Source organism: Cyanobium sp. T1G-Tous, assembly GCF_024345455.1.
In the GTDB taxonomy this organism is placed as follows: Bacteria; Cyanobacteriota; Cyanobacteriia; order PCC-6307; family Cyanobiaceae; genus Cyanobium_A.
In genome coordinates this window covers 1-112,698 of sequence record NZ_JAGQBD010000004.1, presented here as the reverse complement: position 1 = coordinate 112,698, position 112,698 = coordinate 1, and the positions used below count along the sequence as shown (strand labels likewise).

At 60.9% G+C, this 112,698-nt stretch carries 110 protein-coding genes, 1 tRNA gene and 1 riboswitch (1 of these 112 only partly in view); of the genes, 59 read left to right on the top strand and 52 right to left on the bottom strand.

Annotated features, from left to right (window positions below):
- Positions 1-596, bottom strand: partial view of a pitrilysin family protein gene (locus tag KBY75_RS04350; RefSeq protein WP_255023087.1) — the 5' portion only. Its footprint begins 673 nt before the window's first position; the window shows 596 of its 1,269 coding nt (coding positions 1-596); it begins with the start codon at positions 594-596; the stop codon falls past the left edge of the window.
- Positions 597-645: 49 nt separating this feature from the next.
- On the opposite strand from KBY75_RS04350, the gene KBY75_RS04345 reads away from it, so the two are divergent.
- From KBY75_RS04345 to recG, 10 genes are all read left to right on the top strand, one after another.
- Positions 646-1,425, top strand: a complete 780-nt coding sequence (locus tag KBY75_RS04345) for a phycocyanobilin:ferredoxin oxidoreductase (RefSeq protein WP_396096898.1) — start codon at positions 646-648, stop codon at positions 1,423-1,425.
- Positions 1,422-2,357, top strand: coding sequence for an HlyD family efflux transporter periplasmic adaptor subunit (locus tag KBY75_RS04340; RefSeq protein ID WP_255023086.1), 936 nt, complete (start codon positions 1,422-1,424; stop codon positions 2,355-2,357). Before KBY75_RS04345 ends, KBY75_RS04340 begins: the two co-directional genes overlap by 4 nt.
- Positions 2,357-3,529, top strand: a complete 1,173-nt coding sequence (gene devC / locus KBY75_RS04335; protein ID WP_254936816.1) for an ABC transporter permease DevC — start codon at positions 2,357-2,359, stop codon at positions 3,527-3,529. Before KBY75_RS04340 ends, devC begins: the two co-directional genes overlap by 1 nt.
- Positions 3,529-4,221, top strand: a complete 693-nt coding sequence (locus tag KBY75_RS04330) for a DevA family ABC transporter ATP-binding protein (RefSeq protein ID WP_254936815.1) — start codon at positions 3,529-3,531, stop codon at positions 4,219-4,221. Before devC ends, KBY75_RS04330 begins: the two co-directional genes overlap by 1 nt.
- A gap of 35 nt (positions 4,222-4,256) precedes the next feature.
- Positions 4,257-4,412 (top strand): hypothetical protein, encoded by a 156-nt coding sequence (locus KBY75_RS04325; protein ID WP_011129965.1) that lies wholly within the window; start codon positions 4,257-4,259, stop codon positions 4,410-4,412.
- Positions 4,413-4,488: 76 nt separating this feature from the next.
- A complete protein-coding gene (locus KBY75_RS04320) occupies positions 4,489-5,442 on the top strand; it encodes a glycosyltransferase family 2 protein (protein WP_255023085.1) in 954 nt (317 codons plus the stop codon).
- A 142-nt stretch (positions 5,443-5,584) separates the two neighbouring features.
- Positions 5,585-6,298, top strand: coding sequence for a 30S ribosomal protein S2 (gene rpsB / locus KBY75_RS04315; protein WP_254936813.1), 714 nt, complete (start codon positions 5,585-5,587; stop codon positions 6,296-6,298).
- Between the two features lie 53 nt (positions 6,299-6,351).
- Positions 6,352-7,011: a translation elongation factor Ts gene (gene tsf / locus KBY75_RS04310; RefSeq protein ID WP_255023084.1), complete on the top strand. Its 660-nt coding sequence runs from the start codon at positions 6,352-6,354 to the stop codon at positions 7,009-7,011.
- 11 nt (positions 7,012-7,022) lie between these two features.
- Positions 7,023-8,162, top strand: coding sequence for a hypothetical protein (locus KBY75_RS04305; protein ID WP_255023083.1), 1,140 nt, complete (start codon positions 7,023-7,025; stop codon positions 8,160-8,162).
- Positions 8,111-10,621 carry an ATP-dependent DNA helicase RecG gene (gene recG / locus KBY75_RS04300; RefSeq protein WP_255023082.1) on the top strand — a complete coding sequence of 837 codons (2,511 nt, stop codon included), beginning with the start codon at positions 8,111-8,113 and terminating at the stop codon, positions 10,619-10,621. Before KBY75_RS04305 ends, recG begins: the two co-directional genes overlap by 52 nt.
- 53 nt (positions 10,622-10,674) lie before the next feature.
- Here the strand turns inward: recG and KBY75_RS04295 are convergent, their stop codons facing one another.
- Positions 10,675-11,667, bottom strand: coding sequence for a sigma-70 family RNA polymerase sigma factor (locus tag KBY75_RS04295; protein WP_255023081.1), 993 nt, complete (start codon positions 11,665-11,667; stop codon positions 10,675-10,677).
- A gap of 92 nt (positions 11,668-11,759) precedes the next feature.
- On the opposite strand from KBY75_RS04295, the gene KBY75_RS04290 reads away from it, so the two are divergent.
- Positions 11,760-12,506, top strand: a complete 747-nt coding sequence (locus tag KBY75_RS04290) for a M15 family metallopeptidase (RefSeq protein ID WP_255023080.1) — start codon at positions 11,760-11,762, stop codon at positions 12,504-12,506.
- Between the two features lie 38 nt (positions 12,507-12,544).
- On the opposite strand, the gene sir is transcribed toward KBY75_RS04290, so the two are convergent.
- Positions 12,545-14,281, bottom strand: coding sequence for a sulfite reductase, ferredoxin dependent (sir, locus tag KBY75_RS04285; protein WP_255023079.1), 1,737 nt, complete (start codon positions 14,279-14,281; stop codon positions 12,545-12,547).
- Between the two features lie 82 nt (positions 14,282-14,363).
- Here sir and glyS point away from each other — a divergent pair, with 82 nt between their 5' ends.
- Together glyS and KBY75_RS04275 are read left to right on the top strand one after the other, a co-directional pair.
- A complete protein-coding gene (gene glyS, locus KBY75_RS04280) occupies positions 14,364-16,529 on the top strand; it encodes a glycine--tRNA ligase subunit beta (protein ID WP_255023078.1) in 2,166 nt (721 codons plus the stop codon).
- A 265-nt stretch (positions 16,530-16,794) separates the two neighbouring features.
- Positions 16,795-17,751 (top strand): fatty acid desaturase, encoded by a 957-nt coding sequence (locus KBY75_RS04275; RefSeq protein WP_255023077.1) that lies wholly within the window; start codon positions 16,795-16,797, stop codon positions 17,749-17,751.
- Between the two features lie 20 nt (positions 17,752-17,771).
- On the opposite strand, the gene chlP is transcribed toward KBY75_RS04275, so the two are convergent.
- Positions 17,772-19,169, bottom strand: coding sequence for a geranylgeranyl reductase (chlP, locus tag KBY75_RS04270; protein ID WP_255023133.1), 1,398 nt, complete (start codon positions 19,167-19,169; stop codon positions 17,772-17,774).
- A 183-nt stretch (positions 19,170-19,352) separates the two neighbouring features.
- On the opposite strand from chlP, the gene KBY75_RS04265 reads away from it, so the two are divergent.
- From KBY75_RS04265 to ccsB, 8 genes are all read left to right on the top strand, one after another.
- Complete coding sequence (locus KBY75_RS04265) at positions 19,353-20,057, top strand: D-alanyl-D-alanine carboxypeptidase family protein (protein WP_255023076.1); 705 nt, start codon at positions 19,353-19,355, stop codon at positions 20,055-20,057.
- Complete coding sequence (locus KBY75_RS04260) at positions 20,057-22,615, top strand: U32 family peptidase (RefSeq protein WP_255023075.1); 2,559 nt, start codon at positions 20,057-20,059, stop codon at positions 22,613-22,615. The genes KBY75_RS04265 and KBY75_RS04260 overlap by 1 nt, the downstream gene beginning before the upstream one ends.
- Positions 22,616-22,710: 95 nt before the next feature.
- Positions 22,711-24,519, top strand: coding sequence for a translational GTPase TypA (gene typA / locus KBY75_RS04255; RefSeq protein ID WP_254936802.1), 1,809 nt, complete (start codon positions 22,711-22,713; stop codon positions 24,517-24,519).
- 3 nt (positions 24,520-24,522) lie between these two features.
- A complete protein-coding gene (locus KBY75_RS04250) occupies positions 24,523-24,942 on the top strand; it encodes a DUF309 domain-containing protein (RefSeq protein WP_396097937.1) in 420 nt (139 codons plus the stop codon).
- Between the two features lie 67 nt (positions 24,943-25,009).
- The gene (locus tag KBY75_RS04245; protein ID WP_396097935.1) at positions 25,010-25,408 is read left to right on the top strand and encodes an LptA/OstA family protein; all 399 of its coding nucleotides are present in this window, start codon (positions 25,010-25,012) and stop codon (positions 25,406-25,408) included.
- Positions 25,405-26,133 (top strand): LPS export ABC transporter ATP-binding protein, encoded by a 729-nt coding sequence (gene lptB, locus KBY75_RS04240; protein ID WP_255023074.1) that lies wholly within the window; start codon positions 25,405-25,407, stop codon positions 26,131-26,133. The genes KBY75_RS04245 and lptB overlap by 4 nt, the downstream gene beginning before the upstream one ends.
- Positions 26,130-27,308: an LptF/LptG family permease gene (locus tag KBY75_RS04235; RefSeq protein WP_255023073.1), complete on the top strand. Its 1,179-nt coding sequence runs from the start codon at positions 26,130-26,132 to the stop codon at positions 27,306-27,308. The genes lptB and KBY75_RS04235 overlap by 4 nt, the downstream gene beginning before the upstream one ends.
- Positions 27,309-27,354: 46 nt before the next feature.
- Entirely contained in the window at positions 27,355-28,269 is a 915-nt protein-coding gene (gene ccsB, locus KBY75_RS04230) for a c-type cytochrome biogenesis protein CcsB (protein ID WP_255023072.1), read from the top strand.
- Positions 28,270-28,390: 121 nt separating this feature from the next.
- Here the strand turns inward: ccsB and rpe are convergent, their stop codons facing one another.
- Positions 28,391-29,065 carry a ribulose-phosphate 3-epimerase gene (gene rpe / locus KBY75_RS04225; protein WP_254936797.1) on the bottom strand — a complete coding sequence of 225 codons (675 nt, stop codon included), beginning with the start codon at positions 29,063-29,065 and terminating at the stop codon, positions 28,391-28,393.
- 201 nt (positions 29,066-29,266) lie between these two features.
- Here rpe and glpX point away from each other — a divergent pair, with 201 nt between their 5' ends.
- From glpX to KBY75_RS04190, 7 genes are all read left to right on the top strand, one after another.
- Entirely contained in the window at positions 29,267-30,271 is a 1,005-nt protein-coding gene (glpX, locus tag KBY75_RS04220; RefSeq protein WP_106501811.1) for a class II fructose-bisphosphatase, read from the top strand.
- Positions 30,272-30,306: 35 nt separating this feature from the next.
- The gene (locus tag KBY75_RS04215; RefSeq protein ID WP_254936796.1) at positions 30,307-31,617 is read left to right on the top strand and encodes a glutamyl-tRNA reductase; all 1,311 of its coding nucleotides are present in this window, start codon (positions 30,307-30,309) and stop codon (positions 31,615-31,617) included.
- Positions 31,618-31,731: 114 nt separating this feature from the next.
- Positions 31,732-33,027, top strand: coding sequence for a glucose-1-phosphate adenylyltransferase (locus tag KBY75_RS04210; protein ID WP_254936795.1), 1,296 nt, complete (start codon positions 31,732-31,734; stop codon positions 33,025-33,027).
- A gap of 130 nt (positions 33,028-33,157) precedes the next feature.
- Positions 33,158-34,576: an NADP-dependent phosphogluconate dehydrogenase gene (gndA, locus tag KBY75_RS04205; protein WP_254936794.1), complete on the top strand. Its 1,419-nt coding sequence runs from the start codon at positions 33,158-33,160 to the stop codon at positions 34,574-34,576.
- Positions 34,577-34,580: 4 nt separating this feature from the next.
- Positions 34,581-35,321 (top strand): 6-phosphogluconolactonase, encoded by a 741-nt coding sequence (gene pgl / locus KBY75_RS04200; RefSeq protein WP_255023071.1) that lies wholly within the window; start codon positions 34,581-34,583, stop codon positions 35,319-35,321.
- Positions 35,318-35,860 (top strand): CIA30 family protein, encoded by a 543-nt coding sequence (locus KBY75_RS04195; RefSeq protein ID WP_255023070.1) that lies wholly within the window; start codon positions 35,318-35,320, stop codon positions 35,858-35,860. The genes pgl and KBY75_RS04195 overlap by 4 nt, the downstream gene beginning before the upstream one ends.
- Positions 35,847-36,233, top strand: coding sequence for a hypothetical protein (locus KBY75_RS04190; RefSeq protein WP_255023069.1), 387 nt, complete (start codon positions 35,847-35,849; stop codon positions 36,231-36,233). The genes KBY75_RS04195 and KBY75_RS04190 overlap by 14 nt, the downstream gene beginning before the upstream one ends.
- A gap of 16 nt (positions 36,234-36,249) precedes the next feature.
- Here the strand turns inward: KBY75_RS04190 and ilvD are convergent, their stop codons facing one another.
- The 3 genes from ilvD to KBY75_RS04175 are packed head-to-tail and all read right to left on the bottom strand — an operon-like array spanning position 36,250 to position 38,939.
- Positions 36,250-37,920, bottom strand: a complete 1,671-nt coding sequence (gene ilvD / locus KBY75_RS04185; protein ID WP_255023068.1) for a dihydroxy-acid dehydratase — start codon at positions 37,918-37,920, stop codon at positions 36,250-36,252.
- Between the two features lie 55 nt (positions 37,921-37,975).
- A complete protein-coding gene (locus tag KBY75_RS04180; protein WP_254936789.1) occupies positions 37,976-38,248 on the bottom strand; it encodes a hypothetical protein in 273 nt (90 codons plus the stop codon).
- Between the two features lie 25 nt (positions 38,249-38,273).
- Complete coding sequence (locus tag KBY75_RS04175) at positions 38,274-38,939, bottom strand: uracil phosphoribosyltransferase (protein ID WP_315858418.1); 666 nt, start codon at positions 38,937-38,939, stop codon at positions 38,274-38,276.
- 30 nt (positions 38,940-38,969) lie between these two features.
- On the opposite strand from KBY75_RS04175, the gene KBY75_RS04170 reads away from it, so the two are divergent.
- The 3 genes from KBY75_RS04170 (at position 38,970) to cobW (ending at position 41,451) form a co-directional block, all read left to right on the top strand.
- Positions 38,970-39,494: a pentapeptide repeat-containing protein gene (locus tag KBY75_RS04170; protein WP_254936788.1), complete on the top strand. Its 525-nt coding sequence runs from the start codon at positions 38,970-38,972 to the stop codon at positions 39,492-39,494.
- Between the two features lie 10 nt (positions 39,495-39,504).
- Positions 39,505-39,687, top strand: a riboswitch (cobalamin riboswitch).
- A 101-nt stretch (positions 39,688-39,788) separates the two neighbouring features.
- Positions 39,789-40,331 carry a HupE/UreJ family protein gene (locus tag KBY75_RS04165; protein WP_254936787.1) on the top strand — a complete coding sequence of 181 codons (543 nt, stop codon included), beginning with the start codon at positions 39,789-39,791 and terminating at the stop codon, positions 40,329-40,331.
- Between the two features lies 1 nt (position 40,332).
- Positions 40,333-41,451, top strand: a complete 1,119-nt coding sequence (cobW, locus tag KBY75_RS04160; protein WP_255023067.1) for a cobalamin biosynthesis protein CobW — start codon at positions 40,333-40,335, stop codon at positions 41,449-41,451.
- On the opposite strand, the gene KBY75_RS04155 is transcribed toward cobW, so the two are convergent.
- Positions 41,452-41,658, bottom strand: coding sequence for a hypothetical protein (locus KBY75_RS04155; RefSeq protein WP_254936785.1), 207 nt, complete (start codon positions 41,656-41,658; stop codon positions 41,452-41,454).
- 241 nt (positions 41,659-41,899) lie between these two features.
- On the opposite strand from KBY75_RS04155, the gene purS reads away from it, so the two are divergent.
- Both purS and purQ read left to right on the top strand, forming a co-directional pair.
- Positions 41,900-42,172, top strand: a complete 273-nt coding sequence (purS, locus tag KBY75_RS04150) for a phosphoribosylformylglycinamidine synthase subunit PurS (RefSeq protein WP_255023066.1) — start codon at positions 41,900-41,902, stop codon at positions 42,170-42,172.
- Positions 42,169-42,822 carry a phosphoribosylformylglycinamidine synthase subunit PurQ gene (gene purQ / locus KBY75_RS04145; RefSeq protein WP_254936783.1) on the top strand — a complete coding sequence of 218 codons (654 nt, stop codon included), beginning with the start codon at positions 42,169-42,171 and terminating at the stop codon, positions 42,820-42,822. The genes purS and purQ overlap by 4 nt, the downstream gene beginning before the upstream one ends.
- A 100-nt stretch (positions 42,823-42,922) precedes the next feature.
- Here the strand turns inward: purQ and KBY75_RS04140 are convergent, their stop codons facing one another.
- Positions 42,923-43,513 carry a peroxiredoxin gene (locus KBY75_RS04140; protein ID WP_106501797.1) on the bottom strand — a complete coding sequence of 197 codons (591 nt, stop codon included), beginning with the start codon at positions 43,511-43,513 and terminating at the stop codon, positions 42,923-42,925.
- Between the two features lie 139 nt (positions 43,514-43,652).
- On the opposite strand from KBY75_RS04140, the gene KBY75_RS04135 reads away from it, so the two are divergent.
- Positions 43,653-44,015, top strand: a complete 363-nt coding sequence (locus KBY75_RS04135) for a hypothetical protein (protein ID WP_255023065.1) — start codon at positions 43,653-43,655, stop codon at positions 44,013-44,015.
- 55 nt (positions 44,016-44,070) lie between these two features.
- On the opposite strand, the gene KBY75_RS04130 is transcribed toward KBY75_RS04135, so the two are convergent.
- The 6 genes from KBY75_RS04130 to psb32 all read right to left on the bottom strand — a co-directional run bounded on the left by KBY75_RS04130 (position 44,071) and on the right by psb32 (position 48,209).
- Positions 44,071-44,144: transfer RNA gene (locus tag KBY75_RS04130), tRNA-Met, on the bottom strand.
- A gap of 14 nt (positions 44,145-44,158) precedes the next feature.
- Complete coding sequence (locus KBY75_RS04125; protein WP_254936780.1) at positions 44,159-45,181, bottom strand: peptidoglycan DD-metalloendopeptidase family protein; 1,023 nt, start codon at positions 45,179-45,181, stop codon at positions 44,159-44,161.
- A gap of 144 nt (positions 45,182-45,325) precedes the next feature.
- Positions 45,326-45,811 carry a tRNA (cytidine(34)-2'-O)-methyltransferase gene (locus KBY75_RS04120; RefSeq protein ID WP_254936779.1) on the bottom strand — a complete coding sequence of 162 codons (486 nt, stop codon included), beginning with the start codon at positions 45,809-45,811 and terminating at the stop codon, positions 45,326-45,328.
- Positions 45,812-45,813: 2 nt separating this feature from the next.
- Positions 45,814-46,341 (bottom strand): bifunctional adenosylcobinamide kinase/adenosylcobinamide-phosphate guanylyltransferase, encoded by a 528-nt coding sequence (gene cobU, locus KBY75_RS04115; protein ID WP_255023064.1) that lies wholly within the window; start codon positions 46,339-46,341, stop codon positions 45,814-45,816.
- 22 nt (positions 46,342-46,363) lie between these two features.
- The gene (gene pxcA / locus KBY75_RS04110; RefSeq protein WP_254936777.1) at positions 46,364-47,509 is read right to left on the bottom strand and encodes a proton extrusion protein PcxA; all 1,146 of its coding nucleotides are present in this window, start codon (positions 47,507-47,509) and stop codon (positions 46,364-46,366) included.
- Between the two features lie 4 nt (positions 47,510-47,513).
- Positions 47,514-48,209, bottom strand: coding sequence for a photosystem II repair protein Psb32 (gene psb32, locus KBY75_RS04105; RefSeq protein ID WP_255023063.1), 696 nt, complete (start codon positions 48,207-48,209; stop codon positions 47,514-47,516).
- A 68-nt stretch (positions 48,210-48,277) separates the two neighbouring features.
- Between psb32 and KBY75_RS04100 the strand changes: the two genes are divergently transcribed.
- Positions 48,278-48,976: a cofactor assembly of complex C subunit B gene (locus KBY75_RS04100; protein ID WP_255023062.1), complete on the top strand. Its 699-nt coding sequence runs from the start codon at positions 48,278-48,280 to the stop codon at positions 48,974-48,976.
- Here the strand turns inward: KBY75_RS04100 and lptC are convergent.
- The gene (gene lptC / locus KBY75_RS04095) at positions 48,879-50,069 is read right to left on the bottom strand and encodes an LPS export ABC transporter periplasmic protein LptC (RefSeq protein ID WP_255023061.1); all 1,191 of its coding nucleotides are present in this window, start codon (positions 50,067-50,069) and stop codon (positions 48,879-48,881) included. The two genes, KBY75_RS04100 and lptC, sit on opposite strands and share 98 nt — an antisense overlap.
- Positions 50,066-51,652 (bottom strand): methionine--tRNA ligase, encoded by a 1,587-nt coding sequence (locus tag KBY75_RS04090; RefSeq protein WP_396097928.1) that lies wholly within the window; start codon positions 51,650-51,652, stop codon positions 50,066-50,068. The genes lptC and KBY75_RS04090 overlap by 4 nt, the downstream gene beginning before the upstream one ends.
- 101 nt (positions 51,653-51,753) lie before the next feature.
- On the opposite strand from KBY75_RS04090, the gene KBY75_RS04085 reads away from it, so the two are divergent.
- A complete protein-coding gene (locus KBY75_RS04085) occupies positions 51,754-53,574 on the top strand; it encodes an FAD-dependent oxidoreductase (RefSeq protein WP_255023060.1) in 1,821 nt (606 codons plus the stop codon).
- On the opposite strand, the gene KBY75_RS04080 is transcribed toward KBY75_RS04085, so the two are convergent.
- The 3 genes from KBY75_RS04080 to rpmG form a co-directional block, all read right to left on the bottom strand.
- The gene (locus KBY75_RS04080) at positions 53,571-55,319 is read right to left on the bottom strand and encodes a ribonuclease catalytic domain-containing protein (protein WP_255023059.1); all 1,749 of its coding nucleotides are present in this window, start codon (positions 55,317-55,319) and stop codon (positions 53,571-53,573) included. The genes KBY75_RS04085 and KBY75_RS04080 overlap by 4 nt on opposite strands.
- A 295-nt stretch (positions 55,320-55,614) precedes the next feature.
- On the bottom strand, positions 55,615-55,836 hold the full coding sequence (gene rpsR, locus KBY75_RS04075) for a 30S ribosomal protein S18 (RefSeq protein WP_006041316.1): 222 nt from the start codon (positions 55,834-55,836) through the stop codon (positions 55,615-55,617).
- A 112-nt stretch (positions 55,837-55,948) separates the two neighbouring features.
- A complete protein-coding gene (rpmG, locus tag KBY75_RS04070) occupies positions 55,949-56,143 on the bottom strand; it encodes a 50S ribosomal protein L33 (protein ID WP_106501787.1) in 195 nt (64 codons plus the stop codon).
- Between the two features lie 111 nt (positions 56,144-56,254).
- On the opposite strand from rpmG, the gene pheT reads away from it, so the two are divergent.
- Entirely contained in the window at positions 56,255-58,705 is a 2,451-nt protein-coding gene (gene pheT / locus KBY75_RS04065) for a phenylalanine--tRNA ligase subunit beta (RefSeq protein ID WP_255023058.1), read from the top strand.
- A gap of 25 nt (positions 58,706-58,730) precedes the next feature.
- On the opposite strand, the gene rlmD is transcribed toward pheT, so the two are convergent.
- The gene (gene rlmD, locus KBY75_RS04060) at positions 58,731-60,182 is read right to left on the bottom strand and encodes a 23S rRNA (uracil(1939)-C(5))-methyltransferase RlmD (protein WP_315859049.1); all 1,452 of its coding nucleotides are present in this window, start codon (positions 60,180-60,182) and stop codon (positions 58,731-58,733) included.
- Positions 60,183-60,296: 114 nt separating this feature from the next.
- On the opposite strand from rlmD, the gene KBY75_RS04055 reads away from it, so the two are divergent.
- On the top strand, positions 60,297-60,791 hold the full coding sequence (locus KBY75_RS04055) for an allophycocyanin subunit alpha-B (RefSeq protein ID WP_254936769.1): 495 nt from the start codon (positions 60,297-60,299) through the stop codon (positions 60,789-60,791).
- 870 nt (positions 60,792-61,661) lie between these two features.
- Here the strand turns inward: KBY75_RS04055 and KBY75_RS04050 are convergent.
- Together KBY75_RS04050 and KBY75_RS04045 are read right to left on the bottom strand one after the other, a co-directional pair.
- Complete coding sequence (locus tag KBY75_RS04050) at positions 61,662-62,720, bottom strand: J domain-containing protein (RefSeq protein ID WP_255023057.1); 1,059 nt, start codon at positions 62,718-62,720, stop codon at positions 61,662-61,664.
- 2 nt (positions 62,721-62,722) lie between these two features.
- Complete coding sequence (locus tag KBY75_RS04045; RefSeq protein WP_255023129.1) at positions 62,723-64,243, bottom strand: DUF3370 family protein; 1,521 nt, start codon at positions 64,241-64,243, stop codon at positions 62,723-62,725.
- Positions 64,244-64,551: 308 nt separating this feature from the next.
- On the opposite strand from KBY75_RS04045, the gene KBY75_RS04040 reads away from it, so the two are divergent.
- Positions 64,552-64,746 carry a sigma factor SigF gene (locus KBY75_RS04040; RefSeq protein WP_255023055.1) on the top strand — a complete coding sequence of 65 codons (195 nt, stop codon included), beginning with the start codon at positions 64,552-64,554 and terminating at the stop codon, positions 64,744-64,746.
- Here the strand turns inward: KBY75_RS04040 and KBY75_RS04035 are convergent.
- From KBY75_RS04035 to KBY75_RS04015, 5 genes are all read right to left on the bottom strand, one after another.
- Positions 64,694-65,494 carry a sigma-70 family RNA polymerase sigma factor gene (locus KBY75_RS04035; protein ID WP_254936766.1) on the bottom strand — a complete coding sequence of 267 codons (801 nt, stop codon included), beginning with the start codon at positions 65,492-65,494 and terminating at the stop codon, positions 64,694-64,696. The two genes, KBY75_RS04040 and KBY75_RS04035, sit on opposite strands and share 53 nt — an antisense overlap.
- A gap of 95 nt (positions 65,495-65,589) precedes the next feature.
- Positions 65,590-66,474 (bottom strand): ATP adenylyltransferase, encoded by an 885-nt coding sequence (locus KBY75_RS04030; protein WP_254936765.1) that lies wholly within the window; start codon positions 66,472-66,474, stop codon positions 65,590-65,592.
- Positions 66,419-67,372, bottom strand: a complete 954-nt coding sequence (locus KBY75_RS04025; protein ID WP_255023054.1) for a SpoIID/LytB domain-containing protein — start codon at positions 67,370-67,372, stop codon at positions 66,419-66,421. Before KBY75_RS04025 ends, KBY75_RS04030 begins: the two co-directional genes overlap by 56 nt.
- A 77-nt stretch (positions 67,373-67,449) precedes the next feature.
- Positions 67,450-68,382, bottom strand: a complete 933-nt coding sequence (locus tag KBY75_RS04020) for a PhzF family phenazine biosynthesis protein (protein ID WP_255023053.1) — start codon at positions 68,380-68,382, stop codon at positions 67,450-67,452.
- Entirely contained in the window at positions 68,379-69,353 is a 975-nt protein-coding gene (locus tag KBY75_RS04015) for an NAD(P)H-dependent glycerol-3-phosphate dehydrogenase (RefSeq protein ID WP_254936762.1), read from the bottom strand. The genes KBY75_RS04020 and KBY75_RS04015 overlap by 4 nt, the downstream gene beginning before the upstream one ends.
- A gap of 33 nt (positions 69,354-69,386) precedes the next feature.
- On the opposite strand from KBY75_RS04015, the gene KBY75_RS04010 reads away from it, so the two are divergent.
- A complete protein-coding gene (locus KBY75_RS04010) occupies positions 69,387-70,142 on the top strand; it encodes an SDR family NAD(P)-dependent oxidoreductase (protein WP_255023052.1) in 756 nt (251 codons plus the stop codon).
- A gap of 8 nt (positions 70,143-70,150) precedes the next feature.
- Here KBY75_RS04010 and KBY75_RS04005 read toward each other — a convergent pair whose 3' ends face one another.
- Positions 70,151-70,534 carry a DUF2237 family protein gene (locus KBY75_RS04005; RefSeq protein WP_254936760.1) on the bottom strand — a complete coding sequence of 128 codons (384 nt, stop codon included), beginning with the start codon at positions 70,532-70,534 and terminating at the stop codon, positions 70,151-70,153.
- Between the two features lie 198 nt (positions 70,535-70,732).
- On the opposite strand from KBY75_RS04005, the gene KBY75_RS04000 reads away from it, so the two are divergent.
- Positions 70,733-70,960, top strand: coding sequence for a hypothetical protein (locus KBY75_RS04000; protein WP_254936759.1), 228 nt, complete (start codon positions 70,733-70,735; stop codon positions 70,958-70,960).
- Positions 70,961-70,963: 3 nt separating this feature from the next.
- Here KBY75_RS04000 and KBY75_RS03995 read toward each other — a convergent pair whose 3' ends face one another.
- From KBY75_RS03995 to KBY75_RS03985, 3 genes are read right to left on the bottom strand one after another with little or no spacing between them, the layout of a single operon-like run.
- A complete protein-coding gene (locus KBY75_RS03995; protein ID WP_254931395.1) occupies positions 70,964-71,236 on the bottom strand; it encodes a DUF4090 family protein in 273 nt (90 codons plus the stop codon).
- Positions 71,237-71,285: 49 nt separating this feature from the next.
- Complete coding sequence (metH, locus tag KBY75_RS03990; protein ID WP_255023051.1) at positions 71,286-74,972, bottom strand: methionine synthase; 3,687 nt, start codon at positions 74,970-74,972, stop codon at positions 71,286-71,288.
- Between the two features lie 5 nt (positions 74,973-74,977).
- Positions 74,978-75,895 carry a branched-chain amino acid transaminase gene (locus tag KBY75_RS03985; protein ID WP_254936757.1) on the bottom strand — a complete coding sequence of 306 codons (918 nt, stop codon included), beginning with the start codon at positions 75,893-75,895 and terminating at the stop codon, positions 74,978-74,980.
- Between the two features lie 85 nt (positions 75,896-75,980).
- Between KBY75_RS03985 and cobN the strand changes: the two genes are divergently transcribed.
- Positions 75,981-79,709: a cobaltochelatase subunit CobN gene (gene cobN / locus KBY75_RS03980; protein WP_255023128.1), complete on the top strand. Its 3,729-nt coding sequence runs from the start codon at positions 75,981-75,983 to the stop codon at positions 79,707-79,709.
- A gap of 19 nt (positions 79,710-79,728) precedes the next feature.
- On the opposite strand, the gene KBY75_RS03975 is transcribed toward cobN, so the two are convergent.
- Genes KBY75_RS03975 through KBY75_RS03945 form a run of 7 tightly spaced genes read right to left on the bottom strand, consistent with a single transcriptional unit; the run spans position 79,729 to position 85,867 of the window.
- A complete protein-coding gene (locus KBY75_RS03975) occupies positions 79,729-80,271 on the bottom strand; it encodes a hypothetical protein (protein ID WP_255023050.1) in 543 nt (180 codons plus the stop codon).
- 29 nt (positions 80,272-80,300) lie between these two features.
- Complete coding sequence (locus KBY75_RS03970) at positions 80,301-80,951, bottom strand: PHP domain-containing protein (RefSeq protein ID WP_255023049.1); 651 nt, start codon at positions 80,949-80,951, stop codon at positions 80,301-80,303.
- Positions 80,952-80,958: 7 nt separating this feature from the next.
- Complete coding sequence (gene hemJ / locus KBY75_RS03965; protein WP_255023048.1) at positions 80,959-81,549, bottom strand: protoporphyrinogen oxidase HemJ; 591 nt, start codon at positions 81,547-81,549, stop codon at positions 80,959-80,961.
- Between the two features lie 43 nt (positions 81,550-81,592).
- Positions 81,593-83,104 carry a cryptochrome/photolyase family protein gene (locus tag KBY75_RS03960; protein WP_255023047.1) on the bottom strand — a complete coding sequence of 504 codons (1,512 nt, stop codon included), beginning with the start codon at positions 83,102-83,104 and terminating at the stop codon, positions 81,593-81,595.
- A gap of 2 nt (positions 83,105-83,106) precedes the next feature.
- Positions 83,107-83,370, bottom strand: coding sequence for a hypothetical protein (locus tag KBY75_RS03955; RefSeq protein ID WP_254936960.1), 264 nt, complete (start codon positions 83,368-83,370; stop codon positions 83,107-83,109).
- Between the two features lie 44 nt (positions 83,371-83,414).
- On the bottom strand, positions 83,415-85,376 hold the full coding sequence (gene uvrC, locus KBY75_RS03950; protein ID WP_315859048.1) for an excinuclease ABC subunit UvrC: 1,962 nt from the start codon (positions 85,374-85,376) through the stop codon (positions 83,415-83,417).
- Positions 85,373-85,867, bottom strand: a complete 495-nt coding sequence (locus KBY75_RS03945) for a flavin reductase family protein (RefSeq protein WP_255023046.1) — start codon at positions 85,865-85,867, stop codon at positions 85,373-85,375. Before KBY75_RS03945 ends, uvrC begins: the two co-directional genes overlap by 4 nt.
- A gap of 65 nt (positions 85,868-85,932) precedes the next feature.
- On the opposite strand from KBY75_RS03945, the gene coaD reads away from it, so the two are divergent.
- Both coaD and KBY75_RS03935 read left to right on the top strand, forming a co-directional pair.
- Positions 85,933-86,418, top strand: a complete 486-nt coding sequence (gene coaD / locus KBY75_RS03940) for a pantetheine-phosphate adenylyltransferase (protein ID WP_255023045.1) — start codon at positions 85,933-85,935, stop codon at positions 86,416-86,418.
- Positions 86,419-86,426: 8 nt separating this feature from the next.
- Positions 86,427-87,299, top strand: coding sequence for a hypothetical protein (locus KBY75_RS03935; protein WP_254936750.1), 873 nt, complete (start codon positions 86,427-86,429; stop codon positions 87,297-87,299).
- Here KBY75_RS03935 and dacB read toward each other — a convergent pair.
- The 5 genes from dacB to dapF form a co-directional block, all read right to left on the bottom strand.
- On the bottom strand, positions 87,296-88,606 hold the full coding sequence (dacB, locus tag KBY75_RS03930) for a D-alanyl-D-alanine carboxypeptidase/D-alanyl-D-alanine-endopeptidase (RefSeq protein ID WP_255023044.1): 1,311 nt from the start codon (positions 88,604-88,606) through the stop codon (positions 87,296-87,298). The two genes, KBY75_RS03935 and dacB, sit on opposite strands and share 4 nt — an antisense overlap.
- A gap of 1 nt (position 88,607) precedes the next feature.
- A complete protein-coding gene (locus KBY75_RS03925; RefSeq protein ID WP_254936749.1) occupies positions 88,608-89,147 on the bottom strand; it encodes a DUF4330 domain-containing protein in 540 nt (179 codons plus the stop codon).
- Positions 89,148-89,220: 73 nt separating this feature from the next.
- Positions 89,221-89,913 carry a DUF1995 family protein gene (locus tag KBY75_RS03920; protein WP_254936748.1) on the bottom strand — a complete coding sequence of 231 codons (693 nt, stop codon included), beginning with the start codon at positions 89,911-89,913 and terminating at the stop codon, positions 89,221-89,223.
- Complete coding sequence (locus KBY75_RS03915) at positions 89,913-91,097, bottom strand: aminotransferase class V-fold PLP-dependent enzyme (protein WP_255023043.1); 1,185 nt, start codon at positions 91,095-91,097, stop codon at positions 89,913-89,915. The genes KBY75_RS03920 and KBY75_RS03915 overlap by 1 nt, the downstream gene beginning before the upstream one ends.
- On the bottom strand, positions 91,098-92,210 hold the full coding sequence (gene dapF, locus KBY75_RS03910) for a diaminopimelate epimerase (protein WP_255023126.1): 1,113 nt from the start codon (positions 92,208-92,210) through the stop codon (positions 91,098-91,100).
- Positions 92,211-92,242: 32 nt separating this feature from the next.
- On the opposite strand from dapF, the gene KBY75_RS03905 reads away from it, so the two are divergent.
- Both KBY75_RS03905 and leuS read left to right on the top strand, forming a co-directional pair.
- Entirely contained in the window at positions 92,243-92,482 is a 240-nt protein-coding gene (locus KBY75_RS03905) for an Hfq-related RNA-binding protein (protein ID WP_254936745.1), read from the top strand.
- A 58-nt stretch (positions 92,483-92,540) separates the two neighbouring features.
- Positions 92,541-95,180 (top strand): leucine--tRNA ligase, encoded by a 2,640-nt coding sequence (gene leuS, locus KBY75_RS03900; protein WP_396097920.1) that lies wholly within the window; start codon positions 92,541-92,543, stop codon positions 95,178-95,180.
- Here leuS and KBY75_RS03895 read toward each other — a convergent pair.
- Entirely contained in the window at positions 95,177-96,283 is a 1,107-nt protein-coding gene (locus tag KBY75_RS03895; protein WP_255023042.1) for a DUF4912 domain-containing protein, read from the bottom strand. The genes leuS and KBY75_RS03895 overlap by 4 nt on opposite strands.
- 333 nt (positions 96,284-96,616) lie before the next feature.
- On the opposite strand from KBY75_RS03895, the gene KBY75_RS03890 reads away from it, so the two are divergent.
- Positions 96,617-96,772 carry a hypothetical protein gene (locus KBY75_RS03890; RefSeq protein ID WP_255023041.1) on the top strand — a complete coding sequence of 52 codons (156 nt, stop codon included), beginning with the start codon at positions 96,617-96,619 and terminating at the stop codon, positions 96,770-96,772.
- Positions 96,773-96,775: 3 nt separating this feature from the next.
- On the opposite strand, the gene KBY75_RS03885 is transcribed toward KBY75_RS03890, so the two are convergent.
- A complete protein-coding gene (locus KBY75_RS03885) occupies positions 96,776-96,979 on the bottom strand; it encodes a hypothetical protein (RefSeq protein WP_254941626.1) in 204 nt (67 codons plus the stop codon).
- 77 nt (positions 96,980-97,056) lie between these two features.
- Positions 97,057-97,179, bottom strand: a complete 123-nt coding sequence (locus KBY75_RS03880; RefSeq protein WP_255023040.1) for a hypothetical protein — start codon at positions 97,177-97,179, stop codon at positions 97,057-97,059.
- A 200-nt stretch (positions 97,180-97,379) separates the two neighbouring features.
- Between KBY75_RS03880 and KBY75_RS03875 the strand changes: the two genes are divergently transcribed.
- Positions 97,380-98,231, top strand: coding sequence for a galactose mutarotase (locus KBY75_RS03875; RefSeq protein WP_255023039.1), 852 nt, complete (start codon positions 97,380-97,382; stop codon positions 98,229-98,231).
- Here KBY75_RS03875 and KBY75_RS03870 read toward each other — a convergent pair.
- The gene (locus KBY75_RS03870; RefSeq protein WP_254929196.1) at positions 98,228-98,548 is read right to left on the bottom strand and encodes a 4a-hydroxytetrahydrobiopterin dehydratase; all 321 of its coding nucleotides are present in this window, start codon (positions 98,546-98,548) and stop codon (positions 98,228-98,230) included. The genes KBY75_RS03875 and KBY75_RS03870 overlap by 4 nt on opposite strands.
- A 94-nt stretch (positions 98,549-98,642) precedes the next feature.
- Between KBY75_RS03870 and KBY75_RS03865 the strand changes: the two genes are divergently transcribed.
- From KBY75_RS03865 to KBY75_RS03845, 5 genes are all read left to right on the top strand, one after another.
- On the top strand, positions 98,643-99,662 hold the full coding sequence (locus tag KBY75_RS03865) for a GGDEF domain-containing protein (protein ID WP_255023038.1): 1,020 nt from the start codon (positions 98,643-98,645) through the stop codon (positions 99,660-99,662).
- Between the two features lie 153 nt (positions 99,663-99,815).
- Complete coding sequence (locus KBY75_RS03860) at positions 99,816-100,898, top strand: DUF1611 domain-containing protein (RefSeq protein WP_255023037.1); 1,083 nt, start codon at positions 99,816-99,818, stop codon at positions 100,896-100,898.
- Complete coding sequence (locus KBY75_RS03855; protein ID WP_255023036.1) at positions 100,895-101,974, top strand: alanine/ornithine racemase family PLP-dependent enzyme; 1,080 nt, start codon at positions 100,895-100,897, stop codon at positions 101,972-101,974. Before KBY75_RS03860 ends, KBY75_RS03855 begins: the two co-directional genes overlap by 4 nt.
- 26 nt (positions 101,975-102,000) lie before the next feature.
- Entirely contained in the window at positions 102,001-102,810 is an 810-nt protein-coding gene (locus KBY75_RS03850) for a prohibitin family protein (RefSeq protein ID WP_255023035.1), read from the top strand.
- A 45-nt stretch (positions 102,811-102,855) separates the two neighbouring features.
- Entirely contained in the window at positions 102,856-103,521 is a 666-nt protein-coding gene (locus tag KBY75_RS03845; protein WP_254936736.1) for an SDR family oxidoreductase, read from the top strand.
- 6 nt (positions 103,522-103,527) lie between these two features.
- Here the strand turns inward: KBY75_RS03845 and KBY75_RS03840 are convergent, their stop codons facing one another.
- Positions 103,528-104,982 (bottom strand): glycosyl hydrolase family 57, encoded by a 1,455-nt coding sequence (locus KBY75_RS03840; protein ID WP_255023034.1) that lies wholly within the window; start codon positions 104,980-104,982, stop codon positions 103,528-103,530.
- A 13-nt stretch (positions 104,983-104,995) separates the two neighbouring features.
- Complete coding sequence (locus KBY75_RS03835) at positions 104,996-105,697, bottom strand: glycosyltransferase (RefSeq protein WP_255023033.1); 702 nt, start codon at positions 105,695-105,697, stop codon at positions 104,996-104,998.
- A gap of 279 nt (positions 105,698-105,976) precedes the next feature.
- Between KBY75_RS03835 and KBY75_RS03830 the strand changes: the two genes are divergently transcribed.
- Together KBY75_RS03830 and KBY75_RS03825 are read left to right on the top strand one after the other, a co-directional pair.
- Positions 105,977-106,396 carry a nuclear transport factor 2 family protein gene (locus KBY75_RS03830; RefSeq protein WP_255023124.1) on the top strand — a complete coding sequence of 140 codons (420 nt, stop codon included), beginning with the start codon at positions 105,977-105,979 and terminating at the stop codon, positions 106,394-106,396.
- A 19-nt stretch (positions 106,397-106,415) separates the two neighbouring features.
- Positions 106,416-107,087: a L,D-transpeptidase gene (locus KBY75_RS03825; RefSeq protein ID WP_255023032.1), complete on the top strand. Its 672-nt coding sequence runs from the start codon at positions 106,416-106,418 to the stop codon at positions 107,085-107,087.
- On the opposite strand, the gene KBY75_RS03820 is transcribed toward KBY75_RS03825, so the two are convergent.
- A complete protein-coding gene (locus KBY75_RS03820; RefSeq protein ID WP_255023031.1) occupies positions 107,069-108,754 on the bottom strand; it encodes a protein adenylyltransferase SelO family protein in 1,686 nt (561 codons plus the stop codon). The genes KBY75_RS03825 and KBY75_RS03820 overlap by 19 nt on opposite strands.
- Before the next feature lie 118 nt (positions 108,755-108,872).
- Between KBY75_RS03820 and KBY75_RS03815 the strand changes: the two genes are divergently transcribed.
- The 4 genes from KBY75_RS03815 to KBY75_RS03800 all read left to right on the top strand — a co-directional run.
- Positions 108,873-110,408, top strand: a complete 1,536-nt coding sequence (locus KBY75_RS03815) for an NAD(P)/FAD-dependent oxidoreductase (RefSeq protein WP_255023030.1) — start codon at positions 108,873-108,875, stop codon at positions 110,406-110,408.
- Positions 110,409-110,643: 235 nt separating this feature from the next.
- Positions 110,644-111,294: an SGNH/GDSL hydrolase family protein gene (locus tag KBY75_RS03810; protein ID WP_255023029.1), complete on the top strand. Its 651-nt coding sequence runs from the start codon at positions 110,644-110,646 to the stop codon at positions 111,292-111,294.
- Positions 111,295-111,965: 671 nt separating this feature from the next.
- Positions 111,966-112,370: a transposase gene (locus KBY75_RS03805; RefSeq protein ID WP_255023028.1), complete on the top strand. Its 405-nt coding sequence runs from the start codon at positions 111,966-111,968 to the stop codon at positions 112,368-112,370.
- A gap of 97 nt (positions 112,371-112,467) precedes the next feature.
- On the top strand, positions 112,468-112,698 hold a 231-nt coding region (locus tag KBY75_RS03800; RefSeq protein ID WP_255023027.1), incomplete at its 3' end, for a helix-turn-helix domain-containing protein.

The following is a 112,698-nucleotide window of genomic DNA, read 5'->3' as shown; positions in this document are numbered from 1 at the left end:
ACGCAGCGGTTGGAACCATAAAGACGCCGATGGAAAGCGGCCATGGCATCAGGTGTCTGCTCGAGCAGCAGCTCGCGCTGGCCCAGGATCGGTTGGCCGTAGGCGTGCTTTGGGCAGCCAAGGCGAAGTAGCTGCTGCAGAGCGATTTCATCGGGCTGATCTTCGCTTTGGGCCAGCTCTTCGAGCACCACCTGCCTCTCCATGTCGAAGGCTGCGACATCGAGGCGGGGATGCAGCACCAGATCGAGCAATAGGTCGAGGGCGTCTGCAGCCGCCTCCGGTGGGATCAAAACGTGGTAATGAACGTCGTCGAAGCCGGTTGCGGCATTGCTGTTGCCACCCATCGCCTCGATGCGAAGGTCGAATTCACCAGGCCCCAGCCGCTCACTGCCCTTGAACACCATATGTTCAAGAAAATGGGCCATGCCGCTTTCCGCAGCGGATTCAAAAACGCTGCCTGCCCGGCACCAAAAATCGAGGCAGACCAGCGGCGAGTCGGGCAAGGACAGGCTGACCACGGTGGCGCCGTTGGCCAGAAGTTGATCGCTGGGATTAGCCAGGCCTGGCAGCAGGGGCTGGGAAGGGGCCAGGGGCAAGGCTCAGATGCGTGGCAGGATCTGCATTCTGCTGGCTGCACCTCCTGTCGTGAGTTCCGCCCCCGCTTCGTCTCAGAGTCGCGACGCTTCCCCCGAGGGCTCCGGCGCCGAAAGCGGTGCGATTCACCCCCTGATGGACGCCCTAGCGGCGCGGATTCGTACGTTCTGGCAAGGCCTGCCCGAATTGGAAGCGTTTGCGGTCTCTGCTGATCTCGAAGCCATCAGTGGCAGCCTCGATGGCGAATCTCTGTTCATACGCAACGAGCTGCGTCGCTGCCTAGGACTGCGCAAGCTGCACCTGGAAACCGCTCGCCTTGGCGCGGGATTGCAGATTTTGCACTGCGTACTCTTCCCAGATCCCCGCTTCGACCTGCCTGTTTTTGGGGCAGACATCGTGGCCGGCCCAGCCGGGGTCTCTGCCGCCATCGTCGACCTCTCGCCAGTTTGCGGCGAGCTACCAGCCGGCATCGCCGAGGCTCTTGCTGCCAGGCCCCGCAGCAGCTTTGAACAGGAACGGGAGCTGCCGGGGTGGGGGTCAATTTTTTCGCCCTACGTTCGTTTTGTGAGACCCACGAACGCCGCTGAGGAGGCCGCGTTTCTCGACGAGGTAAGCGGCTTTCTCGATGTGCTGGCTTCGGCCATAGCCGCCAGTGAGCCTCAGGCACCAACGCACCCAGCTACGGTTGGTAGATGGCAGGGTCAGCTCCGGTATTGCAAGCAACAGAAACAAAACGACAAGACTCGCCGGGTGCTGGAGAAGGCCTTCAACCCGGAGTGGGCAGACCGTTACATCGAGGAGTTGTTGTTCGACGATCCGCCGGCACCGTGAAGCGCGCCTTGCTCGGTGTTAACAGGCTTTGGTGGCTTGGCGGCGGGGTCCTGGTGGTGGTTTTGGCAGTCGCCCTGGTTCGCCAGCAGCGAACCCCTGCCGTCAAAGCACCCGTGGTTGCTGCAACTCCCCGTAATCAGGAAGCGGTGGCAGCGCTCGGACGGCTTGAGCCGGCTGGTGATGTGCGCTTGCTGGCGGCCCCCATCAGCGGCATCGGTGGCAGCCCCAGGATCTCAGAGCTTTTGGTGGAGGAAGGCGACCGCGTCAGCAGTGGCCAGCTGCTGGCCCGTTTTGACACAGCGCCCACCCTGGTGGCCCAACAACGGCTAATTGAGGCACGACTTCGCAACCTTGACACCAGATTGGCTGTACAAACCCGCGACGTCCGTCGCTACCGCCAACTGAGTCGTTCCGGAGCCATACCCAGCGGTGAGCTGGACAATCGCGAGACGGACCTGCTCAAGCTTCAGGGGGATCGCAACGAAGCATGGGCTGAACGCGAGAAACTCAAAGCTGAGTTGCTGCTTACCGAACTACGGGCGCCCATTGCTGGCACCGTGCTCAAACTCCACGCCCGAGTTGGCGAGCGCCCGACTGAAACAGGCGTACTTGAGCTCGGCGCCAGCAACCGCATGCAGGCCTTGGTTGAGGTTTACGAAAGTGACATCGACCGAGTGCGCCTTGGCCAGGGCGTCTCTTTGATCAGCGAAAACGGCGGTTATCAAGGCACGCTTACAGGCGAGGTGATTCGGATCAGTCCCCAGGTGCGGCAGCGTTCAGTGCTTTCAACTGACCCCACCGGAGACGCGGATGCCAGGGTTGTGGAGGTGCGGGTGGCTCTAGATCCTGCTGATAGCCAGCGAGTGCGTGATCTCACTGGCTTAAAGGTGATTGCGCGCCTCGCTGCCAACAGGGCGCCTGGGCAGCCCTGATGCTTGGCCGTATCTGGCAGGGCCGCCGCATTCCCCTTGCCTGGCTGCTGTTGACTCGCCAGCCCGTGCGCCTGGCTGTCGCCCTGGCTGGCATCGCCTTCGCCGGCATTTTGATGTTTATGCAGCTGGGCTTTAGGGACGGCCTGTTTGACGCCAGTGTCACTATCCACCGCCTCTTTGACACCGACCTGGTGTTAATCAGCCCCCGTTCCAGCAGCTCGGTGAGCATGGCCGGCTTTCCCCGCCGCCGTCTGGTGCAGGCCATGGCAGATCCAGATGTGCAGGGGATTACTCCGGTTCACTGGAATTTGCTGCTTTGGCGCAACCCGGACACCAAGGCAACCCGCTCAATCCTCACCCTGGGCTTTGAACCTGCCGATCCCCTGTTCACCGACCCCAGCCTCGCGCCTAAGGCAAAGCTTTTGCAGGATCGGGGCCGAGTGCTGTTTGATGAGCTCTCCAGGCCAGAGTTTGGGCCTGTAGCCGAATGGTTTCGCGGCGGACGCACCGTCGAAAGCGAGATCAATGGCAAAAAAGTAAGGGTGGCCGGCCTGGTGGGGCTCGGCACCTCCTTTGGCGCTGATGGCAATCTGCTCACGAGCCAGGAGACCTATCTCCAGCTACTGCCAAATACTCCTCCAGGCAGCATTGAGGTGGGTCTAATCCGCTTGCGAGCTGGGGCCGATGCCGATGCGGTGGTCGAGAGGCTGAAGCGGGATTTACCCGATGACGTCAGCGTGCTGACCAAAGCAGGCTTTATCGCTTTTGAGCAGAACTACTGGAGATCCAGCACCTCGATCGGTTTCATCTTCACCCTTGGTGCTGCCATGGGCTTTGTGGTGGGCTGCGTAATCGTCTACCAGATTTTGTATTCCGACGTCAGCGATCATCTGCCGGAATATGCCACCTTGATGGCGATGGGCTACCGGCTCCCCACCCTGCTTGGGGTGGTGGCTAGGGAGGGGATGCTGCTGGCTGTGTTCGGCTATCTGCCTGCCTACGCCGCCGGCCAGGGTCTCTATCTACTGGTGCGCAACGCCACCCAGCTACCGGTATCAATGAACCTGACCCGGGCGCTGACCGTGTTCATCATGATTTTGGTGATGTGTATGGGCTCGGCAACCTTGGCGATGCGGCGCCTTGGTGACGCCGACCCCGCGGAGATTTTCTGATGGCTGCGATGGTGCGCCTGGATGGCTTGAGGCACTCATTTGGCAGTGGCGTCAATCGCCGCCAGGTGCTCCAGGACATCAGCCTTTGCGTTGATCCCGGTGAGGTGGTGCTACTTACCGGTCCCTCCGGCTGCGGCAAAACAACCCTCTTGACACTGATTGGAGCTCTGCGCCAGGTGCAGGAGGGCTCGGTCCAGGTGTTTGGCGAAGAGCTCAGGGGAGCAAGTCGGACCGCCCGGCTCAAATTGCGCCGCAGGATCGGCATGATCATTCAGGGCCACAACCTGCTCAGGTGCCTTACGGCAGAGCAAAACGTACAGATGGGTGCAGACTTGCTGCAAGGGCTCAGTTATCGAGCCCGTAGGGATAGATCTCGGGAATGGTTGCGGGCCGTGGGGTTGAGCGACCATCTCGGCAAGCTGCCCCATGATCTCTCCGGTGGGCAGAAGCAAAGGGTTTCGATCGCTAGGGCTCTAGCCGCCAGGCCCCAGCTCCTATTGGCCGATGAGCCCACGGCATCGCTGGATTCCCGTACCGGCCGTGAGGTGGTCGAGCTGCTTAAGGGGCTAGCTAAAGACCAGGGATGCGGTGTGTTGATGGTGACCCACGACCCTCGGATTCTTGATGTGGCAGACCGACTTGTGCAGATGGAGGACGGTCAGTTGAGCAACGGCGCCTTCGCAATTGAGTAAGGTGGAACTTCGCATCTCTCCAACACGCCGCTCGCATGGCTAAGCGCAGGAATCTCAAGAAGGAAAAGCAAGAGCGCAATCGCTCCTACGCGCGCAAATTCAAGAAGCGCAAGCTGCGCAACGACGGTCGCGGTGAAGGCGCCGGCAATGGTGTGACGGGCACAGCCAACAACGGTGGCGCCGCCGACTGATCAGTGCAGCCCTTGCATCGCTGAGGGGATCCGGAGGGATCCCCTTTTTGCTGTTTAGACCCTCGCGGCGACCCCGATGTTCCTCAGCGTCGTCATCCCCACCTACAACCGCTTGCCGATCCTGCAGAAGTGCCTGCTGGCCCTAGAGGACCAGGATCCCTCAGCAGAGATCACGGGCTACGAGGTTGTGCTGGTCGACGATGGCTCAACCGATGCCACCGTTAGCTGGCTGCGGCAGCACAACGTGCAGCTGCCGCACCTGCGACTGATCGAGCAGGAGCACGGTGGTCCTGCTGAGGGCCGCAATCGGGGTGTGGAGGCAGCCCGTGGCGACGTGGTCGTTTTCATCGACAGCGACTTGGTGGTCACCCCCAGCTTTCTGCGCAGCCACGCTGCAGCCCTAGAGCGCGAGTGGCAGCGGCGCGGCAACCGCCGCTGTTTCACCTATGGGGCCGTCATAAACACGGCAAATTTCCAGGATCCCTGCAGCGAACCACACAAGCTTCAGGATTATTCCTTTGCCTATTTCGCCACCGGCAACGTGGCGATTGATCGACAGCTGCTTGAGCAGGCCGGCCTGTTTGACACGAGCTTCCGTTTGTATGGCTGGGAAGACCTGGAGCTCGGCGAACGACTGCGGCGGCTTGGAGTTGGCCTGATGCGCTGCCCGGAGGCCGTTGGCTATCACTGGCATCCGGCCCTGAATTTGGATCAGATCCCCGACTTGATTCGGGTGGAGAGGGAGCGAGCAAAAATGGGACTGGTCTTCTACCAAAAGCACCCCACCCGGCGGGTGAGGCTGATAATTCAGTTCACTTGGCTGCATCGCCTGCTCTGGGAGGCGCTCACCCTGGGCGGCCTGCTCAACGAACGCAGCCTGCGTCCCCTGCTGGCCTGGTTGATCCGCAGCGGCCATCCCGGTGTGGCCATGGAGCTGCTGCGAGTGCCTCTCAACCGCCTGGGAGTGCGGGCTCTGTTTGCAGAAGCCCAAGCACTCAAGGGCCCAGGTCCAGCCCCTAGCCCTATTTGATAAGGTGCCTAAGTACAAATCACACCGCACACCTGCGTGTTTCGGGTGATCCGAGCAGCAATGCCCGTCGGCCCTTCTGGTCGTATGGGTTGTTCTGGATCCCTGGCAGGTGGAGGCAAACCCGAAACCCCAACCCGAAATTATGGCTGTTGTAACTCTTGCCGAGATGATGGAGGCGGGTGCCCACTTTGGGCACCAAACGCGCCGTTGGAACCCCAAGATGTCGCGCTACATCTACTGCGCGCGTAACGGCGTTCACATCATTGATTTGGTGCAGACCGCCGTCTGCATGAACAACGCCTACAAGTGGACCCGCAGCGCGGCCCGCAGTGGCAAGCGCTTTCTGTTTGTTGGCACCAAGAAGCAGGCGTCTGAAGTAATTGCGATTGAGGCCACCCGTTGCGGCGCCTCCTACGTCAACCAGCGCTGGCTGGGCGGCATGCTCACCAACTGGACCACAATGCGTGCTCGCATCGATCGGCTCAAGGATCTGGAGCGCATGGAAAGTTCGGGCGCCATCGCGATGCGACCCAAAAAGGAGGCTGCTGTGCTGCGCCGTGAACTTGAGCGCCTGCAGAAGTATCTCGGTGGTTTGAAGAACATGCGCCGCCTGCCCGACGTAGTCGTGCTGGTCGATCAGCGCCGTGAAACAAACGCTGTCCTGGAAGCTCGCAAGCTTGATATTCCCTTGGTGTCCATGCTCGACACCAACTGTGATCCCGACCTCTGCGACGTGCCGATCCCCTGCAACGACGACGCCGTTCGTTCCGTGCAGCTGGTGCTTGGCCGCCTTGCCGATGCCATCAACGAAGGCCGCCACGGAGCTCAAGATCAGGGCCGCGACGACGAGGGCTGATCCCCTTCCCCCTTATCGTTTCACCATTAGTACCCCGTACCCCATACCAACCCATGGCTGAGATTTCGGCAAAGCTGGTTAAAGAACTGCGCGATAAAACCGGCGCAGGAATGATGGATTGCAAGAAGGCGCTCTCCGAATGTGGTGGCGATGCCACCAAAGCCACCGAATGGTTGCGCCAGAAGGGCATTGCGACCGCTGAGAAAAAGGCTGGACGTACCGCCGCTGAAGGTGCAGTGGGCAGCTACATCCACACCGGCGCTCGTGTGGGCGTGCTGGTTGAGGTCAACTGCGAAACCGACTTCGTAGCCCGTGGCGACGTTTTCCAGGAATTGCTGCGCAATGTGGCCATGCAGATCGCTGCCTGTCCTGGTGTGGAATACGTAAGTATCGATCAGATTCCTGCTGAGGTTTCAGAGCGCGAAAAGTCCATCGAGATGGGTCGTGATGATCTCGAGGGCAAACCCGAGCAGATGAAGGTCAAAATCGTTGAGGGTCGAATTGGCAAGCGCCTCAAGGAACTGGCCCTGCTTGATCAGCCTTTCATCAAAGACAGCGCTGTCACCGTGGCGGAGATGGTGAAGCAGGTGGCCGGCAAGGTGGGCGAAAACATCCAGGTGCGTCGCTTCACCCGCTTCACCCTTGGTGAGGGCATTGAAGTGGAGAAAGCTGATTTCGCTGCCGAAGTGGCAGCCATGAGCCAAACGGCCTGATCAGCAAGCCAGTGACCCCATTGGAGGCTGCCCATCAGCAGCTTGAGGATCTGGAATCCCAGCTGGTGGCCTCCAACCCCCAGCTTTATCGCCACCTGGCCCTATATCTCCAGGTGCTTAGAGACGGCCTGCTGAACAATGTTCAACAGGCCTGTTTTCATGTTGCGACCCAAGTGCATCCTGATCGCTACTGCGAACTTGATGTCAGCCAGCGCCTGGCGCTGCATCGGCGCATCCGCAACCTGGTGCAGCGGGCTAGCAGCTTGCTCACAGTTGAGCAGACCGCCCACCTAGCCGCTCAGATAGCAAGCGAACACAACAGACAACGCAGCCGCCAGCGCAGCAGGCTGCTGGCGGCCCTGGGAGGGGATGACTCTGAATCAGAGCAATCAGAGCAGCTCGAGCAACCTGAGGAGACTCCAGCACGGGGATCAATCAACCTTGGAATGGCCCTGCCCGTTGGAGCTGACTTCCTCAACCACTCCAGCTTCACCCTCCGGTCCGCGGTTGAGCTGGCGGAGCCCGATCGCAATAACCCAGGGGAGGAGATCGAGGCAGCCGACGAGCAGCAGGAAGAGGCAGATGGACAGCAAGACCGTGAGGTGACGATGCGGGCCATGGCTGAAGCCTTCAGCGATTGGTTGGTGGAGCCGTCCAACCGGACTCCAACACCATGGGACGGGGGGCGCTTACCTTCAGACCCTGCGATGCTGCTCGCCTGGATCGGCGGCTTTGAGCAGGCTCTCAGCCGCCGCCTACGCAATCTCTCCCATGCTCTCAACGTTGAGCTAATGCGGCTGGGGATAACGACAACCCTGTTGCCAGTCAGCCTGCTTGATGCTGCCCTTACAGCACAGTTGGAGAGCCTGGAAGCTCCAGCGAATCTGCTGCGCTTGCCCCTGCCCTTCGGCCCGGAGCCATCAGCCGGTCGCCTTGTAGCCATAGCGGTGCTGCTCCGGCCTGCTGACCTGGAGCATTCCCTGCCCAAATTGCACACCTGTCGTACTCGGATCCAGCAGCACCGCCAGGAGGTGCGCAGAATGTCTCAGCACTATCGCCGTCTCAGGCGGCGGGTTCAGGCGTTAGAGGCGGAACAGCTGTGGCTGCAGGACATCAACCCAGCCCAGAGCCTTCCGAGCTGCCCGGACTAGAAGCCTGGCTGCGGGCTCTGCAGCAGGCCCTGCAGGTGGAAGCCGACCGGGGATTTATCGACCTAAAGGGCCGTCAAACCTGCTTCAGCAGCTTTGTGGTGCAGCAATTGCAGCTGCGGCCGCCGAATCTGCCTGCCGAACCCCTGCTGCGCTTACTTGATCTTTCAGCTGGTTTTCAGGCCTATGGCGAGTTGCAGCTAGCCAGGCGCCAGAGCCTGGTGCGAACGGCTAGGGAAAGGCTGCATGCCCTGCGCCAGGCCCAGCAGCCAGTGCTGGCGGTGGCACCACCCCGGCTGCGGCTGGTATCAAACTCAACAGTCGCCGGCAAGGCGTCCAATTCCGCCAACCTCAACGCCGATACGCCCCTCGCGGAAGTTCGCGGGGTTGGCCCCAAGACCGCCAGCCGCTTAGCCCAGCTCGGTTTGCTGCTAGTGCGCGACCTAGTGCACTACTACCCGCGTGACTATCTCGACTACGCCAATCTCGTGCGGATCAACGGGCTCAACCCAGGAACCACCGCCACGATTGTGGCGACGGTGCGCCGCAGCCATGCCTTTGCTAGCCCGCGCAATCCCAACCTTTCGATTCTCGAACTTCACCTAGTCGATTGCACAGGCCGAATCAAGGTGAGTCGCTTTTATGCCGGGCAGCGCTTTTCCAGTCCCGGTTGGCTGCAATCCCAGCAACGCCTGTTTCCAGTTGGAGCCACTGTTGCGGTCAGTGGTCTGGTCAAGGAAACCCCCTATGGGCCGGCGTTTCAGGATCCGTTGATGGAGGTGTTGGAGTCGCCCCAGGCACCGGTGCGCTCCGAAACGATCGGCAGGCTCCTGCCTGTTTACGGGCTCACTGAAGGATTGGGTGCAGACCGGCTGCGCCAGGTGGTCGAAGCCGTGATTCCCTTGGTGAGTAGCTGGCCCGATCCCCTGCCTGAGGCCCTGCGTCGCAGCCAGAAGCTGATGGGCCGCTCTGAAGCGCTTACCCAGATCCATGGGCCCAGCAGCCAGGAGCAGCTGCAGGCAAGCCGCCGCCGCCTGGTGTTTGATGAGTTTTTGCTGCTGCAGTTGGGCCTTGCCCAACGGCGCCGCCAACTGAGCCAGAGACCAGCCCCACCCCTGGCCTTGCCACCGGGGGGCGAGGGCCTAGTGCAGCAATTTTTGTCCATCTTGCCCTTTGGTCTTACCGGTGCCCAGCAAAGGGTGCTGGCTGAGATCCGCGCCGATCTGGCCCGCCCCCAGCCCATGGCCCGCTTGGTGCAAGGGGATGTGGGCAGCGGCAAAACCGTGGTTGCCCTGGCGTCCCTACTCACTGCGATCGAGGCTGGCTGCCAAGGGGCCCTGATGGCACCTACCGAGGTGCTGGCCGAACAGCACTACCGCAAGCTGGCGGAGTGGCTGCCCCAGCTACACGTCACCTCAGCTCTTCTCACTGGCTCCACCCCAGCCCCGCGACGGCGGCAGCTGCTGCAGGATCTAGTCAACGGTCAGCTGCAACTGCTGGTGGGCACCCACGCTCTGCTGGAGGACCCAGTGCAGTTCGATCGGCTGGGGTTGGTTGTAGTTGATGAACAGCACCGCTTCGGGGTGCGCCAGCGCAATCGCTTACTGGCCAAAGGGCTGCAGCCCCACCTGCTGACGATGACGGCTACGCCAATTCCTCGCACTCTGGCTCTGTCTCTTCATGGCGATCTGGATGTCAGCCAGATCGACGAATTACCTCCAGGACGCCAGCCAATCCGCACCAGCATGATCAAAGGCAGTCAGCGCCAGCTGAGCTATGAGCTGATCCGCGAGCAGGTGGCCCTTGGCCAGCGGGCCTATGTGGTGCTGCCGCTGGTGGAGGAGTCGGAGAAGCTCGAGCTGCGCTCGGCTGTGGAGGTGCATCGCCAGCTAAGTGAGGAGGAGTTTCCGGATTTAGCGGTGGGGCTATTGCATGGCCGGTTAAGCAGCGCTGAAAAGCAAGCTGCCATCAGCGCCTTCGCCAGTGGGCAAACCCAGGTGCTTGTAAGCACCACCGTGGTGGAGGTGGGCGTTGATGTGCCTGAGGCCAGCGTGATGGTGATTGAGCATGCAGAACGCTTCGGCCTTGCCCAGTTGCACCAGCTGCGGGGTCGAGTGGGGCGGGGAGCTGCCGCCTCCTACTGCCTATTGATCAACGACAGCAACAACGTGCTGGCCCGCCAGCGCTTGGAGGTACTGGTGCGCACCAGCGATGGCTTTGAAATAGCCGAAATGGATCTGCGCCTGCGGGGGCCAGGCCAGGTGCTGGGTACACGTCAGAGCGGCCTGCCGGATTTGGCCTTAGCGAGTCTCACCGAGGATGGCACTGTGCTCGAAGAAGCCCGCGACGTCGCCCGCATGATCACAGCTGCTGATCCTGAATTAAAGCAGCATCAGGGCCTTGCCCATGCTTTAGACGAGCAGCGTCGCCGCCAGATGGATCAAGCGGCCCGGCTTAACTAACCCGGCTTAACTAAGCACGAAAACGCCCCAACATCAGGTGGCGTGCTGCCTACCTAGGCGGATAAGTAGTCGGAAACCTGCCCTGATAAATCCCGCATGGAAGCTACAGCCCGACGCTCTAGCCCGCGGGCAGTATCACGGGTGATGCCAAGTTCGCGGGCCACGGCTGACAAACTCAAAGCCGTCTCCTGGTCGATGCCGTAACGCATCTTTAGCAATTGGGCTTCCTGTTCAGGCAGCTGATCCAGCAGCTTTCGTATATTACTCTTAAGGCAATTCTCAAGTGCTAGCTGATCTGGTTGCACACCATCGCAGGCTACTTTGTCAAGCAGATTGATGGCTTCACCTTCAGGAGTGGTGTAGTCGAAGCTGAGCGGCTGCACAGCTCGAAACATCAGCTCTTCTACGTCCAATTCAGACATACCTGCGGCTGAAGCCAGCTCATGCAGCCTGGGCGGACGGCCTAATAGCTGGGTCAACTCCCGCTGGCAGCGTTTGAGTTTGCTGAGGGCAGCTGTGATTGGTGCTGGTAGGCGAATCGTGCGGCTCTTGTTTTTGATTGCTTGGGTGATGCCCTCCCGAATCCACCAGTAGGCGTAGGTGGAAAACTTATATCCACGACTGGGATCGAATTTTTCCACGCCTCGCACCAGCCCAATCGTGCCCTCCTGGATCAGATCTGCCAGCTCAAAGCTGCTGTTGGTGTAGTTCTTGGCGATTGACACCACCAAGCGCAGATTCGCCGACACCATTCTTTCCTTGGCCTGCCTGCCATCGCGGATCCGGGCTTGAAGCTCATCTATTGCTAGAGCGGCAGCAACAGCCAGCTGCTGGTCATTAGGGGCAATCCCGCCAGCCCTCAAGGTGAGCTCTTCGCGAACATCCTCTAGGGCGACAAGTTGTTGAACCTGGCGCCCAAGGGTGATCTCCTGCTCAGCGCTCAACAGCGGCACCCTGCTGATGTCGCGCATATAGGAGCGCAACAAATCCCGGCCATGGCTGCCATCTAGGGGGTGATCGCCGCTCAAAACGAAGCGAGTGGGCATGGGCGAGGTCTGGGTGGTCGTCAGAGTTTCGAAACCTTAAGGGCTTGATGCGGTGATCTGCCGGCCACCTCTGGCCTTGCTGCCCAGGTTGAATGGCAAAACTTGACCTCAGCCCCTTGCGCCCCTGGAACTCCATTCCGATTGCTGAGGTTGATGAGCCGCTGCAGGAAATTCCAACGGCCTTGCTGCGGCTCGAACCCCATCCCTACGCGACCCTGGGAGCGCCCTATGGGCCTGCTGCATCGCCATTTCGTTTGCGGCAGGGGGTGGTCTCCCGCCTGCTGCAAGCCCAGCAAGCGCTGCAGAAGCAGCAGCCTGGCTGGAGCTTGGCGATTTTTGATGCCTGGAGGCCTGTTGCCGTGCAGCGCTTCATGGTGCGCCACGCCCTAGTAACTGAGTGTGGTCGAATCGGCATCAACCCCGACCATCCCTCCCCCGAGCGAGATCGGGCAGAGGTCGCCGTGGGCCGTTTCTGGGCCCCTCCCAGCGATGATCCGGCCACCCCACCACCCCACAGCACCGGAGCTGCCGTGGATCTCACCCTGGCCGATGCTGGCGGCCAGGCCCTGGCGATGGGGGGAGAGATCGATGCAATTGGCAGGATTTCCGAACCCTTATTTCATCAAGCCGCCGCCTTGGCTGATTCCTGCAGCCCGGCCGCTACCTGGCACCAGCGCCGCCAGTTGCTGGCCAGGGTGATGGCTGGGGCCGGATTTGAGCAGCACCCCAACGAGTGGTGGCACTTCAGCTGGGGAGATCAGCTATGGGCCTGGCGTAGCGGCGCCAGGGAGGCCTGTTATGGACGGGTTGGGGATTCGGCCAGTTCCAGGCTTAGTTGAATCTGACGCTGAATCTGGCTGAGGCGTGCCAGCACGGCTCAGCCAGCCCCTGCTTCCAGTAATTTCTGCACGGTGTCACGGCCACTCTTGACCACAAAATCGCCAAAGCTGCGGCGGCCGCCGGCGCTCTGCCAGGCCTTCAGCAGCGGTTCAAGGGTGGTTTCAAGATCCTCCAGCGGCATCTTCTCGAGGTAGGGCTCCGCTATTCGGCTGAGGTTGGGGGTGCCCCCCAGCCACAGCTGATATTGGTCAACACCACTGCCAACCAGGCCGATCTCGGCCATGTAGGGGCGGGCGCAGCCATTGGGGCAGCCGGTGATGCGCACTAGCACCGATCGGGAAATCTCCAGGCGCTGCAGTTGGGCTTCCAGCCGCTCCAGCACGCTTGGCAGGATGCGCTCAGCTTCCGTAACAGCGAGACCACATAGGGGCAGGGCCGGACAGGCCAGAGCGTGCCGCTGCAGTGGGGCAGGTGCTTCCGGTGCATTAATACCAAGCCCAGCCAGGGCAGCGCGGATGGTGGAGCGCTGGGCGGTGCCGATGTTGCAGAGCAGCAGATCCTGGTTGGGGGTGAGTCGCACCTCGAGCTTGTAGGTATCGACCAGTTGACGTAAACCACTCTTGAGCTCACCGGAAAGGCGTCCGCACAGCACCGGCAGGCCCACAAACCAGAGGCCACGGCTCTGGCGATGCCAGCCGAGGTAATCCTCGAGTTTGGTTTTTGGCTCTAGCCGCATCGCCTTGATCGGGTGGGCGAAGTAGCGCTCCTGGAGCTCCTGACGAAACCAATTGACACCCCGGTCATGGATCAGATACTTCATTCGGGCATGACGCCGTTGCTCCCTGTCGCCATGGTCCCGCTGTAGGGCCACGATCGCCTGAAGTAGTTCCAGCACGTGCCCATAGGCCACATAGCCGAGGCGGTCTGCTGTACGAGCGAAGGTCTCCTCCTTGTTGTGGGTGCGGCCCATGCCACCACCTACGTAAACGTTGCAGCCGATGGGGCTGCCTTGGGGGTCACAGAACAGCACCAAGCCGATGTCCTGGGTCAGAAGGTCCACCGAGTTGTCGCCGGGAACGGTGACGGCAACCTTGAATTTTCGGGGTAGGTAGGTGCTGCCATAGAGCGGTTCGGCCTCATCACCGCTGAAGACAGCACCCTCCTGTTGCAGCGCCTTAATTTTGGCAACCGCCGGGCTGGGCTTGATCCTGTAGCTGAGTTCACCGTCAACCCAGAGGTCGAGGTAGGAACCCTCAGCCGCCTGGGGGGCGAGCAAATCAGCGATGTCATCGGCAAGCTTGCGGGCTGCCGGGTAAGCCCCCTTTTCAAAGGGGGCTGCCGGGGCCATCACATTGCGGTTGATATCGCCACAGGCCGAAAGGGTCGAGCCCAGCTCGCGCACGATCGTGCCAATCACCTCTTTGAGGTTCTCCTTTCTGACGCCATGCATTTGAAATGCTTGGCGAGTAGTAACCCGCAGGCTGCCGTTACCTAGCCGGTCGGCAAGCTCGTCTATGGCCAGATAGAGGGAGCCAGGGACCCGGCCACCGGGATTGCGCAACCGCAGCATCATCTGCCAGTCCTTTTCAGCGCCCTTGCGCCGGTTTTCGCGGTTGTCCTGCTGGTAGCTGCCGTGAAACTTCAGGATCTGGACAGCAGCTTCGGTGAAATTGAGGGAGTCGTTGCCGAGCTCCGTCAGCAAGGGCTCTTTCAGGTGGCCACTACTGGCCTTGAGCTGCTCAAATTTGGAGGCGGCCGGCTTGACTTCGGGCATCAGGTCCTTGGCACAACGCTCGGCACGCCACTGAAGTTAGCGAACAGCGTTCAATACAGTCGTCTTGTGTTGCCCTGCCGCCGTGTCGACTTTTTTGCTCGAAATCGGCACTGAGGAACTTCCGGCCGATTTTGCGCGGCTAGCCCTGCCCCAGCTGGAGCAGCTGGTGCGCCGCGATCTGGCCACCTTGAGGCTCAGTCACGAGCGCATTGACTGCACAAGTACGCCCCGTCGGTTGGTGGTCAGGGTGACAGGGATGCCGCATCGTCAGCCAGATCTGGAGGAGGAGCGCAAGGGTCCTCCCCAGGCCCAGGCACTCAAGGACGGCCAACCGACGGCTGCAGCCCTTGGCTTTGCGAAACGATGTGGCGTTGCTCCCGAGGCCCTGGAAATTCGTGACACGCCTAAGGGCCCATTTTTATTTGCCAGCTGCCTCGAACCAGGGCAGCCCACCACCGATGTGCTGGCAAGCCAGGTTCCCCTTTGGATTGAGGCCCTGCAGGGACGCCGCTTCATGCGCTGGGGGGAGGGGGAGAGTCGCTTCTCCAGGCCAGTGCGATGGCTTGTGGCCCTGCTGGATAGCGAGCTGGTGCCCGTAAGCCTCGCGGGCAGTGATCCGGTAGTGACAGCGGGTAGGGAGAGCCGGGGCCATCGCCTGCATCGGGCCAGTGTGACCATCCCTAGCGCCGAGGCCCATACCGATCTGCTGGCCGCAGCCGGGGTGGAGGTTGATCGCGATCGCCGTGGAGCCCTGATCCGCAGCGCTGTTGAAGCTGCAGCCTCAACCCACAACGCCGATGCCGATCTGCCAGAGACGCTCTTCCAGGAACTGATTGACCTGGTCGAGTCACCCAACTTGTTGGAGGGTCAATTCGACGAGCACTACTTAGGCCTGCCAGCCGAGGTGCTCAGCACCGTTATGCGCTCACACCAACGCTATGTGCCTTTATTTGCAAAGGGCCACAACCTTGACCCCCTGGCTCTTGATGCCCGAGGCAGCTTGCTGCCACGCTTCTTGTGCGTCAGCAACGCCCTGCCCGCAGCCGCTGCCAGCGTGGCGCGTGGCAACGAGCGGGTGCTGAAGGCTCGACTTGCCGACGCTGAATTTTTTGTAAGGGCTGACCGCAATGTGGCCAGTATTGATCGCAGGTCTCAGCTAGAGCGTGTCACCTTCGCTGAGGGCTTGGGTTCCCTGCTCGATCGCACTGAGCGGCTCGAATGGTGCACAGACGTCCTACTTGAGCAGCTTTCGCTCTCGTCCAGCTGTGGCAGCCATGCCCGTCGGGCGGCCCATCTCTGCAAACACGACCTTGTTAGCCAGATGGTGGGTGAATTCCCAGAGCTGCAGGGGGCAATGGGGGGCAAGTACCTGGTGGCAGAGGGAGAGCCCTATCAGGTAGGCCTAGCAGTGCTGGAGCACTACTTACCCCGTGGTTCGGGCGACGCCCCGCCCAGCTCCGATGCAGGAGCTGTTGTCGCTTTAGCTGAGCGCCTGGAGTTGCTCTTAAGCATCTACGCCAAGGGTGAACGTCCTACCGGCTCCTCTGATCCCTACGCCCTGCGACGCGCGGGCCAAGGCCTACTGCAGATTTTGTGGGAGAAGGGCTGGCGCCTGGATCTGCTCGCCCTGTTGCAGCGCTCATGTCAGCACTGGGCTGAACTGCTGCCCCACTTCGCCGTTGATGCGGAAAGATTAAATATCGAGCTAGCCGACTTCCTGCGCCAGCGACTGGTGAGCCTGCTTGAGGAAGGTGGGATGGATGTCGACCTAGTGCAAGCGGTGGCTGGCCAAACGGGTGATCAAGGGCGGGTACTGTCCGATCCAGAGGATGCACGACAACGAGTTGCCCTGCTTATGGAGTTGCGCAGCTCGGGTCAGTTGGCAGCGGTGCAGGCTGTGGTTACCCGCGCGGCGCGACTTGCAAACCAGGGCGATCTACCAAGCGGCGTGCTCAGTGCCGAGGTAGTAGTCGATCCTGATCTGTTTGAAAAAAGCAGTGAGGCAGCCATGTTGGCGGTGCTTAACAAGCTAGGTCCCATCGCCACCAGCAACGCCAACGATCGCTACCGCAACTTGGCTAGCGGACTTTCGGCTGGCGCCCCAGCCTTGGCAGCCTTCTTTGATGGCGAGCAGAGCGTGATGGTGATGGCTGAAGATGGAGCGGTACGCAGAAACCGTCTCAATTTGCTGGGGGTGCTGCGCAATCAAGCTTCCGTATTGGCGGACTTCAGTCGCATCATGGGATGAAATTCCCATAGAGTGTTGTCCTGTTATTGAAAAAAATGCCTGTTCACATTGAGGGTAGTTATTGAGTTTACTTCCATCGCCACAGGTCCCGTCGCCAAAGGCTCCCTCGCAGCCGATATCCCCTCGCCGCCGGGATTTTCAGCTCGAAGCCTTCCGCCAAGGCGATGACCGCATCGCCAGCTGGCAGCTAATAAATACCCTCATTCCGACAGCCCTGCTTTGGGCATCCATACCAACGCTGGCTGCCGCCGGGCCGAGCCGGCTAATGCTGCTGCCAGTGCTGCTGCTACTAGTCCTGTTTTCGGCACGCTCATTCGCCCTAATGCACGATTGCGGCCACGAATCGCTCTTCAAAACTCGCTGGTTAAACAGGCCCGTTGGTTTTCTTCTGGGTTGCTTAAATGCAATCCCCCAGCATCCCTGGTCCCGCGGCCACGCTTTTCACCACAAACACAACGGCAACTGGGATCGCTACCGGGGCCCCTCTGCGCTGCTGACCCTGAGCGACTACTTAGCCCTATCACCACGCCAACGCTGGTTTTATGGACTTAGTCGCCACCCTCTGATGCTGTTTCCAGGTGGTTGCTACTACCTACTGATTCGGCCAAGACTTGAGCTTGTGCTCGGTGTAGCTGAATGGCTGGCAGCTATGGCGTCCCACTTAGGCCAAAAGGGACTAGCTGGCCTTGCCGAGCTGCCAGAGCTGAGCAGTAATTTTCGCTCCAGCCATTGGTATACATCGGCTGAGTGCATAGATCTGTTTGCCAATAATCTGGTTGTACTCACTAGTTGGTGGCTAATGGGATCGTGGCTTGGCCACGGCCTGTTTTGGAGCTGCTATCTATTTGTGATGACTTTATCGGCAGCATTGTTTCTCTGCATCTTTTTCGTTCAACACAATTTTGCAGATTCCTATGCCAGTGGCAGCGAAGGGTGGGACTATCAGCGTGGCGCCCTAAAGGGTAGTAGTAATTTGGAAATGCCAGCAATTCTAAATTGGTTTTGGGCAGACATTTCTTTCCACAGTATTCATCACCTCTGCGAAAGAATTCCTAATTACCGCCTGCAGGCATGCCACGAAGCAAATTCAGCGCTACTGGCGGAATGTCCACGATTAAGCCTTAAAGATTTTCCCAGCAGCTTTAGGTATGTACTGTGGAACTCAGACGCAAAAAAATTGCTCACACTGGCAGAAGCTAATGTGAGCGCCATAAATTCCTAGGCCAACTAGCCCCCCGAGGATCAATCCTTTCCGGCTAGAGCCGGTTCGCGATCCTGTTCAGGCTCTGCATTCTTTGCAGATGTAGCTTCATTTTTGCGGGATTTAACGCCCACTTTAATACCACCTTTGATTGTACTAACCGCCAGCATGGCATTAACTTCGGCCTCGCCCCGCACTGCGCTATCCACCGGCTTGTAGCCCTGAGGAGCCAGGGCATTGCCCCTAAGCACCGAACCTAGGGTAAGCAGCGTGAGTTTCAACTGCTGCCATGGATTCATCATTACCACCCGCTTGTATAGGTAACTGTCGAAGGTGAGGCGTTGTACGTCCTTGTCGCCGCACATCTCGACAAATGCTTCACGAGCAGCATCGTTTCGGTAGAAAATATTTTGGAGTATCTCAAGCACCTTGTAGGTAGCGCCGTATTGGCGATCCCATTTCTTAAGATATTTTTTCAGATCTGCCTCAGTAGGAACCTTGCTACCACCGGCACTGGATTCCACAATTTGCTCGGCACACATGCGGCCGCTTTTGGCTGCAAAATAAATGCCCTCGCCAGAGCTCTTGGTGACATAGCCAGCAGCATCACCTACTAGGGCCATACGGCCAACCACCCGACGGGGACGGGGATGTTCCGGAATCGGATGGGCTTCGACCTTGATTACTTCGCCGTTGACTAGCCGTTTTTTGGCTCGTTCGCGGATGCCCTCCTGGAGTCCCTTGATCAGCCCTTGGTTTTGTTGCATGGTTCCAGTACCAACCGCCACGTGGTCGTACTTGGGGAACACCCACGCATAAAAATCTGGAGATACATCAGTACCCACATACATCTCAGCCAAGTTTTCGTAGTACTTCATCTCCTCGGCAGGCAGTCTGATGCGCTCCTGGAAGGCAATGGCTACGTTGTAGTCGCCAGCATCCATAGCCTTGGCAACTCGACTATTGGCTCCGTCAGCCCCCACAATCAAATCAACTTCAAGAGTCTTGGTTTCTCCTGTTGCTTCTCCAGCGCCATAATCGGAATAGGTAAGGGTGTAGGGGCCTTGTCGGTTGGCACCAGTATCGATTTTGGTAACCAATCCGTTCACGAGCTGGGCACCTAGTTCGGCAGCTCTGTTGCGGAGAAAGGCGTCCATAACCTCTCTGCGGCACATGCCAATATATTCATTTTCATTTTCTAAATTGATATCTACTTCCCTGTTTGAAGGGGAGATCATCTTCATGTTGCGCACCTTGCGGTCGATGATCGACTCTGGCAAGTCAAATTCCTCAACCATGCAAAGCGGAATGGCACCGCCGCATGGTTTGGCGTTGTCGAGCTTGCGCTCAAAAATCCAGGTTTTAATGCCAGCTTTGGCAAGCACCTCAGCCGCACAGGCTCCACTGGGGCCGCCACCCACAACCGCGACTCGCAACATCAAAAAACGCTCCGCCAAGATGGATGCTGCTGGGAAGCTAACACCGATAACCGGTCGGGTGGTGGGCAATCCGACCTCCCCGCCTAGGATCTTCATTGCTTGTGTTTAGGAAGATTGATCGGTGCCAGGCAGGGAACCCGCGTGACGCATCGCAATTCCCGCAGGCCAGGCCAACCCGTAGCCATGGGGGACATTCCTGTCGCCCGCCGCACGAGCCCGCCTTCAGCCAAGGCCAACCGCTGGCTACTGGGAGTCAGCGTGGGTACAGGGTCACTTTTGATCGCCCTTACCCTAGTAGTGGTTTGGCGCCCGGGGCCTCTGCAGCGCCTATTGGCCCCACCGCCAGTAAAGGGACTAAACGCCCGCACGGGCCTTGATGGGCGCCTGCTGGGCCATTTCCCCTACGGAGAGCTGGCCGCCTCGGAACGGGTGGCGATTGCCCCTGGGCTAAGCCTGCATCGCGACGCAGCAGCAGCTCTTCTGGCCATGCAGCGAGATGCAGCCGTTAGCGGGGTAGAGCTAGTGGTGCTGAGCGCCTTCCGATCCCATGCGCTGCAAAAAGAACTCTTTTTTGATGTGAAATCGGATCGCAACCAGAGCGCTCGAGAAAGGGCCATGGTTAGCGCCCCGCCAGGGTTTTCTGAGCACAGCACCGGCTTCGCCATAGATCTCGGCGATGGCCTGGCACCTGCCACGAATCTCTCACCAAGCTTCGATCAAACTCCAGCCTATGCGTGGCTACTGGCCAATGCTGCTCGCTATCACTTCATCCTCTCCTTCCCCCGAGGCAATACCCAGGGGGTGAGTTACGAACCTTGGCATTGGCGATTTGAGGGCAGCGCCGAAGCCCTGCAGTTGTTTGAGCCCGCCCAGCGGTTGGCGCGCTGATGACTATTCCGGAATTGCTGGCCCCAGCGGGAAATTGGCAGGCCCTGCGCGCCGCGGTAGCAAATGGCGCCGACGCCGTTTATTTCGGTGTGGAGGTATTCAACGCCCGCATGCGGGCCGCCAATTTTCAGCAGGAGGAGTTGCCGGAACTGATGCACTGGCTGCATCGGCGTGGGGTGAAGGGATTTCTCACCGTCAACGTGCTCGTTTTCAGCGATGAGCTGGTTGAGGCGGCAAGTTTGATCAGGGCTGCAGCTGCGGCCCACGTCGATGCCCTGATTGTTCAGGACGTTGGCCTGGCCCGGCTGGCGCGCAAGTTGGCGCCCGAACTGGCTGTGCACGGATCCACTCAGATGTCGATCACCAGCGCCGCAGGGGTAGCCATGGCCGCAGAGCTTGGTTGTGCCCGGGTCGTGCTTGCCCGGGAGCTGACTCTCACCGACCTGGGCCGTTTGCAAAGCCAGTTGCAACATCGCCAGTTGGCCATGCCCCTGGAGGTTTTTGTGCATGGCGCCCTGTGCGTTGCCTATTCGGGCCAGTGCCTCACCAGCGAAGCCCTGGGCCAGCGCAGTGCCAACCGGGGCGAGTGTGCCCAGGCTTGCCGCTTGCCCTACCAGCTGATTGTTGACGGCGAAGAGCGCGATCTTCAAGACCAGCGCTACCTGCTCTCACCCCAGGACCTATCCGCCTGGGAGCTTTTACCCCAGCTCAAGCAGATCGGCATCACAAGCCTCAAGATCGAGGGGCGTCTTAAGGACGCCACCTACGTGGCCGCTGTTACCGATGCCTACCGGCAAGGACTCGATCGTCTAGCCGAGGGACTACCAAGTGCGCCCCAGCCAGCTGAGCAGAGGCGCTCCCTGGAGTTGAGCTTCTCGCGGGGGCTTTCCACAGGCTGGTTGGGGGGCCTCGACCACCAGGCTCTCGTGCACGGCCGCTGGAGCAAGAAGCGTGGCCCTCAGATTGGTGTATTTGAGCGCTTCAGTGCCGACGGTTGGTGGATCATCCAGACCCAGGCCCTTCTGAAGCCTGGCGATGGTCTGGTGTTTGAGGCCCCTGGATCTGCTCCCCTGGAGCCACCTGCGGAGGTTGGCGGCCGGCTGATGGCTGTGCAGCAGAGCCCCATGGGCCGTCTGGCCGTACGGCTTGGCCCTGGCCGGATCGAAACCCGCGGACTTTCAGCGGGTAGCCCCTGCTGGCTCACCAGCGATCCCGCACTTGAAAGTCAATGGCAGCGCATGGCTGGCCAGGCAACACCGGAGTGCAGCCGAGGCTTGCGGCTTCACCTGCAAGGACGGCTTGGCGAGCCCTTGGAGCTGCGGGTTGAGTGGGCAGAGGGACTAGATCCAGCAGCATCTGTGCAGATAAAGCTGCGCTCCGCCTCTGCCCTGCAAGCAGCCTGCGTTCAAGCCCTAGACAACCCCCGACTTCAAGCCCAGCTTGGGCGCCTTGGCGGCACCTGCTGGAGGTTGGAGCAGCTAGAGCTTGCTCTCGAGGGAGAGCTTTTTCTGCCAGTAGCCCAGCTCAACAAGTTGCGCCGCGAGCTTGTTGAGGCACTGGCCGCAATTGAGCCTGACCTCAGCTGCTCGCAGGAGCCTTTGGCAGGGGATAAATCTGATATCAACGATCTACTGGAGAGTCTTTCCAGCCCAGCCTTTACTTCGGCAATATCTAGGCCCGGTTTGGGCAGGGCTGAGGATTCGGCGCCGCAGTTGGTTGTGCTGGTGCGCAGCCTTGAGCAACTGAGAGCCCTGCGCGATCAACCAGTGGCGTCAGTGATTGCTGACCTTGAACAGCCGGCCGAGCTGCGCGAGGCCGTGGCAATCGGCCGTGGCTGCTGGCCTGGAGGGATCTGGCTGGCTGGGGCTCGCATCACACGGCCTGATGAGCGCTGGACCCTGGAGCCCCTAGTGCGGGCGGCCCCCGATGGCTACCTGGTGCGCAATGCCGACCAGCTCGAGGCGCTAACCCCCCTTGCTCCCTGCTATGGCGATTTTTCCTTGAATGTCGCAAATCCAATTTCCGCCGCGTGGTTCCTAGATCATTGGAAGCTGCAGCGAATCACCGCCAGCTACGACCTTGACCTCAAGCAGATGTTGTCCCTGGTGCGGGGCTGCCCCCCCGGCCAGGTGGAGGTAACCGCCCACCAGCACATGCCCCTGTTCCACATGGAGCACTGCCTCTTTTGCGCCTTCTTATCTGACGGACACGACCACACCGACTGCGGCCGCCCTTGCGAAAAGCACACGGTGCTTCTGCGTGATCGCAGCGGCAGTGAGCACCCGCTGAGGGCGGATCTTGGCTGCCGTAACACCTTGTTTAATGGACGAGCTCAGACAGCTGCTGAGGCCCTGCCCCATTTGATGCGAGCTGGGGTGCGTCAGTTCCGAATTGAGTTGTTGCAGGAAACAGGGGCCGAAAGCCAGCGTCGGGTACAGCAATATTCAGCGACCCTGCGGGGTGAGATCAGCGGACGCAGCCTCTGGCAGCAGGAACAGCTGGACAGCCGTCTTGGCGTGACCCGCGGCAGCCTCAAAAGCGGCAGGGGTGTGGGATAGAGTTGGTGGATGGCTTCAAGTCTGCGTAAACGTTCCGTCTACATAAACTTCAAGTCAACAGATTCCATTCAACGTAAAAGTAGGGTTTTATTTGTATGAGCGGTGCACACCCAGGTACGCCGATTCGCAACATTGCGATCATCGCCCACGTTGACCATGGCAAAACCACATTGGTGGATGCCATGCTCACCCAATCGGGCATCTTCCGCGAGGGAGAGGCGGTTCCGACCTGTGTGATGGACTCGAACGATCTTGAGCGTGAGCGCGGGATCACAATTCTTTCCAAAAACACCGCCGTCGATTACGAAGGAATTCGTATCAACATCGTTGACACCCCTGGACACGCTGATTTCGGCGGTGAGGTGGAGCGAGTTCTCGGCATGGTTGACGGCTGCCTCCTGATTGTTGATGCCAACGAGGGGCCCATGCCCCAAACCCGATTTGTGCTTAAAAAAGCCCTCGAGAAAGGGTTACGTCCAATCGTTTTCGTAAACAAGATTGATCGGGCCCGGGTAGACCCCGAGGTTGCTGTCGACAAGGTTCTCGACTTGTTCCTCGAGCTGGGTGCCGACGACGACCAGTGCGATTTCCCCTATTTGTTTGGGAGTGGCATGGGCGGCTACGCCAAGCCAGACATGAAAACCGAGAGCGACAATATGAAGCCGCTCTTCGATGCGATCCTGCGGCACGTTCCGCCTCCGGTGGGCGATCCCGAGAAGCCGCTGCAGCTTCAAGTCACCACCTTGGACTACTCCGACTTTTTGGGTCGGATCATGATTGGACGCATCCACAACGGCACAATTAGGGCTGGCCAACCTGCTGCGCTTATCCGTGACGACGGCAGCATCAAGCGCAGCCGCATCAGCAAGTTGCTTGGCTTCCAGGGCCTGCAGCGCGTTGAAATTGAGGAGGCCCGCGCTGGCGATCTCGTGGCCGTGGCCGGCTTTGACGAGGTAAATATTGGTGAGACGATTGCCTGCCCCGATCACCCTGAGGCCCTGCCCCTGATTCGGGTTGACGAACCCACCCTTCAGATGACTTTCGTCATCAATGACTCTCCCTTCGCTGGCAAGGAGGGCAAATTTGTGACCAGCCGTCAGGTGCGAGATCGCCTGCAGAAAGAACTGCTCACCAACGTCGCCCTACGGGTAGAGGACACCGACTCACCCGATCGCTGGGCCGTCAGCGGCCGTGGTGAATTACACCTTGGCATCCTGATCGAAACAATGCGCCGTGAAGGCTATGAGTTCCAGGTATCCCAACCCCAGGTGATTTTCCGCACCATTGATGGCACCCCATCGGAGCCCTACGAAACCTTAGTTTTGGATGTGCCTGAGGAGTCAGTGGGCGCCTGCATCGAGAAGCTAGGCATTCGCAAAGCCGAGATGCAGAACATGGAAAATACGAATGATGGTCGCACCCAGCTTGAGTTTGTGGTGCCAGCTCGGGGCCTGATTGGCTTCCGAGGCGAATTCATTCGCGCCACAAGGGGCGAGGGCATCATGAGCCACTCCTTCCTCGACTACCGGCCGATGCAGGGAGACATGGACAACCGCCGCAATGGCGTGTTGATTGCCTTTGAGGAAGGCACAGCCACCTTCTATGCACTCAAGGGTGCGGAAGATCGCGGCCAGTTCTTCATTACGCCTGGTACCAAGGTCTACAAGGGAATGATTGTTGGCGAACACAACCGACCACCCGACCTAGAACTCAACGTTTGCAAGGCAAAGCAGGTTACCAATATTCGCTCGGCTGGCGCAGAGGTGCTTGACACCTTGCAGGCACCTATCCAGATGACCCTAGAGCGGGCTCTTGAGTACATCGGACCCGATGAAATGCTTGAGGTCACACCCCAATCGATCAGATTGCGCAAACTGCCTTCCAAAAAGGCCGCTAAGCGCTGATCAGTGCGCTCGAACCCTGAGCAGCAGGTTTTAACCGAAGAGCAGGAATTATTGGCCGACACCCGTCTGGGCGAGGCCATGTTCTTGTTTAACAGCGGTGATTGGTATGCCTGCCACGACGGCTTTGAATCCCTCTGGCATGAAACAGCTGGCCCTATGCGGCCAGTTTTGCAGGGAATTCTGCAAATCGCCGTGGCGGAACTTCACCTTGAACGGGGAAACTGCCGCGGCGCCACAATCCTGATGGGTGAGGGTCTAGGCCGCCTTAAGGCTTGTTCGCCTACCGCCCTAGGCATAGATTTAGTCGCATTGATCAACACATCCATGCAGCGGCTGCTGGCATTGCAGCAGCAGACTCCAATTGAGGGCTTGGAATTGCCCAGATTGGTTAAGACGCCGCCCCATAACCGTTCTATAGATTAAAAATTACTCAATGGCTCATACCCAACTGTTGCTATTTACCCCTAGGCGCTCCGTGCTCTTGCGGCTGATGGCCATGCCCCTTTTCCTCTCGGCAATGTTGGCCCCTGCGCTTGCAGCTCCCGCCTTGGTGACTCCCACCAGTGGGCTGGTAACGATTGAATCCGACTTGCAAAAGGCCGATAACAGCACCGGGGTTGTGACAGCAACCGGCAATGTGCGCATCGTTTACCCAGACCAACGGGTAGTGGCCACGGCCCGTCAGGCCCAATACTTCAGTCGTGAGGGCAGGGTGGTGCTCAGCGGTGATGTGGATGTAATTCAAGATTCGGGTCATAGCATTCGGGCTGAACGGTTGGTGTACCTGGTGGAGCGGGAGCGAATCGTGGCTGAGCCCGCCCCTGGACAACAAGTGATCACCCACTACCGAATAAATGCGCCAACACCAAAAGAAGGCATGTCGCCATGAGCCTGGAGCTCGTCAATGTGGCCCTGGCCATCGGCGGCCGAATGCTGGTCAACCACGTGTCGCTGCAGCTGGAGCCTGGTGAAGTAGTGGGCTTGCTTGGTCCAAACGGGGCGGGCAAAACCACCACTTTTGGTTTGGTGACTGGCTTATTGCGCCCCGACTCCGGCCAGGTGTTGATGGATGGCATGGCAATCGAACAGCTGCCCATGCCCCAACGTGCCCGCCTAGGCATCGGCTACTTGCCCCAGGAGCCCAGCGTGTTTCGGCAGCTAAGTGTGCGTGACAACCTGAGCCTTGCCCTGCAAGAAAGTGCCACGCCGATGGAGCTGAGGCGCCAGCGCCTCAATGGCTTAATCGACGATTTTCACCTCAGCGAATTTCAAAACCGCAAGGGCTACCAGTTGTCCGGAGGTGAGCGGCGGCGCTGTGAGGTTGCCCGGGCATTGGCTGTGGGTGCGGAAGGTCCCAGCTACCTGCTGCTGGATGAGCCTTTTGCGGGAGTAGACCCAATCGCGGTGTCAGATCTGCAGCAGTTGATCCACCAGCTCAAGGGGCGGGGCATGGGTCTGCTGATCACAGACCACAACGTGCGCGAAACCCTGGCGATCACAGATCGGGCCTACATCCTTTCTGAAGGATCGATTTTGGCTTCCGGCAGCTCTCAGCAGGTGGGTTCCGATCCCCTGGTTCGCCGCCACTACCTCGGAGAATCCTTCCGGCTATGAGTTGGTCACATCGCGCACGCCAGCAGCTGCTGACCCCTTGGCGCCACCTACCCCTGCTTGATCGCTGGCTACTGGCGGAACTGATCGGCCCCCTGATTTTCGGTGTAGCCGCATTCACCGCCGTTTCCCTCTCAGTAGGTGCCGTATTTGAGCTTGTCCGCCGGGTTGCGGAATCGGGGTTGCCCCTAGATGTGGCCGTGCGGGTACTGGTACTGGAGGTGCCCTCCTTTCTTGTGCTCTCTTTCCCCATGGCCACGCTGATGGCCACGTTGCTCACCTATTCAAAGCTTTCAGGCAACAGTGAGCTCACCGCCCTGCGCAGCGTGGGCGTTGCCACCTGGCGAATGGTGGTGCCCGCCGTTGCTATCGCGCTGGTGATGACCATGCTCACCTTCACCTTCAACGAGGCCATCGTGCCGCGCACCTTGCTCGAGGCCAAAAACACCCTCAACCGTGCGATTGGACGTGCCGTATCTGGCGAGCAGAAAGACAACGTCATGTTCTCTAAATACGGTGAGATACAGGCAGAAGACGGCAGCACGGAGCGGGGCCTTACCCACTTTTTCTACGCCCAACGCTTCAATAAAGGAGTGATGGAGCGGGTCACCCTGCTAGACCTTTCACGCCGAGATCAACGGGTGCTGCTCAGTGCCGATCGAGCCCGCTGGAGCGAGGCCGATGCCCAGTGGGAATTCCTTGATGGCCATGTCTTTGGGGTCACGGAGGGATCGGACAGCTCCACCACTTCAGCTGATTTCGACCGCTACCTTTATCCGCTGGGTAGTCAGCCGCTTCAGGTTGCCAAGCTGCCAAAGGATTCCAATTCAATGACAATCGGCCAAGCACGAACCGCCGAACGGCTGCTCAGAGAGGCAAGTGATCTGCAAGGTGCCCGCAAGCTGCGAGTTCGCATCCAGGAGAAGTTCGCCTTCCCCGCGGTCTGCTTGGTGTTTGGATTAATTGGTAGCAGCCTTGGAGTGCGCCCCCATTCGCGGCGCAGCCGTAGCCAGGGATTCGGACTCAGCGTCCTGCTGATCTTTGGCTACTACCTGGTGGCATTTGTTTTCAGTTCGCTCGGGGTCAAGGGGACGCTCAGTCCCTACTTCTCCGCCTGGCTGCCAGTGGTGATCGGTTTGGGTGGCGGCGTGTATCTGTTACGGCAGGCCAGCCGCTAACAGCACCTGCCATTCGCCAAACTGAGCAGATACCGATTCATTGCCCGTGCCCGCCCTGTTGAACGACCCAGTGCTTGGCCTGGGTCTGACGGCGTTTGCCCTCTTGCTGGTCGCTCTGCCGCTGGCCTTCTGGTCGCTTAGCGGCGGCCGATCAAGCACGGCGGTACGCCTGCTGGTTGCCGGCGCCAATCTCTGCCTCACGGCCCAATTGGTGTTGCGCTGGTGGGAATCGGGGCATTTCCCGATCAGCAACCTCTACGAATCCCTCTGCTTTCTCGCCTGGGGCTGCACCCTCACCCAGCTGCTGGTTGAGCGCAGCTGGCCTTCGCCGTTGGTGCCTGCAGCGGCAACCCCCATGGCCCTCGGTTGTGTTGCTTTTGCCAGCTTTGCCCTACCTGATCGGCTCCAGGAAGCCTCGCCGCTGGTGCCGGCCCTGCGCTCTAGCTGGCTAGTGATGCATGTCAGCGTGATCATGGTCAGCTACGCGGCCCTGCTGGTGGGGTCATTGCTTTCGTTGGCGGTGCTATTCACTGACCGCGGCAATTCATTGGAACTGCGCAGCAGCTCCGTCGGCAGTGGCGGCTATCGCCAGGCCCAACTGGCTACACCCCAGCTGCAACTAAGCAGCGTGGCCATGCCTGCGGTTGAACAGCTTGATTCCCTCAGCTACCGCACGATCACAGTGGGTTTCCTGCTGCTGTCGGTTGGTCTGGTAAGTGGAGCGGTGTGGGCCAACGAGGCCTGGGGCAGCTGGTGGAGCTGGGATCCGAAGGAAACTTGGGCCTTGATCTGCTGGCTCGTCTACGCCGCCTATTTGCACACTCGCTTGATCCGTGGCTGGCAGGGACGTAAGCCTGCTTTAGTAGCCGCAGCAGGTTTGGTAGTTATCGTGGTTTGCTATATCGGTGTAAATCTACTGGGCATTGGCTTGCACAGCTACGGCTGGTTCTTTGACAGCTAAACCCTAAGCGCGTTTATTCCACTATAGATAGGAGCTAAACCTATTTGAGTCCCCCCGCACACATGCGCGGGGGGGGGATTGGGAACTGGATTCTGAAATGGGTATGTACCAATTCAGAGGCTCATGCCCCGGGACGCTTGCTGTTGCGAATCCCGGTGATTGCTGCGGCGTAATCAGGCTGGTTGAAAACACCAGAACCGCTAACGATGGCATTCGCGCCCGCTTCAATTACTTTCCAGGCGTTTTCTGCCTTGATGCCGCCATCCACTTCAATCCAAGGATCCAGGCCACGCTCATCGCACATGCGGCGTAGGTCGCGAATCTTTTGCACCTGGTTGTCGATGAAACTCTGGCCGCCGAAGCCAGGGTTGACACTCATGATCAGCACTAGATCGCAGAGCTCCAGGCAGTAGTCGAGCGTGTCTAAAGGGGTGCTGGGGTTCAGCACGGCACCAGCAAGTTTGCCAAGATCCTTGATCTGGGCAAGGTTGCGATGCAGATGCGGACAAGCCTCAACCTGCACAGAAATGATGTCTGCGCCAGCTTTGGCAAAATCGGCCACGTATCGCTCGGGCTCAACGATCATTAGGTGAACGTCGAGGGTCTTGGTGGTTACAGGCCGCAACGCCTGCACAATTAAGGGGCCAATGGTGATGTTCGGCACAAACCGGCCATCCATGACGTCTACGTGGATCCAGTCGGCACCAGCTTGATCGACAGCACGAACGTCGTCGCCGAGACGGGAGAAGTCGGCGGACAGAATTGACGGGGAGATCACCAGGGATTTGGTGCTCATGCTGGATCAACCGATCGGGTGGATTTGGATTGTAGGAAGTGGTCTGCAGACAAGCCTTGAGTGGTCCCTAGGTCCCATGGCCGCAGGCACTGATACAGTTGCGGCCGCTTCATCTTCGAAAGGCTTGGCAGCAGCAGGATTCTGAACCGTGTCCCGCCCGGCCGACGCCATTACTGAAGCCCATTCCCCTGCCGGATCACCGTGGATCGCACCCTCATCCAGGAAATTCTCGAGGTCGTTGAGCAAGCTGCCATCGCCTCTGCCGAACTGACCGGCCTAGGCAAAAAAGATGAAGCAGACGCTGCAGCCGTTGAAGCCATGCGCACCCGCATGGGCCTCATCCAAATGCAGGGCCGCATCGTTATTGGCGAAGGCGAGCGCGATGAAGCTCCCATGCTCTACATCGGCGAGGAAGTAGGCAGTGGCACCGGCCCCGGCGTGGATTTCGCCGTTGATCCCTGCGAGGGAACCAACCTCTGCGCCAACAGCCAGCGAGGCTCCATGGCAGTCCTGGCCGCTTCTGATCGCGGGGGACTTTTCAACGCTCCCGACTTTTACATGAAGAAACTGGCTGCCCCCCCGGCTGCCAAGGGCAAGGTGGACATCCGTAAGTCGGCTACCGAGAACATCAAGATCCTCAGCGAGTGCCTTGGTCTTGCAGCCAGCGAACTCACCATCGTCGTGATGGACCGCGCTCGTCACAAGGACCTGATCGCCGAGATCCGTGCTACTGGCGCCAGGATTCAACCCATCTCGGACGGCGACGTTCAGGCCGCTATCGCCTGCGGTTTTGCAGGCACTGGCACCCATTGCCTGATGGGCATCGGCGCAGCCCCCGAGGGCGTGATTTCCGCCGCTGCCATGCGCGCCCTTGGCGGTCACTTCCAGGGCCAGCTCGTGTACGACCCCGCGGTGGCTCAGACATCTGAGTGGGCTGACTACACCAAGGAAGGCAACATCGCTCGTCTTAACGAGATGGGCATCACCGACGTAGATAAGATCTACGAGGCAGAGGAGCTTGCTTCAGGTGAAAACGTGGTATTCGCTGGCAGTGGCATCACCGATGGCCTGCTGTTCCACGGTGTCAAGTTTGAGAAGGATTGCACCCGCACCAGCTCCCTGGTGATCAGCAACCTGGACAACACCGCTCGCTTTACCAATACCATTCACATGAAGGATGGAGCCCAGAGCATCGCGCTGAGCTGAAGCCCGCCGTAGTCCGAGCACCCCAGCCAGCCTCCATGCACATTGCCGTCGTCGGCCTCAGTCATCGCACGGCTCCAGTGGAGATCCGGGAGCGCCTCAGCATCCCGGAACAAACCATGGAGGCTTCGCTGCAGCAGCTGCGGGCTGACGATCAGGTGCTAGAGGCATCCATACTCAGCACCTGCAATCGGCTGGAGATTTACACCCTGCTCCGTCATCCGGAGCGGGGTATCTCTGCTGTCGGAGCTTTTTTAAGCCAGCTCTCCGGCTTGGCGGTCGAGGAGCTCACACCGCACTTATTTACCTTTCACCACGAGGAGGCGATCAGCCACCTGCTGAGGGTTTCAGCCGGCCTCGATTCTCTAGTGCTTGGGGAGGGGCAAATCCTCTCTCAAGTAAAAAAAATGGTGAGGCTTGGCCAGGAGCACCACTCCGTTGGGCCAATCCTCAATCGGCTGCTTACCCAGGCAGTTAGTACCGGCAAACGGGTCCGTACAGAAACGAACCTTGGCACCGGCGCTGTCTCGATCAGTTCAGCGGCGGTGGAGCTGGCCCAGCTCAAGGTGGGCCAAGCTCGAGGCCTCGATGAGCTGGTGCCCCTTGATCAGGAGCAAGTGGCCGTGGTGGGAGCAGGGCGCATGGCCAGGCTGCTGCTACAGCACCTTCAGGCCAAGGGCTGTAAGGGACTCGTGCTGCTTAACCGCACGGTTAGCAAGGCGGAACTACTGGCCGCTGACTTCCCAGCACTGCCAGTTCAGTGCCGTCCCCTTGACGACTTGGACCATTGCCTCAGCACCTGCTCGCTGGTTTTCACCAGTACCGCTGCTGACACACCAATCATTACGGCGCAGCGCCTCAGCGGACTGAATCGCCGCTCCAGCTTGATGCTGGTAGACATCGGCGTACCCCGCAACATTTCGGCCGATACGGCTGGCCTGCCCGGCGTGCAGTCCTACGACGTTGATGATTTGCAGGAGGTGGTAAACCGCAACCAGGAGGCTCGGCGCGAAATGGCAGCTGAGGCCGAAGGGCTGCTGCAGGAGGAGTCTCGTGCCTTCCTGGAATGGTGGGACGGGCTTGAAGCGGTGCCGGTTGTAAACCGCCTCCGGCGCCAGCTGGAAGACATCCGTGAGCAGGAACTCCAGAAGGCCTTAAGCCGCATGGGTCCAGACCTCTCAGCCAGGGAGCGCAAGGTGGTTGAAGCCCTCAGCAAGGGCATCATCAACAAGATCCTGCACACGCCTGTTACCAACTTGCGGGCCCCCCAGCCGCGCCAGCAGCGACACAGCGCCATGAGAGTCCTCGAGGATCTCTTTGAGCTGCAGGAGCGTCCGCCAGAGCCCTGAACCAGCCCCAGCCTGCGGCACTGCAACAGTTCGTGCCGCAGGTGATCAAAAGGCTCGCCCAATAGCAGGACGCTCAAGTACGGTCAGCCCCGAGACCCGCTGGTAGCAGGATTTATGAAGCGTGTACTGGCGATAATTCTGGGAGGTGGTGCTGGTACCCGCCTTTACCCGTTGACCAAAATGCGGGCCAAGCCAGCAGTGCCACTGGCAGGGAAATATCGGCTGATTGACATTCCAATCAGCAATTGCATTAATTCGGAAATCAACAAAATCTATGTACTTACTCAGTTCAACAGTGCGTCGCTGAATCGTCACCTGACGATGAGCTACAACCTTTCGGCTGGATTTGGCCAAGGTTTTGTGGAGGTTCTGGCAGCCCAGCAGACCCCAGAAAGCCCAAGCTGGTTTGAGGGCACGGCGGATGCAGTCCGTAAATACCAGTGGCTTTTCCACGAATGGGACGTTGACCACTACTTGATTCTTTCCGGTGACCAGCTATACCGGATGGACTACAGTCGTTTTGTACAGCACCACATCGACACCGGCGCCCAGCTCACTGTGGGTGCCTTGCCCGTTGACCCCGCTCAAGCCGAGGGCTTTGGCCTGATGCGCACCAGCCGTGATGGGCGCATCCAGGAGTTTCGCGAGAAGCCCAAGGGTGCGGAGCTGGAGACGATGCGAGTCGACACCCAGGCCCTTGGCCTCTCGCCGGAGGAGGCGGCCAAACGCCCATACCTCGCCTCGATGGGCATATATGTATTCAGCCGTGACACCCTCTTTGACCTGCTGAGCAGCAACCCAACTTCAACAGACTTTGGCAAAGAGATCATCCCCGCCTCCCTCGCCCGCGGCGACCGGCTCCAAAGCTTCCTCTTTGACGATTACTGGGAGGATATCGGTACTATCGGCGCCTTCTATGAAGCCAACCTGGCGCTTACCGACCAACCCAACCCGGCCTTCTCCTTTTACGACGAGAAGTTCCCGATTTACACCAGGCCCCGCTACTTGCCCCCCAGCAAGTTGCAAGACGCCCAGGTAACCGCCTCGATAATCGGTGAGGGCTCCTTGCTCAAGGCCTGCAGCATTCACCACTGCGTATTGGGTGTGCGCTCCCGCGTTGAAGACGAGGTGGTGCTCCAGGACACCCTGGTGATGGGAGCCGACTACTTCGAGTCTTCCGAGGAGCGCCTAGCTCTGCGCGAGCGTGGGGGCATCCCCCTGGGCGTGGGCAGGGGCACCACTGTTAAACGGGCCATCCTCGACAAGAACGTGCGGATCGGCAACAACGTCACGATCGTCAACAAGGACCACGTGGAGGAAGCTGACCGACCCGAGCTCAATTTCTATATACGCAACGGCATTGTGGTGGTTGTCAAAAATGGGACCATCGCTGACGGCACGGTGATCTGAGCAGGGGAAGCTGCCAAGGTGTCGGGCCAAAAACCAGGAGTTGCTGACACCTTTGCCACCAAGTTGTGACGGATGCCTGGGCTGACCAGCACGCTTCGCCACACTGTCGCCAAAAGCTTCAAATTCAGTCATGGGTAAGGCGCATTTCGGCCTGATCGGCTTGGGAGTGATGGGGGAAAACCTCGTCCTCAATGCTGAGCGCAACGGCTACTCCTCCGTTGTCTTCAATCGCACCAAGGCAAAAACCGATGATTTTCTGGCAGGTCGTGGTGCAGGCAAGGACATTGTTGGCGCCGCGACCCTTGAGGAGTTTGTGGCGACCCTGGAGCGTCCACGCCGCATCCTGATGATGGTCAAGGCGGGCCAGCCCGTTGACGACACAATTGCGGCAATCTCCCCCTTCCTTGAGGAGGGTGACCTGCTGATTGATGGCGGCAATTCTCTCTACGCCGATACGGAACGGCGCGTTGCCGAGCTGGAGAGCAAGAGCTTCGGCTACATCGGCATGGGCGTCTCCGGTGGCGCCAAAGGCGCCCTGGAAGGGCCGAGCATGATGCCCGGTGGCACCAAGGCTGCCTACGACGCCATTGAACCGCTGGTGCGCAAGATGGCAGCCCAGGTAGACGATGGTCCCTGTGTCACCTACATCGGCCCCGGGGGCGCTGGTCACTTCGTCAAAACGGTGCACAACGGCATCGAATACGGCATTGAGCAGATCCTGGCTGAGGCCTACGACCTGATGAAGCGGGTTGGCGGACTGAACGGCGACCAGATGGCCGACGTCCTGGCCAGCTGGAATCAAACCGAGGAGTTGGCCTCATTCCTGGTGGAGATCACCGAGGTTTGCCTGCGCACCAAGGATCCCGAAACCGGTGCCGATCTGGTGGAGGCGATCGTGGATGCGGCTGGCCAGAAGGGCACTGGTCTTTGGACCGTGGTGAGTGCCCTGGAGATGGGTGTACCCGTGCCAACCATCTATGCCGCCCTCAATGCCCGAGTGCTGAGCTCGCTGCGCTCCGAGCGACTCGAGGCGGGCGCCCTGCTGCCAGAGCCTGCCGCCCACAGCTTCAATCTTGGCAGCGCGGCAGATGACATGGCTCCCCTGCGCGATGCCTGCATTGCCGCCTGCATAGTCAGCTATGGCCAGGGCATGGCCCTGCTGCAGGAAGCCTCAAAGCTGCACGATTACAACCTCAATTTTTCGGCCATCGGTCAGATCTGGAAAGGGGGCTGCATCATCCGTGCCCGCTTGCTGCAGCGAATTCAGGATGCCTATGGCGCCAACCCCAGCCTGGCCAACCTCATGCTCGACCCCTGGTTTGCCGAGCAGATCAACAGGCGTCTGCCCGGGCTGCGGCAGGTGGTTGCCGGCGCTGCCCTGGCGGGGATTCCCGTGCCCTGCTTAAGCAGCACCCTTGATTACATCGACAGCTACCGCAGCGCCCGCCTACCCCAAAACCTGGTCCAGGCCATGCGCGACTGCTTTGGCTCCCACACCTACGAGCGGGTCGACAAGCCTGGCAACTTCCACACCGAGTGGCTGGACTGAACCAATGACCCCAATCACTCCAGGCTCCAACACTCGCTATCGCCTGGTGGTGGCTGAGTCGGCAGCTGAGCTCGCCCGTCAGACGGCCCAAGCCCTGGCCTCAGAGCTTGATCAGGTATTGGCCCAGCGCGACCGCGCCCAGATAGCACTGGCCGGCGGAGAGACACCGAAGGCGACCTATCGCCTACTTGGTCAGCAACACCTGCCCTGGGATCGGGTCGATGTGTTGCTCGGTGATGAGCGTTGGGTGCCGAGCGACGACCCCTCCAGCAATGCCCGCATGTTTAGGGAAACATTGATGGCGGAGCTCCCCGCTAGTAAGGCCTGCTTGCATGCGGTTCCCACCCAGCTCGCCACCCCGGAGCAAGGAGCGGCAGCGTACGCAGACCTGCTGCAACAGCTGTGCGGCAACTTCCCACCAGTGTTGGACGTGGTGCTGTTGGGCCTCGGCGACGATGGTCACACCGCCTCGTTGTTTCCAGGCACCGCTGCACCGGGGGTGCGGGACCGCTCCGTAACCCTGGGGCAGGGCAAGGGTCTACCCCGGGTCAGCCTTACAGCCCCAACCCTTTCAGCAGCGCGGCGGGTGGTCTTCCTAGTGAGTGGCACCGGCAAGGTGGAGGCCCTGCAACGGTTACTGGACCCCGAGGAATCATCTCTGCGGACCCCAGCCAAGTTGGTTCAGCCCGCCAGTGAGGTGCTGATATTTGCTGACCAAGCAGCAGCGGCTGGAGTCAGCCAATGATTTCCATCGCCAGCGGCGACGGCTTTATTGGCTGGCATGCCTTAAACGACACCGTGATGGGTGGTCGCAGCCAGGGAAACTGCCGGATCGCCTCAACAGGGCTGGAGTTTGAAGGCACGCTCGTTGAGGAGGGAGGGGGCTTCATCAGTTGCCGCTCGCCTCTGTTTTCTCCCCCTCTCGATCTCTCGAGTTGTGAGGGGCTTGAACTTGAGCTGGTTGGTGCTGGCAGACGCTTCAAGTTGGCGGTTGCCTGCGCTGACGGTCTGGCCGGACTCACCAACTTGATCCCTGGGGGCCTGCGCTGGGTGATCGAATTCGCTACGGAGCCTGAGGGGCCCAGCCTTGTGAGGATTCCCTTCGCGGATCTAAAAGCCTCGGTGCGCGCTAAGCCGGTGGGGCTGCCCATGAAATTTGACCCAAGCCGGATCACCAGGCTGCAACTTTTGCATTCACGCTTCGCCGATGATGGCGGCTTAAATGCTGGCTTCCGCGCCGGTCCGATCTACTTACAACTTCGCGCTGTACGTGCCTACCCCTGAGCTAGTTAATAGCAACCTGCAACAGCTGGTGGCAGCCGCTGCCGATCTCTGTCGCAAGCCATTGCTTCACGCCGTGCTGCCCCTGGATGACACTCAGCGCTGCGACGATTGCAACTTGAGACTGGAGGTAAGACAGGCCGATGGACAGCGCTATCCCGCCGCCGATCTCGAAATTGAGATCTATCGCAGCGGTGATGACCTCAACCTCACCCTGGCCTGGTGCCACGACCATCAACGCCCCCTGCTTTGGCAGGGGAGCCATCCGGTGTGGATGGAGCCGGAGTCAGGGCTCCGCTGCGAGCGACCAGTTGATGGTGCCCCCCTGGAGGCTTTGGCACGAAGACTCAGGGCCCTGTTAGTGCCGCTGGACTGAGGCCTGGCTTTGGCTATTAGATCTCATCGGTCACCGCACCCCGGCTGCTGCTACCAACCAGGCGGGCATATTTGCCAAGCACCCCAGTGCGGTAACGGGGCTCAGGCTTGACCCAGGCCGAGCGCCGCCGAGCGATTTCCACATCAGGGACATTGAGCTGAATTAGCAATTCGATGGCATCGACCGTGATGCTGTCCCCTTCCTCAACCAGGCCGATGGTGCCCCCCACGGCAGCCTCGGGTGCAACGTGACCCACCACCAGACCGAAGGAACCGCCTGAAAAGCGGCCATCGGTGATCAGGGCCACCGAATCGAGCAGGCCCTGGCCCACGATCGCAGCAGTAGGACTGAGCATCTCCCGCATGCCAGGGCCTCCCACCGGGCCCTCGTTGCGCACTACCACCACATCACCGGGGTTGATCTGCTTATCAAGGATTGCGTCCAAGCAGGATTCCTCGCTTTCAAAAACCCTTGCTGGACCGGTGATTACAGGATTTTTAACCCCACTGATCTTGGCCACCGCACCTTCTTCTGCCAAGTTTCCCTTGAGAATCGCTAGGTGCCCTTTGGGATAGAGGGGGTTGCTAAGTGGACGGATCACGTCCTGACCAGAGGGGGGCTCGGAAGGAACAGACGCCAACAACTCAGCCAGAGTTTTGCCCTCGATGGTGCGGCAATCGGCATGCAGTAAGCCCGCATCAAGCAGCAGCTTCATCACCTGGGGTATGCCACCAGCCTGATGAAGGTCAACGGTCACATAGCGGCCACTGGGCTTCAGATCGCAGATCACTGGCACCCGCTGGCGGATCGTCTCAAAGTCGTCGATGGTTAGGGGTACTCCAGCGGTGCGGGCCACCGCCAGTAGGTGCAACACGGAATTGGTAGAGCCGCCCACCGCCATGATCACGCTGATGGCATTTTCGAAGGCCTCTCGGGTGAGTAGGTCACTAGGCAAGATGTTTGCCTTAAGTGCATCAACCAAAACCTCTGCGCTGCGAGCAGCACTCTCTGCTTTCTCAGGGTCCTCTGCAGCCATGGTGGAGCTGTAAGGCAGGCTTAACCCCAATACTTCAAAGGCTGCACTCATAGTATTGGCAGTAAACATGCCGCCGCAACTGCCGGCACCTGGACAGGCATTCTTTTCAATAGCAGTGAGCTCTTGCTCATCAATACGACCACCGCTGTATTGACCGACAGCCTCAAAAGCACTTACTACCGTGAGATCACAGGCTCCAAGCTTGCCAGGTTTAATCGTGCCACCGTAGACAAAAATGGAGGGAATATTCATGCGCGCCATGGCCAACATGGCTCCTGGCATATTTTTGTCACAACCACCAATTGCCAGCAAGCCATCCATGCTTTGGGCGTTGCAGGCAGTTTCAATCGAATCGGCAATTACCTCGCGGCTCACCAGGGAATACTTCATTCCCTCCGTGCCCATTGATATGCCATCGCTCACCGTGATGGTGCCAAACATCTGGGGCATTGCACCGGCTGTATGAAGAGCCGTCTCGGCGCGCTGAGCTAGCTCGTTTAAGCCCAGGTTGCAAGGTGTAATTGTGCTGTAGCCATTGGCAACGCCAATAATCGGCTTGTTGAAATCGCCATCACCAAAGCCAACAGCCCGCAACATGGCGCGGTTGGGGGAGCGCTGAATGCCTTGCGTGATCGCAGCGGAGCGGAGCATGGTGGTGGGTTGGGCTTGAAGAAACCTACCCACCGGGGCGATAGGCCCAGAAGACTTAACCCTGGATGGTCATGGTCTCCAGTTGACGGCGCACGTCGTCGATCGCCTGGTTGAGCTCATGGACCCGATCGTGAAGGTCCCGGTCCGTCCTGGTAAGAGCCGGCGAGGCGGCGATTCCAGCGGCGCGGGCAGGCCGGGCTTGGTGCCGGCGTCGCTCTGCCTCAGCCAGCAACCACCAGGCAAGGCCGGCAGCACCAATAACAGCACCTGCCAAGACACTGAGGCTGGAACTGCCTCTAGCAGGGGTGCCGCCGTTGTGATTACCCATAAATCAAGCCCTTTCTTCAGCGAGCCTAGGTATCGGTGGGCAGTTCATCCAGCACCGTGCCACCGAACAACCGCTGCTTCACATCGCCGATACCCGGCACGATCGCACCGGCTTCGTTCAAATCTGGATCAATGCCAGCGGCGTAAATGGTGAGGCTCCCGTGCCGCTCCCCCACAGCCTTGAGTCCTGGCCCGGAGGCCAGGGATGTAATCACTCGTAAGCGATCGCCCGTCACTCCTAGGGCTGAAAGGTCATCAAGCAGATGGAGCAGGGATTCGCCATCTCCTAGTTCCGCTAAGAACAGCAAAACTCCACAGCGGGGGGGGATGGGCCCGGCTGGAGGGGTTATCACACCGAGGCTTTCTTGGAGGTGGAGCACCTGGGCAGAAGGAAGCACTGTTTGGCCGCCCTGCCAAAGGCCAAGCCCAGCGGTTAGCAGGGGCATTGCCAGCAGGGGAACCGCCGGATCCACCACGTCCGCCTCTGCCGGAGCAAGTGGTGATTCCAGCTGGATGCGCCTGTGGGGCAGCCAATCGCGCACAGCCTCATAAGTGAGCCAGCGACCTAGCTCGGCAGTAGCGGAGGCGTAAAGAGAGCTAGGCGTGTGTCGATCGCGCAGTACGCCAAGCCAGTGGCCAATCAGGGGGTGGGGGGGAACCACCACCCGCAAAGCCATCACCATGGTTGCCATAACTTGATGATTCACCGTAAGTGCGCGCCCATGAGCTCGAGATCTGAAAGCCGAGCGAGTTGGTCTGGTAGCTGGCTGCTGGCCGCACTGGCCCTAGTGCTGACCTGGTGCCTGGGAGTCTCTCCGGCCACAGCGATCACCGCCCCAGAGCTGCGCAGCCAGCGTTCGCTACAAGACCTCCAACCCGACATGCACGGGCGCAACCTTCAACAGCAGGAGTTTTTGAAGGCGACCCTGACGGGCTTCGATCTGAGCGGAACCGATCTGCGCGGAGCTGTTTTCAACAGCAGCGACCTACGCGGAGCCAACCTGAAAGACGCCAACCTGGAAGACGCGGTGGCCTTCGCAAGTCACTTTGAGGACACTGACCTAAGTGGTGCTGTGCTGCGAAACGCCATGTTGATGCAGAGCCACTTCAAAGGAGCAACCATTGAAGGAGCTGATTTCAGTGACGCGGTGCTCGACCTGCCTGAGCAGAAAGCACTCTGTAAACGCGCTGCCGGTGTCAATCCGAGCACCGGAGTCGCTACCAAGGAAAGCCTGGCATGCCGATAGGGCCCCTTGCCGATAGCATCTAATTTCCGGTTCCAGTGGGGATCAGCCACTGGAGGTAAGGGGGAAAGGTCGGTGGAAATCCGACACTGTCCCGCAGCTGTAAAGGCCTTGGCCCGCGAATCTGCTCCAACTTTGGGGCCTGCTTGCGAACCATTGCCAAGTCAGAACGCCCGCCGGTTTTGTTCTTCCTACGGCGCGGACCGGTCCATGAATTTGACAAAAACACCACCCCACGGCCAAGCACTGGGCCGTTGGCTACTAGGTGCTGGCCTGGCAGCAGTCGGTATTGGCGCCATGAGCCCAGTCCAGGCGCATCATTTTGCTGATGTCAGCCAGCTGCAACCCAGCACGATCAATGGCGTGCTGAGTGGCCTCGCCCACCCAGTGCTGGGCCCGGATCATCTGCTTTTCCTACTGGCACTTTCCTTGGTGGGGTTGCAGCAACGGCTTGGCTGGAGCCTGGGACTACTTGCTGTTGGCTTGCTCGGCAGTGCTGCTGGACTGCTGTGGCCAGGGATGCCAGGCGCTGAATCCCTAGTGGCCTGCACCCTCATTGTTGAGGCACTGGTGTTGCTGCGGCGGTTGCCGCCCCTGCTGCTGCTTCCCGCCATGGCCTTGCACGGATATGTACTAAGCGGCCCCGTATTTGGCTGGAGCGCCATGCCCGTATTGGCCTACGGCACGGGCCTGTTTCTTTCCCAAGCAGCCCTGCTTGCGCTGGCACTGATTGCGTTGCGACCTTTGGGGGCACGCCTTTCTTCCACCCAGCTGCGCTGGCTTGGTTTCGCCCTAATGGCCCTTGGGGGCACCTGGGCCCTGGCGGGTTTGACTGCCTGAGATGACAAAACAAACTGGAAGGCTGCCTGTCACCGTGGTGACAGGCTTTCTCGGTGCGGGCAAAACAACCTTGCTGCGTCATCTGCTGCTGAACAGCGGCCAACGTCTGGCTGTGCTGGTTAATGAATTCGGCGAGGTTGGTATCGACGGGGAGCTGCTGCGCAGCTGTGGTTTCTGCCCCGAGGATGAGCTCGATACCCGCCTGGTGGAGTTGGCAAATGGCTGCCTCTGCTGCACTGTCCAAGACGACTTCTTGCCAACCATGGAGAAGCTGCTTGAACGAGCAGACAGCCTCGATGGGATCGTGGTGGAAACCAGTGGTCTGGCGCTACCGGAACCACTGATTGCTGCCCTGAATTGGCCGCAAATCCGCACCCGCATTCGCCTCAACGGCGTGGTGGCTGTTGTTGATGGCGAAGCCCTTGCAGCAGGCAGTGTGGTGGCAAATCCAGCCGCTCTCGAAGCCCAGCGGCTTGCTGATCCAAGCCTGGATCACGCTTCGGCTATCGATGAATTGTTTGCCGAGCAGCTTGAGGCTGCCGATCTGGTTTTGATCAGCCGCGCCGACTGCCTATCGGCCGGCGAGATTGATCTGGTGCATGAGGGCCTTGCCCCCCAGCTGCAGCCAGGAGCTGTGCTGTTGTCGATGGGCAGGGGTGTGGTCTCCCCAGAGCTGGTGCTGGGCCTTGAGCCCCGGCAGCCGACCACCACAGGCCATGACCATCACGACCATGACCATGACCATGACCATGACCATGACCATGACCATCACGAGCATCACGATCACACCCATGTCGCCATCGAGTCGCTTGCCCTCGACCTACCTGGCGATTTCTGCCGCGTTGCCCTTGAGCAACAACTGCTGCAGCTAGTTGGTGATAGCGCCCTGATCCGGCTCAAGGGGCGACTTTGGCTTTCAGGTAAAAACCGACCGCTTCAGATCCAGGCTGTTGGACCGCGGTTGGAGTGCTGGTTTGAACCAGGAGTTGAGCAGGCTGCTGCCTCCCAGCAGGCCCCAGGCCTGGAGCTGGTTTTGCTTGGCTTCCAACTTGATCGCCCTGCTATCGAATCCTGCCTAAACCAGGCCCTGACCGGTGAGCTGGCAGCTGCTACTAGCTGATCAATCCAAGGGGATATCCCCTTGGGCGCATAGCCCGTTCCAGCAGAGCGCAGGCCCCGCAATCCAGCTGGTATCAACCGGCAACCACCCAGCTGAATCAAGCATCTGCACCGTGCCGCTGCCGTCGTGGCGGAAGTCAATTCGACGTGGGCCGAGCTCAATCGTCCACCGAATAGGCAACTCACCTGCCGGGGCTTCAACGAGCATCGTGCATGGCTGCCAAGGACCATCAGCCAGACGGCACTGCAACGGCTGGGCCAGCGCAGCTGGCGCACAAATGGCTATCAAGCCTGCCAGCACTGCCCTGCAGGCTGGCAAGAAGCCAATAGGAACTGGGTTGAAGCGCCAAGCCACGGCTGAAATGCCAGGGGGCTGCTTTCAAGCTGACCAAAACTGACGTCAGCGGGCCATCGGGCTGCCAAGATTTAACAAACCTCCTGCTCCTCTGGTGCCACTCTTCCGCGCTCGCGTTCAGGTTTCACTTCGGCCCTCGGTGCTTGATCCGGCTGGCGAGGCCACCAGGGCTGCAGCAGCCCGACTCGGCGTCGACGGCGTCCGCAGCCTGCGCATCGGCAAGGCAATAGAGCTGGAACTGGAGGCTACGGACAAAACCACCGCCCAAGCTCAGCTGGAACTACTCAGTGATCGCTTGTTTGCCAATCCTGTGATCGAAAATTGGCAGCTAGAGCTGCATGAAAAGGCCGGGGAGGAGCAGCAATGACCATTGGCATCGTGGTGTTCCCAGGCTCAAATTGTGACCGGGATATGCGCTGGGCCTTAGAGGGGTGCGTCGGTCTACCGACCCGGTTCCTTTGGCATGAGGAGCGCGATCTCAGCGGCCTAGACGCAGTGGTGATCCCTGGCGGCTTCAGCTATGGAGACTATTTGCGCTGCGGTGCAATTGCCAGGTTTGCCCCCGTATTGGAGTCGGTGAAGCTTTTCGCTGAAGCAGGCGGTGCGGTATTGGGTATCTGCAATGGCTTTCAGGTACTCACAGAAATGGGGTTATTGCCAGGGGCTCTCACCCGCAATGCTCGGCTGCATTTTCTCTGTGAACCAACACCGCTGAGCGTTAATCCGGGCAACTGTCGCTGGCTGAGAGGGTATAGCGAGGCAGAAGCGATCGTGCTGCCAATCGCCCATGGGGAGGGGCGATACCAGTGCGAGAGCGAGCAACTGGCTGAGCTCGAAGCAAATGGTCAGGTGGTGTTGCGCTACTCAAGCAATCCCAACGGTTCGGTTGGTGATGTGGCGGGCCTAACCAACGCAGGCGGCAATGTGTTGGGTCTGATGCCCCATCCGGAGCGCGCCTGCGACCCGATCACAGGGGGGCTAGACGGATTGAGACTGCTTAGCAGCCTGCGCAATTGAAGGCTGGCAAACTCGACACATAACAAGCGGTCGTAAAAAAGGGGGCCAAAGGCCCCCGGATTTGATCGCTGAGGATCAAAAAATTGAAGCTTGATAGAAATCAGTTGACGGCGGCAAAGAACTCCTTGCTCTTAACCGGGTCGGGATTCATGGTCTTATCACCTGGGTTCCAGTTTGCGGGGCAGACTTCGTCGGGGTTGTTGCGGATGTGCTGGAAGGCCTGCAGCAGACGCAGGGTCTCGTCCACACTGCGGCCCACGGGCAGATTGTTGATTGTGCTCTGCATGATCACGCCATCAGGATCAATGATGAACAGACCACGTAGGGCGACTCCGGCTTCCTCATCGAGGACTTCGTAGGAGCGGGCGATGTCCTTCTTGAGGTCGGCAACGAGGGGATAGGCAATATCACCAATACCACCGTTCTTACGATCTGTCTGAACCCAGGCGAGGTGACTGAACTGGCTATCTACTGAAACACCCAGCACTTCGCAGTTGCGGCTGGAAAAGTCGTTGTAGCGCTCGGAGAAAGCGATGATCTCCGTTGGGCAGACAAAAGTGAAGTCGAGGGGATAGAAGAACAGCACCACGTATTTGCCGCGGTACTGGGAGAGACTGATCTCCTTGAATTCCTGATCCACTACGGCGGTGGCTGTGAAATCGGGAGCCTGCAGGCCAACTAGCCGGGACATGCTGGTTAAGTAAGTGAGGACTGGGCACACTGGGGACTTCAGTCCAAAGTCGGATCGACTACCAGTTGCTGTTCACAATTTATCACATGATCCAGGCTGGCGGGGCCATAGGCTGATCCTTGTGATGTCTATGGGAGTGATGGCGATGGCTTGGGAGCCGAGTGTGCTGCGGAAATACAACACGACTGGGCATTTCCGTCTGCTTAGCCAGCTGCGCTCTGAGCTGAAAGGCAACCCTTTGGTCCGGCCCAAGGAAGGCCAGAGCATCGGCGAGGTCAATCGCAGCAAGTCCTTGATTCGGGCAATTGAGGGGCGCTCCCAGGGCTATGGCCGTGGAAGACGGGGTGGTGCTGCCATAACTGCTGGCGCCTCCTCCGCCTCGCCGGATGTTCAACAGCTAAAGCTTGATCCAGATCCGTTTGAGCTGGTGAGCAGCATGGCAAGCGATCACGGCGACGTGGCCTCATTTCGAGAAAGGCTCAACACAGTCGAATTGCGCTAGTAAGCAAATAGATAGAAAATAAAAAAGGGCCTGAATCCAGGCCCAGTCAAAGAAATGGCTCGGGGGAGACTTGAACTCCCGACCTTGGGGTTATGAATCCCACGCTCTAACCAGCTGAGCTACCGAGCCGCTGATTGAGTTTATCAGGCTCTAGGTGGCAGGAAATGGAGTGGGTTGGCAGCCCCGGAGCTAGGGGGGTGTACCTCGAAGTGCAGGTGGGGGCCGGTGCTTCGGCCTGTGCTGCCCATATGGGATATCAAAGATCCCTGTTCAACATCCTGCCCTACCCGGACCATCAGACGGCTGTTGTGGCCGTAAAGGGAACGGCTGCCATCGGCATGGGCCAGGGTCACCAAGTAGCCGTAGCCGCCGTCGTGCCAGCCAGAGAAGACCACGCGACCAGCCTTGGCCGCCACGATCGGGGTCCCCACGTTGTTTGCCACGTCGATGCCCTTGTGCATGCGGCCCCAGCGCCAGCCGTAACCGGAAGTAAAAACTCCCTTGGTCGGCCAAATCCAGCCCTGAGCTGAGCTAGGGCCAGAGAAGGGCTTGTTGAGCTCATCAAAACCAGGCAATTCAGGCCAACTGATACCACCGCTAGTGGTTGGCTTGAGCCCCAGCACCATGCGGGTGCGACCGGATGATGCCTGGGCTAGCCGTACTTGGCTGCCGACCACAAGACGTGCGGTTTCAAGGCCAGGATTCAGACGCAGCAGTTCCTGCAGGGTCAGTCCATAGCGCTGAGCAATCTTTACGACCGTGTCGCCAAAGCGGACAACAGCACGGTCCTCCACAGGCGGCAGGGACTGGAGAGGGGGTGTACGACGCAACTCACTGGTATCGATCGCTGCCAGCTGCTTTATTTGCCTCGATTGCTGGCTGGGGACAACCAGCCAGTCACCTTGACGGAAATGGTGGTCTTCGTTGACGTCATTGAGTTTGGCCAGCCGCTCTTCATCAAGCTTGAGGCTGCCGGAAAGCTCTTCAACGCTGATGGGCTGGCGCACCTTTACCCAGATCTTGTCGATGCTGGGGGCAGGTAGGGCGGCGATCAAAGAATCAACAGAAGCCTTCTCGATATCGGCGGGGTCAAGAGCTGCGACCACTGCCGGCAGGGCAATGGCGCAGGGGATCAGGAATCGCAGAGTCGTTTGCAAAGGCTTCATGCAGTTCATTCAGTCGGACAAAGCTTGTGAAGAAGCCGATATCCCCAAGCCGGCCAGACAGTAGCGGACGGAACTCAGCGCCACAAGTGCTCCTTGCGACAACAAACGCGGACGGGCTGACCAGATCCCTGTCACTTCAGGGGATCACGCCAATGTCAGCAAGTTCTGTTGTCGTAGCGCCTCAAACAACACGACCCCAACCGATACGGAGAGGTTGAGGCTACGCACTCCGGCCTGCTGGGGCCGCTTGGCGCCTGACATTGGGATCGTGAGGGCGGCATCGGCCGAGCCCAGCACATCCGTTGGCAGGCCGTCGGTTTCGCGGCCAAACAGCAGCCAGTCATCGGGTTCAAATTGCCAACTGGTGTAGGGCTGGCTTGCATGGCTACTAAGGGCGATCAGGCGACCGCCGCTGCGGACTCGATGATCAGCAAACGCTGACCAGTCGACATGGCGCTGCAAGGACACCAGGGGCCAGTAGTCGAGGCCAGCACGTTTGAGCTGGCGATCATCGATTTGGAAGCCCAGGGGCTCCACAAGGTGCAGCTCCGTGCCGGTGGCGGCGCAGGTGCGAGCCACATTGCCTGTGTTGGGTGGAATTTGCGGCTGGAACAAAACGATCCGCGGCACGATTAAGGGGGTGGTACGGCAAAACCCAGGTTGCTCAGATTGAGCGCGCGGCCCGCAACCACAAGCCAGATAGCAGCGCAGAGGGGGGCAAGCTGCTGCTCCAAGGAGCCAAGCCGATCGCGAAATAAACCGCCGATCGCGGTGGCTGGCACTACGCCCCAACCAGTTTGCTCACTCACGAGCAGCACGGGCACCTTGCAGCGGCTCAAGCTTTGGCCAAGGCCTGTACAGCGCTGTTGCCAAGCAGAAGCATCGAGCTCGAGGCCAGCAGCGACCCAGGTGCCGAGGGAATCGACCAGAGCAAACCCAGGCGGGCTTAGAGATTCAAGGGCGCCGGCCAAAGCGCTATCAACCTCCAAGACGGTCCAGTGCGGTGGACGTCTAGCGGCGTGGGCCTCAACCCTTGCCAACCAGGTTGCATCGTCTTGTGTTGGCCGAGGCCCGGTTGCCAAGTAGGTAACCGGTAGGCCCGACTGCATAGCGAGGTGCTCGGCCCAGCGGCTCTTGCCACTGCGGGCAGGACCAAGCACGAGCGTGCATGGCTGGCAAAAATCAACCACCACCATTCATGTTGTGGAGCGTGGCCACAGAAGAGGGTGATACACGGTTGAGATAGCGGAAAATCCAGTATTTGAACACAGTTGCTAAAACCACCGGGAAGGTGGCAATGAATAACATTATGAAATTCTCTTGGGCGGGCAGGCCGAGGTGGTTAGCGACGCCATCCAGCAGTACTGTCCAGCCCTCCGGGCTGTGAAAGCCGACAAAAATATCGGTAAACAAGATAATTCCGAAGGCCTTGGCGCTGTCGCTCAATCCGTAAACGAGCTCATCAAGAAAACCGCGCAACACCTGAAGATCACGGCGACCAAACAAGCAAACGCAAACAAAACCAACCAGACCACCAAGATCGGCAAACACGTTCTTAATGGCGTGGGTGCTTTCCAGATCGGCTTCATCCTTTAGCGTCTGAGCCTTGTTCGCCAGCTGCATCTGCAGCTCATCACGGGTTGGCAGGGGATTGCCGTTTAAAAGGGCATCAAATTCAATCTCCGCCTGGAAAAGACGCAATTTCTCAACCGCCTTTTCCTCAAGTTTTGGTTTGGGATAGGTAAGAAAAGCGTTGTCTGGAGCGAAGCGATCTACTAGGGGCGAAACCACATAGGTGCGGCTGATCTGCTGAACCAGCACCGGCACCAAAATCAGCAGTAGCAGGATGCGCAATGACACCAAAGTGGAGTCTCTGCGCCGGCGAAAGCCCGCCACCACATTCGCTTCTGCCTCGGGGTCGAGCTGGCGACGTACCTGATCAACAACACCAATCAGGCTGCGGGGCAGAACCTCAGGAGAGCGAGAGATGGCAGGCAGAGGATCCCTACTGGCCGCGTAGCGGGCAACTACAGACTCAATCAGTTGAAACTGGCGGATTTCCTGACCGGCCAGCTCGCCTCGGTGGCCCTGCAGGGTTTGTACAGACTGGCGGCAGACCTCTAGCGCAGCTCGGAAACGACGCAGCAACTGGGCTTGGGCCGACCTGGGAATACGCAGGTCCAATTCCGGCCGTACGGGCCGGTCGTTGTAGTGCTCTAGTTCAATGCTCTGGATGAGCAGGGCAGATTCATAACCGCGCTCCAAATCGTTGCTGAGGTCTAGGGCTTGGGCGCGCCCAAATGCCCCCATCCAGTTGGTTAGTGCCATCGGATCAGCGCGAGAAGACCCACCAGGTGAGCATGGGCACAATCGTGCCAACGGTTAGAAGCACCACAATCCAAGTGAAGGCATTGCTTGACTTCGTTTCCTCCTTCGTGGGGATATTGGTGGGCTGGCTGACAACCTCAGCGGTGATTGGTTCGCCGGGATCCTCACCTCCCTGCAGCACTGTGAGCAGGCGAGTCATGGCATCGAGGCTGCCCTGGCGATAGCGACCACCATCTCGGATCGGCTGGGCCATCGTGGTTCGGGCCGTGCTGCGCAGCAGGCTGGCATCAAGCTGGGTAACCAGACCTGGGGAGGTCACCACCGCCGCACTGTTCGTCTGGCTGTCAATTAAAAAAAGCACCTGGTTGGGCTCGCCCCCAGACTCGGACCAACGCTCCAGGACTGAATTGCCGAGCTGGGAAAGGCTCAGCCCGTAGTCAAGGCGGTTAACGGTGATCAAGTGGGCATCCACCCGCTCTGCTGAAAAACTTTCGAGGGTTTTACTGAGCTCGCCGATGGCTGCTCGGCTCAGCACATCGGCGGTGTCAAGGATGCGTTCCTCGGGAGCGGAGGCCGGTAAACCACTTGCGGCAATTGCCAGAGCCGGGGCAGGCATCCAAATGGCTGCAAAGCCCATAAACAGGGCTGCCACAACTCCCAATAAGGGAAACCGACGGGTCACACGCAGGGAAGGGGGCAACGGTTCAGGCCCAACATGGATCTAGTTTGCCGCCTGCGGGCCCAGCTGTCGCCTCCTGCTTAACCCCCATGGCCCCCTCCACACCCGCAAGGGTCTGTTTTCTCTCTGGGGTGGCCTCCCTAGCCCTGGTTGTACTGAATCAAACAACCGCTACCAGCATCGATCCCGCCCTTGAGCGAGCCGCCGTATTGGCCAGTTTCTTGGCGGTGGCTCTGATGTTGGTGGGTGTGCTCTGGACCCGGGCCTTGCCCGAAGCGGCTGCCCGAGTTGCCCTCGAAGGGGTACAGGGAGTTGAGCTCGCAGATGGGCTACCTGAAGAGTTGGCAGAAGAATTGGGCTGGGGTAGCCAGATGTTGCTCACCGCCACCCCAGCGGCAGCGGTGGTGGTGCTGTGGCAAAACAAGTGTTTGCTGCGCCGCGGCCTGCTGGCGCCGGTGGCCTTTGAACCAGGGGCAATCTGCCAGCGAGCCCAGGAAAAAGGGGCCGCCATCTCACTTGTAGATCTGAACCTCTATCCAGGCCGTGCTGAATTTGAGAGCCTGCTGCCTGGGGTGCCAGCCGTGGTGGTTCAGCCGATTGACTCAAGGGGCTTGGTAGTGCTTGCCGGCTGGTCGCCACGCTGCTTTAGCCGCAGCGATTTGACCTGGCTCGAGGGTTGGTCCCAGCGGCTTAGAGAGCGAATGGAGCCGGCTTGCGGGAATCAGGACCTGATCGGGCCCGGGGGGGCAAAGTCACCCGAGTTTCCACCCGTGCCCCCGGACTGCTGAATACAGCCATCCCCTGCTTAGTGAGCACGCCCTGAAGCCTCTGTGAGCGGGTGACCTGGGCTAGAGCGGTGCGGCGCAGCTCGACAGCACCAAGGGCCTCAATCTGATTTGTCTGCCAATTCCAGCTGCAGCTATTGGCGACGAGGGAATCGGTCGGTTGGGTTAGGCGGCAATTAAGTGGAACCACCAAGGTGTGACTAGGACCAATCGCTTCAAAGCCAGTGCCGCTAAGCCTGGACTGGTCCAGCACAGCGGTGAATGGATGGGCACTGCTAATGCGCTCCCGTGCCAGGTCTAGGCGGGTATGGCTGGCATCAAGACGGCCCTTGCGGCCAGGATCAAGCACCTGCACCGGCGCCTGTAGGTCGATCAGCTGAAGCAGGGAATTACCGCTGAGGGAAGGGGCCGAAAGTGTTTGAACTCCACTAGCGGCCAGACGCCGTTCTCCCCGAACTGGTCCTCGACCGATCAGTTGGCCAGTCGTTGGGAACCAATCTGCAGAACTCAGCGCCAGTTTCAAGCCGACGGCCCCTGAACGCTCCAACAGGGGCAGACCCCGCAACTCCAACTTGTCCTGCTTGATCCAGAAGCGGGCCCGCCGAGCGGACACGAGCAACTCCCCCTGGGAAGCGCGCGGACTGCGGTCCAATTCCATCCGCTCCTGCTTGGGATACCAACGCACACGAGTAGAGGTCACAACAAGTGGCTTGGGCCCAAGTCGCTGCAGCCGGGTCGGGCCCTCCAACTGCACCACTTCACCATCGTTGATGACGGTGCCACTGCTGGCCGTTATTCGATACAGGGGTAGGCCCTTGGCATAGATGGTCCCGCGCAGGTCACGGGCTTGGGCAACACGGCGACCCAGGTCGTAGCGGACCTCCGGGCTGGTCAATTCCCACAGGGGCCGTCCGCTGGAATCCTTCTGGCGCAGGTTGAGGGAGCGGAAGACAAAAGGCTGGGCCGGCTCCTCCTTAGGCACCTGGGGGCGGCATCCAACCAACAGCACGGGCAGGGTTACTGCCGCACCCAGGCTCAGGCTCAGCAGGGGGCACCACTGCAGCCGGGCAGTCGTGGTCACAGCAGTCGTGGTCACAGAGGTGACTCGAGCTCAAGTCGCAACATCACCGGCTGCGGCTCAATCAGGGCCAGTCCTGGCTCTAGCTGACCCCATCGCTGGGCTAGCAGCCAAGGAGAAGCTTGGCTTCCAGGATCGCAGGCAGAAGCCAGCGGGCCACTGGCAAATGGTTCCTGACCGAGCTGGACCAACATCCGATCAGAAAGCTCAGGCAGGAGCGGAGCCAGCAGCACCGCCACCCAGCGGGTGGCCTCGAGCACGGCATAAAGATCCGCCGCCACCAAACTCTCCTGGCCCTCGAGCTTCATTTGCTTCCAGGGGGCCTGGTCGTTGAGGTAGCCATTTGCAGCGATTGCTAGCTGCAGCGCCGCTTCAGCGGCGCGACGGAAGTCCAGGTCGTCTAAGGCCGTATTGACGCTGTTGCCGGCCGCGAGGGCAGCAACGGCCAGGGGGTGATCGGCTTGGGCGGCGGCTCCGGCCGGTGGCACGGCATCTGCAAACCAGCGCCGTGCCATCGAGGAGGTGCGGTTCAGCAGATTGCCGATGGTATTTGCCAAATCGTTGTTGACCAGATCAGTGAAGCGCTGCTGCTGGAAATCACCGTCCTCGCCGAAGGGTATGTCGCGCAGCAAGTACCAGCGCACCGCATCGCGGCCACAGCGCTCAAGTAGCACTTCAGGGTCGAGCACATTGCCAAGGGACTTGCCCATCTTCTGGCCTTCGCGGGTCAAAAAGCCGTGGCCAAATACGCGCTCTGGCAGCGGCAACCCCGCAGACAGCAACATCGCCGGCCAATAAACCGCGTGGAAGCGCAGGATGTCCTTGCCAATCACATGTAGCTGGGCCGGCCAGCCACGCTCCAGCACCTGCTCCAGCACCACTGGCTCCGCCGGGTCGAGCAGGGCCGTGAGATAGCCGAGCAGGGCGTCAAACCACACATAAAAGGTATGGCCTTCATGGCCGGGCACCGGAATGCCCCATGGCAGGTCGATCCGGGAAATTGAAAAATCGCGCAGCCCCTGGGCCACAAAGTTTTCCACCTCCTTTTGCCTGGTGGCGGGGGCAATGAAGCCCGGCTGACGAATCAGGGCCTCGATCTGGGCCTGATAGCGGGAAAGGCGGAAAAACAAATTGACCTCATCGCGCCACTCCAACGGCTTGCGATGGATCGGGCATTCGGGATCCTCACTGCCCGGTGCGTCGTCTTTGAATTCCTCGCAAGCAACGCAATACCAGCCCTGCTGACGCCCCTCAACCACGTCGCCATTGGCCTGCACGCGGTCAAAAAATTGAGCCACCAATTGGCGGTGGCGAGGGTCGGTGGTGCGAATGAAGCGGTCGTTGCTGATTTGCCAACGGTTCCAAAGATCGCGATATCCCTCGGTGATTAGATCGCAATGGGCCTGCGGACTAAGTCCAGCCGCTTCGGCCGTGCGTTGGATCTTCTGGCCGTGTTCATCGCAGCCGGTGATAAACATCACCGATTCACCCCTCAGCCGCTGGTGGCGTGCCACCGCATCGCAGGCAAGCGTTGTGTAAGCACTGCCGAGATGGGCGCGGTCGTTGACGTAATAAAGGGGGGTGGTGAGCGTGTAAGTCATCCTTTTGATCCTACGGAGCGGCGACGGACAGAAAGACTGACTACGAGCACGCCAGCTCAGATCATCCCCTGCGAGGCTTGTGTCAGCCGTGTCCGCCAGCCATGACCCTGCCTTTAGAAGCAGTGGATGTTTTGGTGTGGGGGGGCGGCACCGGCGGCGTGGCCGCAGCAATCCAGGCGGCCCGCGGAGGTGCCAGCACGCTGTTGCTCACACCTGGCAACTGGCTTGGGGGCATGGTGAGCGCCGCCGGCGTTTGCTGCCCCGATGGCAATGAGCTCACCCCTTGGCAGACCGGTCTCTGGGGAGCCTTTCTGCGCGCCCTTGAGCAGGCGGAGCCCGAGGGACTGGATCAAAACTGGGTGAGTTGCTTTGGTTACCGGCCCGCCAGCGCAGAAGCAATCCTGCAGGGCTGGGTAAGCGAACTGGCCAATCTGCAGTGGTGGCCAAGCTGCAGGCTGCTGGCGGTACAGCGTCAGGGGGCCCGCATCACAGCAGTACAGCTGGAGCACAAGGGTGAAAGCCAATGGCTGGGCTGCAAAGTTGTGGTCGATGGCAGCGACCGCGGCGACCTGCTGCCCCTAGCGGAGGCTCCATTTCGACTCGGCTGGGAAGCCCAGGAGCAATGGGGCGAACCCAGTGCCCCCAGCCTGCAACGGCTGCAAACGGAAGCTTTTTTCAAGCAACAACCCGTGCAATCACCCACCTGGGTGGTGATGGGTCAACTCCAGAGCGAAGTGTTGCCGCCAGCTGCTGTCCCACCGCCTTTGGCTGCGCCATTTGAACTGGCCAGCGAGGCCTTCGGTTTAGAGCGCACGATCAACTACGGGCGCCTGCCAGGCGGCCTGGTGATGCTCAACTGGCCGTTGCACGGCAATGACTGGCACCAGGGGCTGGAACGCGCCTTCAGCGCTGATGAAGCGGAGCAAGCTGCGTTAGCGGCCGAAATGCAGTCCTACAGCCTGCAATTTGCAAGAGCCCTTGAGCAGGCAAGTGGGGGGTGGCTTCAACTGGGCCATGCCTTTCCTGCTGAAGCCGGCAGTCCTGCCCCCTGGCTGGCTGCCATGCCCTATTGGCGAGAGGGTCGAAGGCTGGTGGGCCGCTCGCTGGTGCTGGAACAGCACCTGCTCCCCCTAGGCAGCTCTGAATCCCAGGGGCCACTGCCGCTCAATGCCAGCGGCGAACTGGAGTCGATAGCGGTGGGCAACTACGCCAACGACCACCACTACCCCGGGCCTGACTGGCCCCTGGCACCTAAAAGCATTCGCTGGGGCGGGCGCTGGAGCGGCACTCCCTTCTGCATTCCCTACGGCGCCCTGCTGAGCGCTGAGATCGACAACCTGCTGGTAGCTGACAAGGCCTTCGGCAGCAGCCACATGGCCAATGGGGCCACCCGTTTGCAGCCCCTAATTCTGAACATCGGCCAGGCGGCCGGTGCGGCAGCGGCCCTGGCGGTACAGCGGGGCATCCCCCCAGCTGAGCTTGCTCCCCTGGCAGTTCAGCAGTGCCTGATCCACGATCACCGTGCTCCAGCGGCGGTAGTGCCGCTCTGGGACACCCCCTGGCATGCCAGCGATTGGTTAGCCCGCCAGCTGCAGCTGCTTGCCAATCCCGAACTCCTCCAGGCCAATGGCCAAATTGGGCGCCCATTTCAAAGACCCCTAAGTCCGAGCCAGGGCCATCCCGAACCCAGGGAGTCTCTGTGGCAAGGAAGGGTGCTGCCAGACGGCCAGGGCGGCTACACCTTTGTGAGCGAAACCGATCTCAGCAGTGATAACGCCAAAAGGGAGTGGCCCCTAATCAGCCTGGAGCCAGGCCTGAACCGCTGGCTGCAGAACCTTGATAAGCCGACCCAGGCCAAGTTGATTGGCTGTGCCAATCCATGGGGGCCGTGGTTGCGGGCCTCGCGACTGGCCGCGGATTAGCCCGTGGCCTGCAGTCGCAGTTGGTCGCGCAGGGGGTCTACCGCCTGAACTCGCAGTTGCAGCAGATCGCCTGGGGAAGAGCCGGCTGGACACTCGGCCGCCAGATCCATGGCCAGGGCATCAACGTGCACCAGCCCCAGCCGGTCCTGGGGCCGCAGCCAGCGCAGGAAACAGGCCTGCCAATGCTCACTCCCGTGGGCCGCAAACCACACCTGCTGCCAGTGACGCTGGTCTTCCCGGCTGATCTGCGTCCCCTGCCTGAGCGGACCGTCTAGGTCGGAGAGCAGGGCGGCTAGATCGGCGGCAACCATGGGCTGGCGCGCCTCTTGAATTGCCAGCAGTTGCCGTTGCGCCACAAGATCGGCGTAGCGGCGAATCGGCGAGGTGACTTGGACATAGGCCGGCAAGCCCAGGCTGAAATGGGGGCTTGGCTCGGTGCCGGTATGACCGCGACTAAGACACCGCTTAATGGCGCAATTGCGTACCGGGCCAGCCGGCAGGGCTGCCAGCTCGGCCTCCGGCGGCAAAGTTGCGGTCAGTTGGCTGCGATAGGGCAGGGCTAGTGCTTGCTCTTGGCCGAAACCGGCCACCACCGCGCCCGCCAGAATCATCGCTTCGGCCACCATCAATCGGGCGGGGCTGGGTTCGGTGATCTCAAGCTGGGCAGCGTCTCCCTGGGCCCGAATCCGACCCTCCGGCTGATCCAGCAGCAGGGCACCCTGGCGCACACGCCATTGGCGGCGGCGCAGCAGCAGGTCGTGCAGGTCGGCAAGATCGCGCTCCTGAGGCGGGGCAAGATCGATCAGATCATCGGCGTCGCCATAGCTGAGCCGGTAGGTGGGCTTAACCCAGCTGCGCTGCATACCCGAAGCCTTAACAGCCCCATCGCCATCGAGTTCAACCCAGATGCTCCAGGCGGCACTGCGATGGCCTGCGCGCAGGCTCATAGGTCCGGTGGCAAGCGCCTCCGGGAACATTGGCAAAATTCCTGATGCCAGATAAAGACTGCTGCCCCGCCGTCTTGCTTCTAGGTCGAGGGGCGAATCCAGCGCAATCAAGCGACCTGGATCCGCGACGTGGATCCAAATCTTCACCTGGCCAGCGGGGGTTGTTTCCAACGCCAAGCCGTCGTCTATATCGCAGGTATCAGCGTCATCAATGGTGACGCTGCGCTGGCCGCTCAGGTCCAGACGCTCGGCATCGCCTGGTTGTTCAATCTCAGCGCTAGCTAGCAGGCGTTCGGCATCAGCCAGTAGCTCAGCAGAAAAACCTTGCTCCCAGACCGTGGCTCGTAGGGACGGCAAATTGTGGGCTTGCCACTGGCCTAGATCAACCAACAGGTGGCGAATTGAACCCGTATCGGCCGTTACTTTGGCGGCCTGCAAAGCCTGGCGCAGGGGAAGGGGTAGGGGAGTTGTGCAATCGCCTCCAGCCCAATCAATCAATAGCTCAAGCTGCTGGCGCTGCTCGGCGCTGAGCAGTTGCAGATCAAGCGGTTGACGCTCGCGCAGCTGCTGCTGCCAGCGCATTTCAGCCTGCTCCTGGAGCACCCGCAGCCGGCGTTCTCGCCGCAGACGGCGCAGATCCGCCAGGGGCCTGGCCTCTACGAGGTTTTGGCGCAGACGAAACAGGGTTTGGGGACCGAGACACCAGCGCCAGCAGGCAGCAATAGCTAGGCCATCCCGTCGCGAAGACACCAGATCAACCCAGTCGCTCAGCTGCAATCCCTGAGGTTCAGCCTGCATCAGGTTCCAAGCTGCCGCGAAATCGCTTCGAGCAGGCAGCACTGCCATCAAAGCGTCGTCACTGATCGACCACGGAGCTTGACTAAGGCGCTGGGGTGGGTCGCACTCGCCAGAAAACGCAGCAAGCAACAAGAGTTGTCGCAGCGGCTGGATCTGCTGCCTCGCGCTTGTACCAATGGCTAAAGAGGCCTTGTTTGAGGCCACAGCCAATACAACAGCAAGCTGGGGACCGCGCTCATCGCCCAGTCCCACCAGATCGCCAACTTGGAAGGTTGCAGCCGCCAGGGGAGAGGCCTCAGCCTTCGGGATTCACAAAAGGCAGCAAGGCCACAATGCGTGCACGCTTAACAGCGTTGGTCAGGTCACGCTGCTGTTTGGCTGTCAGGCCAGTGAGCCGGCGGGGCAGGATCTTGCCGCGCTCGGTGATGAACTTCTTGAGCAGATCGACATCTTTGTAGTCGATCGGATCGCCAGGCTTGATTGGCGACAGGCGCTTTTTGAAAAAAGAGCTGGACATGGATTACGAAGGCGAGTGGTGAATGAAGCTGGATCTGACCAGTACCTGACGGGCTGGGGCAAATCAAGTTGAAACTGATGAATGAGTTCCAAAGCTGGGGCCCAAGCCTGAATCACTTGATTTCCTTGTGAACCGTCGAGGAGTTGCAGTGGGTACAGAACTTCTTCAGCTCAAGCCGTTCGGTGGTGTTACGGCGGTTCTTCTCAGTGGTGTAACGGGACACACCTGGAGAACGCTTTGCGGGGTTGGACCGGCATTCGGTGCACTCGAGAGTGATCACGATCCGGACGCCCTTGTTTTTAGCCATGAAGGACGTTGCGCCGCTGGAGCGATGCGAAAGGACAAGTTGACACCATACCTGGCGGTAGTCCCACCCCCCGGTTGATCCCTAGGATCAACGATCAACACATCAAGGGCTATGCGGGTCTCGCTCCAATGGCTGCAGGAGCTGGTGACCGGCCCCGAACAAGCCCTCGCTCCAGGGCCGCTAGCCGAGCGTCTGTCTTTGGCTGGTTTTGAGGTAGATGCCATAGAAGACCTGGCCGCCCAGGCCGGCGGTGTCGTGGTGGGCTTCGTGCGTGACCGCCAGGCCCATCCCAACGCAGACAAGCTCAGCGTCTGTTCAGTAGATATCGGCGCCGCCGAAGCCCTGCAGATCGTCTGCGGGGCAGCGAATGTGCGGGCTGGCATCCATGTGCCCGTTGCCCTGGTGGGCGCCACTCTGCCGGCGGTCAACCTCACGATCAAACCAGCCGAACTTCGCGGTGTGGCCAGCAGCGGCATGATCTGCTCCCTTGCCGAGCTTGGCCAGGCGGCAGATGGGGAAGGAATCGCCATTCTTGATGAGCTGCTGGAGCAGGTGCCCCCCTTGGGCGCAGCGGTGGGACCAAGCCTGGGGCTGGATGACCAGGTTTTGGAGTTGGCGATTACCGCCAACCGACCTGATGGCCTCTCCATGCAAGGCATCGCCAGGGAGGTGGCGGCCCTGGTGGGCGGCCAAACCCAGATAAAGGCCCCTGAAGTTGCCGCACCAAGCCAGCCGCTGCCTCTTTCCGCCAGTGACCGGCTCGCAGTTGAGGCTGGGGGGCTATTCAGCATCACAGCCCTCGACGGGCTGAAGGTCGCCCCGTCGCCCCTCTGGCTGCAACAGCGCCTGCAAAAGGCCGGCATTCGCCCAATCAACAACATTGTTGACATCACCAACTTGGTGATGCTGGAGACGGGACAGCCCCTGCACGCCTTCGACAGCAAGCGCCTAGCTGTAATCGCTGGACACAGCGAGCCCCAGCTAGCCAGCCTGGGGCTACGCCAGGCGCTTGACGGTGAGGAATTCACCAGCCTGGACGCTACGGAACACAAACTCAGCCCCGAAGCCCTGGTGGTTACTTACAGCAACCGCCCCATCGCCCTGGCTGGCGTGATGGGTGGTGCGGATGAAGCCGTAAATGAAACCACCACCTCTATATGGCTTGAGGCTGCTGTATTTGCTCCCCAGGCGGTGCGCCGCTCCGCCCGCAGCGTTGGCATACGCACTGAAGCAAGCAGCCGTTTTGAGAAGGGGTTGCCCAGGGAGGCCACCCTCTCTGCTGCAGATCGGGCCGTTGCCCTGCTTAAGCAACATTGCGATGCCAAGGTTTCCGGCCGCTGGCTGCATCAACGAGACGAGCAGCCAATCGAGCCATTGCAACTGAGGCGTGACGCCCTGCACAATTTGCTCGGACCTGTCCAAGACGGCGAAGGCTATTCAGACCTAACTGACGACAGGATCGTCCAGACCTTGACGGCCCTTGGTTGCCAGCTGGCTGAGGAGCTTGATGGTGAGGGTTGGCGCGTCACCGTGCCCCCCTCGCGGTTGATGGATCTGCAGCGGGAAGTTGATCTAATCGAGGAGGTGGCCCGTCTGGTTGGTTACGACCACTTCGCCTGCCACCTACCCGACCCACTGGAGCCTGGGGGCCTAACTCCAGCCCAGCAGGTGGAGCGCCGCCTACGCCGCCAACTGTGCGCTGCCGGGCTGCAGGAGGCCTGCAGCTTTTCCCTGGTGCCGGCTGCAGCTGGGCGCATAACCCTGGCTAATCCCCTGCTAGCTGATTACGGCTACCTGCGCGACAACCTGCATGGCGAGTTGCTCGCCGCTGCACGCCGCAACTTGCAAAGTGGGCAGCCAGGTTTCTGGGCTTTTGAGATCGGCCAGGTGTTCAGCAGCGATGCCGCCAGGTCTGATCGCCAGCTGCTGGCTGGGGTTATCTGTGGCGAACGGCGAGGTGAGCGCTGGAGCAGCAGTGGCAAACCCCAGCCTCCCAGCTATCACCAGGCCCGCGGCCTGTTGCAGCAAGCCCTGGTGTCGCTGGCGATTCCAATCGAAGATCGCCCCCTTAGCCAGCACCCGTTGCTACACCCGGGCCGAGCCGCCCAGCTGGTAGTGGAGGGGCGGCCCCAGGGCTGGTTTGGCCAGCTGCACCCGGAGCAGGCCGAAAAGCTCGACCTGCCGCAAACAAGCATCATCTTCGAGCTCGAACTCGATGCCTTGCTCATCGCCGCCACCCGCCGCAACCGCTGGCAGCCAGCCTTTGCCCCCTATGCCACCGTTCCCGCTTCGGAGCGAGATCTGGCCGTAGTTGTGGCAGCCAGCACGAATTCAGCTGAGCTGCTTCAGGTGATTCGCAAGGCCGGCAAGCCGCTGCTGGAGCACGCGGAATTAGTGGACCGCTACGAGGGTGGTCAACTTGCTGCAGGCCAGTGCAGTCAAGCCTTCCGCCTGCGCTACCGCGATGCCAGCCGCACCCTCACCGATGAAGAGGTGGAAGTTGCCCACTCCTCAATCCGGGCAGCCCTGGAAAAGCAGCTAGGCGCCCTGTTGCGCAGCTGATATCCAGGCGGCAGCAGGTCCACCCCTACTCCGGCTCCGCTGCCTCGGGCTGCGGGGTTGGGATGCCAGCTCCGATACGGCTCAGAACGGTCAAAGTCTCTACATGGCTTGTTTGGGGGAAAAAGTCGATCGGCTGAACGCTCTCCAAGCGATAACTACCGCCGCCAACCAGCAGGGCCAGGTCCCGGGCCAGGGTGGCGGGGTCGCAACTGAGGTAGAGCAGGTGGGCAGGGGGGCGTTCGATGATCGCCTGCAGGGTGGCGGGCTCCAGTCCCTTGCGGGGGGGATCGAGAAAGACCGCATCGCAGTGCACCAGGTGCTCAGCCAGGCACTCGGCCACCACTCCGGTCTCAAATGTGGCTGATTCACTTAGGCCGTTTTCGCGGGCATTGGCCTTGGCTTGGTGCACGGCCTCGGGGCTTAGTTCAATGCCATGAACGTGCCAGCCAGCCGCAGCCACCGGCAGGCTGTAGGTGCCAATGCCGCAGTAGGCATCAACCATCACGCCAGGCGCAGAGCCCGCAAGGGCGGCAAGCACCAGGGGCACAATTCGTTCAGCCTGCCTGGTATGGACCTGGAAAAAAGTGTCTGCTGCAATGCGCAGCTCGAGGTCGCAAAAACGCTCCAGCACCCAGCCCCGACCAACCACCACGCGTGTCTCGGGACCCATCAGGGTGTTGGTAGCTAGGGGTTGCAGGTTCAGGCAGACCCCCACAAGGTTTGGCCAGCGGTGCATCCATTGGGCAGCCAGGATCTCGATGCCCTCCAGGTCTGGGGTGCTGCTTACCAGGGTGATCAGCAACTCGCCGGTATAGCTGCCGATTCGCAGGGCCAGATGGCGCAAGCCACCCCCCTCGCGGCAGTCGCGATCAACGGGCCAGTCGCTGGTCTCAAGATCCGACTTAAGCGGTGCGATCAACGCGTCCAGGCGCGGATCAAGCACCGGGCAGCGGTTCATATTGACAATCTTGTGGGTGCCAGGGCGATAAAAGCCAGCCCGCAACCGCCCGTCCTCGCAGCGCTCAAGCGGGATAATCGCCCTATTGCGATAGCCGAGCCCTTCTGGCGCAGCCATTAACGGCGCAACATCGGTATCAAGGTGGGCAATACGCCGCAGGGCATCAACGACTTTTTGGTGCTTCCAGTGCTGCTGCGCCGAGTCGTCGAGGTGCTGCAAACTGCAACCACCACAATCTTCAGCAAGGATGCACGGAGGTCTTCGCCGCTCCGGTGCCGGCTCAAGCACCTGCTGAAGCTCAGCTAACCAGTGGCGACGGGCCTTATGGGTGAGGCGTACCTTCGCCTGCTCCCCAGGCAAGGCACCAGCTACAAAGAGGACCCGATCTGCGAGGCGGGCTACGCCCTGCCCGTCATGGGATAGCCCGGTGATGGCCACCGTCACGGTCATGCCGGTGGACAGCTCGACGCCACTGCTCATGCCACCACCTGCGCCGTTGCCAAAGCTTTTAGTGCCCACGCCCGCCTACCAATCCTTCACCCTACGTCGTGCAAAGGGGCGTTACACCTTGCGGCGGGGCACGGTGATCTTGCTGCGGAGTCGATACAGTGATGCTCGCGTGTGGTCGCTGCGATGAGCGTCGTTCGGGATCTGATCCTTCAGGCTGATGATCAGCTGCGGTATCCCAGTGGCGGCGAGTTGCGCTCCATGGTGGAGTACCTCAGCCGGGGAGCCGAAAGGCTGGCGGTTGTTCGGGTTCTTACCGACAACGAGAAAAAAATTGTTGATGAGTCGGCTAAGCAGCTCTTCCAACGCAACCCCGACTACGTGGCCCCCGGTGGCAATGCCTACGGCCAAAAGCAGCGGGCCCAGTGCCTGCGCGACTACAGCTGGTATCTGCGCTTGGTGACCTACGGCGTTCTCGCCGGGAGCACCGAGATGATTCAACAGATTGGCCTGGTCGGTGCCCGTGAGATGTACAACAGCCTGGGCGTACCCATGCCAGGAATGGTGGACGCAATGCGCACCATGAAGGAAGCCTCGCTTGCCTTGCTGAGCACAGACCAGGCCTCCCTTGCGGGGCCTTACTTCGACTTTTTGATCCAGGGCATGCAAACCAGCACCTGATTCAGACAATCCAAACCAGCCGCAAGACCCGGAGGAGCGCCTGTCTCGTCCGGGTCTTTTTATTGGACTATTAATGCGTCCCAGCCGGGACGCAAGAGAATCACCGCTTGCCCGCACGGATGGAGCGACAGGGCGTTGTTCAAGTTTTGATCTCTGGCGGCCGAGCTCGCACCCCACCTAGCACCCTTCTGCAAAGTCTCATCCAAGACGCATTTAGGGTCCCAACATGTGACCCAATTGGGATGACAGGAGATCCCGTCAGCCAGCTGCTTGGCGCCATCCACAGCCAGCAAGTTCTGGGGCTTCAACAAGCCTCACGAGTGGCCAGAAATGTCTGCGTACCTGTGTATGACACAGTGACGCAAGCACTTCAAGCAAGCTGCTGCAATGACTTTGAAACGAGACAGGCCATCTGGACCAGCCCACATCAGGTGACTGGACAAGCTGTTCAGCCCATTTTCTGGCCGCAGCAATAAGGAAGCCATAGAGGGCTATCCCCTAGGGACATACAAGTAGAAATACGGAAAAATTGGAAATCAGCCCAACTAGGCACGATCACCAGGGGAAATGCTCGCCTGCAGCCGGCTCAGCTATCTCATCCAAGACTGATTACTAGTCCAAACTCAAGACCAAGCTAATCAGGCCACGAATCCATATTCCCACCCTCCTCGGCCGAGACTTTTGACGAGACCAATAATAAATCTCTTATGAGAACAGCTAGATAGATTTCCGTCCAGCATCTGGGCAATCAAACGCTTGGCCTATAGAGATGCTGTAGCCAAGCAAGACGCAAAGCCACAGATCACTAGTCTCACGCAAGAATCAATCCAAGACCCATTACGCGTCTCAGCCAGGACTTGATATACGCGTCTATTCGTTGCGGTACAGCTCTTTCAGCAGCTGGTAGGCCTCGTTTAGGCGCCGCATGGTGTCTTCCGTGCCGCCAGAGTCGGGGTGATGGCTCATCGCCAACTCGCGGTAAGCCTCCCGTATTTGTCGCAAGGTGAGACGCTGGCCTGGTGCCGTTGGCAGTTGCAGCAGCTTCAAGGCTCCATGCAGGGTCATGGTGTGTTCCAGAGTCTGGAACGATGTGCCTTTACGTCGCTTGCGGAAACGATGAACAAAGCGCCTGATCAGCGTTGGTAAGCGAAGTTCCAGGGTGGAAGTGCTGAAGGGATCCTCCAGCAAACCTGCCATCACCATGACTCGCTCAAAAGTTGCGGGTTCCCTGCCCCAGCTGGGAGCCGTATTAGCCACCACATCGCAGGCAAGCGACCAAGTAAAAGGGCGACCCTCACTCTGATCACTCTGGGCCCAAATGTCCTGAGCTAACCACACCATTGCGGCTTCCAGTACCGCCTCATTGGCAACCTTGCCGTAGAGCTCAAGCCAGTGGTCACGAGCTCTGGCCAGGGAGCGTTTGAGCACATCACCGCCTACATGGGGGAGGGGTTCTTGCGCCAGATCCATGGGTTGGCGTAGGGGCTGCAGACTGCGCTTGAGCTGGTCAGATTGACGCCTGACAAAGCCAGGTAAGTCAATGCCGCTCTGACGAGGGCGCACTTCCGCTGCCATCGAGGCATCAACGTCGAAGTTGAAGGCAAATTCCGGATCAGCTGATTCCAGATCCAGGCATAGGTCTCCCCCGGAGCCCCTGGTCATCAACACCAACGCCCCCTGTTCGTTGAAGGTTGATTCCAGGCTGGTTTGTCCGCTCAGATAGCCATCAGGCAAGTGATTGCCGTCGTCGGCAAGAACTGAGGTCTCGACCTCCTCACTATTTGGGAAGATCTCTTGTAGCAAACGCTCAAAAGTATCTCCGCGACTGCGGATGCCCCACTCCGCCCGCAGCGCATCAATTTTATCGAGCAAATCGACCGGCAGCTCCAGACTGAAGCGGCGACGATTGGGGTCCGCCGGCTTAGCCATGCCTAACGGCCAATAAGGCCGCGCATCATCTCCTGCTGCGCTTCCAGGGCCTGCTGGTAGCGATCAACCAAGGATTGATTCCCAGGTGTTGAAGTCTGGTTGGGGGAATAACGCGGCTGTGAAATAGGCGGTGGTGGCGGTGGATTTGTTCTGAGGGGCGGCAGGCTGGGGAAACGTGGTTGCAGCACCAACGGGGTCATTTCTTCTGATCCATCCTGACCCTCAAGATCTTGATCAGGAATCGCAGGCAGGGACTGGGGGGGCCTCATCGCCGCGGGGGAGGCTGTGTTGCGAGCCAGCTCAAGCAAACGTTCTCGCTCCTTGACCATGGCTACCTGACTGGCTGGCACGATGCTGAGTAGGTGACCAGGGGTGGCATCGGCCGGATATACCAAACTGATCCGAACTGGGTTGGATACACCCCCCCGAAGATTCAAAGAGGTGAGAGGCAAACTTTGGCCAGAGCGCATGCCAACGTGCATTTCTTGAAGTCCTTCCTCTGTGCGCACTTGCAGTGATCCCCTGAAGGCGGTGAAAGGTTTACCAGTGCCTGAGGCGGTGGGGTGGCTGAGAACCAACTCATAGGGGCCAGCCCCCTTGAGATTCAGATCGACATCAAAGCGAACGCCGTAGGTGCCCACATTGTCTAAGGATGAATCCAGCATGCGGCTTGCAAGAGGATTTACCTGGATCTCGCGGGTACCAAAATTATGGCGATTAGTACTGGTTAGGGGAATATGTAATGGGCCTTGCTGCGCGAGATTGTGGGTGAGGGTGGCTTGGTATGCATCACCTATGGCGACACCTCCCACACGGGAGAAAATGCGGCGGCTTTTGATGTCAGCAATGCGGTTCAGATAAACCCTGCCCGGGGCAAGACGGCCCTGATCCAAAATAGAGATTAGATCCCAGTCGCTATTGGGGTCTTTAGCCGCAACAACAGCCATCTGAAAAGGTCCATCACTTCTGCCTTTCAACAGGGCGTTAGCAATGCCGAGCGCAGGCAACTGGGTCTGAAATAGGACAATGCGGCTGCGAGCAGGAATAGTTATTTCCTGATTAAGTTTGGGATCTAGGCGACCGCGCAGAACCTGCACAGCGGTTGCATCTCCAGGGCCGGTATTCCAAGGACGAGGCCCGAGAGGTCTTACACCCATCTTGTAATTGACAAGATAGGGCGCCTCAAAGCTGTTGCGAACTGCACCGTTCTCAAAGCGGATGTGCACTGCCCGCAGGCCGGGATTGATCAGAATCAGCCCTAGGGTGAGTTCTGGACGCCTGGCAGTGGGCGATAGCTGGCGGCGGTTGGGGGGAAAATACTTGTGGTGCATGTGCACCCCAAAATCACCGTTGAAGGTGAATTCGGCATTGCGCAAGGGCCGGCCAGTCTCTTCGGCGTAGGCATAACCCGGCGCTGTGTTGATCAGGATCCCGGGGCCTTCAACCTCCTCAGGCTGGTTCGAGTGCAGAACCGGCACCTTGTTGAAGGTGCCGTTTAGGGGACGGGCCTGCTGGCCCGCCATTAGAGCTACGTAAGCGGCCGCTGGCAACGCCTGCAATAAGCCGAGGGGAACCCCCAAGGCAGCTGCTATCAGCAGTTTGAACGGCCGCAACGGAAATCTGGAAATCAGGGGGTTGGGTTTGAGTGCAATGGCCCCGACTCCACAAGGGTATGACGGGCAGTCGGTTGCAAACCCAGATTGAGAGCTCTTACAGGGGCTTGGAAGGGAACTGACCGAAGGGTGTTTCGGGGCCATCGCTGGGGGAGAAACACGACACTCGGCAAGCCCGTCAGGCTCGCTAGAACCTTAATGACCTTTCCTACTTTCTCATGCTTCCCCTCCTGGGCTGCTGTGGCAGCGTTGATGACGGTGGTGCTGTTAGCTGGAGGCGTCACCAAGAGCGCAAGCTGCGCATGCTTCAGTTCTGGCGGGACGGTGTGGAACGCCAGCTGGCAGCCGTGAATGCCTCGATCAGCACGCTGGAGCGACAGATGGAGCGCGATGCGACCTCGGCTGGCAGCTGAGAGTTGAAAACGCGTCTGCATTGAGCAGGGCGGCGCGCATCTGTGCCAAGCCCTGCTTGAGCCTCCGCTGCACGGTCATCGGACTCACCTGAAGCAGCGCTGCCGTGCGCCGGTAGCTCCAGCCCGAGAGCACTACCTTCTGGATCACATGACGTAATCCGGGCTCAAGGCAAGCCAGTTGCTGACGCACTTCAGCTCCCTGATAGTCCCAGCCATCCGCGCCGGTGAATTCAGACTCCCAGGACCTGCCGCTACAACCCTCCTGAAGTCTGGTTTCCTCATAGCCAGTCTCCAGCTCAAGAGGCCTGGCCAGCGCTTGTCCACGTAGCAGTTCTTGCCATTGTTCAAGGCTGAGCTCCAGAGCTAGGCGCAGATCTTCGGCACTGGGCTCCTGCCCATGGCCACTGCTCCAGCTGGCCTTCAGTTGACGCAGCTTGTCGTGCAGCTCCATCTGCCGGCGCGGTAACCGCACGGCTGATGCCGAATCGCGCAAGTAATGCAGGATGGCGCCCCGGATGTGGGGTCTTGCAAAGGCCTCGAAAGGAGTTGCTGTTTGCGGTTGATAGAGCTCAGCTGCTCGTAGCAGGCCCATCAGACCCACCTGAACCAGGTCGTCGAGGGGCTCTGGACAGCGGCGGCTGTAGTGCACAGCAATTGGCGTCACCAGACCGCGGTACTGGTTCACCCTCTGATTACGTTGTTGCAGGGCTCGGCGGCTGAGGGATTTGTTTTTGATCGATTGGGTCATGGGCTGAAGTTGGTTTGGCAGGGTGTTTGTTCCCTTCCTTTCCAACCAGCCGCGGCGGGGCCCTACTGCGCAACCGAAAAATTACGGAATGTCGATCACAAGCCCTTGTCGGGGGCAGCGGCAACCGCCTGCAGTAAGTACCAAGGGCCCTCTCGCTCCAGCAGCTCGAGATCGGACCTTTCCGTGGCCAGCAGATAGCCAGCAAAGGCGAGGGCATTGAGGCTGAAGCCAGCGCAATGTTCCTGGGTGCGCCGCACAGTGAGCAGCCAGTTATCGTCGAAGAGCAGGTTGTATGGGTGCCTGGGCTGGGAGTCCTGGTGGGGATGGCCCAAGCCCAGCTGCTCGGCATGCTCCAGGTAAAGGGCGGGTAGATCCCTACCCCCGAGGGCATCTGTGCGGCGACTCAGCCGATAGGCCCAAGGCCAGGGCCGCTCGCCCCTATCCAGCTGAGCCTGGATTGCCGCAGACAGGGGTGTGCTGGCTTCTCCAACTCGGCGGGGCAGCAGCTGTAGATGCCGGTGGGGCTGGCTGGCGCCAGAGGCGGCACAACTGTTGAAGAACCACAGCCCACCGGTGTCACTGGCCAGGAGAGAGACCCCGCGCCAGTCGTCCGCAGAAAGCCAGCCGCATTGCGGCTGCCAGGAGTCCGTGATCAGGAGCAGATGGCCCGCCTGCACTGGATATTTGTTGAGCAGCACCACATGGCCGCTGCTGAGCCGTTCCACTTCCAGAGCTTGCTCCCAGGGCAAAAAGGGATTGGGCTTAGGGCCACCACGGCGTAGGTGTTTGGGGGTGGTGCTCAGCAAACGCCGTAACACAAATGGCTGGTGCTGTGGGGCAGCTAGGACCTCGGTAGCTAGGGGAACCAGGGAGCCGCTGGCCTGCGCCTGGCTGGATAACTGCAGCGCCTGCTGCCAGATGCGCTCAGCTCGCACCAGCCTTGAGGCGCGCCAGAGATGCTCCCTGGTAGTAGTGACCAAGAATCTGGTTGTAGCGATAGCCCTGCTTAGCCAGATCCTGGGCGCCGTGCTGGCTCATGCTTGCGCCGAGATGGCCGTGGGCTTCCAGGGATATCTGGCGGTTAGCGGCATAAAGACTTTCCACGATGGCGCCCTGATAGCTGAGGATCATGCCGGCAGTGCTAGCGGCAGCCTGGCGGGTGCGTTCGCTGCTGCTGGATAGGCCCTTGTAGGCCTGCCAGCGTGTTGTGTCACCAAGATGCCAGTGGCGGTTGGCTGGGCGAGCCATGTGGGCGAGGGCATAGGAGCGGGCGGCTACGGCCTGGGCGCGCAGAGCCTCTAGCGACCAGCTGCTCGGCATCTCAGCTCCAACCACGCCACCGATGTAGGTCTCCAGACCAACGTGATTGACCACCCTGAGCCCGCCACTATCCGGAATCAAACGCAGGCGACCTCCATAGGGGCGGCCGTTGACCAATAGGGAGCTCCCACTGGTCTGAAGCCAGGCTTCTGGCCCCTGGAGCCAGAGTTCACTGAGGTTCACCGAACTGCCGGCGCCACCCTGCTGGAGCAGCTGGCCGTCTCGGCTGACAACCTGCCAGGCTCCGCTGGCGGAGAGATCGGGGTTGGCGCCGGCGCCAAGTAGGGCGACGCGGATTTCCAGATCAACTCCCGGACCCGCTTCGGGCTCAGCCAGGCCGAGGCTGGCAGTGGCATTGGCAGCTGCTTGAGGGGTTGCCCGGCGCGCCTCGAGACGGCGCAATTGCTCAGCTGCGGTAGTCGTGTCTTGCGCCGGGGGCGGCGAATCAATAAGGGCATCCAGCAACTCGCCATGGGCGGCCCCATAGGGTCGGGGAGCTAGGCCCTGGGCCGCAAATCCCACCGCCACCGCCACAACAGCCATTGGGCCAGCCAGCATCAGTCGCCGGCTGAAGAGACCATCCAGGCGTAGTCCTCTCTTTGGGAGTAAATCTCTTTTCTGGAGTAACCCCTGATTCAGGCGCAGGCGACCAGGGAAGCCCAGGACTCGGCTCCGGAGCCATCGGCATGCACCTGCAATGTGCCGTTCCAAAGGAGATGGCCCGAACCGCTAAGTCGGATCATGCCCGAAGAAGCGCCATCGCACACCAACCCCCCCGGCCGCGGCGAGCACTGCCAACCCACTACGGAGCAGCGGCCTAGGCGATCGAGCCAAAAAGGGGCAACCAGCGCGTGGGCAGAGCCAGTAACTGGATCCTCATCAATGCCAAGCCCTGGAGCGAAGAAACGCAGCTGGTAGTCCGCTGGCCGTCCAAGCACGCAGGGACCGTCGTTTATCGATGCGGTCTCGATGGCCTGCATCAACACCAAGCCGGCCCGATCAGAACCCTCTAATTCCGCAGCCAGGCCAGGCAACTGGGCCAGCGCAACCTCTGGCGCTAGCAAGGCCACCCGATAACCGAGGCCTGAGCTCCAGTAGGCCAGGGGTGAGGCTCCTAGACGTTCATGCAGTAACCGGATAAGCGTTGGCGATGGCTCGGCCGGCAGCAGACCAGCGCTGGGCAGCACCAGCTGCCCTGAGCTGCCGCTGGCATCAAGGGCTACCGCCAGGGGGCCACTGCGGGTGAACAGCTCCAATCCCCTGCCGGGCGCCAGCTGCTGCCAGTGGCCCAAGGCCAGCAGGGCGGCGAGGGTGGCATGGCCGCAGAGGGGGACTTCGCAGCTGGGGGTGAACCAGCGCAGCGTCCAGCGGCCTTGCTGCTGCAGCAAAAAAGCCGTCTCAGACTGGTTGAGACTGCGGGCAATGGCCTGCAGGGCAACATCGCCCATGGGCTGGTCTAGATGCACCACGGCCGCGCCGTTGCCGCAACAGGGCCCATCAGCAAAAGCCTCAACCAGCACAGCTGGCAGGGCGACAAGTGGCACGACGGCAGAGCCAGGCAAGCTCATGCTTGCTGCCACTCCGGCCGCAGATCGCGCTCCATCAGAGCCTTGACGGCGGCGGCAGGGGTGGTGCGGCCTTCGAGCACCAGCACAACCTGTTCAGAGATCGGCAGATGCCAGCCTTTACGGATTGCAAGCTGCAGGGCTGCTCTGGCCGTGCGCGGACCCTCAACTGTTGCTGAGATGCGCTCACTTGCCTGCTGTTCGCTGCAGCCCTCGGCCAGAAGCACGCCGCAGCGATAGTTGCGGCTGAGGCTGCTGTTGGCGGTGGCCAACAAATCACCCAAGCCAGCCAGGCCATAGAGAGTGCTGGTGGCACCACCTAAACCCTCCAACACCACACCAATCTCGGCTAGGCCCCGGCAGAGCAGGGATGCCTTGGCGTTCGCACCTAAAGCCAGACCGTCGGAGATGCCGGCCGCTACGGCCATAACGTTTTTAAGTGCCCCGGCGGCCTCGGTGCCAATCGGATCTGTGTTTGTGTAAAGCCGTAGCGAAGTGTCGCTGAGCTGTTGCTGAAAGCGGCGGGCTAGATCCTGATCCGCAGCTGCGATCACACTGGCAGCTGGTAGCCCTTGGCGCACCTCGGTTGCCAGATTCGGCCCACTCAGCACCAGCAAGGGGGCACCCGCCAACTGGTTTGACCAGAGCTGGGTGGCAGTTGCCAGCAGCTGGAGATCCAACCCCTTGCTGCAGCTCAAAAGGGGCAATCCGGCGGGCCAATGGGGAGCCAGCTGCTCAGCCAGGGGCTGGACCCCTGCCATGGCTACCGCCGAAACCACCAGATCCTGGTTGGCAAGCAGCTCCACTGGATTGGTGCCAGAGCGCCGGGACCAACCCGTAACGATGTGACCTTGCTGACCCCAGCGCTCAAGCAGGGTCTGCCCCCAAGCCCCCAGGCCCAACACGGCGATGCGAATGCCCATCGACTCCGAAGCAGCAGGCAGGTAGGCACTGCCATCATGCGGCAGGTCCATGGGTGCGGCTTCAGCTCTGAAATTTTTGTGGCAATGAGCTCAGCTTCGCCCTGGCAGCACTGGCATGGCACAGGCCTAGTGGTGGGGTGTGGCGGTATCGGCCAGGCCCTGCTCCAGGAGCTGGGCCGAATCGCCCCGGGGTTGCAGCTTGTGGGAGCCTCACGCCAGGACTGGCGTTTGCCGGGGGATCCCCTGTGGCGCGGGGTCGGGTTTTTACCGCTGGATCTCACCGACGACTCAAGCCTCTCGGCGTTGGCAGCAAGCCTGGAGAATCGCCCCCCCCTGCGGCTGGTGATCAATACGGCCGGCCTGCTGCATGGGCCCCTGCTCCACCCGGAAAAGCGCCTCAGTCAGGTGAATCGCCAGGCCCTAGAGCGCAGCTTTGCGGTGAATGCTTTTGCGCCCCTGCTGCTGGCCCAGGCGATCGAATCCCTGTTTAGCCCCGCAGACCCATTCCATTTCGCCAGCCTTTCGGCCCGAGTGGGGAGCATCGGCGACAACCACCTTGGTGGCTGGTACGCCTACCGAGCCGCCAAGGCTGCCCAAAATCAGATGCTGCGCACCCTGGCCCTGGAATGGGCTCGCAGAAAGCCAAAGGGGTGTGTGAGTCTGCTACACCCCGGAACCACGGCCACGGGCCTCTCCGCCCCCTTCCAGGCCGGTGTGCCGCCAGATCGGCTGTTCAGTCCAGAGCGCGCTGCTCAGCAGCTGCTCAACGTATTGGCGGTGCTTGGGCCGCAACAGACTGGGCAGTTCTGGGCCTGGGATGGGCAGCAAATCGCCTGGTAGCTCTCAAATCAAGCAGCGTTTGCTTGCAGGATTGCTAAGGAAATCACCTCCAGAGCGGAATCCTCTGTGGCCTCTAAGCGCACAGGTGGCGCCATACCGTCCTCGTAGGCCTCAAGCCAGCGCGGCGCACACACACACCAATGGTCTCCAGGCTTGAGACCGGGGAAGCCATAGGCAGGCGCCGGGGTGCTGAGGTCGTTTCCCTGGGCCTGGCTGTAGCGCAAGAAGGCATCGCTAACGACACAGCAGACGCTGTGACGACCCAGGTCGGCCGCATTTGTACGGCAATGACCATCGCGGAACCAACCTGTCATTGGTTGGCAACCGCACACCACCAAGGGTTCACCCAGCACATTTAGCGAAGCGGAAGCAGGCAGGCTGGAATCGCTCACGGAACCGGGGAAAATGTGGATAGCTCCAGTCTGGCCAGGCAGTTCGGAGGTTGCAGCACTGCTCTGAGGTCAAGCTTCAGAGCTATGTCAAAGGCAACACACCCGCACAAAGTTGGGCTGGGTGGTTGACGGATTCCGGGGGGGAGGCGTTAAAGGTCGAAGAGCGCGTTCACCCTGTCTTTCAGCGCGGCCCCCTTCATGAGCTGGGAATTCACCGAAGACGCGGCCTTTCTGGCCCTCTGCGACGCGTACAAAGAAAGCGGTGAACCCTCCGCCATGGAATTCCTCGCCCACGGCGAAGGGGCTTTCCATTTCCAGGAACTCACCCAGAACGCCGCCGGCGAAGGCATCGACCTGAGCGACTCCTCCAACCTGGAGGAGTTTCAGCAGGAGGTGATCGACGCTCTCGAAGAGCTGTGCAGCTAGAGCTCAGGAGTAGAAAAAAGCAATCTCCTTAGCTTTCAAGCCATCCCATCCGGCAGCCTTAAGCCGGGCATCAAGGCTGGCTTGGTCAAAATGCTTCGAGCCTGTCTTGACGATGCGATTGCGCATTGATTTCTTGACGCCGCTGCGGGCCCGCTGGCTTTCCAGATCCATCACCTCCGTGTAGAGAGCGATCATCTCTGAGGGGATCGGGGTGCCATCCAGGTCGATGCCCGAGGCGATTGCGGCATCAACGCCGCCAGGTCCGGCAATGGCCATAGCCGTTTTGCAAGGTGATTGGCCAGGCTAGAAGCCGCCGCCCCCCTGGTCAGGCGGAGAAGTAACGGGCTTGGCTGTGTAGGGCCACCAGGGCAGTGGTGCTCTGCTCTGGTTCGAGTTGGTCGCTCTCATCCATCGACAGACCAATCCGCTCAGCACCGAGCCAGGCGAGCTGCTGACGGGAGTCGGCCACGTTTGGGCAGGCGGGATAACCAAATGAATAGCGGCTACCGCGATAGCGCTGGGCCAGCACGTCGCGCAGCGGCATCGCGGCGGGGTCAGCAAAGCCAAGCTCACGCCTGATGCGCGCATGCACCCATTCGGCCAAAGCCTCAGCCATCTGGACTCCGAGTCCATGGAAATAGAGGTAATCGGTGTATTGATCGGCTTTGAAAAGCTGCTGGGCAAAGCTGGTGGCGCCTTCGCCCATGGTTACGGCTTGCATCGGCAACACATCGGTTGGCAGCGACGAGCCATCGGCTGAGATAGCGAGATCGCGGTAGAAATCAGCGATGCAATAGCGGTTGCCTGAGCGCTGGCGGGGCAGTTCAAAGCGTCCTAGTTGTTGCTGGCGCTTAGCAGGATCAAACAAGACCACAGCGTTGCCACTACGGCCGCAGGGGAAATAGCCGTAGGCCACCCTGGGTGAAAGCAGGCGCTCCTCTAGACAGCGCCCCATCCATTGCTGCAGAACAGGCTCCGCCTTCTCGGCCAGCATTGCTTCGTAGTCTTCGCGGCTCTGCTGCTGGGTCTTACGCAGCTGCCACTGGCCCGCAAACAGGGCGTTGCGATCTAGGTAGGCAAATACTTCCTGCAGGTCGATCTCATGCTCAGTCAAAACCTGGCTACCCCAAAAAGGTGGCTCAAGGGCGCTCTCTTCGGCCACAGCCGTAGAGCGCTGATCATTTGGTTCGGCGCTGACAGTAGCTTTTGAAGTGGTTTCTGTAGTGGCTTCTGTAGTGGAAATAGCTACGGCTGCAATTGCACCATCCGCCTTGGCAGACTCTTCTGCGGGGGGCTCAGGGGAAGCGATGCCAAGCCCCTCCGGAATCGGTCCAAGGAAACCCTGAAGGTCGTCCCAGGCACCGGCTGCTTTTGCTTCCATCAGGGCGTCCATGAAACGCAGGTCGGCAAATGCGTCGCGACCGTAGATAACCTGACCTTGATAGGCGGCCCGGCAATCACCATTAACAAACCTAGGCGTAAGGGCTGCTCCGCCAAGTATTACCGGCACAGCAATACCAGCCTGATTAAAGGCTTCCAGATTATCTTTCATGAAGGCAGTCGACTTCACCAGCAGGCCACTCATGGCGATGCAGTCGGCCTGATGCTGATGCTGGGCATCGATAATAGCCTCGCAGCTCTGCTTGATGCCTAGATTGACAACCTCATAGCCGTTATTGGTGAGAATAATATCTACAAGATTTTTGCCGATATCATGCACATCACCTTTAACAGTGGCGATCAGGAATTTACCCTTTGCCGAGCTTTCTCCCTCGGCCGTTTCCATGTGGGGCTCTAGATGGGCTACCGCAGCCTTCATGGTTTCAGCGCTCTGGAGTACGAAGGGCAATTGCATCTGGCCGGAGCCGAAGAGTTCGCCCACCACCTTCATACCGTCGAGCAAAAAGGTATTGATGATCTGCAGTGGCGGGTAAGTAGCAAGCGCTTCGTTTAGGGAGGCATCAAGCCCGATTCGCTCACCATCAATGATGTGCTGCTTGAGACGCTCCTCCACCTTTAGGTCGGCAAGAGAAGGGCCTGAGGCCCTAGCCTCCTTGGCGCTCACCCCTTCAAACAAGGTGGTGAGAACGGTCAGAGGGTCGTAGCTGCAAATAGAACCCGGCTCATTGGTCTCAAAGCGACGCCGGTCGTAGATCAGATCGCGGCACACCTGCTGATGCTCTGGACTGATCTTTGCTAGGGGCAGAATTTTGGCAGGACTAATGATCGCCGCATCCATGCCGGCTTCGCAGCAGTCGTGCAGAAATACCGAATTGAGCACAATCCGGGCCGCCGGCGACAGTCCAAAACTCACGTTGCTGACGCCCAGCACCACATGCACCCCTGGTAAGTCGGTGCGAATGCGGCGAATTGCCTCAATCGTGGCCGCACCATTAAGCCGATCTTCCTCAATGCCCGTGGATATCGGTAGGGCTAGGGGGTCGTAGAAAATCTCATGAGCAGGAATTCCAAACTCAACCGCGTCTCGGTAGGCGCGCTGGGCGATGGCAAATTTGCGCTCCGCTGTGCGTGCCATTCCCTCTTCATCGATGGTGCCCACGACCACCCCGGCGCCATAGGCCTTGGCCAGCTCCAGCACCTTGAAGAAACGCTCATCACCATCTTCATAGTTGGTGGAATTGAGGATGCATTTACCACCGGACACCTTGAGCCCGGCCTCCATCTTCTGCCACTCAGTGGAGTCAAGCATCAACGGCAGGTTGACGTTGGTGACAAGACGGCTCACCAGCTCATGCATGTCCCGTTCACCATCGCGACCGACGTAATCGACGTTGACGTCGAGCACGTGGGCGTTCTCCTTCACCTGACCCCGCGCCACTCCCACTAAGCCATCCCAATCCTCCTCAGCTAGCAGCTCGCGCACTTTCTTGCTGCCGCTGGCGTTAAGCCGCTCACCAATGATCAGGAAGGAATTGTCCTGGTAATAGGGCGTGGTGCTGTAGATCGAGGCCGCGGCAGGCTCACCCTGCAGCAGGGGGCGTGCGTGCTGGGTCTGGGGGGTGCGGACAGGTCGAGCAGCTGGATGCAGCTCGGCTGCCAACTCGGTCAATGCGGCGATGTGGGCAGGGGTGGTGCCGCAGCAGCCACCGATCACCTGCACACCTAGATCTTCAACGAAGTGCAGCAACTGCATCTTCATTTCGAGCGGTGTCAAGCGGTAGTGGGCTACACCGCCGATGTTCTCTGGCAGGCCGGCATTGGGGATACAGCTCACCACAAACGGACTGTGCTCGCTCAGATAGCGGATGTGCTCCTTCATCTGCTCCGGTCCCGTGGCGCAGTTGAGCCCCAACACATCAATCGGGAATGGCTCCAGGATTGCCACCACCGCAGCTATATCGGAGCCGACCAACATTGTGCCGGTGGTCTCCATCGTCACGCTCACCATCAACGGCCGTCGCTGGCCGGTCTTGGCGAAGGCGTCCTCAATGCCCTGCAGGGCCGCCTTGATCTGCAGCACGTCCTGGCAGGTCTCGACAATAAATAGATCCACATCTCCTGCCAGCAGCCCTTCGGCCTGCTCAGCAAAAGATGCCTTCATCGTGTCGAAGTCGATGTGGCCCAGGGTCGGCAGTTTCGTGGTCGGCCCCATGGAGCCAGCCACGAAGCGCGGCTTCTCTGGGGTGGAGTAGGCAGCGGCCACTTCGCGGGCCAGCTCTGCGGCCCTCTTGTTGAGGGCAAAGGTCTGGTCGGCGATGTCGTATTCAGCCAGCACCAGCGAGGTGGCCCCGAAGGTGTCGGTTTCGATCACATCGCAGCCCGCCTCCAAAAACTGGCGATGCACTGCCTGCACCGCATCGGGACGGGTGAAAACCAGATTTTCATTGCAGCCCTCAAGGGCAGCGCCGCCGAAATCATCGGGGCCCAGATCCATCTGCTGCAGCGAGGTGCCTGTGGCACCGTCGAACACCAGCACCGGCCGCTCAGGCCCATGCAGGCGCTCAAGAAAGCCGATTCGCTGAACCGGCTGGGGTGCTACTGCCGCAGTCATGTTGATCAACCGTCTACGCGAATCCGGGTTACCCAGTGGTCATAGGCGGAATCGCGGCCTTCCGTGATTGCCGTTAGGCGCTCGCGAATCGCGGTCATTACCGGCCGCTGGCCAGGCATGTCGGTGGTCTCCACCCGGCGCACCGGAGTGACCTTAGCGGCGGTGCCACTGAGGAACACTTCATCGGCCACAAACAGCTCGCTCTTATCGACAGGACGCTCCAGGGTGGGGATGCCCATGGCCTGGGCCAGTTCCAGCACGCTGGCCCGGGTGATGCCTTCAAGGATGTCCTGATCAACCCCGGGGGTGATAAGTACGCCATCTCGAACAATAAAAAGATTCATGCCGCTGGCTTCACTCACCTTGCCGCGACTATTGAGCAGCAGGGCCTCATCAAAACCGCTTTTTACAGCTTCTGTCTTGGCCAGGGAGCTGGTGATGTAAGCGCCACTGATCTTGCCGCGCAGGGGCAGGGAGCGGTCTTCCTGGCGGGTCCAAGAGGAGATGCGGCAGCTCACACCCTCCGGGGAGAGGTAGTCGCCCAGCTCCAGTCCGTAGATGAGGAAGTCGGTCTCAATGTTGTGCAGCCGGGGTGCGATACCCAAATCACTGGTGTACACAAACGGGCGCAAATAAACCGGGCAGGTTGGTTTATTTGCCCGCAAGAAGGTCACGATCGCGTCGTGAATGGTTTCTTCGGCTAGCTCAGTGAGCAGCAACCTGGCACTCTGGCTGAGGCGGCGGGTGTGGCGATCGGCGCGGAAAAGCAGAATCTCAGCCGGGTCGCTGGGATTGGGCAGGGCCCGCATGCCGCCAAAGGCTCCAGTGCCGTAGTGGAGGGCGTGGGTGGCCACCGACAGGGTGGCTTCGGCAAAGGGCACGCATCGGCCACCGAACCAGGCGTAGGGCAGGAACTGGTGCATGGTGAGGGCGAAGCGGGCTGTGCTGGCGCGGCGGCCTTGGGCCGAGTTGAACCGATCTTCTCACCGCAGCAAGCAGGATGGGGCGATGCATCGCTTGGCATCGGTACCTGGGGGAGGAGCAGCAGCCGATATCGGCGCTCTGGTGGAGCAGCCTGCCGCGCCTGTACTGCTGCTCAGTAGTGCCGACACCGACCTGCTGGCGATTGACCAATTGCTTGAGCGGGAACCTCAGCTGCTGACAGCGGAGCTGCGCGGCCTAAACCTGGCTGCCCTGGCTCACCCGGCCCAGATCGACCACTACCTCAATTCCACGGTGCGCCACGCCCGGCTTGTGGTTGTGCGATTACTGGGGAGCAGGGGCCACTGGAGTTACGGCTTAGAGCAGCTCCAGAGCTGGGCAGGCTCAGCCCCTGAGCGGCAATTGCTTGTGCTGGCTGGCACAGCTGATGAGGAGCAGGTGCTGGCGGAGCTGGGCACTGTCGCCCCTGAATTAGCAATCGGCCTGGCCCGCTGCCTGCGGCAGGGGGGACCGGCCAACCTGCGCCAGGTGCTGCAGGTATTGCAGGGTCTGCTTGAAGGTCGGTCCCCAGCGCCGCCACGAGCCGAGCCCCTCGCCGATCCACTACCCCATGACTGGCAGCAGGATCAAGGCCCTCGCGTAGGCGTGATCGCCTACAGGGCCCTGCTGCAGGCCGGTGACCTGGCCCTGATGGACGCCACCCTGCTAGCCCTGCGCCAGGCGGGACTATGCCCGCGGGCGCTGTGGGTAAGCGGCCTACGGGATCGGGCGGTGCAGCGGGGTGTGGCCGACCTGCTGCAGCGGGAAGGAGTTCAGGCCGTGTTGTGCAGCACCTCCTTTGCCTCTGTGCAGTTTGAGGAAGCCGGCCTAGGGGCGCCGCTATGGGAGCAGCTCGGTGTGCCGGTGCTGCAGCTGCTTTGCAGTAGCCAGCCCCGCAGCCGCTGGCAGACCAGCAGCATCGGCTTGGGCCCAACCGACCTCACCCTCCAGGTGGCCTTGCCAGAGTTGGACGGGCGGCTCACTACTCGCATTGGCGCCTTTAAGGAGACCGTGGGTGCCAGCGAGAGTCTTGCCTCGGCCCTGCAGCGCTACCAACCGGATCCGGAGCGGCTGGCCTGGATCGCCCAGCTCTGTGCCAACTGGATCCGCCTGCGCCAAACCCCAGCCGCCGAACGCCGAGTTGCGCTTGTGCTGGCCAATTACCCAACCCGCAACAGCCGCCTCGCCAATGGTGTTGGACTCGATACGCCGGCCTCAACGGCCTTGATGTTGCAGTGGCTGGCCGGGGCTGGCTACAAGCTGGAGGGTCGAGTGCCTGTCGATGGCGAGGCCCTGATCCAGATGCTGCTGGCTGGACGCAGCAACGATCCGGAAAGCGAGCACCGACCCGCCCTGACCCTGCTGCCCCTTGCTACATACCAGGCCTGGTATGGCTGCCTTCCCAGCGAGGGCCGCCAAAGGCTCGAGGCGGTGTGGGGGCCGCCTGAACTCGATGTCGCTCTGGTTAGCGCCGCCGGAGCTGCAGCCGGCTTCCCGATCCGGGGCTTGCAGCTGGGGCATGTGAGCGTGTTGATCCAGCCTGACCGCGGTTACGACAGGGATCCGGCCCTCAGTTACCACAGTCCTGATCTGCCCCCAACCCATGCCTACCTGGCCCAATACCTCTGGCTGCGCCAGGACTTCGGCGCCGATGCGGTGGTGCATGTGGGCAAGCACGGCAATTTGGAATGGTTGCCTGGCAAGGGATTGGGGCTGTCCGCCAGCTGTTTTCCGGAGTGGGCCCTAGGGCCGCTGCCTCACCTTTATCCCTTCATCGTCAACGATCCAGGCGAGGGCTCCCAGGCCAAGCGACGCAGCCAGGCAGTAATCCTCGATCACCTGACACCGCCCCTCGGACGGGCGGGCCTGCATGGGGCGCTGCAACGACTTGAGGTTTTGCTGGATGAGTATTGGGAGGCATGTCAGCTCGGCAGTGAACGGGCCGGCCCCCTGCGCCAGACCCTGGCCGAGCAGCTCGAGAATCTGGAGCTACCCCTCGGCGGCGGCGCGGAGCTTGATAGCCGGCTCGATGCTGCCGATGGCTACCTCTGCGAGCTCAAGGAGGCCCAGATCCGCCTAGGGCTTCACACCTTCGGCACCTTGCCGGAGCCCGGTCGCCTGGCGGAGCTGCTGCTCTGCTTGGCCCGCTGTCCGTTGGCAGCGCAACCCGGCCTCACCCAGGCCCTGGCACAAGACCTCCAACTCAGCTTCGACCCCTGGGGCGATGAAGACGGCAAGCCCCTGGCCCAGGCTGACCAGCAACGGCTCCAGGCCGCCTTTGGCGGAGAGCTGCCGCGCCTGGTGGGAGATGGGGTAGCGCTGTTGGAGGCGCAAGCTCTGACCCTGGTGGAGCAGGAGCTGGCCGGTGAGCAACCAAGCCAAGCCAAGCCTTCGCCATTGCCTGGACCCAGGCTGCAGCAGGCGCTGATGCACCTGCGCCAGGCCCTGATGCCCCCACTACTGGCCTGCGGCCGTGCCGAGCGGGAAGCCTTCCTGCGCGGCCTGGAGGGCGAGCGCATTGCCGCAGGACCCTCCGGCGCCCCCACCCGCGGCCGACCAGACCTGCTGCCAACGGGGCGCAATTTTTACAGCGTCGACCTGCGCGGGCTACCCACTGAAGCGGCCTGGGACCTGGGCCGACGCAGCGCCGAACTGCTGCTGGAACTGCACCTACAGGAGCAGGGGGAGCACCTGGCCAGTTTGGCCCTCTCGGTTTGGGGCACGGCAACGATGCGCAATGGCGGCGAAGACATCGCTCAAGCCCTAGCCCTTCTTGGCGTACGACCGGTTTGGGATGGACCCACCCGCCGCATGGTGGATCTGGAGGTGATTCCCCTCAGCCTGCTGGGCCGTCCCCGGGTGGACGTGACCCTGCGCATCTCAGGACTGTTCCGCGACGCTTTCCCCCAACTGGTGGGGTGGGTTAACCGGGCCACTGAACTGGTAGCCGCTCTAACCGAGCCAGAAGAAGACAACCCCCTCGCCGCCGCCTATCGCCGCGAAGGCCACAGCGCCCGCGTCTACGGCTCAGCGCCAGGCGCCTACGGAGCAGGACTGCAGGGCCTGATCGACAGCGGCCACTGGGAGGAGCGGGCTGACCTGGGCGAGGCTTTTTTGAACTGGAGCAGCTGGCGTTACGACAGCCAGGCCGGGGCTTCTGGGCAGGCTGAAATCGAAGCCCAGGCCGACCGGAGCGGCCTGGAGCAGAGGCTGAAGGCGGTTCAGGTGGTGTTGCACAACCAGGACAACCGGGAGCACGACCTGCTCGACTCCGACGACTACTACCAGTTTCAGGGAGGCTTGAGTGCGGCTGTGGAGCGGGTCTCAGGGCAGCGCCCAGCGCTTTGGTTTGGCGACCATTCCCGAGCTGCCCGGCCTCGGCTGCACCGGCTGGAGCGGGAATTTGACAAGGTGCTGCGCAGCCGCGTACTCAACCCCCGCTGGATCGAAGCGATGAAAGGCCACGGCTACAAAGGCGGCTTCGAAATGGCTGCCAGCCTCGATTATTTGTTTGCCTACGACGCCAGTACCGGCCGAGTCCCTGACTGGGGCTACGGCGCCATCTGCGACCAGTGGCTCGGGGATCAGACAGTGCGTGATTTCCTGGTGCAGAGCAATCCCTGGGCCCTGCGCGACATGGCTGAACGGCTACTGGAAGCCCACAACAGGGGTCTATGGGAAGGGGCACAAAAAAACCAGCTGGAGCAGTTGCGCCAGCTGGTACTTGACAGCGAAAGTCTAATTGAGCAGCGCTAAGGAAACCCAGCCAGGTTGTTTAGCTATTGAGATCTCTGACCATCTGCTTGAAGGGATCAATGGCGCCAGCTTTGCCGCTGGCCTGCTGGCTGATCTGGGGCTGGCTCTGGCCAATGGCGCCAGCTTGAGCCTGCTCCTGCTTGATCGCTGCAGTACCACCAGGCACATTCACGCCCATGGCAGAACCCTTCTTGCGCTGATCAAGCTCCGCCTGGGACATGGTTTGGGCGAAGGTCTTCTTGACAGGTTTTGGGATACCGCCGGTGAGATCAATTGCTTGTTCAGGCTGGCTGCTCTGGCCACCCAAGCCTTCCGAGACCCGCTCCAGCCGCGACTCCATCGAAGCCACCTCAGCCACCATCTCCTTATTGCCGGGGCTGTCAGCCGTGCCCGGGAAAGTGCGGCGAATGGTGTTGGAGCGCCGCATGAAATCAACGTTGCCCATGCTGCTGGAAGCGTCAGCGTCGAGGAAGAAGGATTCGACCTCCTTCTTGGGCTGGGGGGTCTTCGGGGCGGTGGCGTTGCCGGTGCGGGTAGCGAACAGGCGATCAAACAAACCCATCGTCTGCCAGGGGTAAGCGTCAGCAAACCCTAGCGGCCGAGAAGGGCTAGTCCATGGGTATCGGTACCGCAACTCATCAGAAGACCACGTTGCTGCAACTCAGCGGCAATCGCATCGCACACCAGAGGCGTTGGTGTCCAGCGCAGCTGCATCTGGTAGTCGTACCACGCCTCGGCGCCATCAAAACCGAGACGATCGGCTGCGGCGATCAACCGCTGGAATGGCAGGCGATAGCGGGCGGGATGGGCAAGCAGCAGCAGGCCCCCCGCTTGGTGCCCCGCTTCCAGCACCGCCTCTGCTAGGAGCGCTGGCCCCACCAGCGCCCGCCCCTGCAGGTAAGGCTCAAGGCTGGGGTGATCGGCATCAAAACCAAGAACCAGCACATGCACCAAACAACCCTCGAGCAAGCAGCTGATTTCCACCCCTCGCCAGAAGCTGGGCACGGCACGACCCTCGCTAGCCGCCGCCTCAAACACCTCCATGGCAGGCCCGTGGGCGGCCAGGCTGTGGTGATCGGTGATGGCCAGGTGCTCTAGGCCGAGGTCTAGGGCCTGCTGGGCCAGCTCAAGGGGGCTCAGGCTGCCGTCGCTGCAGATGGTGTGGCAGTGGAAATTGACCCGGCTAGGGCAGCAGGCCGGCGTCAGCTGACGGAGCACCTTCCGCAAGGGGTGATCAGGCACCGGGAGATCAGGCACTCGGGGATAACCGCTCCGCCCGCAGCCGCCGCCAGCGGGCATAGAACTGAATCGAAGCGGCCATGAACACCACCAAGGCCACGATGAACCAGGTGGCAGCACCAGTGGGGAATTGGTTTTTGAACACCACCAGCATCACCACGATCACCAGCAGCAGGGTGGGAAGCTCGTTTAGAGCCCGCAATTGCTTAGGGCTCCAGCTGCAGACTCCCCTGTTGAGCTGGCCCATCAACCGATAGCAAAAGGCGTGGTAGGCCAGCAGGGCAGCCACGAAGGCCAACTTGGCGTGCATCCAGCCCTGCTGCAGCCAGGCGGGATTCACGCTCAGCAAGCCAGCCGCACACACCACTGCGACCACCATGCCGGGGGTGGTGATGATGTTGGCCAGACGGCGCTCCATCAAGCCGTACTGGGCCTGGAAAGCCGGCCGCAGGGACTCCTCCAGCTCCTCAGCCTCGCGGTGATAAATGAACAGCCGCACTAGATAGAAAAGCCCGGCAAACCACACCACCACCCCCACGATGTGGAGAGTCTTGAACCAGAGGTAGGCCTCGGCGGGCCAGCTCAGGGTCAATAAAGGCATGGCGGCAATTCAAGCAGGGGCTCACAAGCTAGGGCTGAAGCGGTCAGTGGGCTGAAGCGGTGGCCCGGATCGCCGCCAGCTCGGCGGCGGGGATCTTCTCTAGCTGCTTCATCACCAGCCCCATGCGGTGATTGCGGCGCAGACCCTCTTGGTTCCGAGCCAGGAAATCCCAATAGAGCGAGTTGAAGGGACAGGCATCCGCTCCAGTGCGCTGCTTCGGGTTGTAGCGGCAGCCCTTGCAGTAGCTGCTCATCCGATTGATGTAATTACCGCTGGCGGCGTAAGGCTTGCTGGCCAGCATGCCGCCATCGGCAAACAGCCCCATGCCGAGCACGTTGGTTTGCATCAGCCAGTCGTAGCCGTCAACAAACATGCGGTGAAACCAGGCGGTGAAGGCCTGGGGATCGAGGCCGGCGATCAAGCCGTAGTTGGCTAGCACCATCAAGCGCTGGATGTGGTGGGCGTAGCCGCTTACCTCGAGCTCGGCCAGCACCGTGTCCATGCAGGCCATGCCACTGCCGCCCAGCTGCTCCAGCCACCCGGGCAACGGACGATTAGCGCCGAAGTGATTTCGGGCGGGATAGTCGGCGCCAAACCACCAGTAGAGGCCGTGGGTGTATTCGCGCCAGCCCAGGATCTGACGAATCACCCCTTCCAGGCAGGCCAGGGGCGTACCCCTTTCCAGGCCCGCCTGCTCGAGCCGGCGGATCACCTCAAGCGGTTGCAACAGGCCAATGTTGAGATAAGGGGAGAGCAGGGCGTGCCACAGGGTGGGCTGGCCGCTGACCATGGCGTCCTGGAAGGGGCCAAAGCCATCGAGCCGCGTATCGATGAAATGTTCCAGCACCGCCAGCGCCTGGCTGCGGGTAACTGCCCAGCCGAACGGCGCACTAATCCCTGGTAAGCCAGGTTCAGCAGCGGCCTCAAGCTCCTGAGCCAGCTCGTCCACCTTGGCAATCACGGCCAGGGTGATTGCATCGGGCTCAAAGACCAAGGGCTCTGGCCCCACCAGTCCCTTGGGCGGTGCCTTGCGATTCTCCTGGTCGTAGTTCCACTGGCCACCAAGCGGCTGGCCGTCATCGCTCATCAGCACGCCAAAACGCTTGCGGCCCTCCCGGTAGAACAATTCCATGCGCAGCTGCTTGTAGGGAGCAGCCCAGGCGCCGAAATCATCCCGGCTCCAGAGAAAGGCATTGGAGAGGTGCCACACCAGGGGCGCAGGCAGGGGCAGCTGTTCAATCGCTTCACGAAAGGGGCGCTCGGCTGGCTCCATCAGGTGCAGCTCGCTGATCTCGTGCTCAGCCAGCCAATCCTTCAGCGCCTCAGCAAAGGTCGGGGACTCAAGCAGGTCTACCGTCCACCCCCGCTGGCGCAACTCGGCCGCGAAGTGGCGCATGGCACTCCACACCAGCACCAGCTTCTGGCGGTGATAGCGGCGTTGCTGCAGCACCGAGCTGCTCTCAATCAGCAGCACCCGGGCGGTTGCGGGGGTGTGGGCTGCCAAAGCTGCCTGGAGGGGGTCCAGCTGGTCGCCCAGCACCCAGATGCCAATCACACTCAGGCCTCCCCAGCCAGCCGGCAGGCACGGCGGGCTACGGCCGCGGCATAGCCCCGCTCCACCGGACCAGCCAGGGGGCTGAGCACCCCATTGCGGCAATCCACCACCAGACGCTCATGCTGACCCTGCTGGTCGTTTACCCGCAGCCGCAGCTGCCAGTGATGCTTAGCGCTGCGGTGGATCTCATCACCACAGACGGGCCCAACGCAGATGCCGGGGGCGCCGAGGGCCGGCGGCGTTAGGGCAGGTGAAAAAAACAGCATCAGCCCCAGGGCCAAGGGCAGTAGCAGCAGGGAAGCCAGACGCCTCAACTGGCCAACTCCTCGCCGGCGGGCTCGTCACTGGGATGAAAGTAATCCCACACCTGGCGGGCCAGGGCCGGTCCCACTCCCGGGGCAGCGGCGATCTGCTCAGGACTGGCCAACTGGATGGCATCAATCGAGCGGAAGTGGGCCAATAACTCCTTGACCCGTTTCGGTCCCAGGCCGGGGATATCGGAGAGACGCGAGCGCTTCATCCTCTCGCCCCGCTGCTGGCGATGGAAGCTCACAGCGAAACGGTGGGCCTCATCGCGCAGGCGGCGCAGGAGCTGCACACCCAGCTGGTCGGGCTCGCTCTCCAGGGGCTGCTTGGCCCCTGGCATAAATACCTCCTCCCGCTGCTTGGCCAGGGAACACACCACCAGCTCTTCGTGCAAATTCAGCTCCCGCAGGGCCTCCATCACCGCCGAGAGCTGACCCTTACCACCGTCGATCATCACCAAATCGGGCCAATCATTGAGGCCAGCGGTGTGGAGCGTGGTGTTGGCGGCCCGCCTGAGCTCGCCCAAGTCGGCACCCTCGGCCTTGGCCTGGGCCCAGCGGCGGAAGCGGCGGCGCATGATCTCGGCCATGGCCATGAAGTCGTCGGAGTGGCCGGAGCGGATCGAGCTGCTTTGGATCTTGTATTTGCGGTAGTGCTGCTTGGCCGGCAGACCATCGATAAACACCACCTGGGAGGCAACGGCGTCGCTGCCCTGGATGTGGCTGATGTCGTAGCCCTCGACGCGACGGGGGGGGGTTGGCAGCTCCAGCAGCTGGGCCAGGTCTTCAGTGGCCAGCAGTTGCTGCTCGGCGCCACGCTGGGCCCGCTGCAGCTCGTAGCTGGCATTGCGCTCCAGCAGCTCGATCAGATCGGCTTTCTGCTGCCGTTGGGGCACGGCAAGTTTCACCTTGCGGCCGCGGCGCTCCGCCAGCCACTCCTCAATCAGGGGCTGCTGGGGTAAGGCGTGCTGCAGCAGCAGCTCGGGGGGAATCTCCACCGGCTCCACCTGGCTGTAGTGCTCCTCCACCACCCGCTGCAGGATGCGGCCGGGCTCCAAAGGCTGGCCATCGGCGCCTACGGCATCAGCGGTGAAGCCAAGCCGCCCCACCAGCTTGCCGGCCCGCATCTGGAACAGCTGCACCGCCGCCACCCGCTCATCCGCGGCTAATGCCACCACATCACGGCTCACCGAGCTGTCGCCGAGGCTCATTTTCTGGTCAGCGGTGAGGGTGTCGATGCCCTGCAGCTGGTCGCGCACCCGCGCGGCGCTCTCGAAGTCAAGCCGCTCGGCGTATTTACCCATCTGTTCATTCAGCAGCTCAAGCAGCTCCTCGTTGCGCCCTTGAAACACCATCGCCACCTGGCGCAGGGTGAGGTGGTAGGCCTCGGAGCTGATCTTTTCCTGGCACACGCCTGGGCAGCGGCCGATGTCGTAGTTGAGGCAGGTGCGCTCCCTGTAGAGCGGCTGGGGTCGCTGGCGCAGCGGAAAAACCCGCTTCACCAGGGTGAGGGTGCGGCGCAGTAGGCCCACATCCACATAGGGCCCGTAAAAGCGATCCAGGGGCGAGCGAAACCGCCGCCGCCGGGTGATGAAGATGCGTGGGTAGGCCTCACTCCAGGTGATGCAGAGATAGGGATATTTCTTGTCGTCTTTCAGCAGCACATTGAAATGCGGCTGGTTCTGCTTGATAAGGTTGGATTCAAGCGCCAGCGCCTCGGCTTCACTGTCGGTGACGATGAATTCGATCTCACACACCTGGCGCACCATCAGGGAGATGCGCGGGCTGTGGCCATGGCCGCTACCACTTTGGAAATAACTGCGCACCCGATTGCGCAGCACCTTGGCCTTGCCGATGTAAAGGATGCGATCGCTGGCGTCGCGCAGCAGATAGCAGCCCGGCTCGGAGGGCACCTCCTTGAGCCGGACCTCGAGGCGTTCGGGTTGCTGCAGCAGGGGCAGGCTCAACCGCCGTATTGCCAGCCGGTGCTGCCGAGCTCAAGGGCAGCACCATCGCGGTGCAGGGTGGCCGTCTTCACTTCGCCCACAAACACGGTGTGGTCGCCATGGGCCACCTGACCCACCAGCTCACATTCCACCGCCCCCAGGGCGTTGTCGAGAATCGGCAAGCCCAGCTCACCGAGGCTGAAGGGTGCTGCATCGAAGCGACCGCCCATGCCTTTTTGGGGTTTGAAGAAAACTGCAGCCAGGTCCTTCTGGTCAGCGGCAAGCACGTTCAGGGAAAATTTCTTGGTGCGCTGAATGATGCCGTTGCTGGTGCTGTCGGCCCGCGCAGCCATCACCACCAATGGCGGCTCAAAGGAGCCCTGGGTCACCCAGCTGGCGGTGAAGCCATTGACCTCATCCCCCTCAGCTACGCCGCAGATGAACACGCCATGGGGAATTTTGCGTAGCAGGGTTTTCTTGGCTTCAGCGTTGAGGGCGGTGTTAAGGGCCATGGCGGCAAGGGCTCGGGGAACTACACCCACCCTAGAAACGCCCCGGGCACCCATAGGCTGGCCCGATGCGCGCCCTCTACCCCGGCAGCTTCGATCCCCTCACCCTGGGCCACCTCGACCTGATCGAGAGGGCAGCACGCCTGTTCGATGGCGTGGTGGTGGCCGTGCTGCAGAACCCCAGCAAGCAGCCGGCCTTCAGCCTCAAGCAGCGACTGGAGCAGATCGGCACTGCCACGGCCCATCTCCCGGGGATTGAAGTGGGCAGTTTTGATGGCCTCACCGTCGATTTCGCCAGTCGTTGCCAGGCCCAGGTGATTCTGCGGGGCCTGCGGGCCCTGAGCGACTTTGAATTCGAATTGCAGATCGCCCACACCAACAAAAGCCTGGCCCCCCAGGTGGAAACCCTGTTTCTGGCTACTGCTGTGCACCACAGCTTCCTGAGCAGTTCAGTGGTGAAGGAGGTGGCTCGCTTTGGCGGCGATGTGCGTCACATGGTGCCCCCCGGAGTGGCGGAAGACCTGTGCAGGCTTTTTAATCGGGCATCTGTTTAGAGCTGTACATGGCCGAGCCCACCATCACCGTGCTGGATCAGCTCGATCAGCTGGAGGAGATCGTGCTGGAGGGCAGCCGCATTCCGTTCAGCGGCGGAAGGCTGGTCAATGAGCAGGACGCCATTGAAGTGATGGATGCCCTGCGGGAATCGTTGCCAGGCCAGCTGCAGCAGGCCGTAGCTCTAATCCGCCAGCGTGAGGAATTTATTGGCCAGGCCCGCCAGCAGTCCGACGAAATTATTGCTGCTGGCAAAAGGGAGCGGGAGCAGCTGATCAACTCTGCCGCCATACGTCAGGAGGCGGAGCGGCAGGTGGGTGAGCTGCGGGATCAGGCCCGCCAGCAATGCGAGCAGCTGATGTTGCAAGCCCGCCAGCAGGTTGCCCAGGCTGAACAGGAGCACCAAGCCCGCATGGCCCAGATGGAGCAGCAATTTGCGCTCCGTCGTCAGCAGCTCGAACAGGAAACAGCCGAGCGCAATCGCCAGCTGCTCGAACAGCACGATCGCAATCGTCAACAGGCGATGGCTGAACTTGAGCAGATCCGCCAAGAGGGAGTGAGGGTGCAGCGCGATAGCCAGGCAGAAGCGGAGCGGGTGCACAACGACGCCCTGCAGTTCCGCCAGCAGACCCAGCAGCAATGCGACGCCCTTGTGAGCCGCAGCCGCCAGGAGTCGGCCGCCATTCAAGAGGGTGCCAACCGCTACGCCGAGCAGGTGCTGGGCGAACTCGAGGGCAGGTTGAAGGAGATGAGCCAGGTGGTATTAGGAGGCCGCCGCGAGCTGGTGCGACTCCAGGGGCCAGAAGCCACCGCACCAGCTGGCGAGGAGACGCCGGGTCGCCGCCGCCGGGTCGCAAACACTCTCAAGCAGTTAGCGGGCTAGGGGGGGCACAGCTGGCTGTTTTGCGCTTGACGCAGCACCCTGCCAATAGTGACGTTGGGCGAACTGGCGCCATTGCTAATGGCGCTTACGTAGCGGGGCCCGGCCCCCGTCATCAGCACGCCACTGATGGAGCGCACACCGCTGATCGTGCCTGTTTTGCCATAGAACTGTCCCTGCAGGGGTGTGCCCACATAAAGGTTGCGCAAGGTGCCCCGCTGGCCCGCAACCGCCATCGACGCCAGATAGGCGCGGCCGTAGGGGTGCTGATCCATGCGCAAAAGCAACGCAGCCAAGAAGCGGCTGGTGAGTCTGTTGGCGCGGTCGAGGCCACTGCCATCGGCAACTCGAACCCCCTGCATCGGCAGGCCCTGTTCGGTGAGCCAAAGCATCTGAAGCTGGGCAGCTCGGGCCAAATCCCAGGTGCCAGCCCCCTGTCGCAGCAGTACCTCGGCGGTGAAATTGTGGCTTTCGGTGTTGGCCAGGCTCAGCAGGTTGTGCATCGGCGCCGATGGCTCCTGATGCAGCAGCACCGCATCACCGGGCAGGGGGGCGCGGGACGAGACCAGCGACACCTGCACCTTGGCCCCCCGCTGAACCATGGTTTTCTGCAGCAGGGTCTGCAGCCGCGAAGGCGGATTCATCACCGCCTCGTTAATTGCATTGCTGGTGACAGCTAGCCGGGTGATCGGGGCGCCGTAGGCGTAGTAGCGATCGTCCGGGTGCCAACCTTGGGGCCACCAGGCCTGGCGTGGCTCCTCGGCGATCTGCAACCGCACCAGCGAAGGCGTCTCACCACTGCTGCCACCCGATCCCAGCGCCAACATGGCGAATCGCTGCAGCTGGGGCAGGGCCAGGTCGGGGTCACCCTCACCGGTGAGTCGGAAGCTGCCATCACCCAGCCGCCAGAGCTGGGTATTAAGTCGATAGTCAGGGCCCAATCTGTCCAGGGCATAGGCCGTGCTCACCAACTTCTGGTTGGAAGCTGGAATGCGGGGCCGGTTGCCGTTGAGGTCGGCCAGCAGGCGGCCCTGCCCATCGGCAATGGTGATGCTCCACACAGAAGCCTCGCCAGCCACGGTGGCAAGCAGCCGCTGCTGCAGGGCCGGACAGCTCAGCTGAGCCTGCAGCTGGGGCAGGCCAACCGGTGGGGGCAGGGGCGGTAGGGACGCCAGGGGCACCTGCTGGGCCAAGGGCACCTGCTGGGCCAAGGCAGTGGCTGGCGCAACCGCCAATACGAGCCCAAGGGCATGCAAACCAGAAAGGCGCAGCAGAAGCTGACGCTTAGCAGGGGTTTTGAGAGGGGCCATCTCAGCCACCTCCAACCTGGAGGCCGCTAACCGTGCCACCAACGCGGAACTGCTCCCCCTCAATTTCCACTGGGGCACCAATCTTGAGGGTTTGGTTACCAAAAACCACACCACCAGCACTCTTGCGGCCCTGGCCCTGGAGCACAAAACGAGCATCGAGGCTGCCCAGAGTTGCCTGGTTGGGGTCCACAGCCGTCACCACCGATCCGTTGGGTTGGACCGCCACCAGGCGTCGCTGCAGGGGCAATACCCGCTTGAGCGCCACCGAGCCATGGGGCTGGTTACGGATCACGATTGCAACCTTGCCCTCCTCCTGGGCGGCCTGAATCAAGGCCCCGGGATCAGCCACCGGCACACCTCGCACATCCACCAGCACGGTGACTGGGGTGAGGCCACCGGTGGCCTGAGCCACCGCTCCGCTCAGCTTGGGGCTCCAGATCACCCCTGCGGCAGCCAGGAGCACCGCAAATCCGGCGCCGATGTCAACAAGGCTCCAGGAGCGTCCTTTTGCTGCAGGGCTCTGGTCGCTCTCGGAAGCCATCGGCAGGGTCTGCGTTTGGCGAAGTGTACGGAGGCTGGCCGGTTAGATCCAGTGCAAGTGGGCGCGCAAGGGGCTAGTTGCGCAGGCCTTCAATGAAAGCGTCCATCACTTTGAGGTTGGCGCCGAGCCCCAGGCCGGCTTCACCCGCCATGGCTAACGCCCGTTGCTCCATGTCTGGCTTCTGGTCGAAATTGCAAACAAAGCGATAGCCATCGGCATCGCAGCGATACAGCTCCCACATCCCCGGACAGGCCCGACGCAGGGCCCCATCGCCAGTTGGTATCAGGGCATAGGCGCTCTGCCAGCCGGCAAGAAAACCCTTACGGCGCTCCCGAGCCACGCTGCCGATGCCGATGGCCGCATCCTCGAGGTTGCCGTTTAACAGCAGGACAACACCGCGGTGCAGGGCGCATACCTGCTCCACCTCCTCGTAGTCGGCAGGGGAAGGTGCCACCAGCAGCAGCACGCCCTCGCTGCCGCCATCAGCCTGCTGAAGGCGCATCTGATCGCGCAGGCTGGCAATTCGGGTCGCGAAATCAGGGGCATCGCGCTGGGCAAGGGCGGTGGCGCCGGCATCGGCACAAAGCAGCCTCAGGCTGGGTGCGGCGGAATTGAGACCAGCCTGCAATCGCAGGGCCAAGGGGAGTAATCGCAGACCCTCAAACCGAAGCTCGACACTCCACAGCCCCTTGGCTCCAGCTGCCAAGGCGCTCTGAATCGCTGCCAGTGCTTCAGCTTCGGCGCTGCGCAGATCGGGGGGGAGCATTAGGCCGTCAACGGATGCTCCGACGCTACCGAGGCCGCAAGCGCCATCTGCAACGCCTGGACCAGGGCCTCAAGATCGGCGGCGCGGTGCCAGGGACCGAGGCTGATGCGCAGGCCACTTGCGGCGTCGGCCTCGCCATAGCCCAGGGCCCGGAGCACGGAGCTGGCAGCCGATCCAGAGCTGCTGCAGGCGGAACCGCTGCTCAGGGCGAAGCCCTGGCGGGAGAGCTCACGCACCAGGTTGCGGCCGGAAAGCGGCTGGCCAGCCTCGCTAGCCACCAGCAGGCTTAGGTGGTGAGGCAAGCGGGAGTCGCCCGGGGGCGGACCGCTCAACCGCACCCCGGGAAGGCTCAAAAGCCGCTGCAGCAGGGAGTCGCGCAGGGGTGCCAGCGAGGGCGTAGCACAGCTGAGCTCCAGGGCCTTGGCGAAGCCGCTCAACAGCACCACCGGTTCGGTGCCGCCTCGCCTGCCGCCCTCTTGGCCACCACCACCAAGCTGGGCCTGGAGGGCGAGGCCACGACGCACTAGCAGCAACCCAACCCCCCTGGGGCCCTGCAGCTTGTGGGCTGCCCCACTTAAAAAATCAATGGGTAGCTGGCGAAAACTGCTCGGCAGGTGGCCCAGAACCTGCACCGCATCAACATGCAGCAGCACCCCCGCCCGCCGGCAGCGTGCCCCGATCGCCTCAATCGGCTGGAGGCTGCCAACCTCGTTTTGCCCCCAGATCACCGAGACCAGACGGGTTGGAGGCACCAGCAAGCCATCGAGGGCGTCGAGATCAAGCAATCCCTGCCTATCTACCGGCACGGTATGGACGCTCCAGCCGCGCTGCTGCAGTTGGGCAGCTGCCGCCAGCGTGGCGGGATGCTCGACCGCCGATATCACCAGCCGGCCGGGGCTGAGGCCAGCAGCAGCACCGAGCAGGGCCAGATGAATGGCCTCGGTGCCACCGGAGGTCACCACCAGCTCATCTGGCTCGCAGCCAAGCCCAGCGGCCAGGCTCAGCCGCGAGCGTTCAAGCTGCTCTGCTGCTGCAAGGCCAGGGGCATGGAGGCTTGAGGGGTTAGCCCAGGCCGTGGCCTGGGCAATAGCCATTGCCTCCAGCACCTCAGTAGCGATGGGAGTGGTGGCGCTGGTGTCGAAGTAGCCAGCCAGTGCTGGCACCTGACTGCCCGAATAACCCACCTAGCCTCCCTGGGCTGGATCCCGCTCAAAGCGAGAGCGAATCCGCGATTCAAGGGAATTGGTCGCCAAGGCCACTAGGTCATCGAGGGAGCTGCTGTTGAGCAGGGCATCAACCCGGGCCCGCGCTTCGGCTGATGGGCAGGCTTCAGGTCGGATGCAGCCATTGGTGCAAACGCTGGCGCAGTCGATGGCAGGCGAAGCGTGTGGTTGCTGTTGCACCGGGGTGGCCGCCTCGAGTTCGAAGGGCTCATCACCCCAGAGCTCGGGAGTCACGACGCCGTCAAAAACAGCCACAGCGGGGCCCGCCATAAACACATGACCACTGGCTTCATCCCAATCGATTTCCAGGGGACCACCTGGGAGGTCGAGGCGCGCGCAGCGTTCAGCCAGCCCCAGCAGATGGGCCACCACGAGGGTGGCGCAAGCGCCGGTGCCGCAAGCCAAGGTGGGGCCCGCTCCGCGCTCCCAAACCCGCATCACCAAGTGAGTGGGACTGATTACCTGAACGAAATGAACGTTGGTGCGGGCGGGAAATGCGGGGTGAACCTCGAATACCGCGCCGTAACGCTCCAAATCCACCGCCTCAACGTCGTCAACGGGGATTACAACGTGGGGATTGCCCATACCGGCCGCCCCGACCGCAAAAGAGTTGCCAGCGACTTCCAAGTTGCCCTGGGCCAGCCCGTTATCGCCGCAAGGCAAGGTGGTCGGAATGGATTCAGGATCGAGAAAGGGGGCTCCCATGTCGACGCGAATGCTGCCGTCCTGAAGCAGCTCTGGAACGATGCGGCCCGCCAAGGTTTCGATCTGCCATTGCCGCCCGGGAAGATCGCCATCGCTATCGGCCAGGAAGCGGGCCAGGCAGCGCATGCCATTGCCACACATCTCCGGCTCCGTGCCATCGGCATTGAAGATCCGCATGCGCAACTCACCGCCCTGCCGGGGCGGCAGGGCCAGGATCACCCCGTCAGCGCCAACGCCGAAGCGGCGGTCACACAGACGCTGGATCCGTTCCGAGGTGAGGCCGTAGCTGGCATCAGTGCTGGAGGCTCCCCTGCCATCAAGCATGAGGAAATCATTTCCCAGGCCTTGATATTTGCTGAACTGGAGCACGATGGGGGCGAGCGCAGTCACAGCTAGATCTTATGCAGAGCTTTTTCGAGAAGCGGACCACCGCCCTCGATACCTCGCAACCCAGCATTCGGCATTTGCAGGATCTGATTCGCCATAAAACCCCTGTGGCGGTCCAGGTGCTGGGTGTGGGGGAGCTTGAGGGAATCCTGCATTGGCAGGACATCCACTACCTGGCGCTCAAGCAGGACGAAAACCGCCCCCTCACCCTTATCAGTCGTGCGGCCGCGGCGACGATCCGTGCGCTCGGCTGAGCGGCAGGCATCCAACTGGGCTATGGCACGATCAAAGCCCTGATCCAGCCTGGCTGCCGTGAGCGACGCCCCCCGCTACCAACCTCAGGCCCTTGAATCGCGCTGGCAGCAGCGCTGGGAGAGCGTGGCTCAGCACCGCACGCCAGCCAAGCTGGATGGATCCTGCGGCGACAGCTATTACGCCCTGTCGATGTTCCCCTATCCATCGGGGAACCTGCACATGGGTCATGTACGCAATTACGTGATCACCGATGTGATCGCCCGGGTCCAACGTTTACGTGGCAAGCAGGTGCTGCATCCGATGGGTTGGGATGCCTTTGGTTTACCAGCTGAAAATGCGGCCATCGAGCGGGGAATTGAACCCGGCATCTGGACCGATCAAAACATCGCCTCGATGCGGGAGCAGCTGAAGCGGCTTGGCCTCTCCATCGACTGGGATCGAGAGCTGGCTACCTGCCATAGCGACTACTACCGCTGGACCCAGTGGTTATTTCTGCAATTTCTAGATGCTGGTCTCGCTTACCAGAAAGACGCAAGCGTCAACTGGGATCCCATCGACCAAACGGTGCTTGCCAATGAACAGGTGGACGGCGAGGGCCGCTCCTGGCGCTCCGGAGCCCTGGTAGAGAAACGCAAGCTGCGCCAGTGGTTTCTCAAGATCACCGCCTACGCCGACCAACTGCTGGACGATCTGACCAAGCTCGAGGGTTGGCCGGAGCGGGTGCGCACCATGCAGGCCAACTGGATTGGCCGCAGTACGGGCGCCGAGCTGCACTTTGAGGTTGTGGATTCATCTGGTGCTGGCACCGGTGAACAGATCACGGTGTTCACAACTCGCCCAGACACCATCTTTGGCGTCAGCTACTTGGTGCTGGCCCCCGAACACCCCCGGGTAGCTGGGCTGACCACCGCCGAGCAGGAGCTCCACGTGCAGGCCTTCTGTGATCTGGTGAGCCGCCAGAGCGAACTTGAGCGCACGGCCGACGACAAACCCAAACGGGGTGTGCCGATCGGTGCCCGGGTGCGCAACCCAGCCAATGGCGCCCTTATCCCCCTCTGGATCGCCGACTACGTCCTCGCCGACTACGGCACCGGCGCAGTGATGGGGGTCCCTGCCCACGACCAGCGCGACTTTGTATTCGCGCGGCAGTACGAATTGCCGGTGCAGCAGGTGATCATTCCCCAGGGCAGCGACGAGCACGCCTTCGAAGGTGGTGCCTGGACAGAAGCCGGGGTTTTGATCCACTCCGGTTGCTTCGATGGCTTACCAAGCGGTGAAGCCAAAAGGGCGATCACCGAGGCCGCTGCTGGTCAGGGTTGGGGCAATGCCAAGGTGCAGTTCCGTCTGCGCGACTGGCTGATCTCCCGCCAGCGCTACTGGGGCTGTCCGATCCCGGTGATCCACTGCGAGAGCTGCGGTGTGGTGCCCGTACCGGCCGAACAGCTGCCGGTGGAGCTGCCGGTGGGGGCCAACCTTGAGGGCAAAGGCGGATCGCCCCTCGCCCAACTAGATAGCTGGGTGAACGTGGACTGCCCCTGCTGCGGCAAGGCGGCGAAGCGTGAGACCGACACCATGGACACCTTCATGTGCTCCAGCTGGTATTTCCTGCGCTACAGCGATCCCCACAACACGGACCTTCCGTTTACTCGCGAGGCCGTGGACCGCTGGCTGCCGGTTGATCAATACGTGGGTGGCATCGAGCACGCGATCCTCCACCTTCTCTATGCCCGCTTCTTCACCAAAGTGCTGCGCGACCGGGGCCTGCTGGGATTCGATGAACCCTTCACCCACCTACTTACCCAGGGGATGGTTCAGGGCATTACCTACAAGAACCCCCACTCCGGCAAATACATCGCTCCGGGCGATGTTGCCGATCCAAGCGACCCCCGTGATCCAATCAGTGGCGAAGTGCTAGAGACTTTTTACGAAAAAATGTCGAAGTCGAAGTACAACGGCGTCGATCCTGCCCAGGTAATTGATAAGTATGGCGCTGATACGGCCAGGATGTTCATCCTGTTCAAGGCCCCACCGGAAAAAGATCTGGAATGGGATGACGCCGATGTGGAAGGCCAGTTCCGCTTTTTGCAGCGCCTTTGGCGGCTCGTGGATGGAGCCTGCGCCCGGGACTTGCAACTGTCAGCTGTAGGGGGGGGAGTTGAGCTAACTGCGGCCCAGTTTGCCAACACGACCCTGACGGCATCAGAGCTGGAGCTGCGCCGGGCAGTGCACACGGCCATAGCCGAGATCAGCGAAGACCTCGACGGTGAATATCAGTTTAATACCGCCATTTCTGAGTTAATGAAGCTCAGCAATGTGATGGCTGAACATCTAGAGGCGGCCTCTGCACCTGTAGCTAAAGAGGCATTGCACACCTTGCTGGTTCTGTTGGCTCCATTTGCCCCCCACCTGGCGGAGGAGCTTTGGCTGCGTTTGGGCGCCAATCCAGACGAAAACTGCAGCATCCACGCTCAGAGCTGGCCGCAGCCAGACCCTGCAGCCCTAGTGCGCGAAACAATTGACCTGGTTATTCAGGTCAAGGGCAAGATGCGAGGCAGCCTGGCGGTGCCCGCCAACGCTGATAAAGCAACCCTTGAACAGCTGGCACTCAACAGCGAAATCGCACAAAAATGGCTGGAGGGCAAGCCCCCCAGCCGGGTAATCGTGGTGCCTGGAAAGCTGGTGAATCTGGTGCCCTAGAACCACTCAGCCACCGCTTCCTCAGAGGTGTTGACATTGGCGTCCGGGGTTGTGCGGACGAATTCAAGAGTGATGTTGCGCCGTTGTTCGCCGTCAGCTGCTACTGCAGTGATCGGGTACAACTGCTGTCCATCACGGAAGGGAACCTGAAGCCGGAAGGTGCCGTCTTCGCCAAGGGGCACGACTTCGTCGCCAATCCGCAGGGTTGCCGCCGGATCAGTAGCGCCATAAACAATCAATTCGGCGTCGGCTACTAGCCAGAAGGCCCGCTGACGAGTAGCCACACCACCAGCACCTGACTCGTTGCGGCCGCTGGCCCAAAGACCGGCACCGGAAGCATTCAGACCCTGATTGTGGTCGGAATTGGCATCCACCTCGTGGAAAGCCTCGGATCCGCGGCCGACGGCCCGCCAAGTGGTGGTAGCAGCCTGATATACGCGCTCGTGAATACCGGGAGCTGCAGTCGGCATAACGGCTGCACCACTAGCTGCAGCAGGAGCAGCGGCATCTAAGGAGAAGGGCACAAACTGATCAAGGATCTGCTCACTGGGATGGAGGGCAGGTACCCGAGCCACCGAGGAGAAGGCCAATGAACGCCAACCGCCACCAGCAAGCCGGTAGCCAAGTTCAACCCGGTAGTCCCTATCGCTGAGGGGAACAGGCAGATACCACTCGGTGGCATGGCTGTTAACCACTACTTCCTGCATGGTGTGCTGGTGGGCAGCACCAGCACCGAGACCGGTCACATCAACAACTCGGAGTACCAGCTGGCTGGCACCGTCGGCCATTGCCTGGCGGCGGTCGGAGTCGGAGAGCTCCCAAAACACGTAGGCCCACTGGGGATCCCTGGGCAGAAATACAACTGCCGTTTCGGAGGCGGGCCGGGGAGCAGAGCTCATCTCAGCTTCAATGCTGCGCAGACCCGCACCCTCAGGCGCATCGCCTCCGGGCTGGCTAGGTGCGGGCTGGGAGTCTGACCTGCGCTCAATAGCCCGCAACAGCTGATCCTTCAGCATCCGGCTGTAGCGACCGATGCCGAGGTTGCTCGCCATCTGGCGCAGTTGACGCAAGGTCAGGTCGTTGGAGTCGTCATCACCTGACATCGGAAAACCTGACGTAATCATGACTGCTGCTTTCCGAAGAAACTCGGTTGATTTTCAGGGATTCCGGGCCTGTTTCCGGAACCGTGTCAGCAGATCGCCACGCCCGGGGAGCAGGCGGCCCCAGCAGGTATTGCCTGTAAGAGCTGATTCCAGGCGCTCCCCAGCGGGCGCTCAGGGCTACCCCAGACCCAGCTCTGTCAGGGGGAGCAAATCAACCGATCCGCCAAGCAGGGTGGAGGCCATGGCCCTTGGCGACTTGTGTCAATGGATGGCCGGCCCCCTCGCTAGGAGGGTGGTCCGTTCTTAAACAAGGTGCACTCCGTGGACCAATCGATGCGTTGGCTGGGTCTGGTGCTGTGCCTGCTGTGGTTGGGCTGGCGGCTACAGGCCCTGTGGCAGTGGAGTCAGCGGCAATGGCGCCTTGATCCACTCAGTAATGAATTCCAGCAGGAATTGCGCCGCCGCGGCTTAGTCGGGGTTTTGCCTTGAAAACTAAGCGCTGGCTACAAGGCGCTGCCTTAGTAATTGAATGTGGTCGTCAATGAGAGTGCGCGCCTCTTCAAGGCTGGCTACCGATCCCATGGGCATGCCACTGCAGTGCTGAATGCGGTAGGCCTCTGCAGCTGGACAGCGGCTAATCAAGCGCACACTGCAGCCGCGATGTCGCCACTCCGCTATGGCAGAAGAATCAGGCATGGCAAGCACTGCGACCACCGCAATCAACCAAAGCAGGCCTGGGATGGCAAGGGGGAGTGTTGGTGCGAAAACCAGCCTCAGGCTTTCTGGCTGAGCCGCCAAAGCTCGTTGACGGTTTTTCCTGATTCCACAGCTCGCAGACGCTTGACCAGCTCGAACATCTCGGTGCTGGCCAACTCGCCATTTTCCTGCCATTCCAAGCTGCGAGGCTCAAATAATTCCTGGCCTGGCCCGCTGTCTTCTGGGCAATTCATAACTGGTACTCGCGTTTTGCAAGACCCTATGGAATGGATCAGGGGATCGAGACCGGTTCTGATCTTTTTCAATGGAAGATTGTGTGAAGGAACACCCGCCTAGAGGCCGGCCGCAGGCCTAAATAGGCCAATCCCGCTCGAGCTCCGTGGCCCTAGTTCACCGCGACACTCCATATCCCCACTGGGAGTTCGCCAGCGACTCAGGGGATCTGCTGAGGGTGGTGCCTGAGCGCGGCGGTCTGGTGACCGGCTGGCGCTGCAACGGCAAGGAACTGATCTACCTCGATCTTGAACGCTTCCTCGACCCCGCCCAATCAGTGCGGGGCGGTATTCCCATCCTCTTCCCGATCTGCGGCGGCCTGCCTGACAACACCTTGCCCCTACCCCAGGGGAATTTTCCCCTGGCTCAGCACGGCTTCGCCCGGCAGCTGCCATGGCAGTTGAGCGCTCTCGAGGATGGCCAAGGCATCGCCCTGGAGCTCAAAGACAGCGAGAACACCTTGACGAGCTATCCCTTCAGCTTTCTGCTGAGGCTTGAGCTGCGCCTGGTGCCAGGGGCCCTCGAGATCGACACCTCGGTGCACAACCGCAGCCAGGAGCCGATGCCATTCAGCTTCGGCCTCCACCCCTACTTCAATCTCAGCAACCTCAAATCTCCCCGCTTTGAGGGGCTACCGGAGCGCTGCTTAAACCACCTATCAATGGCCGACGCTGACACAGCAGAACAAATCAAGCGAATGGACGACGGCATTGACCTGTTGGTCCGTCCCAGTGGAGACGTCCGCTTGCTGGATCCGGATGCCGGCCTGGCCCTTGATCTGCAGCTCAGCGCCCCGTTCAACATGGTGGTGCTCTGGACCGAACCGCCCCGTCCAATGGTCTGCCTAGAGCCCTGGACTGGACCTCGCCAGGCTCTGATCAGTGGCGATGGCAAACTTGAGATTGGTCCCAGCGAAACCTGCCGGCTGCAGACTCGTTACGCCGTTAGCGCCTGCTAAGCCCCATCAAGTTTGGCGGCCAAAACCGCATCAGCTCTGGTTAGGCCATCCACCTTGTGGGTGTACACCTCAGCGCTTGCGTGACCCCAGCCAAGGCTGAATTCGGCATGGTGACCCTCTGCTTCGCAGATCGCCCCAGCCCGGTTGAGCCAATCGAGCGCCTGCTGAAAATCAGCGAAGCTCCAGGCCTTTTGCAAGTGGTGTCCATCCACAACCAGCCAACCGGGCAACTGGGTCAACAATTCGGCTAGTTCAGCCGCATCCAGGAGCGGCGCCCCATCGCGGCAGGGGAGACAGCTTTCTAGGTGCAGGGCCATGGGAAGTGCTGTTGGCAACAACTAAATCATGGCCCTAGCGAAGCCCGGTTGGCGCGCCGAAGACTTCCTAGGATTGGAATTATCGGATCGATCCATGCCGTATCCCGATTACCCGATTCCGGCGGACGAATCCCAACGCCAAAGGGATTTAGAGCGCTTGGGGGTACTTAACCATCCAGGCGATGAGCATTTCGAGCGGCTGGTGCGGCTCGCCTCGACTGTGCTGGAAACCCCGATCGCGCTCATCTCGCTTGTGGATGGCGACCGCCAGTGGTTCCTTGCCCACCACGGCATAGACAGCACCGAAACGCCGCGGAAGATGGCCTTTTGCGCCCACGCCATTGCCGGTGATGAAACCCTGGTGGTGCCAGATGCCCGCCAGGATCCGCGTTTCTGCACCAATCCCCTGGTTATTCAAGACCCAAAGGTGCGCTTCTACGCAGGCACACCGCTGCAGAGTCGCGACGGCCACAACCTCGGCACCCTGTGCGTGATCGACAGGTTGCCGCGCCACTTCAGCTCCAGCCAGGTGCGACTGCTCGAGGATCTGGCCCAGCTGGTGCTGCGTGAACTTGAACTGCGTCGACTCACCACGGTGAATCCGGTCAGCGCCCTAGCAAACCGAGCAAGCTTCCTGGAGCAAGCTGAGCCTGAGCTACTGCGGGCACGCCAGGCAGGCGAAAACCTGGCCGTGCTGGCCCTGCAGCTCGACCACTTCGACCAGATCAAAAACCGCTGGGGTCTGCAGGCCTCGGATCGGGCGATTATGGACGTTGCCGCCCTGCTGCGCTCCCAGCAATGCGAGCAGGACCTTGTAGGTCAAATCGGCGACCATGAATTCGCCCTGCTGATGGTGAACGTTGACACTGACACAGCCATGGAACGGGCTGATGCCATCCGCGCTGGCATCAACGAGCTGCGGGGAGCCTTTTCGGCCAGCGGCCACCAGCTAACGGCCAGTGGCGGCCTGACCCTGCTGGCCCCCGCCGATCGCCAGCCCCTCGATGCCCTGCTTCGCGCCGAACGGGCCCTATGTCTGGCGCAAGGCAATGGCCAAAACCAGATCGCCGAAATACTGGCTGACCCCCTAGAAGCAGAAAGCGTCCTAGGGTGAACTTATCCACGCCCTCCAGCGGCCAATTCTGAGCCCTGAAATCACCACCTCAGACTTGTTTCAAGCCTGGGCAAATGATGGGTCCTGGCTTATTTGGCATTTCTAAAACAGGTCAATGACCTGACCATTTCGATTTCATCGCATCAAGTTGCGGTGAAATCGGCTGCAGTCGTTTATTGCGAAGGAAACTTCGCGGGGCTCGACGGCAAAACCGCCCACGGACTCGTACGCTTCTGTGAAGCCTTCGAGATTAGGGCAATTATTGACAGCCAATCAGCTGGGAATGATGCAGGTCTGCTACTAGACGGCATCAGCAACGGCATTCCCATCGTGGCTGATCTAGAACAGGCCCTTGCCTTGCCAGGGCCCCGCGCCAGCACCTTCATCTATGGCATGGCGCCTGCAGATGGCCTGTATGGCAAAGAGGATCGTCGGGCGCTGCTGCTGGCCATGGCAGCAGGCCTGAATCTGGTCAGCGGCATGCGCGAATTCCTTAATGACGACAGTGAATTTGCGCTGGCGGCTATTCGTCATCAAGTGTCAATCCGGGATGTGCGTCGTCCACCCTCTTTGAAGGATCTTCGCCTATTCAATGGTTCGATCGCCAAGGCACGCTGCATTCGAATCGCCGTGCTCGGCACCGATGGCGCTATCGGTAAGCGCACCACGGCCACGCTTCTGGTTCAAGCCCTAAACGCCAGTGGTATCCGCGCCGTTTTGGTGAGCACGGGCCAAACCGGATTAATTCAAGGGGGCCTCTATGGCATTCCTCTTGATGCAATTCCGTCGCAGTTTTGCTCAGGGGAGGTGGAGGGTGCAGTGGTGGAGGCCTACTGCACGGAAAAACCTGCCGTGATCGTGATTGAAGGCCAAGGGGCCCTCAGCCATCCCGCCTACCTCTCTTCCGGCTTCATCCTGCGGGGCAGCCAGCCCCAAGCGGTGGTGCTGCAGCACGCGCCAGCACGCCGGCAGCTCAGCGACTTTCCGTTTATGCCGATGCCCACGCCTGCCAGTGAAATTCGCCTGATCGAATCCTTCGCGCCAACGCGGGTAATCGGCCTAACCCTGAACCATGAGGGCATGGATGACGCCGAGGTAAGTGCCGCAATCGCCCTCTATGCCGCCGAGCTCGCCATTCCTGTCACCGATGCGGTGAGCCGTGCACCCTCTGCTCTGGTGGCAATGGTGCTGCGGGCTTTCCCCGAGTTGTGCGGATCAACTGACGGGAAGCTTTGAGCGCACCGCGGCTTGAGATCCATCTCGAGCACCTGCAGCACAACGCCACCACCATGGTGAATCGGCTTGCCCGCCAAGGAATCAAGGTGACCGGGGTCAGCAAGGCAACCCTGGGACTGCCAGAAATTGTGCGCTCCTGGGTGGCGGCAGGGGTGCATTCCATCGGTGAATCGCGAATCGAATCAATCGAATCGCTTAGCCGTTGCGAGCTTGGCGTGCCCCTGCTACTGGTTCGCTCACCGATGCTCAGCCAGGTGGATCGGGTGGTGGCCCATGCGGCGGTTAGCTGCAACAGCGAGGCGGTGGTGCTCAAGGCCTTGGCAGCTGCAGCCCATTGCCAGGGGGTGCGCCACGGAGTGCTGCTGATGGTGGAGTTAGGGGACCTGCGCGAGGGAATTCTCGCGGCAGATCTTGAGGCGATGGTGTTACTAACCCTGGCCCTGCCAAACCTGCTGCTGGTTGGCATCGGCACCAATCTGGGCTGTCAAAACGGCGTTGCACCAGATGAAGCCAATATGGGCGAGCTATCGCGTCTGATCGATGGCCTGGAAAGGCGTTTTGGCATCAGGCTCGAGTGGTGCTCTGGAGGTAATTCGGCCAATCTTCCCTGGCTGACTGGTGGCGGCGATCCGGGCCGCATCAACCACCTGCGACTCGGCGAGGCCCTACTGCTGGGGCGAGAGCCCCTCACCCGCACAGCCATACCAGGGCTGTACACAGATGCCATCACCCTGGTGGCAGAGGTGATCGAGTCCAAGCGCAAGCCAAGCCGTGCCTGGGGAACCCGTCACTGCACCAGTTTTGCCAAAGAGCCAGTTGCTCCCCAAAAACAACCAGACCAAGCCATGGCGATGCGAGCCCTACTTGCCCTGGGCGAACAGGATGCCGACCCGGCCGGTCTTAGTGCCCCTGGGATCAGCATCGAGGGCGCATCCAGCGACCACTTGGTGGTGAGCGGAGCGGCAGAGGCGTTAGTGCCGGGCGATGAACAGCGCTTCCAGATCAGCTACAGCACCCTGCTGCGGTCGATGACATCTCCATTTGTGAGCCGTTGCTTCATCGGAGGACCTGCCTAGGGTTCGCAATTGGTACAGACCCGTTCATGCAGTCGCCCCTTCGCTCAGCTGGCAGTCCCGATGGTCCTGGAGCAACCCTCAGCCTGATTGCGGCCGTATTGGTGGGCATCGCGATTCTGCTCAGCCAAACCGTGTTCATCGTGCCGGCCGGCAACGTGGCTGTAGTCACAACCCTGGGCAAGGTCACCGGTACCCCCCGCAGCCCAGGCGCCAACATCAAGGCTCCCCTGGTGCAGAACACTTCGCTATTTGACGTACGCACCCAGGTGCGACCAGAGCAGTTTTCGACTCTCACTAAGGATCTCCAGGTGATCCAGGCCACTGCCACAGTGAAATACGCCATGAAGCCCGCAGAAGCGGGGCGGATTTACGAGACGATCGCTACCGACGACCAGCAGATCTATCCCCGCGTGATCCAGCCATCGCTACTGAAGGCACTCAAATCAGTCTTTTCGCAATACGAGCTGGTGACTATCGCCACCGAATGGAACTCCATTTCGGAACTGGTGCAGGAGAAGGTGGCGGAGGAGCTGCGTAAGTTTGACTACGTGAGCGTGCAGGGACTCGATCTCACTGGTCTGCAAATCGCCGAGGAATACCGCGCCGCGATTGAACAGAAGCAGATTGCTGAACAGCAGCTGTTGCGCGCCCAAACCGAGGTCTTGATCGCCGAGCAGGAAGCCAAGCGCTACGAAACGCTCAACTCAAGCCTCGATGACCAGGTGCTCTACAAGCTCTTCCTCGACAAGTGGGATGGCCAGACCTCCGTGGTGCCTGCCCTGCCGGGTACTGCTGGGGGGAGCGGCAACTCGGTGATCGTCAACGGACGGCACTGATGCTGGCTGATATCAGTCAGTCTTGAGCAACTGCATAGGCCAGCAATGCCAACTTTCCTCGTTACCGGCAGCAACCGCGGCATCGGCCTCGAGTACTGCAGACAACTACAGGGCCGCGGCGATCAGGTGATCGCCGTCTGCCGCACGCCGTCGCCGGAACTGGAGGCGCTGGGGGTGCGCCTCGAGGCGGGGATCGAGCTCACCGCCGAAGCAGATCTTGATTCTCTGCAGCAACGGCTAGCTGGCCAGCCGCTTGACGGGGTGATCCTCAACGCCGGCATCCTTGAAACCAACCGCCTGGAGCATCTCGACAGCGACAGCCTCAGGCGCCAGTTTGAGGTGAATGCCATGGCGCCCCTGCTGCTCGTGGCCGCCCTGCTGCCGAATCTGCAGCCCGGTTCCAAACTGGCGCTGATGACCAGCCGCATGGGCTCGATTGACGACAACAGCTCCGGCTCCTCCTACGGCTACCGGATGTCAAAGGTGGCGCTGAACATGGCGGGGCGATCCCTGGCGATCGACCTGCGACCCCGCGGCATCGCCGTGGCACTGCTGCACCCGGGGCTGGTGAGCACCCGCATGGTCAACTTCAACCCCCAGGGCATCAGCCCCGAGGAGGCGGTGCGGGGCCTGCTGGCCCGGATTGATGCTCTCAGCCTGGCAACCAGCGGTGGCTTCTGGCACGCCAACGGCACGCTGCTGCCTTGGTAATGCCGCTCAAGCACCCAGGCTGACGACGCCGCGCCGGTGAATCTCGCTGGCGTAGTCGGTCCAGACCCCCTGGCCCCAGTAGCGAAAGCAGCTGGTTTCCAGCAGCAGCAAATGCAGCAGCGCTTGCTGGTAGGACTGAGTATGGGTAACTGAGGGATCGGCCGCCACCAGGGGATCGAAATGCTGGTGAAAGGCAACGCTGAGGCTGGTCATCGGCTCCAACACGTTGGAGTAGCCCTCTACCCAGCTGAGGTTGTTGGTCCAGGAGGCACCGGCCATCGAGAAGGAGGAATCACGGGCCTGGAGCTCGGCGATGGCCACCTCCACATTTGCAGCGCTGGGTGAGTCGCCCAGCTGCTGCCAAAGCTTGTGTTGCTGCACCGCCTGAATCGGCGGATAGTCGCCGGCAGACACACCGGCGGCCTCAAGCATCTCGAGATATTCGCTGCCATTAATCGCCACCGTGCCAGCGCCACCACCCTCGGCGGCGATGCGCTGATGAGCCTGGATGAAGGCCTGGGGGAATTCGTTCATCATCACGCCACCGTTCTCGCCATCGGCGATCTGGGAGACGAGGGCCGGCACAGACACGCCGCCAAGCAGTATGGGGCCACGCCCCAGGGCTTCGTAATAGGGCTGCATCTGACCCACCAGCTTGGTGTCGGAGCCCTGCGTTTTGATCAGCGCCGTGATTGACGCCACCTCACCACTGGAGCTGCGTGCCACCAATTGGTTGGGCACCAGTTTCTGCTCCTGGCTGAGGGCGGAACCATCGGGATTCTCAACGCTGTGCTCCTGCACAAGCAGCCAGCGGTAGCCGCACTCCCGCAGGGCCTTGATGAATTCGTAAAGCGTGTCTGGGTGGTTGGGCAGATGCATCTCCGGTGGCGAGAACCCCTTCACCCGCTGCAAGGCAGCATCACCAAACATCGCCGCAAAGTGATGCTGCCAGGCCAGGATCTGCAGCTTGAGATCGGGGATTGGCGTGGAGGGGGCCACGGCATGGCTCCAAAAGGTGCCGAGCCACTCCACATGGGGTTGAAGGGCATGATCACAGGCCAGCCGCTGCAACGCCTCGAGGATGTCTTGGCGACCCATCTGCTGGAATCCCCACAGCAAATTGCCGGAGAAATCCAGCATGATCCGCGGATTGGCGCCCTCAGCAATCAACTGGGGGATGATGTCAGCCAAACGCCGATAGCAATGGGCGAAGGCTTCAGCGTTGTGGTTGTCCCCCTCTCCGGGATGCTCAACCATGTATTGGAGGTGGGAGATCAGCTCTCCATTGGCACCGGCTGGAATCGTGGGCTGGTGCATGTGCAGGGCACAGGCGAAGCCTGAACGAAGCTGCTCCAACTCCAGATTGGTGGTGGGCAGAAATACCGGCTGCTGCTGCTGCTGCACCAGGGCGAGGATTTCAGCTTCGCGGCCAGCGATCGGCGGCAGGGAAGGGTTGCTCACAGGTTTGAGATAGTCAAAGCGTGGCAATGCGCTGGCGAATCAGCGGCACTGAGGAACTTGCAAGTTGCTGCGAAAGGATGGTTTGACCGCGCTCCCAAGCAGATCTACGCGATAAAAGCTCCAAATCATCAAACCACGCCGATTTTGTCATCTGACCAACATGGAGGCGTATGTGATAGACATAATCAGAAATTAGTACGCCTGCAGCACTACTTGTAACCGCGATCATCATGCCTACATCTTCACCTTGTGGCAGGCCCATCCAGCCACCGACTCGCTTGAGCAGGGCGGCCTGCACAAGCAGGGTGGTTGGCCCCAGGGGAATGCTGTCATGGGGGGATGGCCAGGCTCGCCAAACATCACCTGCCAGACATGGCCCAGCGGCCACAATTGCAGGATCATTTTTGAGATCGTCAGTGCAATAACCGGCCGCCCACAGGGCCCCTGCCTGGCCATTAATTGCGGCCAGGCGCTTGTCGATGGAATGGGGGTAAAGCCAGTCGTCGTCGTCGGCGCTGGTGATCCACTCCCCCCCAGCAACAAGCAGGCCAAGATTGCGAGCAGCCGCCTGACCAATCGGCCGGGCAGAAGCAATCACAGTGGCGTTGGCTGCAAGCTCGGCAGGCAGGGCTTCGAGGTCGTTGCCATCAACGACAATCACATGTTCGATATTGCAGCTATTATCAGCCAGACTGCGATTTAGGTTGCTCAGCATAGACAATCGATCGGGCAAAAGCCTGGTCGGAGTAATGACGCTAACGGTCGTCAAATTAGTTGAATTATTGCGAGCCCATCCATCCTAGTCGACTCTGGAGACACTAAGACCGTTGCTCACTGCCCAAATAGGCAAAATCCGAAAGATTTGAGCATGAAACTGATCAAATCAAATTTTCAAAAAACATGAGCGCAATGGCCCTCAGCACGGATGTCGCCCTGGGACTTTGCTCACCACGGAGCCTGCGGCATCCTGGGTTCAGCCCTTGATCTACCCGCGGTGGACACTGCCCAGCTGCGCGCCTTGTTCAACAAGCCCTACGGCGCCCCCGGCCCAAGCGAAGCGCAATGGCGGCAGCTTTACGCCGAGGACGTGCACTTCAGCGATCCCACCCAGGAGCGAGATGGCATTTCGGCTTACATCAAAGCCCAGGAGGGCCTGCTGAAGCGCTGTGACGACACCTACCTCACCCCCGGCGCGATCGCGATTGAAGCCAATTCGGCCTTTGTGGAGTGGGAGATGGGTCTGAAGATCAAGGGCATTGAGTTTGTGTATCCAGGCACCTCCCGGCTGCTGCTCAACAGCGAGGGCAAGATCTGCGACCACCGCGACTATTTCGACTTCGTGGGCCCCACCTTCGGGCCGGTGCCTGTGCTCGGTGGCTTTGTGCGCTGGCTTTACAAGCGCTTTGTGGGCTGAGGCAGCAGCAGGAACCGTGATGCGCCCTTTCTCCACACTCGCTCTGCTCGCTCTGGCTACGGGGCTGTTCGGCTGCGGCACCAACAAGCACCCCAAACCAGGACCGGCCGGCGTTACTGGTCCCATCCGAATCGAGCTCGACCCAAAGGATCCCTCCAGGAGCTTCGGGGTGTTGCCACGGGGCGAGGACCGCACCATTTTTAAGGTGGGCTTCGGCCGCAACGGCATCACCTGCGCCGGCAGCCGCTTCGAGGAGGGCTACACACCCCTGGGCCGCTTCCGGGTGAATGCCATCCTCAGCGGCAACACCTTTGTGATGGATCCCGCCCTGATCGCCAAGTCAGGCAAGAGCGAGGCCGAGCTGCGCAAAATGCTTTTTGGCAACATGAACGCCATCGACTTCGACGGCGATGGCGAAAGCGGCGAATACGGCAGCGGCTACGTGAGCCTGGAGCCGGTGGACAGCGTCAAGCAGCCCTTCGCTTTCAACACCTATGACGGCAAATTTCGCTGGTACAGCTTCGCCATTCACGGCAGCAACAACGACAACCGCATCGGCCAGAAGGTGACCGGCGGCTGCGTGAACGTGGCCGGACCAGATTTGAAGCTCCTGCTCTCGGCCGTGAAGCTTGGCGATCAGGTGGTGATCAACGCCACTGGCGGCAAGTGTGTTCACGACGAACAGCTGTAGTGCGACACCCCACCGGCGTTGAAGAACTCCCTGGGCTTGAGGCGGTCGTAGGTTGCCGCCAGCTCTAGGGAAGGTTCCTCGTAGGGATGGCTGAATACGGCCTGCAGCTCCTGGATCAGGCTGGTGTCACCCTGCTCCGCCTGTTGATAAGCGGGCGCAACCAACCACTCGCGCCAGGTGATGGCTGGGTTGCAGCGTTTCATCGCAGCTGATGTCTCGAGCAGGTCGCCAATCTGGGCACGCCAACGCTCCAGCCAGCCGCTCCATGCCGCATCGAGGCCTTCCGAACACGGCTCATAAAAGCTCTGCTTGAGGGCTGAGAGGTGCTCGGGGGTGGTGGCAGGAAGCTCCGACAACTTCCGGAAGAAGATCGTGTAATCGGCCTGGGAGCGCAGCATCAGCTCCAGCAGCTCGTTCACCAGGGCGGCATCAGGGGCGGCCAGGCCCAGTTTGCGGGCCCACATCGCCTCGAGCTCCTGGTTCATCGCGCCGGCAAAGCCGTCGCGGATGGAATCCAGCTGCGCCAGGGCCTCGCTGTTGTCAGACAGCAGCGGCCGCAGGGCCGACCAGAACATCTGGTAATTAGCTCCGGCCGCCAGCGGTTGGTTGAAGAAGCTGAAGTGCTCGCCGCCACCGGTCCAGGGCTGGAAGCCGGGATCGAAGCGTTCACAGAAACCAAACGGGCCGTAGTCGAGGGTGTAACCACCGGCGGCGCAGTTGTCGCTGTTGAAATTGCCCTGGCAGTAGCCCACCCGCATCCAGTGGGCCACAAGGGCGATGAGCCGCGTGCGAAACAAGCGCGCCAGCTCCAGCACCTGGTCGCTGAACGCCAGCCTCGGATCGATCTCCGGCCGGTAATTGCGCTCAATCAGATGGGCCACGATCAGGCGCAGCTCGTTCAGCGCCTCCGGATGGGCCTGGCGGCGAACGCGGCGGGCAAACAGCTCCAGCTGGCCCACCCGCAGAAACGATGGCGCCACTCGGGTTGTGATCGCCGCTGGGTTATCGACCAGCACGTCGGGATCAAAGGACCGGGAACCCGGGGTGTACCAGGGCCGGCGAACGGTTTCAGCGCCAGACCCATAGAGGGTCAAGGAGCGGGAGGTGGGAACCCCCAGGGCGTGCATGAACTCCTGGACCAGAAATTCGCGCACGCTGGAGCGCAACACAGCCCGACCATCGGCGCCGCGGCAGTAGGGCGTGGGGCCGCCGCCCTTGAGCTGCAGCTCCCAGCGCTGGCCATTGAACACGCCTTCAAACACGGAAATGGCCCGACCATCGCCATAGCCGTTGCCGGTGCCAAACGGACACTGCTGGATGTATTCAGCGCCGTAGATCGAGAGGGCATAGCCGGTGGCCCAGCCGTAGGGGCGCATCGGCTGCCGCGCCACGCTGATGTCGCCGGAAAACAGCCGCAGGAAGGCCTCATCGTGGGCCAGGGCGTCGTTCAGGCCCAGCACCTGGAACAGGGCGGAGCTGTGCGCCAGGTAGGCGGGCACGGGCAGGGGCGTGGGTGTGACCGGCACGTAATGGCCTGAAAAAACCTGGCGGGGCCGGTGATCGTGGCCATCCAGCGTGGCCTGGGGATCTGGCTGCAAGCCCTCCAGCAGCGAATAATCAGCCCGTTGCGCGAACTCAGCGAAGGATGTGATCGGTGTAGTGGTCACGGTGCTCGCGGGTTCTCGCCGAGAGGTATCAATCGAGGCTAGGGATGGAGGCTTAAGCCCGAGGGCCTATCTCCACTTACTAAGGTCGATTGCTTTGCTGCCGCGAGCGAGAGGGGCGATGCCGGATCTAATCGTGATCGGCAGTGGCCTGGGGGGCCTTTGTGCCGCCGCCATCGCCTCGCGTCACGGGCTAGAGGTGCAGGTGCTGGAGGCCCACAGCCAGCCCGGCGGCGCCGCCCATGGTTTTCGACGGGGACCCTTCCACTTCGAGTCTGGCCCATCGCTTTGGAGCGGGCTGGGTCGCTGGCCTAGTGCCAACCCCCTGGCCCAGGTGCTGCGGGCCGTGGGTGAAAGCGTGCCGGTGGTGCACTACTCGGAGTGGGGCCTGCTGTTGCCCGAGGGCAATCTTCGGATTGGCGTGGGTTTGGATCCATTTTTGGAGGTGCTCCGCAGCCTGCGGGGGCCAGCGGTTGCCACTGAATGGCAGGACTTTTTGGTGGCAATGCCCCCGTTTTGCCGAGCCGCCGGATCGCTGCCGCTGTTGGCCCTGCGCCCCGGCGCTGGCGTTCTCACCACTCTTGGCAGCCAGGGTTGGGAACTAATCGGCCAGGCGGGCAAGCTGGCAGCGCTGGGCGGAGCTTTTGGGCCTATTGCCCGCCGCCATCTGCGCGATCCCTTTCTGCTCCATTGGGTGGAGATGCTGTGTTTTTTAATCTCCGGCCTGGAGCCTGATCAGACCAGTGCCGCCGCCATGGCCACCCTGTTTGGCGAGTGGTTTGAGCCCGATGCAGGGTTGGACTACCCATTAGGGGGCAGCCCCGCCGTGGTGGACGCATTGGTGCGGGGCATCCGCCGCCATGGGGGCGAGCTGCGCACGGGCGCGGCTGTTGCTGAAATCGAACTGTCGGGGGGGCGAGCCACGGGGGTGCGCCTGGTCAGCGGCGAACGGCTGCACGCCCGCCACGGAGTTATTAGTAATGCCAGCCCATGGGATACGGCCGCCCTGCTGGGTAAGGGCAGTGCCCCGGAGCGCTGGCGCCAGAAGCTTCTGGCTGCGCCGGCTTGTCCCAGTTTTCTGCACTGGCACCAGGCTTTCAAAGATCAGGGCCTGGCCGAGCTGCCGATCCACCATGTGTGGGTGGGGGATTGGCAGCGGGGCATCAGGGCTGAGCGCAATATGGTGGTTCTATCGATGCCTTCGCGGCTGGATCCCTCCCTGGCGCCGCCGGGCCACCAGGTGTTGCACGGCTACACGCCAGCCAACGAACCCTGGGAGCTCTGGAAGGATCTGGAGCGGGGCAGCCCCGCCTATGAGCAGCTGCGCCGCGAGCGTTGCGATGTGTTCCATGGCGTTTTCGATCAACTGGTGCCCGATTGGCGCGAGCGCGTGGTGCTTGAGCTGCAGGGAACCCCCCTGAGCCATCGCGATTTTCTGCGGGTGCACCAGGGCAGCTATGGCCCCGCCTGGCCCGCCAACCGCGGAGCCTTCCCCGGCGGCGGCACCCCGATCAAAGGCTTGGCGCTCTGTGGTGCGGGCGTATTCCCTGGAATTGGCGTGCCGCCTGTAGCCGTGAGCGGAGCCATGGCGGCCCACCGCTTTGTGCCCGCTGCGGCCCAACGGCGCTTGCTGGAGGAGCTGGAGCTGGTGCGCTGAAGCCTGACTACTTACTGACTACCCCGTGGTGGGCACCTATTACCTCGGGCCCAACTCCCTCTGCCTTGGTGATGATCTAGGAGCTGGTGGAGGGGCCAACCCCGTGAAGGTGGTGCCATTGCGGCTGCAGTCCCCGGGATAGGCTCAGCCAGAAGCCTGCAACTTTGTCGTTTGTGAAGCTATCGCTGCCAATTGATGCGGATGCGTCTAAGCGATCGTCAGGCCACGACTTGGAATGATTGTGACAAGAGAAAAATCGGTACTCTGTTTTGGCGACTCGAATACTTGGGGATATGTACCCCTCACTGCAGGTCGCCTTCTGCGCAGGGAACGATGGCCCGGAGTTCTGCAAGAATCGCTAGGAGAGTCGTATTACGTTATTGAAGAGGGTCTCAATGGGAGGTCTACTGTTTTCGATGAACCGTATCGAGACGGTCGAAATGCTCGCACCACAATACTGGCCGTTCTCGAAAGCCATGCGCCGCTTGATCTGTTAATAATAATGCTTGGCACTAATGATTTAAAGCACCACCTAAATGCATCGGCTCACGAATCAGCAAGGGGCATTAGTACACTCTTGCAGATAGCAACCAATAGCACCACCAGCTTCAGCAAGGGTGCACCAAAGATTTTAGTGATCGCGCCACCAAGGTTTGGAAATATGTCCGAGCTCATGACCCATCATTTCAAGGATGCAATAACTCGTTCCGCTGAGCTGCCTGCTCAATACGAGCAGTCATGCGCCCAATATGACTGCAGCTTTATCGACAGTAATCAGGTAGTTGCCGTAGCAGGAGATGGGATTCACTTGGATGCCCATGGACATCGCAAATTGGCCTTAGCACTTGTGCCGGTAGTGAAGGATTTAATAGGTGATGCAGCCTGATATGGCAATGGGGAGACCTGCGAATTCTTGCGCTGACTGTGGGACCGGGAATACGGGAACAGGTACTCCCAAAACCCGCCACCGCTTGAAAAGCGACGTACTTATAAGTTGAGGGGAGAATAGGGAGCCAACCTGAGCCGGTGTACGCAACGGAGGTACGAATGTTTCATCAGAGTGAACGCGATGAGGCAGCTCGAGCGTCATCCCGTAACAGCAGAGAGCGATACGCCAGTTTTATTTCCCGCCCTTACCTCACCGGGCTGCATAACCCGGGTCTGGATCACAACTGAGAAGGTCAAGCCCCGAGCATGTCTCCTCCCAAACGTGATTCCTATTCCTTTCCAGCCAGGCTCCAGACAGGTGATGCGTGAAACAACAGACACCCGACCGGCAAACCTTGGGTGAGCAGGCGCCCTCCACGGGGCGCCTTCCTGTTGGGGTGACAATCAACAGAGCAACGTTCATATCTCTGACAACTTCCCGATCGCCCCCTGCAAATCCGCCCCTACAACCCGGCCGACTGGCCAGCGGTATGGGCACTGCTGGCAGCGAAATGGCTTTCAAGTGGTCGGCACCCTGCCGGGAGCATTTCTCCACCCCCTCTGCCAGGAAAGATGACGCCTCTCCATCTCGACCACTTTTTCCACCAGGGGGCTTGATGGAGCAGAGCAATGCGTCGCTACAGCGAGGCCGTCAAAGCTGACGTAAGGAGGCGGATGAGTCCGCCGCACAGGCAGAGCGTGGCCCAGATCTCAGCAGAGCTGGGCATTCACGTGGTCACGCTCTACAACTGGAGGAAGACCTGGCGTCTGCAAGGAGAGGTGGTGCCTGCATCCGAGAAGGATCCTGAGGGCTGGGGTGCCACCGACAAGTTCACGGTGGTCTTGGAAACAGCTGGACTGAACGCCACCGAACTCAGCGCCTATTGCCGTGAACGGGGTTTGTATCCGGAGCAGGTGGAACGGTGGCGCCAGGCATCCCAGGATGCCAATGAAAATCTAGTGCTCACCTTGACAGAGCAGAAGGATCTAGACCGACGCCATCAGCAGGACCAGCGAGAAATCAAACAGCTCTAGCCGAAGGCTTCTCCGATGTCAGGCGACAGCGAAAACTGGTCCAGATGCGACACGAAATCTGGCCCCCCTCTGCGAGCCACTGACCAGGCCCAGCGCCATGACCAGGGTGCTGTCACCTCTGGAGCAGAGCTCCCGGGATGCGGCGTTGGAAACACCAGAGGATGTCCAGATGATCCTTGGCCTCTCCGCAGCTGGGTGGGTCCGCAGGCGGATCGCCAAGGAGCTGGGCTGCTCGCCTGAAACCGTCCGTAAGTACCGGCGGCAGGGAGGCTGGGAGGCCTACGGCAAACCCCGGCGGAACGGCGTTCTCGATGGTCAGTGCGACTGG

Bases quoted from the DNA above. Each gene is read 5' to 3' on its own strand.
- KBY75_RS03810 (WP_255023029.1), top strand. From the start codon at position 110,644: ATGATTGTGACAAGAGAAAAATCGGTACTCTGTTTTGGCGACTCGAAT.
- KBY75_RS04015 (WP_254936762.1), bottom strand. From the start codon at position 69,353: ATGGACCTGCCGCATGATGGCAGTGCCTACCTGCCTGCTGCTTCGGAG.
- rpe (WP_254936797.1), bottom strand. From the start codon at position 29,065: ATGAGCACCAAATCCCTGGTGATCTCCCCGTCAATTCTGTCCGCCGAC.
- metH (WP_255023051.1), bottom strand. From the start codon at position 74,972: ATGACTGCGGCAGTAGCACCCCAGCCGGTTCAGCGAATCGGCTTTCTT.
- KBY75_RS03905 (WP_254936745.1), top strand. From the start codon at position 92,243: ATGCAGAGCTTTTTCGAGAAGCGGACCACCGCCCTCGATACCTCGCAA.
- chlP (WP_255023133.1), bottom strand. From the start codon at position 19,169: ATGTTGCGAGTCGCGGTTGTGGGTGGCGGCCCCAGTGGAGCCTGTGCG.
- KBY75_RS04010 (WP_255023052.1), top strand. From the start codon at position 69,387: ATGAGCTCAGCTTCGCCCTGGCAGCACTGGCATGGCACAGGCCTAGTG.
- KBY75_RS03850 (WP_255023035.1), top strand. From the start codon at position 102,001: ATGCAGTCGCCCCTTCGCTCAGCTGGCAGTCCCGATGGTCCTGGAGCA.
- KBY75_RS03925 (WP_254936749.1), bottom strand. From the start codon at position 89,147: ATGGCTTCCGAGAGCGACCAGAGCCCTGCAGCAAAAGGACGCTCCTGG.
- KBY75_RS04290 (WP_255023080.1), top strand. From the start codon at position 11,760: ATGGCAAAACTTGACCTCAGCCCCTTGCGCCCCTGGAACTCCATTCCG.
- KBY75_RS04135 (WP_255023065.1), top strand. From the start codon at position 43,653: ATGGCGATGGCTTGGGAGCCGAGTGTGCTGCGGAAATACAACACGACT.
- hemJ (WP_255023048.1), bottom strand. From the start codon at position 81,549: ATGCCTTTATTGACCCTGAGCTGGCCCGCCGAGGCCTACCTCTGGTTC.
- KBY75_RS03805 (WP_255023028.1), top strand. From the start codon at position 111,966: ATGCGTCGCTACAGCGAGGCCGTCAAAGCTGACGTAAGGAGGCGGATG.
- devC (WP_254936816.1), top strand. From the start codon at position 2,357: ATGCTTGGCCGTATCTGGCAGGGCCGCCGCATTCCCCTTGCCTGGCTG.
- KBY75_RS03825 (WP_255023032.1), top strand. From the start codon at position 106,416: ATGCGCCCTTTCTCCACACTCGCTCTGCTCGCTCTGGCTACGGGGCTG.
- KBY75_RS04140 (WP_106501797.1), bottom strand. From the start codon at position 43,513: ATGTCCCGGCTAGTTGGCCTGCAGGCTCCCGATTTCACAGCCACCGCC.
- KBY75_RS04000 (WP_254936759.1), top strand. From the start codon at position 70,733: ATGAGCTGGGAATTCACCGAAGACGCGGCCTTTCTGGCCCTCTGCGAC.
- dacB (WP_255023044.1), bottom strand. From the start codon at position 88,606: ATGGCCCCTCTCAAAACCCCTGCTAAGCGTCAGCTTCTGCTGCGCCTT.
- KBY75_RS03870 (WP_254929196.1), bottom strand. From the start codon at position 98,548: ATGGCCCTGCACCTAGAAAGCTGTCTCCCCTGCCGCGATGGGGCGCCG.
- KBY75_RS03935 (WP_254936750.1), top strand. From the start codon at position 86,427: ATGGCCGAGCCCACCATCACCGTGCTGGATCAGCTCGATCAGCTGGAG.
- KBY75_RS03865 (WP_255023038.1), top strand. From the start codon at position 98,643: ATGCCGTATCCCGATTACCCGATTCCGGCGGACGAATCCCAACGCCAA.
- KBY75_RS04020 (WP_255023053.1), bottom strand. From the start codon at position 68,382: ATGAGCTTGCCTGGCTCTGCCGTCGTGCCACTTGTCGCCCTGCCAGCT.
- KBY75_RS04265 (WP_255023076.1), top strand. From the start codon at position 19,353: ATGGGGGACATTCCTGTCGCCCGCCGCACGAGCCCGCCTTCAGCCAAG.
- ilvD (WP_255023068.1), bottom strand. From the start codon at position 37,920: ATGCTCCGCTCCGCTGCGATCACGCAAGGCATTCAGCGCTCCCCCAAC.
- KBY75_RS04245 (WP_396097935.1), top strand. From the start codon at position 25,010: ATGGCCATGCCCCTTTTCCTCTCGGCAATGTTGGCCCCTGCGCTTGCA.
- KBY75_RS04170 (WP_254936788.1), top strand. From the start codon at position 38,970: ATGAGCTCGAGATCTGAAAGCCGAGCGAGTTGGTCTGGTAGCTGGCTG.
- KBY75_RS04165 (WP_254936787.1), top strand. From the start codon at position 39,789: ATGAGCCCAGTCCAGGCGCATCATTTTGCTGATGTCAGCCAGCTGCAA.
- purQ (WP_254936783.1), top strand. From the start codon at position 42,169: ATGACCATTGGCATCGTGGTGTTCCCAGGCTCAAATTGTGACCGGGAT.
- KBY75_RS04025 (WP_255023054.1), bottom strand. From the start codon at position 67,372: ATGCTGGCTGGCCCAATGGCTGTTGTGGCGGTGGCGGTGGGATTTGCG.
- KBY75_RS04050 (WP_255023057.1), bottom strand. From the start codon at position 62,720: ATGGCTAAGCCGGCGGACCCCAATCGTCGCCGCTTCAGTCTGGAGCTG.
- rpmG (WP_106501787.1), bottom strand. From the start codon at position 56,143: ATGGCTAAAAACAAGGGCGTCCGGATCGTGATCACTCTCGAGTGCACC.
- KBY75_RS03955 (WP_254936960.1), bottom strand. From the start codon at position 83,370: ATGCTGTTTTTTTCACCTGCCCTAACGCCGCCGGCCCTCGGCGCCCCC.
- gndA (WP_254936794.1), top strand. From the start codon at position 33,158: ATGGGTAAGGCGCATTTCGGCCTGATCGGCTTGGGAGTGATGGGGGAA.
- tsf (WP_255023084.1), top strand. From the start codon at position 6,352: ATGGCTGAGATTTCGGCAAAGCTGGTTAAAGAACTGCGCGATAAAACC.
- sir (WP_255023079.1), bottom strand. From the start codon at position 14,281: ATGCCCGAAGTCAAGCCGGCCGCCTCCAAATTTGAGCAGCTCAAGGCC.
- KBY75_RS04100 (WP_255023062.1), top strand. From the start codon at position 48,278: ATGGCCCCCTCCACACCCGCAAGGGTCTGTTTTCTCTCTGGGGTGGCC.
- lptB (WP_255023074.1), top strand. From the start codon at position 25,405: ATGAGCCTGGAGCTCGTCAATGTGGCCCTGGCCATCGGCGGCCGAATG.
- cobW (WP_255023067.1), top strand. From the start codon at position 40,333: ATGACAAAACAAACTGGAAGGCTGCCTGTCACCGTGGTGACAGGCTTT.
- KBY75_RS03885 (WP_254941626.1), bottom strand. From the start codon at position 96,979: ATGCCTGATTCTTCTGCCATAGCGGAGTGGCGACATCGCGGCTGCAGT.
- KBY75_RS03975 (WP_255023050.1), bottom strand. From the start codon at position 80,271: ATGGGTTTGTTTGATCGCCTGTTCGCTACCCGCACCGGCAACGCCACC.
- KBY75_RS04330 (WP_254936815.1), top strand. From the start codon at position 3,529: ATGGCTGCGATGGTGCGCCTGGATGGCTTGAGGCACTCATTTGGCAGT.
- KBY75_RS04320 (WP_255023085.1), top strand. From the start codon at position 4,489: ATGTTCCTCAGCGTCGTCATCCCCACCTACAACCGCTTGCCGATCCTG.
- KBY75_RS04035 (WP_254936766.1), bottom strand. From the start codon at position 65,494: ATGACCCAATCGATCAAAAACAAATCCCTCAGCCGCCGAGCCCTGCAA.
- KBY75_RS04275 (WP_255023077.1), top strand. From the start codon at position 16,795: ATGCTGCTGCCAGTGCTGCTGCTACTAGTCCTGTTTTCGGCACGCTCA.
- KBY75_RS04180 (WP_254936789.1), bottom strand. From the start codon at position 38,248: ATGGGTAATCACAACGGCGGCACCCCTGCTAGAGGCAGTTCCAGCCTC.
- pgl (WP_255023071.1), top strand. From the start codon at position 34,581: ATGACCCCAATCACTCCAGGCTCCAACACTCGCTATCGCCTGGTGGTG.
- rpsB (WP_254936813.1), top strand. From the start codon at position 5,585: ATGGCTGTTGTAACTCTTGCCGAGATGATGGAGGCGGGTGCCCACTTT.
- pxcA (WP_254936777.1), bottom strand. From the start codon at position 47,509: ATGGCACTAACCAACTGGATGGGGGCATTTGGGCGCGCCCAAGCCCTA.
- KBY75_RS04260 (WP_255023075.1), top strand. From the start codon at position 20,057: ATGACTATTCCGGAATTGCTGGCCCCAGCGGGAAATTGGCAGGCCCTG.
- KBY75_RS03945 (WP_255023046.1), bottom strand. From the start codon at position 85,867: ATGGCCCTTAACACCGCCCTCAACGCTGAAGCCAAGAAAACCCTGCTA.
- KBY75_RS04295 (WP_255023081.1), bottom strand. From the start codon at position 11,667: ATGCCCACTCGCTTCGTTTTGAGCGGCGATCACCCCCTAGATGGCAGC.
- KBY75_RS03890 (WP_255023041.1), top strand. From the start codon at position 96,617: ATGCGTTGGCTGGGTCTGGTGCTGTGCCTGCTGTGGTTGGGCTGGCGG.
- KBY75_RS04055 (WP_254936769.1), top strand. From the start codon at position 60,297: ATGAGCGTCGTTCGGGATCTGATCCTTCAGGCTGATGATCAGCTGCGG.
- KBY75_RS04325 (WP_011129965.1), top strand. From the start codon at position 4,257: ATGGCTAAGCGCAGGAATCTCAAGAAGGAAAAGCAAGAGCGCAATCGC.
- KBY75_RS04040 (WP_255023055.1), top strand. From the start codon at position 64,552: ATGCTTCCCCTCCTGGGCTGCTGTGGCAGCGTTGATGACGGTGGTGCT.
- pheT (WP_255023058.1), top strand. From the start codon at position 56,255: ATGCGGGTCTCGCTCCAATGGCTGCAGGAGCTGGTGACCGGCCCCGAA.
- KBY75_RS04215 (WP_254936796.1), top strand. From the start codon at position 30,307: ATGCACATTGCCGTCGTCGGCCTCAGTCATCGCACGGCTCCAGTGGAG.
- KBY75_RS04080 (WP_255023059.1), bottom strand. From the start codon at position 55,319: ATGCAGGCTGAACCTCAGGGATTGCAGCTGAGCGACTGGGTTGATCTG.
- KBY75_RS03895 (WP_255023042.1), bottom strand. From the start codon at position 96,283: ATGTCAGGTGATGACGACTCCAACGACCTGACCTTGCGTCAACTGCGC.
- KBY75_RS04125 (WP_254936780.1), bottom strand. From the start codon at position 45,181: ATGAAGCCTTTGCAAACGACTCTGCGATTCCTGATCCCCTGCGCCATT.
- KBY75_RS03995 (WP_254931395.1), bottom strand. From the start codon at position 71,236: ATGGCCATTGCCGGACCTGGCGGCGTTGATGCCGCAATCGCCTCGGGC.
- KBY75_RS04210 (WP_254936795.1), top strand. From the start codon at position 31,732: ATGAAGCGTGTACTGGCGATAATTCTGGGAGGTGGTGCTGGTACCCGC.
- KBY75_RS04045 (WP_255023129.1), bottom strand. From the start codon at position 64,243: ATGGCGGGCCAGCAGGCCCGTCCCCTAAACGGCACCTTCAACAAGGTG.
- typA (WP_254936802.1), top strand. From the start codon at position 22,711: ATGAGCGGTGCACACCCAGGTACGCCGATTCGCAACATTGCGATCATC.
- KBY75_RS04235 (WP_255023073.1), top strand. From the start codon at position 26,130: ATGAGTTGGTCACATCGCGCACGCCAGCAGCTGCTGACCCCTTGGCGC.
- KBY75_RS04085 (WP_255023060.1), top strand. From the start codon at position 51,754: ATGACCCTGCCTTTAGAAGCAGTGGATGTTTTGGTGTGGGGGGGCGGC.
- KBY75_RS04155 (WP_254936785.1), bottom strand. From the start codon at position 41,658: ATGCTCGTTGAAGCCCCGGCAGGTGAGTTGCCTATTCGGTGGACGATT.
- KBY75_RS03835 (WP_255023033.1), bottom strand. From the start codon at position 105,697: ATGCTGAGCAACCTAAATCGCAGTCTGGCTGATAATAGCTGCAATATC.
- KBY75_RS03815 (WP_255023030.1), top strand. From the start codon at position 108,873: ATGCCGGATCTAATCGTGATCGGCAGTGGCCTGGGGGGCCTTTGTGCC.
- KBY75_RS03920 (WP_254936748.1), bottom strand. From the start codon at position 89,913: ATGCTCCCCCCCGATCTGCGCAGCGCCGAAGCTGAAGCACTGGCAGCG.
- KBY75_RS04175 (WP_315858418.1), bottom strand. From the start codon at position 38,939: ATGGCAACCATGGTGATGGCTTTGCGGGTGGTGGTTCCCCCCCACCCC.
- cobN (WP_255023128.1), top strand. From the start codon at position 75,981: ATGCATCGCTTGGCATCGGTACCTGGGGGAGGAGCAGCAGCCGATATC.
- coaD (WP_255023045.1), top strand. From the start codon at position 85,933: ATGCGCGCCCTCTACCCCGGCAGCTTCGATCCCCTCACCCTGGGCCAC.
- rpsR (WP_006041316.1), bottom strand. From the start codon at position 55,836: ATGTCCAGCTCTTTTTTCAAAAAGCGCCTGTCGCCAATCAAGCCTGGC.
- KBY75_RS03985 (WP_254936757.1), bottom strand. From the start codon at position 75,895: ATGCACCAGTTCCTGCCCTACGCCTGGTTCGGTGGCCGATGCGTGCCC.
- KBY75_RS03845 (WP_254936736.1), top strand. From the start codon at position 102,856: ATGCCAACTTTCCTCGTTACCGGCAGCAACCGCGGCATCGGCCTCGAG.
- KBY75_RS04090 (WP_396097928.1), bottom strand. From the start codon at position 51,652: ATGACTTACACGCTCACCACCCCCCTTTATTACGTCAACGACCGCGCC.
- KBY75_RS04195 (WP_255023070.1), top strand. From the start codon at position 35,318: ATGATTTCCATCGCCAGCGGCGACGGCTTTATTGGCTGGCATGCCTTA.